The organism is Paracoccus acridae, from assembly GCF_014642735.1.
GTDB classification, from domain to species: domain Bacteria; phylum Pseudomonadota; class Alphaproteobacteria; order Rhodobacterales; family Rhodobacteraceae; genus Paracoccus; species Paracoccus acridae.
Genome location: NZ_BMIV01000009.1, coordinates 1 through 113,866, shown reverse-complemented (window position 1 = coordinate 113,866; position 113,866 = coordinate 1). Strand labels below are relative to the sequence as shown.

Annotated in this window: 102 protein-coding genes and 2 pseudogenes; 52 read left to right on the top strand and 52 right to left on the bottom strand. The window is 67.6% G+C overall.

Annotation, left to right across the window (positions count from 1 at the left end; all coding sequences use genetic code 11):
• Window positions 1-97: 97 nt before the first annotated feature.
• From acnA to IEX25_RS13780, 10 genes and pseudogenes are all read right to left on the bottom strand, one after another.
• Window positions 98-2,659, bottom strand: a complete 2,562-nt coding sequence (gene acnA, locus IEX25_RS13825; RefSeq protein WP_188715691.1) for an aconitate hydratase AcnA — start codon at window positions 2,657-2,659, stop codon at window positions 98-100.
• Between the two features lie 53 nt (window positions 2,660-2,712).
• Window positions 2,713-3,585 carry a GntR family transcriptional regulator gene (locus IEX25_RS13820; RefSeq protein WP_188715671.1) on the bottom strand — a complete coding sequence of 291 codons (873 nt, stop codon included), beginning with the start codon at window positions 3,583-3,585 and terminating at the stop codon, window positions 2,713-2,715.
• 57 nt (window positions 3,586-3,642) lie between these two features.
• A complete protein-coding gene (locus IEX25_RS13815; RefSeq protein WP_103174992.1) occupies window positions 3,643-5,142 on the bottom strand; it encodes a tripartite tricarboxylate transporter permease in 1,500 nt (499 codons plus the stop codon).
• 12 nt (window positions 5,143-5,154) lie between these two features.
• The gene (locus tag IEX25_RS13810) at window positions 5,155-5,625 is read right to left on the bottom strand and encodes a tripartite tricarboxylate transporter TctB family protein (protein WP_103174991.1); all 471 of its coding nucleotides are present in this window, start codon (window positions 5,623-5,625) and stop codon (window positions 5,155-5,157) included.
• 54 nt (window positions 5,626-5,679) lie between these two features.
• Entirely contained in the window at window positions 5,680-6,651 is a 972-nt protein-coding gene (locus IEX25_RS13805) for a Bug family tripartite tricarboxylate transporter substrate binding protein (protein WP_188715668.1), read from the bottom strand.
• 608 nt (window positions 6,652-7,259) lie between these two features.
• A pseudogene (locus tag IEX25_RS13800) lies at window positions 7,260-7,364 on the bottom strand (electron transfer flavoprotein subunit beta/FixA family protein); the annotation flags it as partial.
• 22 nt (window positions 7,365-7,386) lie between these two features.
• Window positions 7,387-8,589: a 3-oxoadipyl-CoA thiolase gene (gene pcaF / locus IEX25_RS13795; protein ID WP_188715666.1), complete on the bottom strand. Its 1,203-nt coding sequence runs from the start codon at window positions 8,587-8,589 to the stop codon at window positions 7,387-7,389.
• A 49-nt stretch (window positions 8,590-8,638) separates the two neighbouring features.
• Window positions 8,639-9,223, bottom strand: a pseudogene (locus tag IEX25_RS13790) (thiolase family protein); the annotation flags it as partial.
• A 1-nt stretch (window position 9,224) separates the two neighbouring features.
• Window positions 9,225-9,896, bottom strand: a complete 672-nt coding sequence (locus IEX25_RS13785; protein WP_188715664.1) for a 3-oxoacid CoA-transferase subunit B — start codon at window positions 9,894-9,896, stop codon at window positions 9,225-9,227.
• Complete coding sequence (locus tag IEX25_RS13780) at window positions 9,893-10,627, bottom strand: 3-oxoacid CoA-transferase subunit A (RefSeq protein ID WP_188715663.1); 735 nt, start codon at window positions 10,625-10,627, stop codon at window positions 9,893-9,895. The genes IEX25_RS13785 and IEX25_RS13780 overlap by 4 nt, the downstream gene beginning before the upstream one ends.
• Window positions 10,628-10,731: 104 nt before the next feature.
• On the opposite strand from IEX25_RS13780, the gene IEX25_RS13775 reads away from it, so the two are divergent.
• Entirely contained in the window at window positions 10,732-11,487 is a 756-nt protein-coding gene (locus tag IEX25_RS13775) for an IclR family transcriptional regulator domain-containing protein (protein ID WP_188715661.1), read from the top strand.
• Between the two features lie 132 nt (window positions 11,488-11,619).
• Window positions 11,620-12,645, top strand: coding sequence for a GlxA family transcriptional regulator (locus IEX25_RS13770; protein WP_188715659.1), 1,026 nt, complete (start codon window positions 11,620-11,622; stop codon window positions 12,643-12,645).
• Between the two features lie 74 nt (window positions 12,646-12,719).
• On the opposite strand, the gene IEX25_RS13765 is transcribed toward IEX25_RS13770, so the two are convergent.
• Window positions 12,720-13,718 (bottom strand): GlxA family transcriptional regulator, encoded by a 999-nt coding sequence (locus tag IEX25_RS13765; RefSeq protein ID WP_188715657.1) that lies wholly within the window; start codon window positions 13,716-13,718, stop codon window positions 12,720-12,722.
• Window positions 13,719-13,821: 103 nt separating this feature from the next.
• On the opposite strand from IEX25_RS13765, the gene IEX25_RS13760 reads away from it, so the two are divergent.
• From IEX25_RS13760 to IEX25_RS13745, 4 genes are read left to right on the top strand one after another with little or no spacing between them, the layout of a single operon-like run.
• The gene (locus IEX25_RS13760) at window positions 13,822-15,075 is read left to right on the top strand and encodes a sarcosine oxidase subunit beta family protein (RefSeq protein WP_188715655.1); all 1,254 of its coding nucleotides are present in this window, start codon (window positions 13,822-13,824) and stop codon (window positions 15,073-15,075) included.
• Between the two features lie 10 nt (window positions 15,076-15,085).
• A complete protein-coding gene (locus IEX25_RS13755; protein ID WP_188715653.1) occupies window positions 15,086-15,379 on the top strand; it encodes a sarcosine oxidase subunit delta in 294 nt (97 codons plus the stop codon).
• Window positions 15,376-18,357, top strand: a complete 2,982-nt coding sequence (locus tag IEX25_RS13750) for a sarcosine oxidase subunit alpha (protein WP_188715651.1) — start codon at window positions 15,376-15,378, stop codon at window positions 18,355-18,357. Before IEX25_RS13755 ends, IEX25_RS13750 begins: the two co-directional genes overlap by 4 nt.
• 11 nt (window positions 18,358-18,368) lie before the next feature.
• A complete protein-coding gene (locus tag IEX25_RS13745; RefSeq protein WP_188715649.1) occupies window positions 18,369-18,899 on the top strand; it encodes a sarcosine oxidase subunit gamma in 531 nt (176 codons plus the stop codon).
• A 7-nt stretch (window positions 18,900-18,906) separates the two neighbouring features.
• On the opposite strand, the gene IEX25_RS13740 is transcribed toward IEX25_RS13745, so the two are convergent.
• Complete coding sequence (locus tag IEX25_RS13740; protein WP_188715647.1) at window positions 18,907-19,410, bottom strand: lipocalin family protein; 504 nt, start codon at window positions 19,408-19,410, stop codon at window positions 18,907-18,909.
• Between the two features lie 133 nt (window positions 19,411-19,543).
• Here IEX25_RS13740 and IEX25_RS13735 point away from each other — a divergent pair, with 133 nt between their 5' ends.
• The 8 genes from IEX25_RS13735 to IEX25_RS13700 all read left to right on the top strand — a co-directional run bounded on the left by IEX25_RS13735 (window position 19,544) and on the right by IEX25_RS13700 (window position 29,425).
• Window positions 19,544-21,235 carry an alpha/beta hydrolase gene (locus tag IEX25_RS13735; protein ID WP_188715645.1) on the top strand — a complete coding sequence of 564 codons (1,692 nt, stop codon included), beginning with the start codon at window positions 19,544-19,546 and terminating at the stop codon, window positions 21,233-21,235.
• Window positions 21,236-21,347: 112 nt separating this feature from the next.
• Window positions 21,348-23,393, top strand: coding sequence for an HAD family hydrolase (locus IEX25_RS13730; protein WP_188715643.1), 2,046 nt, complete (start codon window positions 21,348-21,350; stop codon window positions 23,391-23,393).
• A gap of 103 nt (window positions 23,394-23,496) precedes the next feature.
• On the top strand, window positions 23,497-24,429 hold the full coding sequence (locus tag IEX25_RS13725) for a DMT family transporter (protein WP_188715641.1): 933 nt from the start codon (window positions 23,497-23,499) through the stop codon (window positions 24,427-24,429).
• A gap of 77 nt (window positions 24,430-24,506) precedes the next feature.
• Window positions 24,507-25,256 (top strand): peptidoglycan-binding domain-containing protein, encoded by a 750-nt coding sequence (locus IEX25_RS13720; RefSeq protein WP_188715639.1) that lies wholly within the window; start codon window positions 24,507-24,509, stop codon window positions 25,254-25,256.
• 210 nt (window positions 25,257-25,466) lie between these two features.
• Complete coding sequence (locus tag IEX25_RS13715) at window positions 25,467-26,993, top strand: UxaA family hydrolase (RefSeq protein WP_188715637.1); 1,527 nt, start codon at window positions 25,467-25,469, stop codon at window positions 26,991-26,993.
• Window positions 26,994-27,051: 58 nt separating this feature from the next.
• Window positions 27,052-28,128 (top strand): PLP-dependent cysteine synthase family protein, encoded by a 1,077-nt coding sequence (locus IEX25_RS13710; protein WP_188715635.1) that lies wholly within the window; start codon window positions 27,052-27,054, stop codon window positions 28,126-28,128.
• Between the two features lie 109 nt (window positions 28,129-28,237).
• A complete protein-coding gene (locus IEX25_RS13705) occupies window positions 28,238-28,411 on the top strand; it encodes a hypothetical protein (RefSeq protein ID WP_158247999.1) in 174 nt (57 codons plus the stop codon).
• A gap of 114 nt (window positions 28,412-28,525) precedes the next feature.
• Window positions 28,526-29,425 carry a DMT family transporter gene (locus IEX25_RS13700; RefSeq protein WP_229665216.1) on the top strand — a complete coding sequence of 300 codons (900 nt, stop codon included), beginning with the start codon at window positions 28,526-28,528 and terminating at the stop codon, window positions 29,423-29,425.
• Between the two features lie 21 nt (window positions 29,426-29,446).
• On the opposite strand, the gene IEX25_RS13695 is transcribed toward IEX25_RS13700, so the two are convergent.
• The 8 genes from IEX25_RS13695 to tpa form a co-directional block, all read right to left on the bottom strand.
• Entirely contained in the window at window positions 29,447-30,394 is a 948-nt protein-coding gene (locus IEX25_RS13695; RefSeq protein WP_188715633.1) for an ABC transporter substrate-binding protein, read from the bottom strand.
• 25 nt (window positions 30,395-30,419) lie between these two features.
• Complete coding sequence (locus IEX25_RS13690) at window positions 30,420-31,409, bottom strand: ABC transporter permease (RefSeq protein ID WP_188715630.1); 990 nt, start codon at window positions 31,407-31,409, stop codon at window positions 30,420-30,422.
• The gene (locus IEX25_RS13685; protein WP_188715629.1) at window positions 31,406-32,899 is read right to left on the bottom strand and encodes a sugar ABC transporter ATP-binding protein; all 1,494 of its coding nucleotides are present in this window, start codon (window positions 32,897-32,899) and stop codon (window positions 31,406-31,408) included. Before IEX25_RS13685 ends, IEX25_RS13690 begins: the two co-directional genes overlap by 4 nt.
• The gene (locus IEX25_RS13680; protein ID WP_229665214.1) at window positions 32,896-34,038 is read right to left on the bottom strand and encodes a Gfo/Idh/MocA family protein; all 1,143 of its coding nucleotides are present in this window, start codon (window positions 34,036-34,038) and stop codon (window positions 32,896-32,898) included. The genes IEX25_RS13685 and IEX25_RS13680 overlap by 4 nt, the downstream gene beginning before the upstream one ends.
• Window positions 34,035-35,093, bottom strand: a complete 1,059-nt coding sequence (locus IEX25_RS13675; RefSeq protein ID WP_188715627.1) for a sugar phosphate isomerase/epimerase family protein — start codon at window positions 35,091-35,093, stop codon at window positions 34,035-34,037. The genes IEX25_RS13680 and IEX25_RS13675 overlap by 4 nt, the downstream gene beginning before the upstream one ends.
• 12 nt (window positions 35,094-35,105) lie before the next feature.
• A complete protein-coding gene (xylA, locus tag IEX25_RS13670) occupies window positions 35,106-36,410 on the bottom strand; it encodes a xylose isomerase (protein ID WP_188715625.1) in 1,305 nt (434 codons plus the stop codon).
• Window positions 36,407-37,372 (bottom strand): LacI family DNA-binding transcriptional regulator, encoded by a 966-nt coding sequence (locus IEX25_RS13665; RefSeq protein WP_188715623.1) that lies wholly within the window; start codon window positions 37,370-37,372, stop codon window positions 36,407-36,409. The genes xylA and IEX25_RS13665 overlap by 4 nt, the downstream gene beginning before the upstream one ends.
• 89 nt (window positions 37,373-37,461) lie before the next feature.
• A complete protein-coding gene (gene tpa / locus IEX25_RS13660) occupies window positions 37,462-38,841 on the bottom strand; it encodes a hypotaurine--pyruvate aminotransferase Tpa (protein WP_188715621.1) in 1,380 nt (459 codons plus the stop codon).
• A gap of 158 nt (window positions 38,842-38,999) precedes the next feature.
• Between tpa and IEX25_RS13655 the strand changes: the two genes are divergently transcribed.
• The 3 genes from IEX25_RS13655 (at window position 39,000) to IEX25_RS13645 (ending at window position 40,445) form a co-directional block, all read left to right on the top strand.
• Window positions 39,000-39,572 carry a cupin domain-containing protein gene (locus tag IEX25_RS13655; RefSeq protein ID WP_229665212.1) on the top strand — a complete coding sequence of 191 codons (573 nt, stop codon included), beginning with the start codon at window positions 39,000-39,002 and terminating at the stop codon, window positions 39,570-39,572.
• Between the two features lie 61 nt (window positions 39,573-39,633).
• Window positions 39,634-40,074, top strand: coding sequence for a DUF1810 domain-containing protein (locus IEX25_RS13650; protein ID WP_188715619.1), 441 nt, complete (start codon window positions 39,634-39,636; stop codon window positions 40,072-40,074).
• Window positions 40,071-40,445, top strand: a complete 375-nt coding sequence (locus IEX25_RS13645) for a hypothetical protein (protein WP_188715617.1) — start codon at window positions 40,071-40,073, stop codon at window positions 40,443-40,445. The genes IEX25_RS13650 and IEX25_RS13645 overlap by 4 nt, the downstream gene beginning before the upstream one ends.
• Here the strand turns inward: IEX25_RS13645 and IEX25_RS13640 are convergent.
• Both IEX25_RS13640 and IEX25_RS13635 read right to left on the bottom strand, forming a co-directional pair.
• Window positions 40,399-41,796, bottom strand: coding sequence for a M20/M25/M40 family metallo-hydrolase (locus tag IEX25_RS13640; RefSeq protein ID WP_188715616.1), 1,398 nt, complete (start codon window positions 41,794-41,796; stop codon window positions 40,399-40,401). The two genes, IEX25_RS13645 and IEX25_RS13640, sit on opposite strands and share 47 nt — an antisense overlap.
• Window positions 41,797-41,885: 89 nt before the next feature.
• Window positions 41,886-42,077, bottom strand: coding sequence for a hypothetical protein (locus tag IEX25_RS13635; RefSeq protein ID WP_146038656.1), 192 nt, complete (start codon window positions 42,075-42,077; stop codon window positions 41,886-41,888).
• Between the two features lie 211 nt (window positions 42,078-42,288).
• Here IEX25_RS13635 and IEX25_RS13630 point away from each other — a divergent pair, with 211 nt between their 5' ends.
• Window positions 42,289-42,909 (top strand): restriction endonuclease, encoded by a 621-nt coding sequence (locus IEX25_RS13630; protein ID WP_188715614.1) that lies wholly within the window; start codon window positions 42,289-42,291, stop codon window positions 42,907-42,909.
• Between the two features lie 2 nt (window positions 42,910-42,911).
• Here the strand turns inward: IEX25_RS13630 and malQ are convergent, their stop codons facing one another.
• Window positions 42,912-44,711: a 4-alpha-glucanotransferase gene (gene malQ / locus IEX25_RS13625; protein ID WP_188715612.1), complete on the bottom strand. Its 1,800-nt coding sequence runs from the start codon at window positions 44,709-44,711 to the stop codon at window positions 42,912-42,914.
• A gap of 251 nt (window positions 44,712-44,962) precedes the next feature.
• Here malQ and IEX25_RS13620 point away from each other — a divergent pair, with 251 nt between their 5' ends.
• Window positions 44,963-45,823, top strand: coding sequence for a hypothetical protein (locus IEX25_RS13620; protein ID WP_188715610.1), 861 nt, complete (start codon window positions 44,963-44,965; stop codon window positions 45,821-45,823).
• Window positions 45,824-45,827: 4 nt separating this feature from the next.
• Here IEX25_RS13620 and IEX25_RS13615 read toward each other — a convergent pair whose 3' ends face one another.
• The 3 genes from IEX25_RS13615 to IEX25_RS13605 form a co-directional block, all read right to left on the bottom strand.
• Entirely contained in the window at window positions 45,828-47,105 is a 1,278-nt protein-coding gene (locus tag IEX25_RS13615) for a PQQ-dependent sugar dehydrogenase (protein ID WP_188715608.1), read from the bottom strand.
• Window positions 47,105-47,539 carry a DUF2231 domain-containing protein gene (locus IEX25_RS13610; protein ID WP_188715606.1) on the bottom strand — a complete coding sequence of 145 codons (435 nt, stop codon included), beginning with the start codon at window positions 47,537-47,539 and terminating at the stop codon, window positions 47,105-47,107. Before IEX25_RS13610 ends, IEX25_RS13615 begins: the two co-directional genes overlap by 1 nt.
• 65 nt (window positions 47,540-47,604) lie before the next feature.
• The gene (locus tag IEX25_RS13605) at window positions 47,605-48,792 is read right to left on the bottom strand and encodes a replication initiation protein (RefSeq protein WP_188715605.1); all 1,188 of its coding nucleotides are present in this window, start codon (window positions 48,790-48,792) and stop codon (window positions 47,605-47,607) included.
• A 519-nt stretch (window positions 48,793-49,311) separates the two neighbouring features.
• Between IEX25_RS13605 and IEX25_RS13600 the strand changes: the two genes are divergently transcribed.
• From IEX25_RS13600 to IEX25_RS13540, 13 genes are all read left to right on the top strand, one after another.
• Window positions 49,312-50,706, top strand: coding sequence for an AAA family ATPase (locus IEX25_RS13600; protein ID WP_188715602.1), 1,395 nt, complete (start codon window positions 49,312-49,314; stop codon window positions 50,704-50,706).
• Window positions 50,699-51,811, top strand: coding sequence for a ParB/RepB/Spo0J family partition protein (locus tag IEX25_RS13595; protein WP_188715600.1), 1,113 nt, complete (start codon window positions 50,699-50,701; stop codon window positions 51,809-51,811). The genes IEX25_RS13600 and IEX25_RS13595 overlap by 8 nt, the downstream gene beginning before the upstream one ends.
• A 180-nt stretch (window positions 51,812-51,991) precedes the next feature.
• Window positions 51,992-55,081, top strand: coding sequence for a hybrid sensor histidine kinase/response regulator (locus IEX25_RS13590; RefSeq protein ID WP_229665210.1), 3,090 nt, complete (start codon window positions 51,992-51,994; stop codon window positions 55,079-55,081).
• Window positions 55,078-55,938: a CheR family methyltransferase gene (locus IEX25_RS13585; protein ID WP_103173575.1), complete on the top strand. Its 861-nt coding sequence runs from the start codon at window positions 55,078-55,080 to the stop codon at window positions 55,936-55,938. Before IEX25_RS13590 ends, IEX25_RS13585 begins: the two co-directional genes overlap by 4 nt.
• Entirely contained in the window at window positions 55,931-57,754 is a 1,824-nt protein-coding gene (locus IEX25_RS13580; protein ID WP_188715599.1) for a response regulator, read from the top strand. The genes IEX25_RS13585 and IEX25_RS13580 overlap by 8 nt, the downstream gene beginning before the upstream one ends.
• Window positions 57,755-57,993: 239 nt before the next feature.
• Window positions 57,994-58,338: a DUF2946 family protein gene (locus IEX25_RS13575; protein ID WP_188715597.1), complete on the top strand. Its 345-nt coding sequence runs from the start codon at window positions 57,994-57,996 to the stop codon at window positions 58,336-58,338.
• Window positions 58,335-60,572 (top strand): NosR/NirI family protein, encoded by a 2,238-nt coding sequence (locus tag IEX25_RS13570; protein WP_188715594.1) that lies wholly within the window; start codon window positions 58,335-58,337, stop codon window positions 60,570-60,572. The genes IEX25_RS13575 and IEX25_RS13570 overlap by 4 nt, the downstream gene beginning before the upstream one ends.
• A gap of 17 nt (window positions 60,573-60,589) precedes the next feature.
• Entirely contained in the window at window positions 60,590-62,536 is a 1,947-nt protein-coding gene (nosZ, locus tag IEX25_RS13565; RefSeq protein WP_188715593.1) for a TAT-dependent nitrous-oxide reductase, read from the top strand.
• Between the two features lie 2 nt (window positions 62,537-62,538).
• Window positions 62,539-63,867: a nitrous oxide reductase family maturation protein NosD gene (locus tag IEX25_RS13560; RefSeq protein ID WP_188715591.1), complete on the top strand. Its 1,329-nt coding sequence runs from the start codon at window positions 62,539-62,541 to the stop codon at window positions 63,865-63,867.
• Complete coding sequence (locus IEX25_RS13555) at window positions 63,833-64,729, top strand: ABC transporter ATP-binding protein (protein WP_188715590.1); 897 nt, start codon at window positions 63,833-63,835, stop codon at window positions 64,727-64,729. The genes IEX25_RS13560 and IEX25_RS13555 overlap by 35 nt, the downstream gene beginning before the upstream one ends.
• Complete coding sequence (locus tag IEX25_RS13550) at window positions 64,726-65,547, top strand: ABC transporter permease (RefSeq protein WP_188715588.1); 822 nt, start codon at window positions 64,726-64,728, stop codon at window positions 65,545-65,547. Before IEX25_RS13555 ends, IEX25_RS13550 begins: the two co-directional genes overlap by 4 nt.
• Complete coding sequence (locus tag IEX25_RS13545; RefSeq protein WP_188715587.1) at window positions 65,544-66,116, top strand: nitrous oxide reductase accessory protein NosL; 573 nt, start codon at window positions 65,544-65,546, stop codon at window positions 66,114-66,116. The genes IEX25_RS13550 and IEX25_RS13545 overlap by 4 nt, the downstream gene beginning before the upstream one ends.
• A 4-nt stretch (window positions 66,117-66,120) precedes the next feature.
• Window positions 66,121-67,020, top strand: coding sequence for an FAD:protein FMN transferase (locus IEX25_RS13540; RefSeq protein WP_188715586.1), 900 nt, complete (start codon window positions 66,121-66,123; stop codon window positions 67,018-67,020).
• A 4-nt stretch (window positions 67,021-67,024) separates the two neighbouring features.
• Here IEX25_RS13540 and IEX25_RS13535 read toward each other — a convergent pair whose 3' ends face one another.
• The 6 genes from IEX25_RS13535 to IEX25_RS13510 form a co-directional block, all read right to left on the bottom strand.
• Window positions 67,025-68,065 (bottom strand): glycosyltransferase family 4 protein, encoded by a 1,041-nt coding sequence (locus tag IEX25_RS13535; RefSeq protein WP_229665208.1) that lies wholly within the window; start codon window positions 68,063-68,065, stop codon window positions 67,025-67,027.
• Complete coding sequence (locus tag IEX25_RS13530; protein WP_188715585.1) at window positions 68,062-69,594, bottom strand: ABC transporter permease; 1,533 nt, start codon at window positions 69,592-69,594, stop codon at window positions 68,062-68,064. The genes IEX25_RS13535 and IEX25_RS13530 overlap by 4 nt, the downstream gene beginning before the upstream one ends.
• The gene (locus IEX25_RS13525; protein ID WP_188715584.1) at window positions 69,591-70,376 is read right to left on the bottom strand and encodes an ABC transporter ATP-binding protein; all 786 of its coding nucleotides are present in this window, start codon (window positions 70,374-70,376) and stop codon (window positions 69,591-69,593) included. Before IEX25_RS13525 ends, IEX25_RS13530 begins: the two co-directional genes overlap by 4 nt.
• Entirely contained in the window at window positions 70,369-71,361 is a 993-nt protein-coding gene (locus tag IEX25_RS13520; RefSeq protein ID WP_188715583.1) for an ABC transporter substrate-binding protein, read from the bottom strand. Before IEX25_RS13520 ends, IEX25_RS13525 begins: the two co-directional genes overlap by 8 nt.
• 71 nt (window positions 71,362-71,432) lie before the next feature.
• Window positions 71,433-72,977, bottom strand: a complete 1,545-nt coding sequence (locus IEX25_RS13515; RefSeq protein ID WP_188715582.1) for a sulfatase-like hydrolase/transferase — start codon at window positions 72,975-72,977, stop codon at window positions 71,433-71,435.
• Window positions 72,974-73,708 (bottom strand): CDP-alcohol phosphatidyltransferase family protein, encoded by a 735-nt coding sequence (locus IEX25_RS13510; RefSeq protein WP_229665206.1) that lies wholly within the window; start codon window positions 73,706-73,708, stop codon window positions 72,974-72,976. The genes IEX25_RS13515 and IEX25_RS13510 overlap by 4 nt, the downstream gene beginning before the upstream one ends.
• A gap of 93 nt (window positions 73,709-73,801) precedes the next feature.
• Between IEX25_RS13510 and IEX25_RS13505 the strand changes: the two genes are divergently transcribed.
• Window positions 73,802-74,350 carry a cytochrome b gene (locus IEX25_RS13505; protein WP_188715581.1) on the top strand — a complete coding sequence of 183 codons (549 nt, stop codon included), beginning with the start codon at window positions 73,802-73,804 and terminating at the stop codon, window positions 74,348-74,350.
• A gap of 24 nt (window positions 74,351-74,374) precedes the next feature.
• Here the strand turns inward: IEX25_RS13505 and fahA are convergent, their stop codons facing one another.
• Both fahA and hmgA read right to left on the bottom strand, forming a co-directional pair.
• Window positions 74,375-75,580: a fumarylacetoacetase gene (gene fahA / locus IEX25_RS13500; protein ID WP_188715580.1), complete on the bottom strand. Its 1,206-nt coding sequence runs from the start codon at window positions 75,578-75,580 to the stop codon at window positions 74,375-74,377.
• Between the two features lie 73 nt (window positions 75,581-75,653).
• Window positions 75,654-77,015: a homogentisate 1,2-dioxygenase gene (gene hmgA / locus IEX25_RS13495; RefSeq protein WP_188715579.1), complete on the bottom strand. Its 1,362-nt coding sequence runs from the start codon at window positions 77,013-77,015 to the stop codon at window positions 75,654-75,656.
• A 118-nt stretch (window positions 77,016-77,133) separates the two neighbouring features.
• Here hmgA and IEX25_RS13490 point away from each other — a divergent pair, with 118 nt between their 5' ends.
• Window positions 77,134-77,559 carry a MarR family winged helix-turn-helix transcriptional regulator gene (locus tag IEX25_RS13490; RefSeq protein ID WP_188715577.1) on the top strand — a complete coding sequence of 142 codons (426 nt, stop codon included), beginning with the start codon at window positions 77,134-77,136 and terminating at the stop codon, window positions 77,557-77,559.
• Here the strand turns inward: IEX25_RS13490 and IEX25_RS13485 are convergent.
• From IEX25_RS13485 to IEX25_RS13475, 3 genes are read right to left on the bottom strand one after another with little or no spacing between them, the layout of a single operon-like run.
• Window positions 77,556-78,590: a tyrosine-type recombinase/integrase gene (locus tag IEX25_RS13485; protein ID WP_188715576.1), complete on the bottom strand. Its 1,035-nt coding sequence runs from the start codon at window positions 78,588-78,590 to the stop codon at window positions 77,556-77,558. The genes IEX25_RS13490 and IEX25_RS13485 overlap by 4 nt on opposite strands.
• A 38-nt stretch (window positions 78,591-78,628) precedes the next feature.
• Complete coding sequence (locus IEX25_RS13480; protein WP_188715575.1) at window positions 78,629-79,345, bottom strand: COG3904 family protein; 717 nt, start codon at window positions 79,343-79,345, stop codon at window positions 78,629-78,631.
• A gap of 2 nt (window positions 79,346-79,347) precedes the next feature.
• On the bottom strand, window positions 79,348-80,622 hold the full coding sequence (locus IEX25_RS13475; RefSeq protein WP_229665203.1) for a hypothetical protein: 1,275 nt from the start codon (window positions 80,620-80,622) through the stop codon (window positions 79,348-79,350).
• A 239-nt stretch (window positions 80,623-80,861) separates the two neighbouring features.
• On the opposite strand from IEX25_RS13475, the gene IEX25_RS13470 reads away from it, so the two are divergent.
• A complete protein-coding gene (locus tag IEX25_RS13470; RefSeq protein ID WP_188715574.1) occupies window positions 80,862-81,995 on the top strand; it encodes a BON domain-containing protein in 1,134 nt (377 codons plus the stop codon).
• Between the two features lie 87 nt (window positions 81,996-82,082).
• On the opposite strand, the gene IEX25_RS13465 is transcribed toward IEX25_RS13470, so the two are convergent.
• The 3 genes from IEX25_RS13465 to IEX25_RS13455 form a co-directional block, all read right to left on the bottom strand.
• On the bottom strand, window positions 82,083-82,649 hold the full coding sequence (locus tag IEX25_RS13465; protein WP_188715682.1) for a DNA-3-methyladenine glycosylase: 567 nt from the start codon (window positions 82,647-82,649) through the stop codon (window positions 82,083-82,085).
• A 171-nt stretch (window positions 82,650-82,820) separates the two neighbouring features.
• The gene (locus IEX25_RS13460) at window positions 82,821-83,492 is read right to left on the bottom strand and encodes an SDR family NAD(P)-dependent oxidoreductase (protein WP_188715680.1); all 672 of its coding nucleotides are present in this window, start codon (window positions 83,490-83,492) and stop codon (window positions 82,821-82,823) included.
• Window positions 83,493-83,525: 33 nt separating this feature from the next.
• Window positions 83,526-84,515 carry a quinone oxidoreductase family protein gene (locus IEX25_RS13455; RefSeq protein ID WP_188715573.1) on the bottom strand — a complete coding sequence of 330 codons (990 nt, stop codon included), beginning with the start codon at window positions 84,513-84,515 and terminating at the stop codon, window positions 83,526-83,528.
• Between the two features lie 155 nt (window positions 84,516-84,670).
• On the opposite strand from IEX25_RS13455, the gene IEX25_RS13450 reads away from it, so the two are divergent.
• Genes IEX25_RS13450 through ligD form a run of 7 tightly spaced genes read left to right on the top strand, consistent with a single transcriptional unit; the run spans window position 84,671 to window position 97,044 of the window.
• A complete protein-coding gene (locus tag IEX25_RS13450) occupies window positions 84,671-85,834 on the top strand; it encodes a glycosyltransferase (protein WP_229665200.1) in 1,164 nt (387 codons plus the stop codon).
• Entirely contained in the window at window positions 85,831-88,155 is a 2,325-nt protein-coding gene (gene glf, locus IEX25_RS13445) for a UDP-galactopyranose mutase (protein ID WP_229665198.1), read from the top strand. The genes IEX25_RS13450 and glf overlap by 4 nt, the downstream gene beginning before the upstream one ends.
• An 18-nt stretch (window positions 88,156-88,173) precedes the next feature.
• The gene (locus tag IEX25_RS20390; protein ID WP_308421442.1) at window positions 88,174-90,252 is read left to right on the top strand and encodes a glycosyltransferase; all 2,079 of its coding nucleotides are present in this window, start codon (window positions 88,174-88,176) and stop codon (window positions 90,250-90,252) included.
• On the top strand, window positions 90,242-91,342 hold the full coding sequence (locus IEX25_RS13435; protein ID WP_188715571.1) for a zinc-dependent alcohol dehydrogenase: 1,101 nt from the start codon (window positions 90,242-90,244) through the stop codon (window positions 91,340-91,342). Before IEX25_RS20390 ends, IEX25_RS13435 begins: the two co-directional genes overlap by 11 nt.
• Window positions 91,339-93,642: a glycosyltransferase family 4 protein gene (locus tag IEX25_RS13430; RefSeq protein WP_188715570.1), complete on the top strand. Its 2,304-nt coding sequence runs from the start codon at window positions 91,339-91,341 to the stop codon at window positions 93,640-93,642. The genes IEX25_RS13435 and IEX25_RS13430 overlap by 4 nt, the downstream gene beginning before the upstream one ends.
• Window positions 93,643-93,678: 36 nt before the next feature.
• The gene (gene ku, locus IEX25_RS13425) at window positions 93,679-94,539 is read left to right on the top strand and encodes a non-homologous end joining protein Ku (RefSeq protein ID WP_188715568.1); all 861 of its coding nucleotides are present in this window, start codon (window positions 93,679-93,681) and stop codon (window positions 94,537-94,539) included.
• A gap of 3 nt (window positions 94,540-94,542) precedes the next feature.
• Window positions 94,543-97,044, top strand: a complete 2,502-nt coding sequence (gene ligD, locus IEX25_RS13420) for a DNA ligase D (RefSeq protein WP_188715566.1) — start codon at window positions 94,543-94,545, stop codon at window positions 97,042-97,044.
• Here ligD and ku (IEX25_RS13415) read toward each other — a convergent pair whose 3' ends face one another.
• From ku (IEX25_RS13415) to IEX25_RS13405, 3 genes are all read right to left on the bottom strand, one after another.
• Window positions 97,045-97,848, bottom strand: coding sequence for a non-homologous end joining protein Ku (gene ku / locus IEX25_RS13415; RefSeq protein WP_188715564.1), 804 nt, complete (start codon window positions 97,846-97,848; stop codon window positions 97,045-97,047). It lies immediately after the preceding gene.
• Between the two features lie 78 nt (window positions 97,849-97,926).
• The gene (locus IEX25_RS13410) at window positions 97,927-98,853 is read right to left on the bottom strand and encodes an NAD(P)/FAD-dependent oxidoreductase (protein WP_188715562.1); all 927 of its coding nucleotides are present in this window, start codon (window positions 98,851-98,853) and stop codon (window positions 97,927-97,929) included.
• A 3-nt stretch (window positions 98,854-98,856) separates the two neighbouring features.
• Entirely contained in the window at window positions 98,857-99,366 is a 510-nt protein-coding gene (locus IEX25_RS13405) for a ferritin-like domain-containing protein (protein WP_103174395.1), read from the bottom strand.
• Window positions 99,367-99,539: 173 nt separating this feature from the next.
• Here IEX25_RS13405 and IEX25_RS13400 point away from each other — a divergent pair, with 173 nt between their 5' ends.
• Entirely contained in the window at window positions 99,540-99,713 is a 174-nt protein-coding gene (locus tag IEX25_RS13400; RefSeq protein WP_188715561.1) for a DUF3606 domain-containing protein, read from the top strand.
• Between the two features lie 27 nt (window positions 99,714-99,740).
• Here IEX25_RS13400 and IEX25_RS13395 read toward each other — a convergent pair whose 3' ends face one another.
• From IEX25_RS13395 to IEX25_RS13365, 7 genes are all read right to left on the bottom strand, one after another.
• Window positions 99,741-100,187: a DUF421 domain-containing protein gene (locus IEX25_RS13395; RefSeq protein WP_103174382.1), complete on the bottom strand. Its 447-nt coding sequence runs from the start codon at window positions 100,185-100,187 to the stop codon at window positions 99,741-99,743.
• Window positions 100,188-100,199: 12 nt separating this feature from the next.
• Complete coding sequence (locus IEX25_RS13390) at window positions 100,200-100,715, bottom strand: hypothetical protein (RefSeq protein ID WP_188715559.1); 516 nt, start codon at window positions 100,713-100,715, stop codon at window positions 100,200-100,202.
• A gap of 67 nt (window positions 100,716-100,782) precedes the next feature.
• Window positions 100,783-100,953, bottom strand: a complete 171-nt coding sequence (locus IEX25_RS13385; RefSeq protein WP_188715558.1) for a hypothetical protein — start codon at window positions 100,951-100,953, stop codon at window positions 100,783-100,785.
• Window positions 100,950-101,153, bottom strand: a complete 204-nt coding sequence (locus IEX25_RS13380; RefSeq protein ID WP_188715557.1) for a hypothetical protein — start codon at window positions 101,151-101,153, stop codon at window positions 100,950-100,952. The genes IEX25_RS13385 and IEX25_RS13380 overlap by 4 nt, the downstream gene beginning before the upstream one ends.
• Window positions 101,154-101,157: 4 nt before the next feature.
• Entirely contained in the window at window positions 101,158-102,345 is a 1,188-nt protein-coding gene (locus tag IEX25_RS13375; protein WP_188715556.1) for a zinc-dependent alcohol dehydrogenase, read from the bottom strand.
• On the bottom strand, window positions 102,345-102,962 hold the full coding sequence (locus IEX25_RS13370) for an SRPBCC family protein (RefSeq protein ID WP_188715555.1): 618 nt from the start codon (window positions 102,960-102,962) through the stop codon (window positions 102,345-102,347). Before IEX25_RS13370 ends, IEX25_RS13375 begins: the two co-directional genes overlap by 1 nt.
• Window positions 102,963-103,013: 51 nt before the next feature.
• Window positions 103,014-103,949, bottom strand: a complete 936-nt coding sequence (locus IEX25_RS13365; RefSeq protein ID WP_188715554.1) for a manganese catalase family protein — start codon at window positions 103,947-103,949, stop codon at window positions 103,014-103,016.
• A gap of 252 nt (window positions 103,950-104,201) precedes the next feature.
• Here IEX25_RS13365 and napE point away from each other — a divergent pair, with 252 nt between their 5' ends.
• From napE to IEX25_RS13335, 6 genes are read left to right on the top strand one after another with little or no spacing between them, the layout of a single operon-like run.
• Entirely contained in the window at window positions 104,202-104,387 is a 186-nt protein-coding gene (napE, locus tag IEX25_RS13360) for a periplasmic nitrate reductase, NapE protein (protein ID WP_103174394.1), read from the top strand.
• A 3-nt stretch (window positions 104,388-104,390) separates the two neighbouring features.
• The gene (locus IEX25_RS13355; RefSeq protein WP_188715553.1) at window positions 104,391-104,897 is read left to right on the top strand and encodes a ferredoxin-type protein NapF; all 507 of its coding nucleotides are present in this window, start codon (window positions 104,391-104,393) and stop codon (window positions 104,895-104,897) included.
• On the top strand, window positions 104,890-105,159 hold the full coding sequence (locus tag IEX25_RS13350; RefSeq protein ID WP_188715552.1) for a chaperone NapD: 270 nt from the start codon (window positions 104,890-104,892) through the stop codon (window positions 105,157-105,159). The genes IEX25_RS13355 and IEX25_RS13350 overlap by 8 nt, the downstream gene beginning before the upstream one ends.
• The gene (napA, locus tag IEX25_RS13345; protein ID WP_188715551.1) at window positions 105,144-107,651 is read left to right on the top strand and encodes a periplasmic nitrate reductase subunit alpha; all 2,508 of its coding nucleotides are present in this window, start codon (window positions 105,144-105,146) and stop codon (window positions 107,649-107,651) included. Before IEX25_RS13350 ends, napA begins: the two co-directional genes overlap by 16 nt.
• Window positions 107,651-108,109, top strand: coding sequence for a nitrate reductase cytochrome c-type subunit (locus IEX25_RS13340; RefSeq protein ID WP_229665197.1), 459 nt, complete (start codon window positions 107,651-107,653; stop codon window positions 108,107-108,109). The genes napA and IEX25_RS13340 overlap by 1 nt, the downstream gene beginning before the upstream one ends.
• Window position 108,110: 1 nt before the next feature.
• Window positions 108,111-108,794 carry a NapC/NirT family cytochrome c gene (locus tag IEX25_RS13335; RefSeq protein WP_188715548.1) on the top strand — a complete coding sequence of 228 codons (684 nt, stop codon included), beginning with the start codon at window positions 108,111-108,113 and terminating at the stop codon, window positions 108,792-108,794.
• Window positions 108,795-108,843: 49 nt separating this feature from the next.
• Here the strand turns inward: IEX25_RS13335 and IEX25_RS13330 are convergent, their stop codons facing one another.
• Together IEX25_RS13330 and IEX25_RS13325 are read right to left on the bottom strand one after the other, a co-directional pair.
• Entirely contained in the window at window positions 108,844-109,878 is a 1,035-nt protein-coding gene (locus IEX25_RS13330; protein WP_188715545.1) for an extracellular catalytic domain type 1 short-chain-length polyhydroxyalkanoate depolymerase, read from the bottom strand.
• Between the two features lie 20 nt (window positions 109,879-109,898).
• Complete coding sequence (locus IEX25_RS13325; protein WP_188715544.1) at window positions 109,899-110,315, bottom strand: ribbon-helix-helix domain-containing protein; 417 nt, start codon at window positions 110,313-110,315, stop codon at window positions 109,899-109,901.
• A gap of 386 nt (window positions 110,316-110,701) precedes the next feature.
• Here IEX25_RS13325 and IEX25_RS13320 point away from each other — a divergent pair, with 386 nt between their 5' ends.
• From IEX25_RS13320 to IEX25_RS13310, 3 genes are all read left to right on the top strand, one after another.
• On the top strand, window positions 110,702-112,087 hold the full coding sequence (locus IEX25_RS13320; protein WP_188715542.1) for an SLC13 family permease: 1,386 nt from the start codon (window positions 110,702-110,704) through the stop codon (window positions 112,085-112,087).
• A 144-nt stretch (window positions 112,088-112,231) separates the two neighbouring features.
• Entirely contained in the window at window positions 112,232-113,419 is a 1,188-nt protein-coding gene (locus IEX25_RS13315; RefSeq protein ID WP_188715541.1) for a pyridoxal-phosphate-dependent aminotransferase family protein, read from the top strand.
• Window positions 113,420-113,452: 33 nt separating this feature from the next.
• Window positions 113,453-113,866: pyridoxal-phosphate dependent enzyme (locus IEX25_RS13310; RefSeq protein ID WP_229665195.1), on the top strand; the 414-nt coding region annotated here is incomplete at its 3' end.

Here is a 113,866-nt window from a genome sequence, read left to right as displayed (position 1 = left end):
GCATCGCCGCAACCCCCGCCGACATCGACCTGGTGGAAATCCACGGATACGGCTTTCCACGATGGAAGGGCGGACCCATGTGGGCCGCGGGAAGGTCCTAGGCGCGGGCCTTCCCGCTCGTCACCCGGTCCAGGATCAGCGGCATCAGCCCGCCCCTTGCCAGCGTCTCGATCTCGAGGCTGGTTTCGATGGCGGCTGTCGCCTCAAGGGCCTCGACCGCGCGCCCTGGCCGGTGCACCAGCACGCGCACCGGCGCGCGCGGGGCAAGGCGGGCGGGATCCAGGTCGATCTCGATCCGGTCCTGGGCGGTCAAGGCCAGCGACCCTGGCGTGACGCCATCGGGCAGGCGCAGGGGCAGGATGCCCATGCCGATCAGGTTCGACCGATGGATGCGTTCGAAGCTGACCGCCAGCACCGCCCGCGTGCCCAGAAGCGCCGCCCCCTTGGCCGCCCAATCGCGCGACGATCCCATGCCATAGCGTTCGCCCGCAACGATCACGACGGGGGTGTTCATGTCCCGATACCGCCGGGCCGCCTGCCACAAGGGCAGGATCTCACCGTCGGGCAGAATCGTGCTGCCGGGTGGTATGCCGAGGGCCAGCAGGTTCGTGACCGCGCCGTTGGTGAACAGCCCGCGCAGCATGGCTTCCCAGTTCCCGCGCCGGGACGAGAAGACATTCAGGTCATGCGGGGCATCGCCCTTCCCGATCAGATAGCGGCCAGTTTCGCTGTCCTTCGGGATTGCCCCTGCGGGCGAGATATGGTCGGTGGTGATGTCGTCGCCCAGAACCAGGATCGGGGCCGCGCAAATATGGCTGTCGCGGGGCGCGGCGAAATCGGCGAAGGGCGGGCGGCGGATATAGGTCGATGCCTCGTTCCAGGGGAAAAGCGGCGTGGCGGGCGCGTCCAGGTCGCGCCAGCGTTCATCCGCCTCGGCCCCGTCATAGGCGGCGGCGTAATCGGCGCTGTCCTGGGCCAAGGCAAGGGCCGCGTCGATCTCGGCCCCCGTGGGCCACAGGTCGGACAGGCAAACGCCCGGCGCGATCTCATCGGCCAGGATGTCGCGTTCGACATCGCCGGCAAGCGCGAAGGCCACGACCAGGGGGGGCGAGGCCAGGAAGCCAGCTTCGAGTTGCGGATGCACGCGGCCCGGAAAGTTGCGGTTGCCCGACAGCACCGCGACTTGCAACCGGCCCTCGGCCTGGGCCTGGACGGCGGCGTCGGGCAAGGGGCCGGAATTGCCGATGCATGTGGTGCAGCCGTAACCGACGATGCCGAAACCCACGGTCTCCAGATCCTCCAGCAGACCGGCGCGGCGCAGGTATCGTTCCGCCGTCGGCGATCCCGGCGCCAGCGAGGTCTTGACATGCGGCGGCGGCGTCAGGCCCAGGGCGCGGGCCTTGCGCGCGACCAGACCGGCGGCCACCAGCAGGCGCGGATCGCTGGTGTTGGTGCAACTGGTGATCGCGGCGATGGCAACCGCGCCGTCAGGGGCATGGCCCGCAGGCGCGGGCTTTGGCGTGCCGCGCATCGCAGCCGTGGCCTGGGCGGTGGCCTGGGCCGGGATGCGGTCCTGGGGGCGGCGGGGACCGGCGACGCTGACCTGAACCCCCGACAGGTCCAGGTCCACGACATCGGTGAAGACCGGGACCTCCTGCGGGTCGAACCACAGACCCTGGCGGCGGCAGTACCCTTCGACCAGGGCGCAATGATCGGCGCTGCGCCCGGTCTGGCGCAGATAGGCCACGGTCGCCGCATCCACGGGGAAAAAGCCCGAATTGGCCCCGAATTCCGGCGTCATGTTGGCGATCACCGCCCGGTCGCCCGCCGACAGGCTGGATACCCCCGGCCCGAAGAATTCGACGAAGCGGTCGGCCAGATCGACGCGCCGCAGCCGTTCCGTCACGGTCAGCGCCAGGTCGGTGGCCATCACGCCGTCGCGCAACTGCCCGGAAAGCCGCACGCCGATCACGTCCGGGACGCGCAGCATCACCGGCATGCCGAAAAGGACGCTTTCGGCCTCGATCCCGCCGACGCCCCAGGCCAGAACGCCGATGCCGTTGATCATGGGCGTGTGGCTGTCGGTGCCGATCAGCGTGTCGGGCATCATCCAGCCGTCGCGGGTCGTGACCACGGTGGCCAGCCGTTCCAGGTTCAGCGTGTGCATGATGCCGGTGCCGGGCGGATGGACGCGGAAATTCGACAGCGTGTTCGTGGCCCATTTCATGAAGCGATAGCGTTCGGCGTTGCGGCGGTATTCGTTTTCGATGTTGCGCGCCATCGCGTCGGGGCGGGCATAGGCATCGACCGCCAGCGAATGATCGGTCGAGACATCGACGGGCAGAATGGGGTTCAGAAGCGTGGGGTCGAACCCCGCCTCGGCCAGGGCCGACCGCATCGCCGCGATATCGACAAGCGCGGGTCCGCATGTGGTGTCGTGCATCAGCACGCGGCCCGGCTGAAAGGCGATCTCGGCCGTGCTGCTGCCCGTCGCCAGCCAGTCCAGGATCGCGGCCCGCCCGGCCTGGGGGTCGTTACCCGCGCGCAGCACATTTTCCAGAAGCAGGCGGTGGATATGCGGCAGGCGGCGCAACGCATTCCCCGCCGCCCGGGGCAGGTCGATGATCGTCCGTCCGTCGAATGTTGCCGCAAACTGCATGACCATGCCCCTGGATCAGGAACATGATAGCATTACGTCGGTATTAAATGCAATCAGGTGAACAAGGCTGACTTGATGTTCCCGGCTTCCCGGATGTGGCGGTAAAGGAAGGTGGCGGCGGCCTGCATGTCGCGGTCCTCGATCAGGTCGAGGATTTGCAGATGCTCTTGGCATTGCTGCGGCATCCGGCTGCGGTCATGGGTGATGCTGTATTCCATCAGCCGCCGGACCCGGTTGATCCGCCGGACCGCATCCAGGAAGAAGTCGTTGTTGGCGCAGGTCATCAGCATTTCGTGGAATTCGATGTTGGTGCCGAAGACCTTTTCGCGCGATTCGCCGCCATAGCTTTCCAGAAGCTGCTGCTGATGGCGGCGGGCGGCGGCAAAGGCGGCAGGGTCGATGCGGAAGCTTGGCAGCAGCAGGGCCTGCATCTCGGTCGCGGCGCGGAACTGATAGGCGTCGGCATAGGCCTTGCGCGATGTCAGGATCTCGCGGAATTCCCAGCCGTTGCCGGGCAGCCGTTCGATCCAGCCTTCGTCGGCGATCTGGCGCAGAACCCGCAGCAGCCGGCCGCGCGTGACGCCGTAAAGGCGCATCAGTTCGTTCTCGCTCAGCCGTTCGGGCAGGCGGCCCCCCAGGGTGTCGGCGGCGATGCGGTCGTAAAGGACGTCATCGCCCGCCGCGTCGCAATCCAGGTCCGGGATCGTGTCGGCGTCGCAGGCCAGGAAATAGCCGCGATTGGGCGCGGCCTCGACGATGCCCATCTGTTGCAGCTTCTTCAGCGCGCTGACGATGGGCTGGCGCGACACCTTGAAGCTGTCGGCCAGGGCCTGCGCGGGCAGGTGCTGGCCCGCCTTCATGTCGGTCTGCCGCACATGTTCGACGATCCGGGCCATGATCTGAGGCGAAAGACTGGCGCGCGCCATGAAACCCTCCTTGAAACGGGCGGCGCGGTTCGGGACCGCGCCGCCCTTCTTGCGTGATCAGTCCTCGTCCTGGCGGAACCGGGCCAGGCCCTTGAAGACGAAGGGCGCCAGCAGGGCGAAGACGGCGATGCCGATCATCGTGGCCGATCCCGGATGCTGCAGCAGGACCATCGGGTCGCCCAGGCTCATCTGCAGGGACCGGCGCAGGGCGCTGTCGGCCATCGGACCCAGGATCAGCCCCACGACCACCGGCGCGATGGGATAGTCGTATCGCCGCATGATGAAGCCCAGGACGCCAAAGGCCACCAGCATCATCAGTTCCACCACCGAAGGATTGGCGGCGATCGTGCCCATGCAGGCAAAGACCAGGATGCCCGCGTAAAGCCAGGGCAGAGGGATCTTCAAAAGCCGCACCCACAGCCCCACCAATGGCAGGTTCAGCACCAGCAGCATGACGTTGGCGATAAACAGCGACGCGACCAGGCCCCAGACCAGATCGGGGTGCTGCACGAACAGCAGCGGGCCGGGTTGCAGGTTGTATTGCTGGAACCCCGCCAGCATCACCGCCGCCGTGGCCGAGGTGGGCAGCCCCAGCGTCAGCAGCGGAACCAGGGTGCCCGCGGCGGATGCGTTGTTCGCGGCCTCGGGGCCTGCCACGCCCTCGATGGCGCCCTGGCCGAATTCCTCGGGCTTTTCGGCCAGCTTGCGTTCGGTCGTGTAGGACAGGAAGGTCGGGATTTCGGCCCCGCCAGCAGGCAGCGCCCCGATCGGAAAGCCGATCGCCGTGCCGCGCAGCCAGGGCTTCCAGGACCGCCGCCAGTCCTGGCGCGACATCCAGATCGACCCTTTGATCGCGATGGGCTTTTCGTCGTTGAACAGGTGGCGGGACGCGACATGCAGCGCCTCGCCTATGGCGAACAGGCCGACGGCAAGGGTGGTGACCTCGACCCCGTCCAGCAGGTTCGGGACGCCAAAGGCCAGCCGCGCCTGCCCGGTCAACTGGTCGATGCCGATCAGGCCCAGCCACAGCCCGATGGCAAGGCTGGTCAGACCGCGCAGGGGCGAGGATCCAAAGGTCGCCGACACGGTGACAAAGGCGATCAGCATCAGCCCGAAGTAATCCCAAGGCCCGAACTGGATCGCGACCTTGACCAGCAGGGGCGCAAAGAAGGCAAGCCCCATCGTGGCGATCAGGGTGGCCACGAACGACCCGATGGCGGCGGTCGCAAGGGCCGGGCCGCCCCGTCCGCGCCGGGCCATCTGGTTGCCTTCAAGCGCGGTGACGACCGAGGCGCTTTCCCCCGGCGTGTTCAGCAGGATCGCGGTGGTCGATCCGCCATACATGCCGCCGTAATAGATGCCCGCGAACATGATCAGCGACCCGCCGGGGTCCAGCTTGAAGGTGATCGGCAGCAGCAGCGCCACGGTCAGCGCAGGCCCGATGCCGGGCAGCACGCCGACGGCCGTGCCCAGCAGCACGCCGATGGCCGCGAAGGCCAGGTTCATGGGATCAAGCGCGGTGCCGAAGCCCTGCATCAGGAAGGCCAGCGATTCCATGTTGCGACCTCCTCAGAACAGCCGCTCGACCGGTCCCATCGGCAGGGACAGGGTCAAGAGCTTGTTGAACAGCAGGAAAATCCCCGTCGCCAGGATCAGGCCCAGGGCCAGGTCGGCCAGCCAGGCCCGGCGGCCGAAGGCGCGGGCGGTGAAGACGAACAGCAGGGTGGACCCGATGATGAAGCCCGCCCCGAACCACAGCGCGGCGATCAGGCTGCCCAGGCCCAGGGCCACCCAGCCCACGGCCTTCCAGTCGGTGGGGCCGGGATCGTCCCCCCAGCGGAAGGCGGCAACCAGATGGCCCGCCCCCATCAGCGCCAGGAACAGCGCCACGAAATAGGACGCCGCATCCGCGCCCATGCCATAGGTGGCGCGGATCTGCATCGCGCTTGCATCGCGCCAGGTGATGAAGGCCAGGGCGAACAAGGCGACGGCGATGACAAGCGTGGGCCGGTGCAGGCCCCGTGCGGTCGGTGTGGTCACGGACGGTCCCCCAATGGGTCAAGCGAAAACGGGGGCGCCAGGCCCCCGCCGCGGTTATTCGGCCAGGCCGATCGAGGTCAGGATGGACGTCACGCGTTCGGATTCGGACGCGATGAAGGCCGTGAATTCATCCGACGGGGCATAGTAGTCGGACCAGCCGCGCGCCTTCAGCAGATCCTGCCATTCGGGGGATTCGACCGTCTTGGCGATGGCCTGTTCCAGGGTTGCCTTGTCCTCGTCGCTGATGCCGGGTCCGGCGAAGATGCCGCGCCAGTTCACCAGTTCGATGTCGATGCCCTGGGCCTTCAGCGGCTGGGCCTCGATCCCCTCGATGGCTTCGGGATAGGAAATCGCAAGCGCGCGCAAGTCGCCCGATTCGATCTGGCCCTGCCATTCGCCATAGCCGGAAATCCCCGCCGTCACCTGCCCGCCCAGCATCGCGGCCAGGGCCTCGCCCCCGCCGGAATAGGCGACATAGTTCACCTTGGCCGGATCCGCGCCCGCCGCCTGGGTGATCAGCGCCGACAGCATGTGGTCCGCACCGCCCGCCGATCCGCCGGCCCAGATGGTGCGTTCCACGTCGCCCTTGATGCCCTCCATCAGGTCGGACATCGTCTGATAGGGTGACGACGCGGGAACCACCACGACCAGCGGATCGCCCGTCAGCCGCGCAAGGGGGGTGACGGCGGTCAGGTCATAGGGCGCCTTGTTGGTGATGATCGCGCCGACCATGGTGATGCCGCCGACCAGAAGCTGGTTGGGGCTGCCCGCCGCGCCCTGCACGAACTGCGCCAGGCCGACCGTGCCGCCCGCGCCGGGGACGTTGACCACCTGCACGCTGCGGGCGTTGCCGGTGGACATCATCACCTCTTGCAGGGCACGGGCGGCGGAATCCCAGCCGCCGCCGGCGCCTGCAGGGGCCATGATGGTCAATTCCAGATCCTGCGCCATGGCGGCGGGGGCGAAGGATGCGGCGCCAGCCGCGATCAGCCAGGCTGCGGCCAGCCGGGAACGAAAGAATGTCATTGTATCCTCCCTGATGTCGCATGGATGCGATCGGATCAACAATGCATAAAAAATCAATAAAATGCAATTTATTTTTCGGGGGAAGGGAAGGGCCGCCGATTGTTCCGCGTCGTGCCCCGCTGACACCATACCAGCGACAACAGGGCTTTCCAGCATTTCCGCATGTTCCGCGCTTCCGGACCGGCAAGAAATAGGCGGAAAGCGGCCAAGACAGGCCTTTCCCCCGCCCCGATCTTGCGACCGGCGCCCGGATGCTGCAGGCCCGAGTTGACGCGGGCACCGTGCAGCCGACGACCTGACTGACAAACTGGGTCAAGGTGGCGGCGATCCATGCGGGGATCGTCAAGACCTGCCACTGCTCTGGGTCGGGCGAGATCCGGGGCATGGTGACCAAGGCGAACTTCGGGGCGAAACGCGCCGTCCGATGTCGCATACAAGCAGCCCCGGCGTGGCGGCCGCGCGGCATTGTTGGGTCGGGGTCTGGCCGTCAGGCCTGGGCTGGGAGGCCATGCACCCGGCAGACGTGCCGAAGATCATGTGCGCGGAAATCGAGACCCGGATCAAGGATCCCGCTGGTCACACTGGCCGGGCTGGAAACCCGCCCCGANCATCGACATCTTCACATTCGCCAGATCAACCCCAGACCCGTCCGCACGAACCCGGGCCTTCACGTTGTAGTCTATCACCCGCTTCACCGGGACCAGGATCTTCATGAGAATGGTTCCTTTCTTCCTGTCACACGCGTTCCAGCGCGACCGCGATGCCTTGGCCCACGCCGATGCACATGGTGGCGAGCGCGCGCCTGCCGCCGGTGCGGGCCAGTTCCAGCGCCGCCGTGCCGGTGATGCGGGCGCCCGACATGCCCAGCGGGTGGCCCAAGGCGATGGCCCCGCCGTTGGGGTTCACGCGCCCATCGTCATCGGCGATGCCCAGGTCGCGCAGGGTGGCAAGGCCCTGGCTGGCGAAAGCCTCGTTCAGCTCGATCACGTCGAAATCGGCGGGGGTCAGGCCCAGCCGCGCCATCAGCTTTTTCGAGGCGGGCGCCGGGCCAAAGCCCATGATGCGCGGGGCCACGCCCGCCACCGCCCCGCCCAGGATGCGGGCGATGGGGGTCAGGCCGTGTTTCTTCGCGGCGGCTTCGGATGCGACGATCAGCGCCGCCGCCCCGTCGTTCACCCCGGACGCATTGCCCGCCGTGACCGTTCCCCCCTTGCGGAAGGGCGCCTTCAGCCCCGCCAGGGCCTCCAGCGTGGTCTCGCGCGGATGTTCGTCGCGGTCCACCCGCTTGGGGTCGCCCTTGCGCTGCGCGATCTCGACGGGGGTGATTTCCTGCGCCAGACGCCCATTGGCCTGGGCCGCCGCGGCCTTCTGCTGCGAGCGCAGCGCAAAGGCGTCCTGGTCGGCGCGGCTGATGGAAAACTCTTCCGCCACGTTCTCGGCCGTCTCGGGCATGCTGTCCACGCCATATTGCGCCGCCATCAGCGGGTTGACGAAGCGCCAGCCGATGGTGGTGTCATGGATCTCGGCTTGGCGCGAAAAGGCGCTTTCGGCCTTGGGCATCACGAAGGGGGCGCGCGACATCGACTCGACGCCGCCTGCGATCATCAGCTCGGCCTCGCCGGCCTTGATGGCGCGGGCGGCGGCGATCACCGCGTCCATGCCCGAGCCGCAAAGCCGGTTGATGGTGGTGCCGCCCACCTCGACCGGCAGGCCCGCCAGCAGCGACGACATGCGCGCCACGTTGCGGTTGTCCTCGCCCGCCTGGTTGGCGCAGCCGAAGATCACGTCATCGACGGCCTGCCAGTCCACGCCCCCGTTGCGCGCCATCAGCGCCCGCAAGGGCACGGCGCCCAGATCGTCGGCGCGGACCGAGGACAGCGCGCCGCCAAAGCGGCCGATCGGCGTGCGGATGTAGTCGCAGAGATAGGCGTGGGTCATGCGGATCCTCCCCTTGAATGAAAACCGGCTGCGCCGGATCGGCCTTGAGTGCGNCCGCGGCCTTCTGCTGCGAGCGCAGCGCAAAGGCGTCCTGGTCGGCGCGGCTGATGGAAAACTCTTCCGCCACGTTCTCGGCCGTCTCGGGCATGCTGTCCACGCCGTATTGCGCCGCCATCAGCGGGTTGACGAAGCGCCAGCCGATGGTGGTGTCGTAAACGGCAGTGTTGCGCGAAAAGGCGCTCTCGGCCTTGGGCATCACGAAGGGCGCGCGCGACATCGACTCGACGCCGCCCGCGATCATCAGCTCGGCCTCGCCCGCCTTGATGGCGCGGGCGGCGGCGATCACCGCGTCCATGCCCGAGCCGCAAAGCCGGTTGATGGTGGTGCCGCCCACCTCGACCGGCAGGCCGGCCAGCAGCGACGACATGCGCGCCACGTTGCGGTTGTCCTCGCCCGCCTGGTTGGCGCAGCCGAAGATCACGTCATCGACCGCCCCCCAGTCCAAGCCCCCGTTGCGCGCCATCAGCGCCCGCAAGGGCACGGCGCCCAGGTCGTCGGCACGGACCATCGACAGCGCGCCGCCAAAGCGGCCGATCGGCGTGCGGATGTAGTCGCAGAGATAGGCGTGGGTCATCTCAAACCTCGGGGACGATCAACTCGGCCACGTCGCCATCCAGGTGAAGGGGCGCGCCGGTCAGGGATTGCAGGTCGTCGAAGGACAGCGCCGCCAGCTTTTCGCGCAGCACGAAATGCCCGCCCTTGATGTCCACGACGGCCAGCGAGGTATAGATGCGCGTGACGCAGGCCACCCCGGTCAGCGGCAAGGCGCAAGCCTCCACCAGCTTGGGCTTTCCGTCCTTGGTGACATGGTCGGTGATGACCGCCACGCGTTTCGCGCCATGGACCAGATCCATCGCGCCCCCTACGGCGGGCACGCCCTTCGGTCCCGTGGACCAGTTGGCCAGATCGCCGTTCTGGGCCACCTGATAGGCGCCCAGGATCGCCACGTCCAGGTGACCACCCCGCACCATGGCGAAGCTGTCGGCATGGTGGAAGAAGGCGGTGCCGGGCTTGATCGTCACGGCCTTCTTGCCCGCATTGATCAGATCCCAGTCCTCCGCGCCCGGCGCGGGGGCCTCTCCGAAGCCCAGGATGCCGTTTTCGGTGTGAAAGATCGCCTGGCGGCCGGGAGGCTGGAAGCGGGCGACCATTTCCGGGAAGCCGATCCCCAGGTTCACATAGGCGCCGTCCTGGATGTCCTGGGCGGCACGCCAGGCAATCTGGGCATTGGTCAGCTTGGCGGTCATGCCGTCACCTTTGGATGATGCGCATTGGCGCGGTTCAGGTCTTCTTCGTGCGCAGGGTCGGGAACGGTCACGATGGCGTCCACGAAGATGCCGGGGGTGACGACCGCTTCCGGGTCGATGCCGCCGGGTTCCACCGCGCGGCTGACCTGCACTACCGTGCGCGCCGCAGCCATCGCCATGAGGGGCGCGAAGTTCCGCGCGGCCATGCGATAGGTCAGGTTGCCCAAGCTGTCGCCGGTTTCCGCCTTGATCAGCGCGAAGTCGGCCTTGAGCCAGCGTTCCTGGACATAGCTGCGCCCGTCGAACTCCGCCACCGGCTTGCCCTTGGCCAGATCGGTGCCGAAGCCCGTGGGCGTATAGAAGGCTGGGATCCCCGCCCCGCCCGCGCGGATGCGTTCGGCCAGGGTGCCTTGGGGGACCAGTTCCAGCGCGATCTCTCCGGCCAGGTACTTGTCGGTGAAGACGCGGGGATCGGCGGATCGGGGGAAGGAACAGACCATCTTCGCGACCATGCCCTGTTCGATCATGGCCGCGATGCCGACATGGCCGTTGCCCGCGTTGTTGTTGATGATGGTCAGGTTCCGGGGGCTGCCGGTCGCCAAGTAACGGTCGATCAGGGCGTGGATCAGTTCGATCGGCGCACCCGATCCGCCGAAACCGCCGATCATGACCGATGCGCCGTCGGGAATGTCGGCCACGGCTTCGGCCAGGGTCGCAATGCGCTTGTCCATGGATCCTCCTGCGTTTCCTTCGCCCTTAGATCCGGCGCGCCATGCTGCACAGGCTTTTCGTGCGCATCTTGACTTTTGTTCGCAGCGCGCCTGAATCAGTGCGCATGGCGAACAAGGACACCATCGGATCCCTTGCCAAGGGCCTGCGCGTGATCGAGGCGTTTCGCGCCGAACACCCCCGCATGTCGATTTCCGATGTATCCGACGCCACCGGGCTTGATCGCGCCACGGCGCGGCGATGCCTGCTGACGCTGCATCAGCTGGGCTATGCCGATTACGACGGCAAGTTCTTCACGCTGACCGCCCGCGTGCTGCGGCTGGGCATGGGGGCCCTGGCCGCGATGCCCCTGGCGCAGATGGTGCAGCCCTGGCTGGACCAGTTGTCGGACCGGATCGGCCAGTCCACATCCGTGTCGATCCTGGACGGGACCGAGATCGTCTATCTGGCCCGGGCGGCCCAGCGGCGGGTCATGTCCATCGGGTTGATGCCCGGATCGCGCCTGCCCGCGCATTGCACGTCGATGGGCCGGGTGCTGCTGGCGGCCCTGCCCGCCCCCGAGGCCCGCGCCATCGTCGAGGCCTCCGACCTGACCCCGCGCACCCCCCACAGCCTGACCGACCCGGCCGAGATCATGGCCCGCGTCGATGCCGCCCGCCGCGACGGATACGCGGTCATCGACCAGGAGGTCGAACTGGGCCTGCGGTCGATCGCCGTGCCGCTTCTTTCCGTGCATGGCCGCGTCGTGGCGGCGCTGAATACCGGGGTCGCGGCCGTCCAGGCGGATGCGGCCGATCTGGCCCGGCTGTATCTGGAGGCGCTTCTGAAGGTGCAGGACGGGCTACGGCGCGTGCTGCGCTAGCTGCCCCAGGCCAAGGTCTTGGGGCCGTGCCGCAAGCCTCATATCATTTTGTCGCGAAGATCCATCCCGGCGGCGGCGCTCTCTGTCACGCTGCGTCACGAAACGTCCGCAGCGTCGCGCGATAGGTGATCCATGGCACAGTCTTCCACCCCCCGGCGCTTCACCTTCCTGCTTCTGAACCGCTTCACCATGCTGCCATTCGCTGCGGCACTGGATGCCCTGCGCCTGGCCAACAAGATGGCCGGCACCCAGCTTTACGACTGGCGCCTGATCGGGGCCGAGGGCGGATTCGCGACTTGTTCCAACGGATCGCAGATCCGGCTGGACGGCGGGTTCGACGATGATGTCACCCTGGGTCGCGACGATGTGGTGATCGTCTGCGGGGGCGACGCGATCACCGCGCAGGCGACGCGGCCGGTGCTGGCATGGCTGCGCAGGCAGGCCCGGGCGGGGGTGACGCTGGGCGCCGTCTGCACGGGCGCCCATGTGCTGGCCAAGGCGGGGCTGCTGGACGGGCGGCGCGCCACGATCCACTGGGAAAACCACGATTCCTTCACCGAAACCTTCCCCGAGGTCGATCTGCACCGGCAGGTCTTCGTGGATGACGGCGCGCGGCTGACGGCGGGGGGCGGCACATCCTCGATCGACATGATGCTGCATGTGATCGGCCAGGCGCAGGGGGCGGATCTGGCGTCCCAGATCGCCGACCAGATGCTGCATACCACGATCCGCACGGGGCGCGATCACCAGCGGCTGTCCATCGCCACCCGCATCGGCATCCGCCATCCCCGCCTGGCCGCCGTGGTGGCGCGGATCGAGGCGAACCTGGAAAACCCCGTCAGCCCCTCGCGGCTTGCGGCCGATGCGGGCATGTCCACCCGCCAGTTGGAACGGCTGTTCATGCGGTATCTGAACCGCAGCCCGAAACGCTATTACCTGGAAGCCCGCCTGACCCGCGCGCGGCAGTTGCTGCTGAACACCGACCTGCCATTGATCGAGATCGCCATCGCCTGCGGATTCTCCAGTTCCTCGCATTTCTCGAAATGCTATCGGGACCGCTATGGGACATCGCCATACCGCGAACGGGGGGTGCAGAAGGCCGGCACCGTGGTCGCGCTGCCTGGGTGTTCCGACACGGTCCTGGCCCTGGCAAGCTGAGGCATGGTGCGTGCAAGCACGCACCCTACATGGCGGTCAACCCTGGGGCCTGACATGTGGCGGCGGGGACAGGATCAGGCTTGGACCTGACCGGTCCTCCGCCATTGCTCGGGCGTCATCCCGACCGTGTCGCGGAACACGCGGATCAGGTGGGATGCGTCGCAAAACCCGGTTTCGGCGGCGACCTGGCTGATGGTGCGGTCGGGGCGTGACAGCAGCATCCGCACCTGGGACAGGCGGATGCGCATGAAGGCATCGGCCGGCGACATCGACAGGGAAGCGGCGAAATGGCGTTCCAGCTTGCGGCGGCTGACCTGAAGATGGGCGGCCACCTCGGCCACCGGGGGCGGCGAATCCATGTTCTGCTGCAGCATCAGCAGGGCGCGGCGGACCAGCGGGTCGTCGGACTTCAATTCCAGCGGCAAACCGGGCTGGGGATCGTCGGCGGCCATCGCCTCGTCGATGATCATGATGTGCAGGCTTTTCTGCGCCGCCGCCCGACCGATGTGCCGGTCGATCAGGAAGGCCGCCAGATGCGCGGAACTGGCGCCCCCCGAACAGGTCAGCCGGTCGCGGTCCACCACGAAGATGCGGTCGGACACGGGGCGCAGCCCGTCGAACTGTTCCAGGAAATCCTCGTGGTGGAACCAGCTGACGCAACAGCGGTATCCATTCATCAGCCCCGCCCGGTGCAGGATGAAGGCCCCCGTGCAGACGCCCACCAGCGGCACCCCCGCCTTGGCCGCGCGGTGCAGGAAGGCGGTGTATTCGGGTTCAAGCCGCTCGATCTCGTCGATCAGGCCGCCGACCACGACGATATAGTCGAAGCGCGACGGATCGCCCAGCTTCTCGCCCGGCGACACGGCGATGCCGCAGCTTGACTGCACCGGCTGGCCCGATGTCGCCAGCACCCGCCAGGAACAGCGGATCGGACGGGATCGGTCGCCCTCGTCCGCGGCCAGCCGCAGCACGTCCACGAAGTTGGCGAAGGCCGACAGGGTGAAGCGCCGGGCCAGCAGAAAGCCGACGCGCAGGCGAAGGGAATCGGGCTTGGGAAGAACGGTATCGCGCATGACGCAAATATAACATTTTCCTGGCGCAGCCATCCAGTCATGACCAGGCCCTTTCTGGCAGTTTCGAACCATACCGGATTCGCCCCTGCAAGGTTCGCCAGCCATGACCCATTTTTCCGCCTTTTCGCTGCTCAAACAGGCGCTCAACGGCCACAAGGGTTGGCGCGAACAATGGCCCGACAGCCAGCCCAAGGCCGAATATGACGTGGTGATCGTCGGCGCGGGCGGGCATGGCTTGGGCGCGGCCTATTACCTGGCCAAGGAACACGGCATCACCAATGTCGCGGTGATCGACAAGGGCTGGCTGGGCGGCGGCAACACGGGCCGCAACACCACGATCATCCGGTCGAACTACCTGTATGACGAAAGCGCCAAGCTGTATGACCATGCGCTGGATCTGTGGGACAACCTGTCCCAGGAGCTGAACTACAACGTCATGTATTCCAAGCGCGGCGTGCTGATGCTGGCGCATAACGTCCATGACGTGCAGTCCTTCCAGCGGCATGTGAACTCGAACCGGCTGAACGGCGTCGATAACCGCTGGCTGTCCAAGGAGGAATGCAAGGCCTTCTGCCCGCCGCTGAACATTTCGCCCGACGCGCGCTATCCGGTGATGGGCGGGGCCTTGCAGATGCGGGCGGGCACGGCGCGCCATGACGCGGTGGCCTGGGGCTATGCCCGCGCCGCCGCCGCGCGGGGGGTGGACATCATCCAGAACTGCGCGGTCAACGCGATTCGGCGCGGACCGGACGGCGCGGTGATCGGCGTCGATACCGCCAAGGGCTTCATCCGCGCCAAGAAGGTCGCTGTGTCGGCGGCGGGCAACACCAGCGTCGTGATGGACAGCGCCGGGCTGCGGATGCCGCTCGAAAGCTTCCCCCTCCAGGCGCTTGTCAGCGAGCCGGTGAAGCCGATCTTCCCCTGCGTGGTCATGTCGAACACCGTCCACGCCTATATCAGCCAGTCCGACAAGGGCGAACTGGTGATCGGGTCCGGCACCGACCAATACACCAGCTATTCGCAGCGCGGCGGCCTGCCGCTGATCGAACATACCGTGGCCGCCATCTGCGAGGTCTTCCCGATCTTCACGCGGATGCGGATGCTGCGCAAATGGGGCGGCATCGTCGATGTGACCCCCGACCGGTCCGCCATCCTGGGCAAGACACCCATCAAAGGCCTTTACGTCAACTGCGGCTGGGGCACGGGCGGCTTCAAGGCCACGCCGGGGGCGGCGCATCTGCTGGCATACACTGTGGCCAAGGACGAACCGCATCCGCTGAACGCGCCCTTCACGCTGGAACGCTTCACCACCGGACGGCTGATCGACGAAGCCGCCGCCGCTGCCGTCGCGCATTGAGGAACCTGCCATGCTGCTGATCCACTGTCCTTATTGCGAAGACACCCTGCCGGAACTGGAATTCACCTATGCGGGCGAGGCGCATATCGCGCGTCCCGCCGACCCGTCGGCCCTGTCGGACGAGGAATGGCGCGACTTCCTGTTCATCCGCACCAATGCGCGGGGGCCCCATTACGAACGCTGGCGCCACATCGGCTGCGGGCGCTTCTTCAACGCGCTGCGCGACACGGTCAGCGACCGATTCCTGATGACCTACAAGGCGGGCGAAGCCCGTCCCACCCTGACCAATGAGGCCGCCGAATGAGCCGCTTTCGCATTCCGGGCAAGGGCCGCGTCGATCATTCCGCGCCCGTTTCCTTCACCTTCGACGGCAAGACCTATCGCGGGCTTCGCGGCGATACGGTGGCCTCCGCCCTGCTGGCCAATGGCGTCCACCTGATGGGTCGGTCCTTCAAGTATCACCGCCCGCGCGGCCCCGTGACCGCCGGGTCCGAGGAACCGAACGCCCTGATCGGCACCAGCCGGGGCGCAGGCCGGTTCGAGCCGAACACGCGCGCTACCGTCCAGGAACTGCGGGCGGGCCTGGTCACGGAAAGCCAGAACAAGTGGCCGTCGCTGTCCTTTGACATCGGCGCGGTGAACGACCGGGCCTATATGCTGTTCTCGGCCGGGTTCTACTACAAGACCTTCATGTGGCCGAAATCCTTCTGGGACAAGGTCTATGAACCCGTGATCCGGGGCGCGGCGGGCCTGGGCAAGTCGCCCACGGAAGTCGATCCCGACCATTATGCCAGCCGCTATCTGCACACGGATGTGCTGATCGTCGGCGCCGGGCCTGCGGGGATCGCGGCGGCCCTGGCTGCGGCGCAGTCGGGCGCGGATGTGACGCTGGTGGACGAGAACGCGGAGATGGGCGGATCGCTTTTGTCCGACCCGGCCGTGCAGATCGACGGCAAGCCCGCCTGGGACTGGGTCGATGCGCAACTGGGCCGCCTGCGGGCCGCCGGGGTGCGGCTGATGACGCGGACCACGGCCATCGGCTATTACCACCAGAACATGGTGGGCCTTTGCCAGCGGCTGACGGATCACCTGGACAACCCGCCCAAGGGCGCGCCCCGCGAACGCATGTGGCGGGTGCGCGCGGGCCAGGTCGTGCTGGCGCAGGGCGCGCTGGAAAAGCCGCTGGTCTTCGACGGCAACGACCGTCCCGGCGTGATGCTGGCCGGCGCGGCCCAGACCTATCTGCACAGATATGGCGTCAAGGTGGGCGACAGTCCCGCCGTCCTGACCAGCCATGACAGCGCCTGGTACGCGGCCTTCGACCTGGCCGACAACGGCGCCCGCGTCGCGGCGATCATCGACACGCGCGACGTGGTCCGACCCGACCTGCTGGACGGCGCCCGCAAGCGCGGGATCGAGGTGCTGGCGGGCCATACCGTCACCACCACCAGAGGCCGGCTGCGGGTCAAATCCGTCCGCGCCGCCCCCGTGCGGGGCACCCATGTCGGCAGGGGCCGCGACATCCCCTGCGACTGCCTGCTGATGTCGGGCGGCTGGACGCCTTCGCTGCATCTCTTCTCGCACACCAAGGGGTCGCTGGCCTGGGACGCGGACGGCAACACCTTCCTGCCCGACCGCAAGACCGAGGAATGCGAGATCGCGGGCGCGGGCCGGGGCCTCTGGGGCTATCAGGCAGTGCTGGCGGATGGCGCGGCTGCGGGCCTGCGCGCGCTGCAAGGCCTGGGCCGCGCGGGCCACGAGGGACGCTTCACCGTGGCGAACGACCGGCCCGGCACCGGGGTCAGCCATACCGAACTGCCGACCGACGGCAATGCGGGCAAGGCGCGGGCCTTTATCGACTTCCAGAACGACGTGACCGCCAAGGACATCCGCCTGGCCGTGCGCGAAGGGATGCGGTCGATCGAACACGTCAAGCGCTATACCACCAACGGCATGGCGACCGACCAGGGCAAGATGTCGAACATCAACGGGTTGATGATCGCAGCCGACGCCTTGGGCAAGGCGCCGCCGCAGGTGGGGCTGACGACCTTCCGCCCACCCTATACGCCGACCAGCTTCGGGGCCTTCTGCGGATACCTGCGCGGCGAGACCTTCCAGCTGACCCGCAAGACGCCCATCGATTCCTGGGCCGAGGCGAATGGCGCCGTCTTCGAACCCGTCGCCCAATGGCGCCGCGCCTGGTATTTCCCCAAACCCGGGGAAGACATGCACGCCGCCGTCCTGCGCGAATGCAAGGCCACGCGGGCATCCCTGGGCATCTTCGACGCGTCCACCCTGGGCAAGATCGAGGTAGCGGGGCCGGATGCGGTCGAATTCATGAACCGCATGTACACCAACCCCTGGACCAAGCTGGCCCCCGGCCGCTGCCGCTATGGGCTGCTGCTGGGCGAGGATGGCTTCATCCGCGACGATGGGGTGATCGGGCGGCTGTCACCCGACCTGTTCCACGTCACCACCACCACCGGCGGCGCCGCGCGTGTGCTGACGATGATGGAGGATTACCTCCAGACCGAATGGCCGGATCTGGATGTCTGGCTGACCTCGACCACGGAACAATGGGCGACCGTCGCGCTGAACGGGCCGAACGCGCTGGCGATGCTGAAGCCGCTGGTCCAGGGCGTGGACTGGGACGACTTCCCGCACATGTCCTGCGCCGAATGCACGGTCGCGGGCCTGCCCGCACGCCTGTTCCGCCTGTCCTTCACCGGAGAGATCGGCTTCGAGGTGAACGTCCCCGCCCGCCACGGCCTGGCCCTGTGGACCGCGCTGATGGAGGCTGGCAAACCCTATGACATCTGCCCCTATGGCACGGAAACCATGCACGTTTTGCGTGCCGAGAAGGGCTATATCATCGTGGGCCAGGACACCGACGGTACGGTGACGCCAGCGGATGCGGGCCTGGACTGGGCGGTCGGCAAGGCCAAGAAGGACTTCGTGGGCAAGCGGTCCTTGTCGCGTCCCGACATCACGGCCAAGGGCCGCAAGCAGCTTGTGGGCCTGCTGACCGAGGACGGCAGCCCCCTGCAGGAGGGCGCGCAGATCGTGCTGGATCCGAACCAGCCCAAGCCCATGAAGATGGTGGGCCATGTCACCTCCTCCTATCAGTCCACCATGGGCCATCCCATCGCCATGGCGGTGATCGAGGGCGGGTTCGACAAGATGGGCGAGACGGTGTTCATCCCCATGCCGGACGGGGTGCGCAAGGCGCGCGTCACCTCGACCGTGTTCTATGACCCCGACAACACGCGGCTGAAGGCGTAAGGAGCCACGCGATGACCAACCAGAAGCATCAGTTCGACGCCTCGCCCGTGGTGGTCGAGGATCTGGCCCCGGCCCTGCGCCTGTCGCTGCGCGTCAAGCCCGCGCATCGCGCGACCCTGGGCCAGGCGCTTGGGCTGGACCTGCCCGCCCGCGTGGGTGCCTGCAAGGTGGCGGGGGGAACCGAGGCGCTGTGCCTTGGCCCCGACGAATGGCTGATCACCGCGCCCGAAGGAACGGATCTGGCAACCCCCGCCCGCGCCGTCTATGCCACCGCGCCGCACAGCCTGGTGGACATCAGCGACCGGGAAATCACGCTGCGTCTGTCCGGTCCCGCGGTGCTGGACCTGCTGGCGGCCTGCTGCCCGCGCAACGTCGCGGCGATGCCCGTGGGTTCGGCCGCGCGCACCGTCTTCGACAGCGCCACCGTGATCCTGTGGCGCGACGGCCCGACCGATTTCCGCATGGACATCTGGCGCAGCTTCGTCCCGCATGTCCGGTCGCTGCTGTCCCAGGTGCAGGGGGAAATCGCGGCGGGGCTCTAGGCCCCGATCAGGACGGCGGGATTTCCACCATCTTGCCGCTTTGCGCCGGGGTGATCAGCGCGGACAGGTCGAACCCTTCGGCCCGCGCGGTCGCCAGGTAATCGTCGCGCACGGCCTGCGGCAGATCGCGGCTGCGCGCCAGCAGCCACAGGTTCTTGCGATCGGGCGTGCCCACAAGCGACACGGAATAATCCTCGGCCAGGCGCAGGATCCAGTAATCGCCCTTGGTGAAGGGGATCCAGCGCAGGTATTCCGGCAGGAAGCTGACCGTCAGGCGCGCATTGCTGTCATCGACGGGCTTGGCCTGACCCAAGGCCTGCGTGGGCTTGCCGTCCTCGTCCAGGCAGCGGTTGTCCACGCGGATGGTGCCGTCGTCGTTCAGGCTGTAGGTCGCGGTGACATCCCGCGCGCCGTCCGGTTCCCATTTCAGCGGCAGGCGGCAAAGCTCGAACCAGGTGCCAAGATAGCGGTCCAGATCGACATGGGCGACGGTGTTGGGCGTTGCGGACATGGAAACCTCCTGTGCGTGTTGCAGGGTCAACCCCGACATCCCGGCAAGGTTTCGCAAGGCTCGTCCGGCGCGGGACTTGACGCCCCTGCCCCGATGGATGCTTTTTCGGGGGAAAGGCGGCAAGGGATGGCCCATGACCAGACAGCGACGGATCCTGCCCGGACGCATCCTTCACGGGATCGCGGGGAACGTCTCGGGCGTGGGGCTGGTCCTGGGCGCGCTGTTCATGGCGGCATCGCTGACGCCCAGCCTGATCCCGCGCGGGGAAGGGGTGCAGGGCGCGCTTGCCGGGGTCTGCTTCGCGGCGGGCTACGGCGTGGCGGTGCTGCTGCGGTGGATCTGGGTCACGCTGGATCTGCCGCTGATCGAGGGGCCGAGGGGCCGGTGGCTGCTGGGGGCATCGGCGGTAATCGCCGCCCTGATCGTGGGGTGGTTCCTGTGGCGGGCGGCCGACTGGCAGAACGGGATCCGCGCGGCCATGGGGATGGAGCTTGCGCCCCCCGGACTGCCGCTGATGATCGGCGCCATGGCCCTGGTGGTGGCTGCCGTGATCCTGGTGCTGGGCAAGCTGGCGGCCTTGTTCGTCCGCCGCCTGATCGCCCGCATCGCGCGGGTGGTGCCGCGCAGGGCGGCGCATCTTCTGGGCCTGATCCTTGGGGCCGTGCTGCTGTGGTCGCTGGCAAACGGCGTGCTGTTCAGCGGCTTCATCCGCACCGCCGACACATCCGCCCGCGCGCTTGACGCCGTGATCCCGCCCGACATCCAGCCACCCACGGATCCCTTGCGGACAGGCAGCCCCGCATCCCTTGTCGCTTGGGAGGATCTGGGCCGCGAAGGCCGCAACCACATCGCCACCACCCCCACGGCCGAGGCCATCGCCGCCGTCAGCGGCGGACCGGCGATGCAACCCCTGCGCGCCTATGTCGGCCTGAACGCCGCCGACACGGCCGAGGATCGCGCCGCCCTGGCCGTGGCCGAGCTTGACCGCATCGGCGGCTTCGGGCGTTCCATCCTGGTCGTGGCGATGCCCACCGGCACCGGCTGGCTGGATCCGGCGGCGATGACGACGTTGGAATACCTGCACCGGGGCGACGTGGCGACGGTGGCGATCCAGTATTCCTATCTGCAAAGCTGGATCTCGCTGCTGGTCGAGCCGGAATATTCGGCCGAGGCGGGACGCGCGCTGTTCAACGCCGTTTACCGCCACTGGCTGACCCTGCCCGAGGAGGAACGCCCGAGGCTGTATCTCTATGGCCTCAGCCTTGGGGCCTACAGTTCGCAGCAATCGCTGCGCCTGTCCGAGATGATCGACCAGCCTTTCGCCGGTGCCCTGTGGGTGGGGCCGCCCTTCGTCAGCCCCTTGTGGCAGACGCTGGTGCGCGAACGCGACCCCGCATCCCCCGAATGGCTGCCGCGCATGGACAGGGGCCAGACGGTGCGGTTCACGGATGGCCGCCGGGGCCTGTCCGCGCAGGATGCCTGGGGCGGGATCCGCATCGTCTATCTGCAATATGCCAGCGATCCCATCGTGTTCTTCGACACCGGATCGGTCTGGCGCCCCCCCGGATGGATGAGCGAACCGCGCGGACCCGACGTCTCTGCGGACCTGCAGTGGTATCCGATCGTCAGCTTCCTGCAACTGGCCTTCGACATGGCGGTGTCGCTGGACGTGCCGATGGGCCACGGCCATCTTTATGCCTATACCGACCATATCGAGCCCTGGCTGGCCGTCACGCAGCCGCCTGGCTGGGACGCGGCCGGGCTGGATCGCCTGCGCCGGCATTTCCAGGCGATCCAGGCCCAAGCCATCGTGGCGGCGGATTAACTTAGCGCAACTTCGCCGCATGGCAGGAACCCCGCCCCCTGCCTCACGTTACCCTGGCGCAAGGACGGATGCCGCAGGCCTTCGCCGCGCCAACCACGCGAACGAGGTTCCGATGTATGTGATGCACATCGCCCTTGGTGGCTGTATCAGGCAGCCACCGATCCGATACGGCCTGACCCAAGACACGGGGGGCCACATCGCCTATGTCCTGGGCGCCGCCACCGCGCAATCCACCCTGCCCGACGTGACGCGCGTCGATATCCTGACCCGGCTGTTCCATGACCGCACCCTTGGGCCGGACCATGCCATGCCGGTCCAGCAGATCGGACCCAAGCTGCGCATCCTGCGGCTGAAGGGCCCCTCGCCCGCCTATCTGACCAGACAGGCGTTGGAGGCCGAACTGCCCGCCCTGACCGACGCCTTCCTGGATCTGCTGTCGCACCTGCCCCGCAAGCCCGACATCCTGCATTGCCATTTCGCCGATGCCGCCGAACTGGGACTGGCGGCACGGGCGCGGTTCCGCATTCCGCTGATCTATACCCCCCATTCCCTGACCCTTGGCAAGCCGGGCATGACGGACCGGAACGGCACCGCCTGCCGCGACCGCCTGCGGCGCGAACATGCGGCGATCGCCGGGGCAGATGCGATCGTGGCGTCTTCCCGCGACGAGGCCGAAGGCCGGATCGCCGCCTATGACCTTGCCAGCACGGGCCGCGTCTGGCGGATCAATCCGGGCATCAGCCTGCCCGCGACGATGCGCGACAGCCAGGCCATCGGGCTGCTGCAAGACGGGCTGGATCGGCCGGACCTTCCCTTCCTGCTGGCGATCGCAAGGCCGGTGGACCAAAAGAACCTGGCCGGGCTGATGCAGGCCTATCTCGGATCGCCCGAGTTGCAGGCGGCGGCGAATCTGGTGATCCTGGCGGGCCAGGACGGGACCGACGCCGAACAGCAGGCCGTCCGGGCCGAACTGGCGTCGATGGCGCAGTCCTTGCCGGGCAAGGTGCTGCTGCCCGCGCGCCACGACGCGACGCTGGTGCCGCAGCTTTACCGCCGCGCCGCCGCGCAGGGCGGCGTCTTCGTCAATCCCGCGCTGCACGAATCCTTCGGCCTGACCCTGATCGAGGCCGCGCGCTTCGGCCTGCCGGTGGTGGCCACGCGGAACGGCGGGCCGGTCGAAATCCTGGGGGCCATCGGCCACGGGACGCTGGTGGACCCCCGTTCCCCCGACGGGATCGCCGATGCCTGCCTGCACCTGCTGCGCGACCCCGATGCCTGGCAGCGGATGTCAAGGAATGCCGCCGACCGCCACAGGCAGTTCGACTGGGCCGCCTGGGCCGAGCGGGTGTCGCTGATCGCGCGACGGCTGACGCGCAAGGCGGCACCGATGCGGCCGGCGGCGTTGCCGCAATCGCTGCTGGCCTTCGACATCGACGGCACGCTGACCGGATGCCCGCGATCCGCCCCGATGTTCGGTCGCTGGGCATCGGACGCCCTTGGGCGCCGCCAGCAGGTCATGATCGCCACCGGCCGTTCCCTGCCCGAGGCGCGGCGCATCCTGGCCGACTGGGGCTTGCCGGAACCGACGGTGATGATCACCTCGGTCGGGTCCGAGATCTGGCGCGCCGACCGGCGCGGCTCGCTGGCGCTTTGCGCCGACTATGCCGCTTGGATCGGCGATGACTGGCAGCCCGAGGCGATCCGCGAGGTCCTGGCCGCCATGCCCCTGACCTGGCAGCCAAGCCATGATCAGCGCCGCTGGAAGATCAGCCTTGCCGGCCCCGAGGAACAGGCCTGGGCCGTCCAGGACGCCCTGGCGGACGCGGGCCTACCTGCGCGCGTGATCCCTTCGCACGGGCGCTTCATCGACATCCTGCCGCAGCGCGCGGGCAAGGTCGGCGCCTTGTCCTTCGAGGCGCGGCGGCTGGGCCTGACGCTGGCCGATTGCGTGGCGGCCGGTGACAGCGGCAACGACGCCTGCATGCTGGGGGCTGCGGGCCGGGCCATCGTCGTGGGCAATGCCTGGGCTGAATTGCGGCTTGCCGACCGCCCCGGACTTTACCGCGCCAGCCGTGCCCATGCGGCGGGCGTGCTGGAGGGGCTGGCCCATTTCGGCCTGATCCAGCCGCAACCGGCGCAGATGATCCCGGCGGAATGACCCTGCGCGTTCCGCCCGCGCGATCTGCATGATCTGCAAACCGCCCCTTGCGACCGTTCGCGCCCGGGCCTAACCAGGGTCCATCCGACAAGCGGTGCGCACCATGCCCCATCAGAACCCGATGCAGGGGATCCTGCTGAAATGCGCCAGCGTGGCGGTGTTCACGGTCATGGCCGCGATGATCAAGTCCACGTCGGAAACCGCTGCGGTCCCGGCGGGCCAGCAGGTGTTCTTCAGGTCGCTGTTCGCCATCCCCGTGATCCTGATCTGGCTGGCGCTTCGGGGCGAACTGGGTGTCGGCCTGCGCACCGTGCGGCCCATGGGCCACGTCTATCGCGGCGTCGTGGGCACCGTCGCCATGGCGCTGAACTTCTGGGCCCTGGCGCTGCTGTCCTTCCCCGAGGTGACGGCCATCGGCTATGCCGCGCCGCTTCTGGTGGTGATCTTCGCGGCGATGTTTCTGGGCGAGGACGTGCGCCTGTTCCGCCTGTCGATGGTGGGGATCGGGCTGACCGGGGTCTTGATCGTCCTGTCCCCGCAACTGCGGCTGGAGTCCGATGCCGATCCCTATCGGATGCTGGGCGCGGTCGTCGCCATGGGCGGCGCAGCCGGATCGGCCCTGGCCCAGATCTTCGTGCGCAAGCTGGTGCAGGAGGAACGCACCTCGGCCATCGTGTTTTGGTTCTCCTTCACCTCGACGATCCTGGGCCTTGCCACGCTGCCCTTCGGCTGGGTCTGGCCCGACGCTACCACCGCGATGCTGCTGGTCGGCAGCGGCATCCTGGGCGGCATGGCGCAGATCCTGCTGACCTCGGCCTATCGCTTTGCCGATGCCTCGCTGGTGGCGCCCTTCGAATATGTGTCGATGCTGCTGGCGATCGCGATCGGCTGGTATGTCTTCGGCGAGGCGCCCGCCCGCGTGGTGCTGATCGGCGCGTCCCTGGTGATCCTGGCGGGCATCATGATCATCTGGCGCGAACGCCAGCTTGGGCTGGAACGCAGCAGGCAGCGCAAGGCCATGACGCTGCAAGGATAATCCGCCGGAACCCGGACTGCCCTGTCCGCGCTATATCCCCGGCGCCCCGCGAAAGGGGCAGACACAGGAGATTATCCATGGTCAGGACGATGCTTTCCGCGGCCTTTGTCGCCGCATCTTTGGCCGCACCGGCCGCAGCGCAGGATCTGGGCGATATCGTGGGCGGCGTCGCGCGCGAATACCTGTCCATCGAACAGGATCGCGCCGCCTTCGAACAGGCCCAAAGCCAGGGCACGCTGCGCAGCTATCAGACCTATCTTCAGCAGTTCCCCAGCGGGCGCTATTCCCAGCAGGCCCGCGACCAGATCGCTCGCCTGGGCGGGACGACGGCCACGCGCGACGACCCCTATCAGGGCGACACCAGCGGGCTGAGCCGGCAGCAGCGCGTCAGCATCCAGCAGCAACTCAACGCCCTGGGCTACAGCACCAATGGCGCGGACGGCAATTTCGGGCCGGGCACCCGTCGCGCCATTGCCCTGTGGCAGCGCGACCGGGGCTATTCGCAGACCGGATCGCTGACCACCGCGCAGGCGAACGAGATCCTGCGCGGCACGGGCGGCACCTCGGGCGGCACCCGCGTATCGGAAACCACGCCGGGCAGCGCGTCGGGCGTGGGCGCAGCAGGGGCCGAGGGCGACCTGGGGCTGAGCCGCTCGCAGCGTTCCGCCATTCAGGCCAGCCTGACGCGGCAGGGCTATGACACGCGCGGCATCGACGGCGTCTTCGGACGCGGCACCCGCGGCGCCATCGCCGCCTGGCAGCAGGCGAACGGGCTTCAGGCGACCGGCTATCTGACGGCATCGCAGGCCGACAGCCTGCTGCGCTAAGGCTTGTCCGACGCCTGGCCTCCTTAGGCCCCAATTGTGGTGCAGGACGCGTTTTGCCAGCCTTGCACCGCAACCGGATAGGCCTGTCCCGTTTGGCTCTGCCAATGCGGATCCGCCTCTCAGGACAGGTGGATATCGTCCTTCGTTTGCGCTAAACCTCCTCGGGTCGCACAGCCCCGGCCGGGTCGGGACACCAGAGGGATGCCAGCCATGACCAAGCCGCAGATCCTGCGCCTGAACGACGCCGACAACATTGTCGTGGCGATTGCGGATCTTCCGTCCGGCACGTCGGTCGAAGGGGCCGTCCGTACCCTTCGCCGGATCCCGCGCGGCCACAAGGTCGCCGCCTGCCCCATCGCGCAGGGCGCGCCCGTCCGCAAGTTCGGTCAGATCATTGGCTTTGCCAGCACCGACATCGCGCCGGGCGACTGGGTCCATGAACAGAACGTCACCATGGGCGGCGATTTCGAACGCGACTATGCCTTCGCCTCCGAGGCCCGCCCCCCCGAAGGCCTGCGCCAGGGCGAGGTTCCAGCGCATTTCCAGGGCTTCCGCCGGGGCGACGGGCGCGTGGGCACGCGCAACTATATCGGCATCCTGTCGTCGGTGAATTGTTCGGCGACCGTGGTGGACTACATCGCCGACCAGGCGGTGCGGTCGGGAATGCTGGACGATTACCCCGACATCGACGGCATCGTGGCCCTGCCTCATGGCCAGGGCTGCGGCATGGCCAGCAAGGGCGAAAGCTATGACCTGCTGGCGCGCACGCAATGGGGCTATGCCAGCCACCCGAACTTCGCCGCCGTCCTGCTGGTGGGACTGGGATGCGAGGTGTTCCAGATCGCCCGGCTGAAGGAAACCTATGGCATCGCCGAGGGCGATCATTTCCAGTCGCTGACCATCCAGGACACGGGCGGCACCCGCCGCACCATTGACGCGGGCGTGGAACGCCTGCGCGACATGCTGCCGGTGGCGGCGCGGGCGCGGCGCGAGGCGGTTCCGGCATCCGAACTGACGCTGGCGCTGCAATGTGGGGGATCGGACGGCTATTCCAGCCTGACGGCGAACCCCGCGCTTGGCGTCGCGGCCGACATGCTGGTGCGCCAGGGCGGCACCGCGATCCTGTCCGAAACGCCCGAGATCTTTGGCGCCGAACATCTGCTGACCCGCCGGGCAGAGACGCCCGAGATCGGCCAGAAGATCGTCGACCTGATCGACTGGTGGCAGGATTACACCACCCGCAACGGCGGCGAGATGAACAACAACCCCTCACCGGGCAACAAGGCGGGCGGGCTGACCACGATCCTGGAAAAGTCGCTGGGCGCGGTCGCCAAGGGCGGCACGTCCACCCTGCGCGGGGTCTATCGCTATGCCGAACGGATCGACCGCAAGGGCTTCGTCTATATGGACACGCCGGGATACGACCCGGTGGCCGCGACGGGCCAGGTCGCGGGGGGCGCGAATGTGCTGTGCTTCACCACCGGACGCGGTTCGGCCTATGGCTGCAAGCCGGTGCCGTCCATCAAGCTGGCGACGAACACGCCCCTGTTCCAGCGGATGCCGGACGACATGGACATCAACTGCGGCGACATCGTGGACGGCGTGCCGCTGGAGGAAAAGGGCGCCGAGATCTTCCAGACGATCCTGGACGTGGCCTCGGGGCGAAAGACGAAATCCGAAGACCTGGGCTATGGCCGCAACGAATTCGTGCCCTGGCAGATCGGCGCGGTGATGTAGCGGTCGCGCCGGGTTCGGTGCTATGCTGCCCGGCGATATGATTGCAAAGGGGGTTGGCATGTCAGGAACCATCAGGACGACCAAGGGGCGCGGCAGGCTTTACGACAGCATCCTGGACACCGTGGGCGACACGCCGGTGATCCGCATCAACAACCTCGCGCCCGAAGGGGTGACGATCTATGTCAAGGCCGAGTTCTTCAACCCCGCCGCATCGGTCAAGGACCGCTTGGCGCTCAACATCATCGAGGCTGCGGAACGGTCCGGCGCCCTGAAGCCCGGCCAGACCGTGGTCGAGGCGACCAGCGGCAATACCGGCATCGGCCTTGCCATGGTCTGCGCGCAGAAGGGCTATCCCCTGGTGGTGACCATGGCCGAAAGCTTCTCGGTCGAGCGGCGGCGGCTGATGCGGATGCTGGGCGCCAAGGTGGTGCTGACGCCCAAGGCGCAGAAGGGCACGGGCATGTACAACAAGGCGGTGGAGCTTGCGGAAAAGCACGGCTGGTTCCTGGCCCGCCAGTTCGAGACCGAGGCCAATGCCGACATCCACGAATCCACCACCGCGCAGGAAATCCTGGGCGATTTCGCGGGGCAGCGGCTGGATTACATCGTCACCGGATACGGCACCGGCGGCACCGTCAGCGGCCTGTCGCGCGTGTTGCGCCGCGAACGCCCCGAAGTGAAGATCATCCTGACCGAACCCGCCAATGCCGCCCTGGTCAGCAGCGGCACCCCGCAGGATCGCGGCCCCGACCACGCCCCCGCCGGCAGTCACCCCGCCTTCGAGCCGCATCCGATCCAGGGCTGGACCCCGGACTTCATCCCCTGGGTTCTGCAGGAAGCCCTGGACAAGAAGGGCTATGACGACCTGATCCCCATTCCGGGGGCGGAAGGGATGGACTGGGCGCGCAAGCTGGCCGCGCGCGAAGGCATCCTGACCGGCGTCTCGGGCGGGTCCACCTTCGCCGTAGCGATGCGGATCGCGGAAAAGGCCGAACCCGGCACCGTCATCCTGTCGATGATGCCCGACACCGGGGAACGCTATCTGTCCACGCCCTTGTTCGAACCCTTTGCCGAGGACATGGACGATGAGGAGCGCGCCCTGTCCGAATCCACCCCCGGATACCGGATGGGCTGACGATCCCTGCACCCGCTGCAAGGCGGGTGTGCGCAGATGCCGCATTGCGGCAAGGCGGGGGCGGGCCCATGTCTGTCCTGTCAACCAAGGACAGAAAGAGAGTTTGACCATGACCGCCCTCCGCACCGCCCTGAGCCGCATCCGCGCGTTCCTGGACGTGATGGATGCCGCGATTTCCGCCTCGGCCGCCGTGCGCCTGCATCATGCGCCCGCCGTGGCCGACCTGCGCCGCCTGGGGATCGAACCGACCCGTGCCGCCATGACCGCGATGTCGCGCGCCTGACCGCCGCGGAAATCCGACGATCCGGCCCGCCATTGGCGGGCCTTTTGTCTTTCCGGCCTTCAACCGGCCAAGGATCCGGCCTATGGTCCGGCGGTTTGAAATCCGGGGGACCGAATGACCAGCAGCACAACAACCCCAACCGTTCGGTCCGACTTTGCCCAGGGGCTGATCTGGATGGCCCTGTCCATGACCGCCTTCATCGGCATGTCTGTCGGATCGCGGGAAATGGCCGAAACCCTGTCGATCCGGCAGGTGCTGTTCTTCCGTGCGCTTGTGGGCCTGTTCGTGATCCTGGCCGTAGGCCGCGCCCTGTTCCCCGAGGTGCGCCGCGCGGCCAAGCTGCGCCTGCATCTGGCGCGCAACGTGATCCATTTCACCGCGCAGTATTTCTGGACCATCGGGGTCGTGCTGCTGCCGCTGGCCTCGGTCTTTGCGCTGGAATTCACCATGCCGATCTGGGTGACGCTGTTCGCCTGGCTGCTGCTGCGCGAAAGGCTGACCGGCCCGCGCCTGCTGGCGACGGTGGGCGGCTTCATCGGCGTCATGGTGATCGTGCGGCCCGGCATCGGCATGGTCGATCCGGCAGCGGTCCTGGTGCTGATCGCGGCGGCGGGTTACGGGCTGTCGCTGATCCTGGTGAAACGGCTGACGCAGCACTGTTCGCCCGGCGCCATCGTGGTGTGGATGATCCTGATCCAGTTGCCGCTGGGCCTGATCGCCGCGCTGACCGACTGGCGGCCCGTGGCGGTGACGGACGTGCCCTGGATGCTGGTCGCGGGCGTGGGCGCGCTTGCGGCGCATTATTGCCAGGCGCAGGCGCTCAAGCGGCTGGACGCGTCGATCCTGATCCCCATCGACTTCCTGCGCGTGCCCATGGCGGCGGTCGTGGGATATTACTTCTATGCGGAAGCCATCGACCTGTGGGTCTTCCTGGGCGGCGGCATCATCCTGTTGTCGAATTTCCAGGCGGTGATGGCCGAACGGCGCAAGTCCGCTGCGGTCGCGGCCCCCTGAGAGGGCCGCGCCCCTTTACGATCAGAACGGACTGTCGGGATAGTAATAGGTCTCGGCGTTTTCCGGCGTGACCAGCACCGATCCGATGATGAAATCGCCCGATACTGGCGCCTGGGACACCAGGCCCACGGCCGTGATCTCGATGGCGGTGGCGATCATCGACGGGGGATAGGTGACGTTGGCCGGGATCATCGCGTCGCCGTCCATGGTGCGCTTGATCATCTCCTTCATGCCGGCGCCGCCCAGGACGAACTTGATGTCGTCGCGACCTGCCGCCTCGATGGCGCCCAGGGCGCCCACGGCCATGTCGTCGTCCGAGGCCCAGACCGCGTCGATCTGCGGGTGCTTGGACAGGAAGTCCTGCATCACCGTGAAGGACTTGTCGCGGTTCCAGTCGCCATGCTCCATGCCCAGGACTTCGATGTTCTTGCCCTCAATGGCGGCCTGGAAGCCTTCGACCCGTTCGTTGTCGATGGTGGTCGGGATGCCGCGCAGCACCACGATCTTGCCGCCTTCGGGCAGGGCGCTTGCCATGAATTCGCCCGAGACACGCCCGAAGCCGGGGTTGTCGCCCGCGACATACAGATCCTCGATCCCTTCCTGCGACAGGCCCCGGTCCACGACCGTGATCCAGGCGCCGGATGCCTTGACGTTCTGGACCGGGCCGGTCAGCGGCTCGGATTCAAAGGGCAGCACGACAAGCGCGTCGATGTTGCGCGTGGCCACCATGTCCTCGATGTCGTTGACCTGCTTGGCAGGGTCGGATGCCGTCGCAAGGACGAAGTCAAGCTGGGGATAGGTTTCCTCCAGCCGGTCCACGGTGGCCTGCGCGAAATAGTTCATGCCCCCCGCCCAGCCATGGGTCGCCGCCGGGATCGACACGCCGATCACCTTGGTTTCCCCGTCCTGCGCCCATGCGGGCGCCGCCAGTGCGGCGGCAAGTGCCAGTCCCGATACGAAATGCTTCATGTTTTCCCTCCCATATTGGCCCGGCTCAGCGGGCCTTGCCTTCGCGCTGCAACACCACAGCGAGAACGATGATGGCCCCCTGAATGGCGCCGTTCAGATAGGGCGATACGAAATCCGTCAGGTTCAGCAGGTTGCCGATCAGCGTCAGGATCAGCACGCCGATCACCGTGCCCCAGACGCGCCCGAAACCGCCCTTCAGCACGGTCCCGCCGATGATGACGGCGGCAATCGCCTCAAGCTCCCACAGCATCCCCGTGGCGGAGGAGGCCGATCCGAGGCGCGGCACATACATGATGGTGGCGATGCCCACCAGCAGGCCAAGCGCGGCATAGGTCATCAGCCGCACCCGGTCCACGCGGACCGAGGAATACTTGGCGACCTGTTCGTTCGATCCGATGGCCGCGCAATAGCGGCCAAAGGCGGTGGAGCGCATCACCACCTCTCCGACCAGGACCACCAGGGCAAAGACGATGATCGGCCAGGTGATGCCGAAGATGCCGCCGTAATAGACCGGCTGGTAAAGGCTGCGCAGGTTGAAATCCAGGGACAGGGTGCCGCCGTCGGCCAGCCATGTGACGAGGCTGCGATAGATGCCCATGGACCCCAGCGTGACGATGAAGGCCTCGATCCCCAGGCGGGTGATCAGGATGCCGTTCAGCAGACCCGCCGCAAGCCCCGCCAGCAGGGCCACAGCCATGCCCACCAGGATCACCGGGACGCCCACGCCCATGCTGGGCACAAGGCTGTTCATCACCAGGATCATCAGCCCCGCGATGAAGGCCGCCATCGACCCGACCGACAGGTCCAGCCCGCCCGCCGTGATCACGAAGGTCATGCCCACGGCGATGATGCCGATGAAGGCGGACCGGGCCAGGACGTTCGTGACGTTGTCCCAGCCCAGAAAGTTCGGGTTCATCAGCGCGCCCGCCACGACCAGCAGGACCAAGGCCAGGATCGGGCCGATCACGGTCATGCGGATGCGGCGGGGGGCGGCGGGAACGGCGGCGTCGCTCATGCGGGTTCCTTCGAGGGGGTCGGGGCCACGCCCATGGCAAGGCGAACGATGGCGTCTTCTGTGGCATCCGCGCCCAGTTCGCCCGTGACGCGACCATGGCGCATGACCAGGATGCGGTCGGCAAGCCCGATCACCTCCTGCATTTCCGAGGAGATGACGACGATGGCGCGGCCCTGGGCGGCAAGGCGGCGGATCAGCACATACATCTGCTGCTTGGTGCCGATGTCGATGCCGCGCGTGGGTTCGTCGATGACGATGATCTGCGGATCGGCCAGCATGGTCTTGGCGAACAGCAGCTTCTGCTGGTTGCCGCCCGACAGGTTGCCGACCAGGGCGTCCCGGTGGCCGCGAATGTCGAAATCGGCGATGGCCTGGGTCAGCGCGCGATCCTCGGCCCCGGTATCCAGAAGGCCCCGGTCGAATTTCGACAGCGCCTGCAGCGTCAGGTTTTCCCGCAGCCCCTTGCCCAGCAGCAGGCCACGGGTCTTGCGATCCTCGGTCAGGTAGCACAGGCCAAGGTCCTGCGCTTGCCAAGGATGGTCGATGCGGACGGGCTGCCCGAAGACGCGCACCTCGCCCGTGGCGGGACGCAGGCCGCAGAGCCCCTCGAAGGTTTCGGTCCGGCCCGATCCGATCAGGCCCGCGACGCCCAGAACCTCGCCCCGGCGCAGGGTGAAGCCGACGTCATGGGAAAACCCCGGCACCGAGAGGTTTGCGACCTCAAGCGCCACCTCTCCGGGCGTGGAGACCTTGGCAGGGAACAGATCCGACATCTCGCGCCCGACCATGGCGTTCGCCATGGCGTGCTGGTCCATGGCCGCAGCCTCGCCGGTCCAGACCACGCGGCCGTCGCGCATGATGGTCAGGTCGTCGGCGATCTCCTCGACCTCGTCCAGCTTGTGCGAGGTGAACAGCACCGCCGTTCCCGCCTCGCGCAGCGCGCGGACCTGGCGCAGCAGGATCGCGGTTTCCGCCCGCGTCAGCACGGCGGTCGGTTCGTCCATCACCAGCACGCGGGTATCGCGCAGCAGGGCCTTGGCGATCTCCACCATCTGCTTGTCGCTGTTGGACAGCGTGGACACGACCCGGTCGGGCGAGACGCGGCATTCCAGCCGATCCAGCAATTCCCGCGTCCGCGCCCGCATCGCGGGCTTGTCGAGGAAAGGGCCGCGCTTCAACTCGCGGCCCAGGAAGATGTTCTGTTCCACCGTCAACTGTTCGGCCAGGTTGAATTCCTGGTGGATCATCGAGATCCCCTGGTCCTCGGCCGCGCCCATATTGGCGAAGCCGACCGGCCGCCCGTCCAGCAGCACCTGGCCCGAGGATGGCGGCTGATAGCCGGTCATGATCTTCATGGTCGTGGACTTGCCCGCGCCGTTTTCGCCGATCAGCGCATGGACCCGGCCGGGGCGCAGGGCGATATCGACGCCGTGCAGCACCTCGATCGGGCCGAAGCTGCGGGAAACATTGCGCAGGGCAAGCACGGTCACGGCGTCACCCAGGCCGCGTCGTCGCGGGCGGACCGGATGCAGGCGTCGATGAAGCGCATCCCGGCCAGTCCCTCCTCCAGTCCCGGCAGGATGTCCAGCACCGGGTCGCGTTGCCCGGCTTGCGCCGCCCGGATCGCCTGTGCGGCGCCGGTGTAGATATTGGCGAAGCCTTCAAGATAGCCCTCGGGATGGCCGCCCGGCGTGCGGCTGACGGCATTGGCCGCATCCGATGCTCCGGCACCGCGCCGGGTCAGCAGGCGCTTGGCCTCGCCAAAGGGCGTGAACCACAGATAGTTCGGATCCTCCTGCGCCCATTCCAGCCCGCCCTTTTCGCCATAGACGCGCAGGCGCAGGGCGTTTTCATTGCCCGGCGCGACCTGCGAACACCACAGCATCCCCCGCGCGCCGCCGCCGAAGCGCAGCATGACATGGGCGTTGTCGTCCAGCCTGCGGCCCGGCACGAAGCTTTGCAGGTCGGCCGACAGGCGTTCGACCGAAAGGCCGGTCACGAAGCAGGCAAGGTTGTAGGCGTGCGTGCCGATATCGCCGATGGCCCCGCCCCCGCCGCTGCGTTCGGGATCGGTGCGCCATTCCGCCTGCTTGTTGGTGCCGGTGGTTTCCGACGCCTCGGTCAGCCAGTCCTGCGCGTATTCGACCTGAACCACGCGGATCGCGCCCAGGTCGCCCGCCTCGATCATCGCGCGGGCCTGCCGGATCATCGGATAGCCGGTATAGTTGTGGGTCAGGATGAACAGTGCCTCTGATTGCCGGATCGCGGCTTCCAGTTCCTGTGCCTGCGCCATCGTGGCGGTCAGCGGCTTGTCGCAGATCACATGGATGCCGCGCCGCAGGAAGGCCGCGGCGGCAGGCCCATGGACATGGTTCGGGGTGACAATAGCCACGGCCTCGATTCCGCCCTCGCGGTTGGCCTCGGCCTCGGCCATCTCCTCGAAGCTGCCATAGCAGCGGTCGGGGTCCAGCCCCAAGGCCGCGCCGCTGTCGCGCGACTTTTCCGGCGTCGAGGACAGCGCCCCCGCCACAAGATCGAATTCCCCGTCGATGCGAGAGGCGATGCGGTGGACCGCGCCGATGAAGGCATCCTTGCCGCCGCCGACCATCCCAAGCCTGATGCGCGTCATTCCGAAATCCCCAGCATGCGGCGGTTCGCGGCATCGTCCGTGCCGCCATCCGCGAAATCGTCGAAGGCCTTTTCCGTCACGCGGATGATGTGGTGGCGGACGAACTCGGCCCCTTCCCGCGCCCCGTCCTCGGGGTGCTTGAGGCAGCATTCCCATTCCACCACGGCCCAGCCGTCGAAATCATTGGCCGTCATCTTGGAAAAGACCGCCCCGAAATCGACCTGCCCGTCGCCCAGGCTGCGGAATCGCCCGGCCCGGTTCACCCAGGGCTGGAAGCCGCCATAGACGCCCTTCCGCCCGGTCGGGTTGAACTCGGCATCCTTGACGTGGAACATGCGGATCCGGTCCTTGTAGATGTCGATATTGTCCAGGTAGTCCAGGCATTGCAGGACATAATGCGACGGATCGTACAGCATGTTGGCCCGGGCGTGGCCCCCCACGCGCTCCAGGAACATCTCGAAGCTGTCGCCGTCGTGCAGATCCTCGCCGGGATGGATCTCAAAGCAGATGTCCACGCCGCAATCCTCGGCATGATCCAGGATCGGGCGCCAGCGGCGTGCCAGTTCGTCGAAGGCCGCTTCCACCAAGCCCGCCGGGCGCTGCGGCCAGGGATAGACGAAGGGCCAGGCAAGCGCCCCGGAAAAGCTGGCCATCGCGGTCAGGCCCAGGTTGCGGCTGGCACTCAGCGCCATCCTGACCTGATCGACCGCCCATTCCTGCCGCGCCTTGGGGTTGCCGCGCATGGCGGGCACGGTGAAGCCGTCGAAGGCCTCGTCATAGGCGGGGTGGACGGCCACAAGCTGGCCCTGCAGATGGGTGGACAGTTCAGTGATCTGGACGCCGTTCTCGGCGGCAACGCCCGCGATCTCGTCGCAATAGTCGCGGCTTTCGGCAGCGCGGGCAAGATCGAACAGCCGCCCGTCCCAGCTTGGCACCTGCACGCCCACATAGCCGCAGTCGGCCGCCCATTTGGTGATGCCGTCCCAGGTATCGAAGGGCGCCTGATCGCCCGCGAATTGCGCCAGGAACAGCGCCGGACCCTTGATGGTCTTCATGGCCTTTCCCCTTCAGACATATCGGTTGACCAGATTTTCCAGGATCTCCTGCCGACCCGACACGGGCTGCGGATCAAGCCCCGCCGCCACCGCCCGGTCGGCGATGTCGTCCAGCGTCGCGCCGGGCGCGAGCATGGCCTGCGCTTCCTCGCGCTGCCATCCGGCGTAACGGTCGCGGCGCGCAGATTCCAGCCGGTCGTCCTCCAGCATCTTCGCCGCCGCTTTCAGCCCGCGCGCGCAGACATCCATGGCCCCCGCATGGGCCATCACCAAATCCCGCGGGTCCAGCGACTGGCGGCGGATCTTGGCGTCGAAATTCGTGCCGCCGGTGGTAAAGCCGCCGCCGCGCAGGATCTCGTAATAGGCCAGCGTCACCTCTGCGACGTTGTTCGGGAACTGGTCGGTGTCCCAGCCGGACTGCTGGTCGTTGCGGTTCATGTCGATCGACCCGAAGATGCCAAGCGCATTGGCAAGCGCGATCTCATGCTCGAAGCTGTGGCCCGCCAGGATCGCGTGGCCCTGTTCGATGTTGACCTTGACCTCGGTCTCCAGGCCATACCGCTTCAGGAAGCCATAGACTGTCGCCACGTCGAAGTCATACTGGTGCTTGGTGGGTTCCTGCGGCTTGGGTTCGATCAGGATGGTGCCCCCGAAGCCGATCTTGTGCTTGTAATCGACGACCATCGACAGGAAGCGGCCCATCTGGTCCAGTTCGCGGCCCAGGTCGGTGTTCAGCAGGGTCTCGTACCCCTCTCGCCCGCCCCACAGCACATAGTTCTCGCCACCAAGCCGGTGCGTCACGTCCATGCAGTCGCGCACGGTGGCCGCGGCATAGGCGAAGACGTCGGGGTCGGGGTTCGTGGCCGCCCCCGCCATGTAGCGGCGGTTGGAAAACAGGTTCGCGGTGCCCCACAGCAGGCGCGGGCCGCCCCCCTCCATCTTCGCGGCCATCAGGTCGGCGATGCGGTTCAGCCGGTCGCGGCTTTCGGACAGGCTTGCGCCTTCGGGTCGAACGTCGTGGTCGTGGAAGCAGAAGAAGGGCGCACCCAGGATGCGGAAGAAGTCGAAGGCCGCGTCCACGCGGGCCTCGGCCTGTTCCATCGTGTCGGCAGGAAACCAGGGCCGGTCGAAGGTGCGCCCGCCGAAGGGATCGCCGCCCTCCCAGCCGAAGCTGTGCCAATAGGCCACGGCAAAGCGCAGCTGATCCTCGGCCCGCTTGCCCATGATCGTCTCATTGGGGTCGTAATGGCGGAAGGCCGGGCCATCCGTATCGGGATCAAGCGTCAAGGGCGAAATGGCGTCGAAATAGCCGGTCATGCGGAAACTCCGGGAAGGTTTTCTTTGAAGAAGATGGCGGGGGTGATGGTGACCGATCCGGGCGTCTCGCCATCGGCGATGGCCTTCATCACCTCAAGCGCACAGGCGACTTCCTCGGCGGGTTTCTGGTCGATCACCACGTCGATCAGGTCGTCCAGCAATCCCGCGCGGGAATGGGGGGTCAGTTCATGCAGCACGACGAAGGGGCGGTTTTCGCCCATGTCGCGCATCAGGGGGATCAGCCCGCGATTGCCCGCGCCGATCGAATAGATGCCGGTGATGCCGGGATCGGCGCGCAGCGCATGGCCCAGCAGGTCGCGCATCCGGTCGGGATTGTCCTGGACCTCGATCGGGGGCAGCAGGCTCTCCGCGCCCAGGATCTCGGCCATGCCGGCCAGGCGGTCGCGGTGATCGCGCAGGCCGGCCGAGCCCATCACCGGCAGGACGCGCGCCTGCCTGCCGCGATGCGCGATCCGGTGCAGCCGCCCCGCCGTACGCCCGGCCGCCAGGTTGTCGATGCCGATATAGGCGCGAAGGCCGGGCATGTCGGTGACAAGCGCGACCACCGGCACATCGCCCGCGATCAGCGCGTCGATCCGGTCCTGCCCCGCCCCCGCCAGCACCGCGCAATCGCAATCGGCCGGGGGACCGTCCAGGCCGTCGCGCAGATCGACGCTGATCCGCTGGCCGGCCCTGGCTTCGGCCTGATCCTGGAAGGCGCGGCGGATGGCGGAAAAGAACCCGTGATCGCCGGGCGGGACATAGGCCGCAAAGCGATAGCTGCGCCGACGCGACAGGTTGGCCGCCGTGATGTCGCGGCGATAGCCCAGATCATCGATGGCCTGGCGGACCCGCTGGATCGACTTCATCGCGACCCCGCCGCGCCCGTTCAAGACGCGGTCGGCAGTCGAATAGCTGACCCCAGCAGCCCGCGCCACATCGTGCAGCGTCGGATTGCGCATTGTCCGATTGTCCTCCCGGAACCAGCATCGGACGGCAAATGAAAGACGTCAATCATTTTCTTCGGCCTGCCGCGCGGCAGACCGTCCGGTCAGGCCATCACCCGTGTCAGCGCGGCGTCGATGGCGTCCGTGATGCGGTCGATGTCGTCGGGCGTGGCGATCAGCGCGGGCGACAGGCACAGGGTGTTGTTCAGCCCCGGAAGGCTGCGGTTGGTGGCGCCGATGATCACGCCCTGGGCCAGGCATTCGGCCACCACGGCCTGCACGCGCTTTTCGTCCAGCGGCTCGCGGCTGTTGCGGTCGGCCACCAGTTCCGCCCCGCAGAACAGCCCCTTGCCGCGCACCTGGCCGATCACCGGATGCCTGTCCTGCAAGGCATGAAGGTTCGCCATCACCCGCTGGCCCATGGCGACGGTGTTGTCCAGCAGGCCCTCGTCCTCGATGATGCGCATGTTCTCCAGCGCCGCCACCGGCCCCGCCGTGCAGCCGCCGAAGGTCGAGATGTCGCGGAAATAGCCCATCGGGTCGCTGGCGTCGTCCTTGAACATCTCGAAGACGGCCTCGGTCGTCACGGTGCAGGAAATCGCCGCATAGCCCGAGGCCACGCCCTTCGCCATGGTCACGATGTCGGGCTGGATGCCGTAATGCTGGTATCCGAACCAGGTGCCGGTGCGACCAAGCCCGCAGACCACCTCGTCGATATGCAGCAACACACCGTACTTGCGGCAGATCTCCTGGACGCGAGGCCAGTATCCCTCGGGGGGCGTGATGACACCGCCGCCCGCCGTGATCGGTTCCAGAACGATCGCGCCCACCGTGTCGGGACCTTCGCGCAGGATCACCTCCTCGATGGCATCAGCCGCGCGTTCGCCATAGTTTTCCACGTCCCACTGGGCCCGGTATTCCAGGCAATGGGGCACGCGGACGAAGCCGTCGGGATAGGGTCCGTATTGCGCCGCCCGCTGGTCCTGGCCCGAGGTCGCCAGCGTGCCGATGGTGGTGCCGTGATAATCGCGGTCGCGATACAGGATCTTCCACTTCTTGCCGCCAAGCTGGCGTGCGGCGATCTGGCGGACCATCTTGTAGGCCTTCTCGTTGGCCTCGGATCCCGAATTCGAATAATAGACCCGGCTCATGCCCGGCATCTTGGCGATCAGGCGTTCGGCGAACAGCGCCGCCGGCACGGTCCCCGCCGCCCCCGCATAATAGTTCAGCTTGATCAACTGGTCGCGCACGGCATTGGCGATGCTTTCCCGGCCGTAACCCACGTTGACCGTCCAGACCCCGCCCGAAAGCCCGTCCAGGTATTCGCGCCCGTTGGTGTCCCACAGGCGCATCCCCTTGCCCTCGACGAAGACGCGGGGGTCGGCGGTTTCATATTGCTTGTGCTGCGACAGGTGGTGCCAGACATGCGCCTTGTCAGCGGCGACGACATGGGACAGGTCGTTGACGGGATGATCGAGGGACATGGCAGACTCCGGTCTAAAGGGTCGCGCGCGGCGACTGTGGATCATCCGACTGTCGCGGGATAACGGCATTTGGGCAACGGCGATTTTTCGGAACAGGCCAGCTTGTTGATTTTGCGAAGCTCTGTCACGATCCGCTTCGAATCCGAAGCACGAAAGCAATGGCCAGAAGCTGCGACGACAAGGAAGACCGGCTGGTCGCGATGCGGCTGCGCATCGTGCGGCGGTCCAAGGGGCTTTCCCAACGCGAACTGGCGCGGCGCGCGGGCGTGGGCAGCGGCACCATATCGCAGATCGAATCCATGGCGCTGAAACCCTCGGTCTCGGTCCTCAAGCGGATCCTGGACGGCGTGCCCATGGATCTGGCGACCTTCTTCAGCTTCGAGCTGTCGCAGGACCAGGCCCGCGTGTTCCGGCGGGGCGAGCATGTGGACATCGGCGCGCCCGGCATCAAGTACCTGCTGCTGGGGGCGCAGCGGTCGGGGCGCAACATCCAGATGCTGCACGAATATTACGAACCCGGCGCCAGTTCCGGGCGCCACGCCCTGTCCCATGCCGGCGAGGAATGCGGCCTGGTCATCAGCGGCACCCTGGAGGTGACCATCGGCGACGAGGTGCATGTCCTGAATGCCGGGGACGGCTATTACTTCAGCAGCGCCCTGCCCCACCGGTTCCGCAACATCGGAACATCCGTCTGCGAGGTCGTCAGCGCCTGCACGCCCCCCAGCTTCTAGCGCGGGCTTCCCGAACCCGATTCCGCCGAGGGCGTTGTTCCCGACAACACCGGAGACCGCCATGCCCCGCCCCACGCCGCAAGACGACGCCGATACGCTGGAACGCTTTGTCGATGCGCAGCACGGCGTCCACGATGTCGCGCTGTCCGAACTGAAACGCGGGCGCAAGGAAAGCCACTGGATGTGGTTCATCTTTCCCCAGTTGCGCGGGCTTGGACATTCGCCCATGTCGCACCATTACGGCATCGCCGACCTGGACGAGGCGCGCCGATACCTGGCCCATCCCGTGCTTGGCCCAAGGCTGATGGAATCGGCCAGGGCGGTCCTTGCGCATGACGCCCTTTCGGCCGAGGCGATCTTCGGGTCGGTCGATGCCACCAAGCTGCGGTCCTCGGCCACGCTGTTCGCGGCGGTGCCGGATGCGCCCGATGTCTTCGACCGGATCCTGCGGACCTTCTTCGACGGGCAGCCCTGCCGCCGGACCCTGGACCGCATCGGATGACCCTTCGCACCCCTGACGGCCGCTATATCGTCGTGCGGGGCAGGCTGTGGCGCGCGGCCAATCCCCATCTGGACGATGCAGACCGCGCGCGGCTGGTCCGGCAGTTGATGGCGGCCCGCCGCGCGGTCGGGGCCGCCCTGGCGTCAGGCGATGCCGGGGCCGAAAGGGGGGCCCGCGATCAGGTCAACCAGGCCAAGATCGGCTTGGGCGAACGCGGTCTGGTCTGGTGGGACGATGGCGCGCCGGATCTGAACCGCAGGATGGCGAAGAACACCGTTTATGCGGAATGGTTCGAGGGGCTGACACAGCCGGACCCCGATTCCGTCAGGCGGGCGGCCGATGCCCCAGATCCCAGAAGATGCCCGCCATGATCGCCAGTCCCTCGCGCGCGATGCCGATGGGCAGGTGCTCGTCGGCGCCATGCTGGCCGCAACCGGGATAGGAATGGGGCACCCAGATCGTCGGCAGGCCCAGCGTGTCGGCGAAGATCGCGTTGGGCAGCGATCCGCCCAGGTTCGGCAGGATCACCGGAGCCTTGCCCAGCGTGCGCTGCATCGACGCCGCCACGAAGCGGACCCATTCGTTGTCCAGATCCGACCGGCTGGCGGGAAAGGCGGCACCATCGGGCAGGATCCCGACCCGATGCAGGCCCGCATCGTCCAGCCTGCGCCGGATGGCGGGCAGCACCGCATCGGTATCGACCCCGACCGGATGGCGCAGTTGCAGCCGCGCCCGCGCCCGGGGCGGAATGGCATTCAGGGGCTCGGCGATGCTGCCCCCCTCGATCTCCAGCACCTCCAGCGTGGACCAGCCATAGACGCGCTCGGCCTGGCTCAGGCCGGGGGCGCCCCACCAGGGGTCAAGGTCGGGGTCGCCCGGCGCGGTCTGGATGGTGCAGCGTGACAGCGCCTGGCGCACGTCGTCGGGGATGGTGCCGGGGGTCAGTTCCGGGACCAGGCATTCGCCGGTGGGGCCGATCAAAGCGGCGACGGCATGGGCCAGTTCCACGGCCGGATTGGCCAGCAAGCCGCCCCAGTTCCCCGAATGGTGAAAGCCCTCGCGGGCCGCCACCTCCAGGTGGATGTCCATGCAGCCGCGCGCGCCCAGGAAGATCGTCGGCCGGTCCAGCCCGATGCGCGGGCCGTCGGACGCGATCAGCATGTCGGCCGCGAAGGCTTCGGCGTCACCGGCGACCAGGGCGGCAAGGCCGGGCGATCCGCATTCCTCGCCCATCTCGATCAGCACCTTCAGGTTGAAGCCAAGCGCGCCGCTGACGGCCAGGACCGCCTCGATCGCGGCCAGGTTCACCGAATGCTGGCCCTTGTTGTCGGCTGTGCCACGGCCATACCAGCAGCCGTCGCGTTCCGTCATCTCGAAGGGGGACAGGCCGGGCGACCACGCCTCGGCCAGGCCCGTCACCACGTCGCCATGGCCGTACATCAGGACGGTGGACAGGGCCGGATCCTCGATCCGGCTGGCCAGCAGGAAGGCGCCGGCGGCATCGTCATGGCGAAACACCCGGACCGCGAAGCCCAGGCGGTCGAAGACCGGAACCAGTTCCCGGTCAAGATAGGCTTGCAGGTCGGCCCCATGCGCCCCCTCGCGCGAGACGGTGGGCATTGCCACGCGGCGCGCCAGATCGGCCTTGAAGCGGCCCGAATCCAGAACCTCAAGCGCGGCGGCGATGGCGCCCTCTCGGGTCGGGGCGGGATCAAGGCTCATGCGGCACCTTCAGACGGTTCTGGACGAATGGCGGCAGCGCCCGATCATAGCCACCCCGGCGGCAGGGCGGAAAGGGGCGGCGCTGCGGATCAGGCCTCGGCCTTGACGATTTCCAGCGACAGCCCTTCCAGCGGCGGATTGGTGTTTTCCCGCGTCATGTAGTCGAAGGCCTCGTCATGGCTGGCAAAGACCATCGGCGCGACGCTGGTGGAAAAATCGCGACCGTCTTCGGTCAGGCGGAAATGCGGATTGTCGCGGCGGCAGATCCAGTATTCGTCCATGGCAAGGCTTTCTGGCGGCTTCTTCAGCCACCCTACCCGCCTGACCCGCCGATGGTTCCCTTCACTCTGCCCCAGCACTGTGGCTTGCCACAAGAAGTTGCGGTTGTTCACATTCATACCGCAACCCGTGATTGCCCATGTCCTGCTTTTGTTCTAGGCTGCGTGGTCCGGGCGGCATGCAGGCCCGTCCCGTCCCTTTCCCCGAACGACCATGCGCCGGCTGATCTCGACCGCCTTCTATCTGTTCCGCTACGGCATCCTGTCGGCCACGCTGATCGTGATCGGCGGCTTCCTGATGGCGACCTTCGCGGCGGGTGGAGGGGCTGGAGAACCGATCCGGCAACCGATGGCGGCGGGGGTGGTTCTGGCGGCGCTGCTGCTGCCGGCGCTGCTGATGCCCCGGACGGCCAAGGCCCGGCGGCGGACCGCCAGCCGCAAGCGCAAGAAGCCCGCACCCCGGCCCCGCCCGCGGTCCAAGCCAAGCCCCGTCTCGTGTCCCCGCGACGGCCATGCCTTTGAACAATGGGTCGCCGACAAGATGGAAACGCATGGCTGGCGGGTCGATGTGACCGCCGGATCGGGCGACCAGGGGCTGGACATCATCGCCCGGCGCGACGGCCGCAAGATCGGCGTCCAGTGCAAGCGCTACGACGGCGCGGTCGGCAACAAGGCGGTGCAGGAAGCCTTTTCGGGCCGCGCCTTTCACCGTGTGGATGCGGCCGTGGTGATCACCACCGGCCATTACACGCCAAGCGCCAAGGCCCTGTCGCGCAAGACCGGGGTGCATCTGCTGCATGTCAAGGACATCCCCCGGATGCGCAGGCTGGTCTGACCTTACCGCGCGCTGCCGGACCGGGGCCGTTCGGCCGCGATCCCCGACACGATCGCGTCGAAGGCGCGACTGGCCGCGATCTCGTCGATGGTGGCCGCCAGCCGGGGCCGCCAGTTGGGATATTCCCCGGCGGTGCTGGGCAGGTTCACGGGCCGGATGTCCTGGGCCAGATCCTCCAGCCGGGCGGCCATCAGGCGCGAAGGCGTGCGCGCGACATAGCGGTGGACCGCCACCATCAGATCCAGCGGCACGGCGTCGTTCTCCGCCATGTCCCCGGTTTGGTCAAGCAGCCCCGCATCGCACAGCGCGCGGACCAGATCCCGCCGTTCGGCCGGGCGGGCGTCCGCCTGTTCGCGGCCGGTTTCGGCGCCGATCAGGTCGAATTCCACGCGCAGGGCGATGTCCTTCCCGGTCCACCATCCCTTGAAGGTGGGCAGGTCATGGGTGGACAGGCAGGCCAGGGCGCCTTCGGGATAATCCTCGGGCGCGACAAAGGCCGTGCCCTCCCGTTCGAAGAACAGGATGCGGTATGACAGGATGCCCGCCTGCTCCATCATCTCGCGAAAACCGGGTGGGACGTTGCCCAGATCCTCGCCGATGACGATGGTCCCGCTGTCGTTCGAGGCCTTCGCAAGCGCCCGCAGCATGTCGTCCAGCGGATAGCGGGCATAGGCGCCCGCATCCGCCCCCGCGCCCTCGGGGATCAGGAAAAGCTGCCACAGTCCCAGGGCGTGGTCGATCCTGACCGCCCCCGCCCGGCGCATCACGCGGCCCATCAGCGTGCCCAGGGGCGCGGCGCGGCTGGCGGCCATGGCGGCGGGCGACAAGGGCGCCAGGCCCCAGTCCTGGCCCTGTTCGTTGAAGTAATCGGGCGGCGCGCCGATGCGCACGCTGGACAGCACGTCGGGATGGCCCCAGCTTCCCGACCCGTCCCCGGCCTCGCCCACGGCGACGTCGAGGTAAAGCCCGATCGCCATGCCCGCCGTCTTGCAGGCCTCCTGGGCGCGGGCAAGCTGGCCGTCGGCCTGTTCCTGAAGCCAGCGATAGAAGGCGATGTCGCCCGCATGGGCCGCCGCGAAATCCGCGACCGCCCGCCCCTCGGGATCGTGCCAGTCGTCGGGCCAGGCCCTCCATCCCGCGCCCTGCCCCTTCGCGGCCATATCGGCCGAGATCGCGTCGAACAGCGCGTGCCGGTCCAGGTCGGCCCCGCCCTTGCGGCGGAATTCATCGGTCGCGTCCGGCATGTCCAGGGCCCGCCAGACCGCCCGCAACGCCGCCATCTTGGCGCGGGCGACGCCGGGATAATCGACCAGTTCGGTCGCCCGCAGCCGGTCGAGGTCCGGGGCCTCGACCATGCCGGGATCAAAGCCGGGGATCCGGTCCACGGCCAGGTAAAGCGGATTGAGAAACCGCCGGTTCGACGGCGAAAACGGGCTGCATCGTTCGGGATCGGCCAGAAACAGCGCGTGCAAGGGGTTGAGGCCGATGAAATCCGCGCCCCGTTCCGCCAGAACGGGGATCAGGTCCTGAAGATCGGCGAAATCGCCGATGCCCCAGTTGCGCGCGGATCGCAGTTGGTAAAGCTGCACGGCCACGCCCCAGAATCGTCCGCCGTCGGGCAGATAACAGCGCAGGCCCGCCGGGGCCTGCAGCGCCTGGGGGCGCATCGCCGCCGCATCCCGCCCGAAGGCCTCGACCAGGCTTTCCAGGGTGCTGTCGGGAACCTGGTGGCGGGTGCCGTCCATCCCGTCATATTCGGGCTGGATGCCCAGTTCGCGCGCGCGCGCCGCGATATCAGCCATGCCGTTTTCCCCTGCCCCGTCATTGCGGAAAAACGGGGCCGAGGGGGTGATTGTTCCGCAGGAAACGCAACCCCCTTGACCGAAAGGACAGCTTCCCTACGACGAAAGAACCAGACATATACGCCTTATCAGCCTGGCGGCGCCTGTTGTTCCGTTCCCGTTTTTCCGGTATCGCCGCCTGGCTGACATTTCCCCCATTCCATCCTGCCGGCCGGGCCTTCGCCTGGGGCCGGTGCCGTTCGGACCCCGCCATGAACATCCCCCTGATCCATGCCCCGGCCCTGCCCTGGGCGGCCGAGACCACGCCGATCCTTGCGGGCTTCGAATGCGGCAGGCTGCACTGGAACGGGCACGACCTGCTGCATTCGACAGGCCACCTGCCCGACGCGGCCATGGCCCATCACTATGCGGTGGCCCGCGAGCAGGGGGTGGCGGGGGCGCGGGACGGGTTGTCCTGGCGCCACGACATCGCGGCGCGGGTGGGTGCCGCGCCGCCCGGCTTTCCGGTGATCTGGGATTTCGTCCATTTCGACGCCCCGCCCCGGCCCGTGCAGCACGCCGTGGCCTGCTGCGATGCGCTGCCGCCCGGATCCTGGGCGATCGCGGTCAACGAACCCTCGGTCGGGCGGCGGGTGTCGGGCATGACGCCCGGCCGGGCCACCGACATGGCGCTGCGGATCATGGCGGCGGCGGCCTGCCTTCCCGACCCGCCGTGCTTCGCGACCTGCGATCCCTTCCATCACCTGCATCCGAAGGTCTTCCGGGCCACCGACCGGCTGGTCGCCAGCGGCCATGTGCGGATGGTCGGCGTGAACTATTACCCCCACCACGCGGTCGAGCCGCTGCACCGGGTGCTGCGCGCGGTCGCGGACCGATACCGCCTGCCGGTGATGATCACCGAGACCGGCTGGCACCAGGGGCTGCGCGCGGCGCACCGCCGCTTTCCCCATGTCCGCGACCGCTGGGACTGGCTGGCCCATGTCCGGGCGGAGATCGCGCTGTCGGGCGTGCCCGTCGCGGGGCTGTGCTGGTATCCCTGGCTGGACATGCCCGCCTGGGACGACCCCGCCCATGGCCGCTGGCCCTGCGGCTGGCCGGGGCGCCAGGCCTGACGCGTCAACGGGCGGGCGCGACCCGCCAGATGGTGTTCGACAGGTCGTCCGCCACGATCAGCGCCCCGCGTGGATCCAGCGTGACGCCCACCGGACGGCCGCGGGTGTTGTCCTCGTCCACCAGGAAGCCGGTCATGAAATCCACCGCCTCGCCCGCCGGGCGGCCGTCGCGGAACGGCACGAACACCACCTTGTAGCCGACCGGCGGATTGCGGTTCCAGCTTCCGTGCATCCCCACGAAGACCCCTTCCGCGAAATCCTCGCCCATCACCGGGTCCGAGAACGCCACCCCAAGCGCCGCCACATGCGCCCCCAGGGCATAGTCCGGCACGATGGCGGCCGCGACCTTGTCCGGGTCCTGGGGCTGCGCGCGCGGATCGACCGTCTGCCCCCAATAGCTGTAAGGCCAGCCGTAAAAGCCCCCCTCCTGCACGGCGGCCAGGTAATCGGGCACCAGATCCGGCCCGATCTCGTCGCGTTCGTTGACCACGGCCCAGAGTTGCCCGGTGTCGGGCTGGATGGTCAGCGCGGTCGGATTGCGCAGACCTGTGGCATAGGGGCGGTGCATTCCGGTCCGGGCGTCGATCTGCCAGACCATCGCGCGGTCCTCCTCGGCCTCCATGCCGCGTTCGGTGATGTTGCTGTTCGACCCGATCCCCACATACAGGAACCGCCCGTCCGCGCTTGCGGTCATGGCCTTGGTCCAGTGGTGGTTGATGGCCTTGGGCAGGTCGGTCAGCGTGACGGGCGGGCCGCTGGCCTGGGTCTGCCCGTCGGTGTAATCGAAGCGGACCACGGCATCCTGGTTGGCCACGAACAGCCCCCCGTCGATCAGCGCCAGGCCATAGGGCGAATTCAGTCCCTCGGCGAAGACGCCCTGCATCTCATAGGTGCCGTCGCCATCGGCGTCGCGCAGAAGGGTCAGCCGGTTGCCGCCGGGCTCGGGGCTTTTGCCCAGGGCCTTGATGAAGCCCGCGATCACGTCCTTGGGCCGCAGGGCCGGGGCGCCCTGCCCCTTACCCTCGGCCACCAGGATGTCGCCATTGGGCAGCACCAGCGTCTGGCGCGGGATCTTCAGCCCGGTCGCGATGGCGGTGACGGTGAAGCCTTCTGGGACCGTCGGAAGGGCGTCGCCCCATTCGGCCGGGCGGGGAATGACCATCTGGGGCAGAAGCGCGCGTTGCGGGTCGGGCAGTTCCGGGGTGGCCCCGGTCGCCGGGGTCTGGGCGGCAACGCCAAGCGGCAGGACCGCAAGGGCCGTCATCATCAGCAATCCGCGCATCACGCCCACTCCCGAAATCCAAGATAGCCGGTCCAGGACGCCAGCAGCGCCAGGACCGCAGCGATCGCCGACAGCCACAAGCCTTCGGGCATCATGGCCCAGGCGTCCTTGGCGTGGACCAAGGCATTGACCAGCCCCAGCACCCAAGCTGCCAGCAGAAGCAGGGCATGGACCAGCCGCCGCCGGTCGCCGCCCCGGTGGCGGATCAGCCCCACCAGCGACCACAACAGCGCAAAGCCCCCCAGCAGCAGCCCGCCGGCATTCAGCCATTGCGCGAAATTCGCCCACTGGATCTGGAAGGTCCGGGCATAGGCCAGGTCGCTGGCCAGCGTGCCCAGGAACAGCGGGAACAGGAAGGCCAGAAGAATGGCATGAAGCGGATGCAGCGGCCGGGCCGGCGCAAGGCTTGATCGGGGGGATGAGAGACTGGCCACGGGGTTTTCCTTCCTGTCGGCGTCAGGGACTCAACGCCCCCGGGCGACGATGGTTTCCCCCTGCCCTATTCCCCGTCGGTCTCGGCCATCAGTTCGGGCGACATGTCCTGCCAGAAACCCGCGATGCGCGCGGCGTTCAGGGGCGACATCCAGCCATGGCGCTCGAAATCCTCGCGCAGGCGGGCATCGGCAAGCTGGCTCATGAACAGGCGCCTGTCGGCGTCGCGCTGCGTGGGGGTGCGCGCCTTCACCGCCGCCAGGATCCGGCGCAGCCGTTCCGCGCGGGGCGAGGTGGGCGCGGGCGGCGCGCCCGTGTCAGTTTCGCCCGCGGCCTTGCCGTCAAGCGCCGCCGTCAGATAGCCGATCTTGCTGCGCACGCCCTCCTTGCCCTCGACATAGGCAAGCTTCGCCATCACCTGGGCCTCGCCATGCAGGCTCAGCCATTGGCGGGCCAGCCGGTCGCTGACGCCCAGGGCGCGCAGCCGGGCATAGACCGGGCCGTGCCGCGCCCCTTCCCCGTCATCCATGTCCAGGATCGCAAGCTGCGGGTTTTCCCGGATCAGGAAACGAATATCGGTGACCGCGCGCCCGGTCTTCCTGGTTTCGGGCGTCAGGATGATGTTGCTGGTGCGGCTGACCTCGGCCACGGCGGGCTTGATGATCTTGGCGTTCAGGTGCTTGAACGTCTCGTAATAGGCGGATCCGTCCACCCCCATCAGGCGGCGGAACAGCTCGATCGGCCACCAGCCGGTCGATCCGGTCCTGACGAAGCGATAGCAGTTTTCATACAGCGCAAGCGCATGGCCGCTGGTGAAGCGCCGCTGGATATTCAGGTTGATCAGCGCGAAGACCTTGGGATCGTGCAGCTTCTCGGCCAATGCCGGGGAATAGGCGTATTCGCAGACGCCCCCCTTCAGCCGCGCGAAGGACAAAAGGCTGCTGACCCCCCATTCCTGCTGGCCCTTCTCGTCCAGCATGTCCCATTCCGCGACCGTCTCGGCCAGGCCCCGCAGCGACTGCTTCAGCGTGTCGAGGTCGTTGGAATTGTAGCCGATCATCAGGCACAGGGTGCGTGCGTCGATCTGGTGGCGCGGGCTGCTGATCAGCGTGTCATAGGCATTGAGCAGCAGGACATTGGACAGCTTGCGCTGCAACAGCGTCAGCTTGCCCGACACATGGATCGCCGCCACATGCTTCTTGACCGCGCCCCGGCGCAAGGCGCCCGTCAACTGATCGCGGGGAATGTCCTGCATGGGCCTGTCCGGTTGAGGGTCTCCCTTGCCATTATGCCCGCAAGGGTGCCCGCCTGCAATGCCGTGACGGGCACCTTGGATGCCGTTCGGTGCCGTTATGGGCCGTCCTGTAAACGGGTTCCTTTGCAACCCGGTCAGCCTGAAGGGAACCCGTTTACAGGATAGATAGCCGCTGCCTTGCGCTGTCGGACGCCTGTTTGGCGGGGTTTGCTGGCGGAAATCCCTTGTTCCTGCGAATCGGTTCCCCTTATCCCGGAATCGGGTACCCTCCGTCCCGGAATCGGGTGCCTCTCATCCCGAAGACGGGTGCCTGATGTCCGTCAAGCCATTGTATTCGATCAATAAAGACGACGCGAAAGATCTTAAAGAGGATTCATATTCCTCTAAACCGCAGGACGATTTTCTTGAATTAAGAGGGGTTTCGCCGCGAAACGTGGGACGCTGCACGAACTTTTCCCCTTCCATGTCACGAACTTTCCAGGAATACCTTCAACTACAGCACATCGTGGGAAACGTGACATGTCATCTGGCAAAGATCCCTTGCCCCCTTATTTCAACATAGACCCGGCCAAGGCGGCACGGCGCCTGTCCGATCCCATCGACACCGCCCGATTCGCCAAGGCCGCCGCCTTCGCGACCCGTGGCCGCCAGGACCTGGCCGAACGCGGCTATGCCCCGGATGGGCAAAAACGCCTTCGCCGCTTTTCGACATGGGAGGTCTGCCGCTACCTGATCCCGGTGGCCCCGGCCCATTTCCGCCGCGTGCTGCGCAAGTTCCCCGACCTGCCCCAGGGCACCGGCGAAGGCAATTCGAAATGGTTCAGCCTGGAGGATGTGCTGCGCCTGCGCGATCACTTCGCCGCCGAGGGCGCGGCGGGCCGCGAATACCGTCCCTGGCGCCCCGAAGGGCTGCCCGCAAAGACGATCGCTGTCGCCAATTTCAAGGGCGGGGTCGGCAAGACCTCAACCGCCGCCCATCTGGCCATGTCGGCGGCGCTCGACGGCTACAAGGTGCTGGTGATCGACCTCGACAGCCAGGGCAGCATGACCTCGATCATGGGGGGCAAGGTGGCCGACGAATGGTCCACGGCTTTTCCGCTGCTTGCCCGTGACTATGCCCTCGCCCTGCAGGATGAGAACCGCGTCCGCGAGGCCGCAGGCCAGCCCCCCCTGCCCTTCGACGAGACCCTGACCGAGGCGCTGACGATCACAGCGCGCGACCTGATCCAGCCGACCCATTGGCCCAACATCGACCTGGTCGGGGCGCAGTTGAACCTCTATTGGGCGGAATTCCAGGTGCCGGTCTGGCGCATGGGCCTGCGCGGCTGGCCCTTGTGGGACGCGCTTGGCAATGCGCTGACCAAGGACCGGATTGTCGATGACTATGACATCATCATCCTGGATACGCCCCCTGCCCTGGGCTATCTGACCATCAATGCCCTGGCCGCCGCCGATATCCTTCTGGTGCCGCTGGGCGCGTCCTTCCTGGAATTCGACTCGACCGGCCGCTTCTTCGACATGCTCTATTCCACCTTCGCCAGCGTGGAGGACGGAGAGAATGCCGCCCGCCGCCGCGAAGGCCTGCCGGAAATCCGCTTTGAATGGGACGCCGTCCGCGCCATCATCACCCGCTTCGACGCGGCGCAGCAGACCGACCTAGCGAATGTGATCCAGGCCTATTTCGGCGATTTCATGACCACCTTCCGCCAGGAGGTCACCGCCATGATCGGCCAGGCGGGCGAGCAGGTGAACGGCATCTACGAGGCCGACTATCGCGAATTCAACCGCGACACTTACGTCAGGGGTCGGGAAACCTTCGACCGCACCTGGGCCGAGGTCAAGGAACTGATCCTGGGGGCCTGGTGGCGCGATCTTCAGATGGAACAGGCCGAACAGGAGAAGGCGGATGGTTAAGCGCAGGCGTCTGGAAACCCCCAGCAGCGACGATCTGACCCGGATCGAAGAGGAGTTTCGCCGCGAAACCCATGGCCGCCCGTCGATCGGGCCGGGCATTGCGCCGATCGCCCAGGTGGCCGCCGACAGCGCCGCCGTGGCGCCTGCCGAAGGGGCCGATGCGCGGGCCGCGCGGGCGCGGGACCAGGCCGATGCCCAACGGCTGCGGCAAGCCGAAGGACAGGGGCTGCTGATCACCGAGATCCCGCTGGACCAGATCGACGAAGGCGCGATGATCCGCGACCGCATGGTCATGGGCGAGGACGAGATGACGGAATTGCGCCTGTCCATCGCCGCCAACGGGCTGCGGCTGCCGATCGAGGTGTTCCGCCTTGACGACCAGGAAGGGCAGGGCGCGCGCTTTGGTCTTCTTTCGGGCTATCGCCGCCTGCAGGCCTTCCGCGCCCTGCGCGATCTTGCCGGCCCCGAGAAATACGCCTGCATCCGCGCCCTGATCCGCCCCCGGGCCGAGGCCGACGCCGCTTTCGTCGCCATGGTCGAGGAAAACGAGGTTCGCGAGGAGCTGAGCCATTTCGAACGCGGCCGCATCGCCGTGATCGCCGCCAACCAGGGCGCCTTCGCCAATGTCGAGGACGCGGTGAACCGTCTTTACGCAACCGGGTCCAAGGCCAAGCGGTCGAAGGTCCGGTCATTCGCGCTGATCTTCGAGGAACTGGGCGACATGCTGCGCTTCCCGGAAGCGCTGACCGAAAAACGCGGCTTGCGATTGTCGGCGGCCCTGCGCAACGGGTCCGAAGGCAAGCTGCGCCAAGCCCTGTCATCCGGCGCGGCCGAGGATGCCGAGGGAGAATGGCAGTTGCTGGAACCCGTCATCGTCCAGGCGGAAATGGCCCCGCGCAGCCCGTCGCGGGGCGGACGCCCGCGCGCGCGCCAGCCCGCGCAATACGGTTGGATCGACGACCAGACCATCCGCACCAGCAGCGGCGTCACCATCAGGCATGCCCGCGACGGCAAGGCCCATGTCCTGCGCATCGAAGGAAGCATGATCGACAACGACCTGATGGAAAGCCTGATGTTGGAGATCCGGGCCCTTCTCGAGCGATAGGTTTCGCGGCGAAACCCTCATGTTGACGTAAGGTCAATCTTTACCGGCGGGCAGCCAGTGTCCATGTTGCCTGCCGAACAGAATCTGGAGCCGCCCGGCCGTCCTGGAACAGGAACCCGGGGGCGTGTTTGGCGTTCCGGCTGGTCATTCGGACCAGGCGAGTCGGGTCGGGGAGAGAACGTGGCGAAGACGAGAGACCTGGCGATCCTGTCCCTGATCGTCGTTTTGATATGTGCGGTGTTCATCTTTGATCTCTATGTCCGCCTGGGGACCGCGGTCTGGCTGATCTATATCATCCCGCTGGCGCTCAGCTTCTCGACCACCTTGCCCTGGGCGCCGGTTGCCGTCGCGGTCATGTCCTGCGTGGCGATGGCGGCGGGGTTCTTCCTGGACGGGCAGGCCGGGATCGACCCGCGCATCGCCGCGGTCAACCGCACCATGGCCGGGATCGTCTATCTGATCCTGGGCAACATGGGCCGGATGCTGATCGGAAGCCGCGAAGCCATGCACCGCGAGGCCTGGATCCGCGAAGGCGAGGGCGAGGTCTCGCAGGCCGTGCAGGGCGATCCGTCGGCCAGGCAACTGGGCCAGGATGTGCTGCGGGTCCTGGCGGACCGGCTGGGCGCCCGCGCCGCCGTCGCCTATGCCGTGGACGGGCAGGGGGTGGAACGGCTGGCGGCCTGGGGCGTGGATGAGGGCGACCCGGCGGGAAAGGTCCGGGGCACGCCCGGCCATCTGGCCCGCGCGATCGCCGAAGGCCGGCCGGTCCATCTGACGCTGGACCCCGATCAGGCCCTGGGCTGGGGGTCGGGCCTGGCGCGGGGGCGGGCGGCCCATGCGCTGATCGTGCCCACCCGCGAAGGACGGCAAACCGACGGCGTCCTGGAATTCGGCTTCGACGCGCCGCCGCCGGGCAGGGCGATGGATCTTCTGGACCGGGTCGGCGAACGGGTGGCCCTGGCGCTGCGGTCGGTGGCCTATCGGCAGCGGCTGCAGGATCTGCTGGAGGAAACCCGCCACCAGGCCGAGGAACTGCGCAGCCATGCCGAGGAACTGGCCGCCACCAACGAGGAACTGGAGGAGCAGAGCCGCGCCCTGCAGGACAGCCAACGGCGGCTTGAGGAACAGCAGGCCGAACTGGAACAGCAGAACAGCCAGCTTGAAATCCAGACCCAGGAGCTTGAGGATCAGCGCGACGCCCTGGCCCGATCGCGCCGCAGCCTGGAAGCCAAGACCATCGAACTGGCGCGCGAAAGCCGCTACAAGTCGGAATTCGTGGCGAACATGTCCCACGAATTGCGCACGCCGCTGAACGCGCTTTTGATCATGTCGCGGCTTCTGGCCGAGAACCGGTCGCGCACCCTGACCGAGGAACAGGTCCGCTGGGCCGAAACCATCGAAAGCTCGGGCAAGGATCTTCTGGTCCTGATCAACGACATCCTGGATCTGTCCAAGATCGAGGCCGGCAAGATGGAGGTCGCGCGCGAAAGCGTCGATCCGGGGCAGGTCGCCAGGAAGCTGGTCCGCGCCTTCGAGGAACAGGCCCGCACCAAGGGGCTGGAACTGGGCTTCGAACTGGCGCCGGGGCTGCGCACGATCCAGACCGATCCCGCGCGGCTGGAACAGGTGCTGCGCAACTTCCTGTCGAACGCGCTGAAATTCACCGAACGCGGCCGGGTGACGCTGCGCATCGCGCCCGCGCCCGACGGCATCGCCTTTGCGGTCGCCGATACCGGCATCGGCATCGACCCCGACCAGCAGGACGCGGTCTTCGAGGCCTTCCGCCAGGCCGACGGCACGATTTCCCGCCGCTTCGGGGGCACCGGCCTGGGGCTGTCGATCTCGCGCGAACTGGCCGACCTGCTGGGCGGGCGGATCGTCCTGGAAAGCCGGAAGGGGCAGGGCAGCACCTTCACCCTGGTCCTGCCCGACATGGCCGACAAGGCCGCACCGGCGCCCGCGCCCGTCGCCGCATCCGGCCCCGCGCCGGACGTTGCCGGGGCAGGGGAGGGGGAGGAAGACAACACCCCCCTGGCCGCCCTGCCGGGCCTGACGGACGACCGCGACCGGATCGAGCCGGGCGACCGGGTCATGCTGGTGGTCGAGGACGACGCGGCCTTCGCGGGATTGCTGTGCGACCTGGCGCGCGAACTGGGCTTCCGCTGCGTCTGCGTGGACCGGGCCGACGACGCGGTGCGCGCGGCCAGGCGGTTCCTGCCCCATGCGATCGTGCTGGACATCCGCCTGCCCGATCATTCCGGCCTGTCGGCGCTTGACCGGCTGAAGCGCGACACGGCGACGCGCCATATCCCCGTGCATGTGATCTCGGCCGAGGATTACACCCGCGAGGCCATGGCCCAGGGGGCGATCAGCTATATGCTGAAGCCGGTGGCGCGGGAACAGCTGGAAACCGCCATCCGCAACCTGGAACAGCGCCTGAAGGGCCGGTTGCGCCGCGTGCTGATCGTCGAGGACGACCCCGCCCAGATGGAAGGGCTGCGCGCCCTTCTGGCCAGCGACGAGGTCGAGACCGTGGGCGCGGGCACCGCGGCGCAAGCCTTCGAGATCTGCCGCAGCCAGACCGTCGATTGCATCGTGCTGGACATGACGCTGCCCGACGCGTCGGGCTTCGATCTGCTGGAACGGCTGGACGGCGACGGCACCGCATCCTTCCCGCCGGTGATCGTCTATACCGCCCGCGCGCTCGACGAGGCCGAGGAACAGCGGCTGCGGCGCTATTCCAAGTCGATCATCATCAAGGGCGCGAAATCGCCCGAACGGCTGGTGAACGAGGTGACGCTGTTCCTGCACCAGGTGGTGTCGGAACTGCCCGAACGCCAGCGGAAGATGCTGGCGGCGTCCCTGAACCGCGACGCGCAGCTTGACGGGCGGCGCATCCTGGTGGTGGAAGACGACATCCGCAACATCTATGCCCTGACCGGCGTCTTCGAGCCCCATGGCGCGACCGTCCAGATCGCGCGGAACGGGCGCGAGGCGCTTGAGGCCCTGGGTCGGATCAACGACGGGGCCGCGCCCAAGGTCGATCTGGTCCTGATGGACGTGATGATGCCGGAAATGGACGGGCTGACCGCCACGCGAGAGATCCGCAAGATCGACCGCTGGAAGACGCTGCCCATCATCATGCTGACCGCCAAGGCCATGGCCGAGGACCAGAACCGCTGCATCGAGGCGGGCGCGAACGATTACCTGTCCAAGCCCCTGGACGTGGACAAGCTGTTGTCGCTGACCCGGGTCTGGATGCCGCGATGACGCTTGCCCCCGTCGCCGCCGATCCTGCGGATGTGGTGGAACTGGACCTGTTTCTGGAAGCGCTGCACCGCCGGTGGCATTACGATTTCCGGTCCTATTCCCGCGCCTCGCTGGTCCGGCGGGCCGATCTGGCCCGCCAGCGGCTGGGCTGCGCCAGCCTGTCGGAACTGCAGGGCCGGATCCTGCGCGACGAATCCGTGCTGCCCGACGTGATCGACGCGATGACCGTGCAGGTCAGCGAACTGTTCCGCGACCCCACCTATTACCTGGCGCTGCGCCGCGAGGTGATCCCGCATCTGCGGACCTTTCCGTCGCTCAAGGTCTGGGTGGCGGGCTGCGCGGACGGAGAGGAGCTGTATTCCCTGGCCATCCTGTTCCGAGAAGAGGGATTGCTGGACCGCACGCTGTTCTATGCGACCGACCTGAACCGCCGCGCCCTGGCCCGCGCCGAGGCGGGCGTCTATCCGATTGACCGGCTGCCGGTTTTTTCGCAGAATTATCAGCGCGCAGGCGGGGCGGGGACACTGGCGGACCATTACACGGCGGCTTATGGTCGGGTGGCCTTCGACCGTCGCCTGCGCGAAAGGACGGTCTTTACCGAACACAACCTGGCCGCCGACCAGGTCTTCTCCGAGGTGCATCTGGTGTCCTGCCGCAACGTGCTGATCTATTTCGACGCCTCGCTTCAGGACCGCGCCCTGGGCCTGTTCGCCGAGGGTCTGGCGCGGGGCGGCTTCCTGGGCCTTGGCTCGCACGAGACGCTGCGCTTCTCGACCCATGCGCGGCATTTCGCGGCCTTCGACGAACCCGGCCGCATCTGGCGGCGCACCGCCAGCCCGGAAGACGCCCATGCCTGACAGACCCATCCGGTTCCTGATCGTCGATGACATCCCCGAGAACATCCTGGCGCTTGATGCGCTGCTGCGCCGCGACGGGCTGGTGATCGACCACGCCCAGACCGCCGCCGAGGCCTTGGAACTGATGCTGGTCCACGATTACGCCCTGGCGCTTCTGGACGTGCATCTGCCGGGGACCGACGGTTATGAACTGGCCGAACTGATGCGGTCCACCGAACGGACGCGCAGTGTGCCGATCATCTTCGTGACCGCCGCCGAGCGCGACGAGACCCGCCGTTTCCGCGGATACGAGGCGGGGGCGGTGGATTACATCTTCAAGCCCATCGACCCCCTGGTGATGAAATCTAAGGCCGAGGTGTTCTTCCGCATCGGCCGCCAGGCCCGTGACCTGCAACGCCAGCACGACGAGATGCAGCGCATCGCCCATGACCGCGACCGCGCGGCCAGCCTGTTGCGCGCCCATACCGACAATTCGCCCCTGGCCTTCGTCACGCTGGACCAGGATCTGGTGATCCGCGCCTGGTCCAAGGGCGCCGAACGGATGTTCAGCCGCGAGGCCGCCGACCTGCTGGGCCAGCCCGCGACCGAGACCGGCTGGATGGACGAGGCGGGCGCGGCGGTGCTGGCGGGCTGGCTGTCGCCCGGCGACCTGGCACCGCGCCATTCGGCGGAACTTCCCCTGGGCCATGCCGAGCGCGGCCCGATCCCCTGCGAGATCTATGGCTCGATCCTGACGGGGGGCAACCGGCGCACCCTGTCGCTGCAGATCCTGGACATCACCGAACGCAAGCGCGCCGAGGAGGTGCGGTCCCTGCTGGTGGGCGAGTTGAACCACCGGATCAAGAACACGCTGGCCAATGTCCAGGCGATCGCGCGGCAGGGCCTGCGCCGGTCGGGCGATCTGGCCGAGTTCGAGCAGGGCTTCGTCGGCCGCCTGCAGGCCTTGTCGCGCGCCCATTCGATCCTGTCGGATTCGACCTGGTCCAGTGCGCCGCTGGACCAGTTGATCGACGACCTGATCCGGGTGGGCACGCTGGATGCCGACCGGCTGCGCCGCAGCGGGCCTGCGGTGGAGTTGACCCCCGACACCATGCTGCGCATGGCGCTGACCCTGCACGAACTGGCCACGAACGCCGCCAAGTATGGTGCCCTGTCGGTGTCGCAGGGGATGGTGCATCTGGATTGGGCGATGCGGAACGGCGGCCTTGTGCTGTCCTGGCGGGAAACCGGCGGGCCTGCCGTTACCGCCCCTGACCGCACGGGGTTCGGATCGGACCTGATCGCCGCCGTGGCCGGGGGCGACGACGATTCAGTCCATGCCGACTGGCGGCCCGAAGGCGTCGTCTGGACCATCCGCCTGTCCGAAGGCGTCAGCCCGCTGGAAAGCGAACCCGTTCCCGTCGAGGCGCAGGCCTGCGCGATGACGGGACCGGCGACGATCCTGCGCGGCTGCAACATCCTTGTGGTCGAGGACGAGCCGCTGGTGGCGATGGACATCCAGGCCGAACTGGAACATGCCGGCGCGGGCCAGGTCCATGTCGCCCGCACCGTGGAAATGGCCCTGTCGGCCCTGGCGGCGGGGCGGTTCGACCTGGCGCTGCTGGACGGGAACCTGAAGGGGCAGCCCGTCGATCAGGTGGCCGAACGGTTGCGCCGGGCGGCGGTGCCGTTCTGCTTCGTGTCGGGCTATGGCCGCGAACACCTGCCGCCCGGCTTTGACGAGGCGCCGCTGATCCAGAAGCCCTTTCCCCCCGCATCGCTGCACCAGACCCTGAGCGAGCTTCTTTACGCCCGCACCGCCCGCGCCGCCGAGTGATCTTCGATGGCGCGCGCCCGGCCCGCCGGTCAGGACGGTGCGGGCCGTTCCGCGATCTGACCTGCGCATCTTCGCCATGCCGTCGGGCCGGAGAAGAATTTTCTTGAATTGAGGCAGGGGGTGCAATTCAATCAACCGCATAGCGGGTGTGCTGTTTGATCCAACTCAAAGACGTGGTCCCGGCCACGACCTATTGAGGGCCCATGGAACGCGCCACATATCCATATCGTTTGCGGCTTTTGCTGGCGATTCTGCCGGTGTTTCTGCTGTTGGCGGGGACATGGGGGCAGGGCTTCGCCTCGGCGGCCGAGGCGATGACGGTGGTCCTGTGCAGCGACGGCGTGATGAAGACCGTCACGCTTGATCCAGACGACACCGGCCGTGGCCCGAAGGACTGCCGCGACTGCCCGGCCTGCGCGCCGCCGCTTCCCGCCGTTCTTTCCCCCGCCGTTCTTTCCCCGCGCCCTGCGGACCGGGAAGCCGCGATCCATCCGCGCCGGACCGATGCCGCCGTCCTTGTCCACAGGGTCGGCGGTTCCCTGTCGCGCGGTCCCCCACGTCAATTCCCCTGGTTCCGCGCATGATCTTCGTCCGCCTGTCCCCGCATCGCCTGCTTCTGTCGGCCATCCTGGCCCTGACCTGGCTTCTGCTGTCGGTCCCGCTGCCTGCCGCCGCCCAGACGGTGCTGGCCCAGCTTCTTCCCGATCAGATCGCATCCGACCTGGTGCCCGGCGCCGAGGGCTTTGGCCCGCTGCGCGAGGATCTGGCCGTGGCGCCGGTGCTGAAGGGTGGCGAGACGGTGGCCTGGGCCTTCGTCACCTCGGATTTCGTGGGAACGACCGGCTATTCCGGCAAGCCCATCCATACATTGGTGGCCGTGGATCCCGACGGCAGGGTTGCGGGCGTCCGGCTGGTCAAGCATTCCGAACCCATCGTCCTGATCGGCATCCCCGAGGCCAAGGTCCGCACCCTGGTCGAGGGTTACCAGGGTCTGGATCTGGTGGCCGAGGCGCAGTCGGGCGGCACCACGCACGAGGTGGACATCATCTCCGGCGCCACGGTCACGGTGATGGTGATCGACGATTCCATCGTCCGGTCGGGCCTGAAGGTGGCGCGCGCCCTGGGCCTTGGCGGTCTGGCCCCCGAGGCCGCGGCGACCGGCCCGCGATACGAGATCGACACGACCGCCCAGGCCCCCGCCGACTGGGCCACGATGGAAGGCGACGGCACCCTGCGCCGCCTGTCGCTGGACGTGGGCCAGGTGAACGAGGCCTTTGCCGCCAATCCCGACCCCCGCGCGGCCCAGCGTGCCCTGACCGAGCCGCCCGAGACGACCTTCATCGACATGCAGGTGGCGCTTGTATCGGTCCCCGCCATCGGCCGCGCGATCCTGGGCGAGGCTGCGGACCAGAACCTGCGCGGCTGGCTGGCCGAGGGCGACCAGGCCATCGCGGTCTTTGGCGACGGGCTCTACAGCTTCAAGGGGTCGGGCTATGTGCGCGGCGGCATCTTCGACCGGATCGTGCTGATCCAGGACGACGTGTCCGTGCGCTTCCGCGACCGCGATCACCGCCGCATCAACAGCGTCGCCGCCGAAGGCGCGCCCGATTTCGCGGAAATGGACCTGTTCCGCATCCCGGCGGGCACCGGCTTCGACCCGACCAAGCCCTTCCGCATCCAGTTGCTTGTGCAGCGAGAGGTCGGGCCGATCGACAAGGTCTTCCAGACCTTCGACCTGGGCTATGACCTGCCGCCGCAATACCTGCGCCAGGTCGCGGCCCCGGCCCCTGCGCCCGTGCCCGAGGCGGTCCCTGCCGCCGCCGCGCCCGCGGCCGAGGAAAGCCAGGCCCAGGCCGAGTTGTGGAAACGCATCTGGCTGGATTCGCAGGTCAAGATCGCCGTGCTGGGGATCATGCTGCTGGTGCTGACCGGGGTGTTCTTCTTCCAGCATTACGCGGTCAGGAACGAACGGCGCTTTTATGCCTTCCGCATGATCTATCTGGCGGTCACGCTGATCGTGCTGGGATGGATGTTCAACGCCCAACTGTCGGTGGTCAACATCATGGCCCTGACCGGGTCGGTGGTGACGGGCTTCAGCTGGCAGGCCTTCCTGCTTGATCCGCTGACCTTCATCCTGTGGTTCGCGGTCGCGGCCGCGCTGCTGTTCTGGGGACGCGGCGCCTATTGCGGCTGGCTGTGCCCGTTCGGCGCGCTGCAGGAACTGACCAACCAGGTCGCGCGCAAGCTGCGCATCCCGCAATGGACCCTGCCCTGGGGCCTGCACGAACGGCTGTGGCCGATCAAGTACATGATCTTCCTGGGCCTGTTCGGCGTGTCCCTGGCCAGCGTCGAGCAGGCCGAACGCCTGGCCGAGGTCGAGCCCTTCAAGACCGCGATCATCCTGAACTTCGTGCGCGCCTGGCCCTTCGTCGCCTATGCGGTGGCGCTGCTGGTGGCGGGGCTGTTCGTCGAACGTTTCTATTGCCGCTATCTGTGCCCGCTGGGCGCGGCCCTGGCGATCCCGGCGCGGATCCGCATGTTCGACTGGCTGAAACGCTATCACGAATGCGGCAATCCCTGCCAGATCTGCGCCCATGAATGCCCCGTGCAGGCGATCCATCCGACCGGGGAAATCAACCCCAACGAATGCGTCAACTGCCTGCATTGCCAGGTGCTCTATCACTCGCCCAAGGTTTGTCCCGTCGTCATCAAGAAGATGAAGCGGCGCGACAAGCTGGCGGCAAGCGCGGTCCCCGACCTGGGCCGGCCCCCCGCGGGCCATCCCAACGCGGCCCGCATCACGGAACCCTCCACTTGATGAAACAGGAGACGACAATGGACACAGTCGAGAGAAGAGGTCTCAGCCGCAGGATGCTGCTGGGCGCGACCGCAGGGGGCGCGGCGGCCGCCACCGCCTTCGGCGGGCGTCTGGCGCTTGGCCTGGGCGGCGCGGCGGGCGTCACCGCCGCCACGACGGGCGCCGCGGTGGCGGCGACCGGCGCGGACGGCAGCGTGGCGCCGGGTCAGCTGGACACCTATTACGGCTTCTGGTCGTCGGGCCAGACAGGCGAAATGCGCATCCTGGGCGTGCCCTCCATGCGCGAGTTGATGCGCGTGCCGGTCTTCAACCGCTGCTCGGCCACCGGTTGGGGGCAGACCAACGAATCCATCCGCATCCTGGAAGGCGGGATGACGGAAAAGACCAAGAAGATCCTGGCCGCCAACGGCAAGCGGATCCACGACAACGGCGACCTGCACCACGTCCACATGTCCTTCACCGAGGGCAAGTATGACGGCCGCTATCTGTACATGCAGGACAAGGCCAACAGCCGCGTGGCCCGCGTGCGCTGCGACGTGATGAAGACCGACGCGGTCCTGGAAATCCCCAACGCCAAGGCCATGCACGGCTTCCGCCCGCAGAAGTTCCCGCGCACCAACTATCTGTTCGCCAATGGCGAGGACGAGGCGCCGCTGGTCAACGACGGCACCACGATGGACGATCCGTCCACCTATGTGAACGTCTTCACGGCGGTCAACGCGGACGAGATGAAGGTGGCCTGGCAGGTGCTGGTATCGGGCAACCTGGACAACGTGGACGCCGACTATGAAGGCAAATGGGCCTTCTCGACCTCCTACAACTCGGAAATGGGGATGACCCTGGCCGAGATGACCGAGGCCGAGATGGACCATGTCGTGGTCTTCAACCTGGCCGAGATCGAACGCGCGATCGCGGCTGGCGAATACCAGGAACTGAACGGCTGCAAGATCGTCGATGGCCGGAAAGAGGCCAACAGCAACTTCACCCGCTATATCCCCATCGCCAACAACCCGCATGGCTGCAACATGGCGCCCGACCGCAAGCACCTGTGCGTGGCGGGCAAGCTGTCGCCCACGGTGACCGTCCTGGACGTGACCCGGTTCGACGCGCTGTTCACGGAAAACGCCGATCCGCGCAGCGCCGTCGTGGCCGAACCGGAACTGGGGCTTGGGCCCCTTCACACCGCCTTTGACGGGCGCGGCTTTGCTTATACCTCGCTGTTCCTGGACAGCCAGGTCGTCAAGTGGAGCATCGAGGACGCCATCCGCGCCTATGCCGGCGAGGACGTCGATCCGATCAAGGACAAGATCGACGTGCATTACCAGCCCGGCCACCTCAAGACGGTGATGGGCGAAACGCTGGACGCGCAGAACGACTGGCTGGTCTGCCTGTGCAAGTTCTCGAAGGACCGCTTCCTGAACGTGGGACCGCTGAAGCCGGAAAACGACCAGCTGATCGACATCTCGGGCGACAAGATGGTTCTGGTCCATGACGGCCCAACATTCGCCGAGCCCCATGACGCCATTGCCGTGGATCCGGCGATCCTGTCGGGGATCAAGTCGGTCTGGGACCGCCAGGACCCGATGTGGGCCGAAACCCGTCGCCAGGCCGAGGCGGATGGCGTCAACATCGACGACTGGGCCGACACGGTGATCCGCGACGGCAACAAGGTCCGCGTCTATATGACCAGCGTGGCGCCGAACTTCAGCCTGGAAAGCTTCACGGTGACCGAGGGCGACGAGGTGACGGTCATCATCACCAACATGGACGAGATCGACGACCTGACCCACGGCTTCACCCTGGGCAACCACGGCGTCGCGATGGAGATTGGGCCCCAGCAGACCAGTTCCGTGACCTTCGTGGCGGGCGCCCCCGGCGTCTATTGGTATTATTGCCAATGGTTCTGCCACGCCCTGCACATGGAGATGCGCGGCCGGATGTTCGTCGAACCGAAGGCCGCCTGACCATGCGCCTGCTTGCCCTGATCCTTGGCCTGCTGATTGCCCTGCCCGCCCTTGGGGCAGAGCATCGGGTTCAGCCCGGACCGGGCAGGCTGGCCGAAGCCATCGCCGGGGCCGCCCCCGGCGATGTGCTGGTGCTGACAGACGGGGCCTATCCGGGCCCCGTCACCATCGACCGCCCCCTGACGATCACCGGCCCGGAAGGGGCCGTCGTGGACGGGCAGGGGCAGGGGACGGTCATCACCGTTGATGCCCCCGATGTGGTGCTGACGGGCTTCACCGTCACCGGATCGGGCTGGCAGAACAAGGATCTGGACGCGGGCGTGAAGATCCTGAAGGGCGCGGACCGCGCGCGGATCGACCGGCTGGTCCTGACCGACAACATGCACGGCATCGACGTGCATGGCGGGCGCGACGCGCAGGTCACGGCCAACCGCATCACCGGGCGCCAGAATCGGCAGATGAACGAACGCGGCAACGGCATCTATGTCTGGAACAGCCCCGGCACGCTGCTGGATGGCAACGTGATCCGATACGGCCGCGACGGCATCTTTTCCAACGCAAGCGCCGACAGCATCTATCGCAACAACATCCTGCGCGACCTGCGGTTCGCGGTGCATTTCATGTACACCCGCAACACCGAGGTGTCGGGCAACACCAGCATCGGCAACCACCTGGGCTTCGCGATCATGTTTTCGGATCGGGCCAAGATCCTGAACAACCTCAGCCTGGGGGACCGGGAACACGGGCTGATGCTGAACTATGCCAATAATGCCGACGTGACCGGAAACCTGATCCGGGGCGGGGCCAAGAAATGCCTGTTCATCTACAACGCTCACAAGAACCTGATCTGGGACAACCGCTTCGAAGGGTGCGGCATCGGCATCCACTTCACCGCCGGATCCGAAAGGAACGTGCTGACCGGCAACGCCTTCATCGGCAATCGGGAACAGGTGAAATACGTGGGCACCCGCTTCATGGAATGGAGCCACGAGGGCCGCGGCAACTTCTGGTCCGACCACCCCGCCTATGACCTGAACGGCGACGGGGTGGCCGACGGCACCTATCGCCCCAACGACCTGATCGACCATATCCTGTGGTCGCAGCCCGCCGCCGCCCTGCTGACCGGATCCCCCGCCGTGCAGCTTGTCCGCTGGAGCCAGTCCAGCTTTCCCGCCACCCTTCCCGGCGGCGTCACCGACAGCCATCCGCTGATGCGCCCCCTGACCATCCCCGTCCCGCCCCGGATCGAGGCCTTCGAGGCCGAGGTGGCGGGACGCTGGGCCAAAGGAACCTATGATGACATCGACCCTGACGATATCGCATCTCACTAAGCGCTTTGCCGGGGTCGAGGCGCTGCGCGACGTGTCCCTGACGGTGGAACCCGGCCAGCGGGTGGCCCTGCTGGGCCATAACGGCGCGGGCAAGTCCACGATGATGAAGATCATCCTGGGCCTCATCCCCTTCGACAGCGGCGCGGTCACCGTCTGCGGCGCGGCGCCCGGATCGGCCGCGGCCCGCGCGCAGGTGGCCTATCTGCCGGAAAACGCGGCCTTCCACCCGGCCCTGACGGGCGAGGAACAGATCCGCCATTACCTGTCCCTGCGCGGCGAACGCCCGGTGCAGGCCCTGGAGCTGCTGGCCCGCGTGGGCCTGGCGGATGCCGCGAAGCGCCGCATCGGCACCTATTCCAAGGGGATGCGGCAGCGCGTGGGCCTGGCGCAGGCGCTGATCGGCAAGCCGCGCCTGCTGGTCCTGGACGAGCCGACCTCGGGTCTGGACCCGGTGTCGCGACGCGATTTCTATGCGCTGCTGGACGATCTGGCGGCGGGCGGCACGGCGATCCTGCTGTCGTCCCACGCCCTGACCGAGGTCGAGGCCCGCACCGACCGCATCCTGATCCTGTCGGGCGGGCGGCTGATGGCCGAGGGATCGCTGGCCGACCTGCGCCGCAAGGCCGCCCTGCCGGTGGCGATCAGCGTGGCCCCCGCCGCCGGGCAAAAGGCCGCCCTGGTCGCAGCCCTGCCCATGGCGCGGGCCAATGGCGACGGGCGGCTGCACCTGGATATCGCGCAGGACGACAAGCTGGCGGTGCTGTCGCGCATCACCGGCCTTCCGCAGGTCGCGGATCTCGAGGTGATCCCGCCCAGCCTGGAAGACATCTATTCCCATTTCAGCAGAAGGGACGGGCAATGAACCGCATCCTGTCCACCGCCACTGTCGAGTTCCGCATCGCCGGGCGCAACCGCTGGGTCGCCATCGCCGTGGCGCTGATGGTGGTCTTTGCGCTTGTGCTTGCGGCCGCAGGGGCCGCGCCCACGGGCGATATCGGCGCCGACCGCCTGTCGGTGATCGTGGCCTCGCTCACGTCGCTGGCGGTCTATCTGGTCCCGCTGATCGCCCTGCTGATTAGCTTCGATGCCATCGCGGGCGAAGTCGAGCGCGGCACCCTGCCGCTGCTGCTGACCTATCCGGTCTCGCGCGCGCAGGTTCTGGCGGGCAAGCTGGTCGCGCATCTGGCGATCCTGACGCTGGCGGTTTGTGCCGGTTATGGCGCGGCGGCAGGGGCGGCGTTCTGGATGGACCCGGCATCGGTCGCCGGGCTGCCCGCGCTGCTGCGGCTGGTCGCCAGTTCCGTCCTGCTGGGGGCGACCTTCCTGGGCGCGGGCTATGCGCTGTCGGCGCTTGCGCGCAGGCCGTCGGGCGCGGCGGGCCTTGCGGTGGGGCTGTGGCTGGGGGCGGTGGTGCTTTACGATCTGGTGCTGCTGGCGCTGATCGTGTCGGACGGGGGCGGCGCGCTGACGACGCAGGCGCTGCCCGTCGCGCTGCTGGCCAATCCCGCCGATGCCTTCCGCCTGTTCAACCTTGCCGCAGCCGAAGCCAGTGCGGCCGCTGGCGGCATGGGCGGCGCGGCGGCGGCCATTCCCCTGTGGCAATCGGCCCTGTCCATCGCCCTTTGGCCGCTGCTGGCCCTGGTCCTGGCCATCGCCGCCTTCCGAAAGGTCACGCCATGAGACCCGCCCTGATCCTGGCCCTGTGCCTGTCCCTTGCCGCCTGCAAGCAGGAGGTCGCGCAGGACACCACCCCTGTCGAACTGAATGCCGAGACGCTGGGCCATTTCTGCCAGATGAACCTGCTGGAACATCCCGGTCCCAAGGCGCAGGTCCATCTGGAAGGAATGCCCGGCACGCCGCTGTTCTTCAGCCAGGTCCGCGACGCGATTGCCTATGGGCGCCTGCCCGAACAAAGCCATCCGATCTTGGCGATGCAGGTCAACGACATGGGCGCCGCCGGCGCCACCTGGGACGATCCGGGCCAAGGCAACTGGATCGACGCGGATGATGCCTTCTATGTCCTGGGTTCCGCCCGCGAAGGCGGCATGGGCGCGCCCGAGGCGGTGCCCTTTGGCACGCGGGATGCGGCGGAGGCCTTTGCCGCGCGGGAAGGCGGCACCGTGATGCGCCTGGGGGATATCCCCGACGATCTGGTCCTGACGCCCGAGGAAACGAGACCGGCGGATACCGCCGACGACGCCGATTTCGAAGACCGCCTGCGCGCCCTGTCGCGCCCGGCCGAGGGATAGAACCATGACCCTGACCCGCCGCCGCTTCCTGACGATCACCGCCGTCGCGGCTTGCCTGCCCGGCGCGCTTGCCGCCGCGCCCGCCCGCCACTGGACGGGCCAGGCGCTTGGGGCCCGCGCCTCGATCCGGCTGGATCATCCCGACGCCCCGGCGATCACCGCCCGCTGCCTGGCCGAGATCGACCGGCTGGAAAACATCCTGTCGCTGTATCGCGCCGACAGCGCCCTGTCGCGGCTGAACCGGACGGGGCGGCTGGACAATCCGCCCTTCGAACTGCTGGACTGCCTGTCCCAGGCGGGCGCGGTGCATCGCGCCAGCGGCGGCGCCTTCGACGTGACGCTGCAACCGCTGTGGGCCCTGTGGGCCGAGGCTGCCGTGCAGGGCCGCCGCCCCACGTCCGCTGAACGCGAGGCGGCCTTGGCCTTTGGCGGCTGGGACGGGGTGCGGATGTCGCCCCAGGCGATCACCCTGCGTCCCGGCATGGCGCTGACCCTGAACGGCATCGGCCAAGGCTATGTCGCCGACCGCGTGGCGGCGCTGCTGGAATCGCAGGGGCTGACCAATATCCTGATCGACACCGGCGAGATGCGCGCCCTGGGCCAGCGATCCTGGCCGGTGCGCACCGCCAAAGGCGGCAGCGTGCCGCTGTCGGCGCGGGCGCTTGCGACCTCGGCCCCGCTAGGCACCTGCTTCGACGCCGGCGGGCGGGACGGGCACATCCTGGATCCGCGCACGGGCGGTCCGGTGGCCTCTCCCTGGGGGGCCATCACGATTTCCGCGCCAAGCGCCGCGCTTGCCGATGCGCTGTCCACCGCCGCCTGCCTGACGCAGGACCGGGACGCGTTGGACGGGCTGATGGCCGCATTCCCCGCCGCCCGGCTGGAGGAGGCGCGCCCCGCCTGACCGCTCACAGGCCCGACAGCATCCTGCTTGCCCGGTCGGCCATCTGTTGCCATCCCGGCAGTGCCGCGCCTGCGGCCATGGCGGCATCGGCCATCGCCTGCCGCTTGCCCGCGTCCTGCAGCAGGCCACGCAGGGCCCCGGCGAAGGCCCGTGCATCCCCCGGCGGGACCAGCAGGCCCGCCGCCGGCGGAACGGTGTCCGGGACCGCGCCCCCGCGGCAACTGACGATGGGCAACCCGCGGACCAGGGCCTCGTCGAAGACGATGCCGTGGCCTTCATACCAGGTCGCCAGGGCAAAGACCGAGGCGCGGGAATAAAGCGCCTCAAGCTCCTCGGCCGTGACGCGGCCCGCAAGGCGAATCCGGGGGGCGACGGGACTTGCCGCCCGCCGGCGCTCCAGGGCCGCGGCATGGTCGCGGTCCCAGGGGTTGCCCACGATCACCGCCTGCCAGTCCAGATCCCCCAGGCTGGACAGCGCCTCGATCAGCACGTCATGGCCCTTGCGCGGGTGCAGGATCCCGACCGACAGGATCAGCGGCGGGGTGGAGGGGGCGGGCGGCAGGCTGGGCCGGTCCACGCCGGGGCGCAGCACGGTGATGGCATGGCGCGGCACGTCATAGCGGTCGATCAGGATGCGGCGGGTATGCGGGCTGGGAACCAGCACATGCCGGACCAGCCGCAGGTTGTCACGCTCGGTGCGGAACAGGTGGTCGCGCCGGTCCGGGGCCAGGCCGGTTTCCAGGGCCAGCGGATGATGGATCATCGCCACCAGCGGGGCACGGACCCGAGCCAGCCCGCCCGTGTCGATCGCGCCGAAGACCAGACCGTCCAGGATCAGCGGCCGGTCGGGGGCCACATCCGCCAGGGCCGCGACCGCCGCCGCCATGTCGGCATCCGAAGGGTCGGGAAAGCTGGCGGGCAGCACCAGGTGCCGGACGTCATGGCCCGCCTGCCGCAGCCCCATCAGCAGACGGCGTTCATAGATGAACCCGCCCGTCAGGGTGGCGATGTCGCCCGGAATGGCAAAGGCCAGGGGGCGCGTCACGGGCGCACCTGTTCGGGGGCCATGACCAACAGCACCCGCCGTTCCGCCCAGGCGATGCCCCCATAGATCATCGCCGAGATCAGGGTCACCGCCACCATCGCCAGCCACAGCATGGTGTAATCCGACACCGAGGCCGACAGGGCCATCAGGTTGCCCAGGCCCCGCCCGGTCGCCAGCCATTCCGCCACGGTCGCGGCCAGGATGGCGGCAGGCACGCTCATCCGGGCGGATGCGAACAGGGCGGGCAGCATGGCGGGGATGCGGACATGCAGCATCTGGCGCCCCGGCCCGCTTGCATGGCTGCGGAACAGATCCAGGATCGGGCCGGGTGCCTGGCGCAAGCCCTGCTGGCAGGCGACGAAGGTGGGAAAGAACACCATCAGCGCGACCAGCGTCACGGTTCCCGCCGCGCCGCGTCCCAGCAGCATCACGACCAAGGGCGCGGTCGTCACGATGGGAATGGACCGCAGCGCCACGGCCAGGGGCACCATCAGCCCGGCAAGGCCAGGGCGCAGCGACAAAAGCACCGCAAGCCCGGCCCCCAGGGCCAGCCCGGCCAGGTATCCGGGAACCGCCAGGGCCAGGGTCTTCGCCGCGGCATCCAGAAGGGCGGCCCGCGTGTCGGGTGATCCGAAAAAGGCCGCCGCGACATCGGGCGGGCGCTTGACGAAGAAGGGGTTTAGGCCCAGAAGCTCGATCCCCGCCCACCACAGGGTCAGGGCGGCGGCGGCCAGCAGAGCGGTGTCGGCCAGCCTGCGGGCGGGCGATCCGCGGATCAGGCGCGGGGGTGCCAGGATCACCGGCGGCGTTCCGGGCAAGACCCTGCGCCCCGCCCAGCCGATCGCGGCATAGACGGCGATGGACAGCCCCGCCGCGACGACGCCCATCGACCACAGCGCGGGAATGTCCAGGTCGCGGGTGAAGCGGATCGTGAGCACGCCAAGCCCCCGCTCGGCGCCCGTGAATTCGCCCACCATGGCGCCCAGGATGGCGGCGGGGGCCGAGATTTGCAGCCCCGCCAGCAGATAGGGCAAGGATGCGCGGGCGCGCACATGGACCAGTTCGGCCCAGCGGCCCCGGCCATAGCTTTGCACCAGATCCAGCCAGGCAGACGGAATCGCCCGCAGCCCCGCCAGCATCGGGATCAGCGTGGTATAGTAAACCGCAAGCGCCGCCAGCACGATCTGCGGCCCCTCGCCCGGTCCCATCAGCACGCGCAGGATCGGCCCGGTGGCGATCAGGGGCAGGCAGAAGACCACAAGCGCCAGCCCCGCCACCAGGTTCTGCGCGCGCGGCCACAGCGCGGCGATCACGGCAAGGCCGATGGCGGCCCCGTTGCCCAGCACGAAGCCGCAGGTGGCATTCGCCAGCGTGACCGCCACGGCGCGGGTCGTCAGGCCGGGGTTCGACCACAGCCAGCCCGCCACCTCGGACGGTCCGGCCAGAAGCCAGCCGCCCCCCGCAAGCGCCAGCCCCTGCCACAGCACCAGAAGCGCAGCCGGTCCCGTCCAGCGGGCCGCGGGCGTCATTGCGCCGCCAGCGACTGCGCCATCTCGCCGCCGCGCGCCAATTGGGCCAGGATCTCGCCCACGATCCGCCGGAAGGCCGGCGATTCAGGGTTGCGCGGCTGCGGCAGGGGCACGGCGATGTCGGCCACCACCCGTGCCGGGCGCGGGGACAGGATGACGATGCGATGGGCCAGCATCACCGCCTCGTCCACCGAATGCGTGACCAGAAGGGTGGTCGCGGCCTGGTCCTGCCACAGGGGCGGCAGATCCTGGGCCAGTTGCCGCCGCGTCAGGGCGTCAAGCGCGCCGAAGGGTTCGTCCAGCAACAGGACGCGCGGCCGGGTGATCAGGGCGCGGGCGATGGCCGCCCGTTGCCGCATCCCGCCCGACAGCGATGCGGGCCGGGCGTTCTGGAAGCCGCCAAGGCCCACCAGATTGATGATCTGGTCCACCCCCTGCGGATCGGGGGCCTGTCGCGCCAGCTTGCGCCCAAGGGCCACGTTCTTCGCCACCGTCAGCCAAGGCAGCAGGCAGGGATCCTGGAACGCGATGGACAGCCCGCCCTGGCGGCACAGCGCGGCGGGAGGCTCGCCCGCGATGCGGACCTGACCGGCGGTCGGTTCCTCAAGCCCCGCGATCAGGCGCAGCAGGGTGGACTTGCCGCAGCCCGACGGCCCCAGCAGCGCCGTGGTGCGGCCCGCGGCGAAGGTGATGTCGATGCCGTCCACGGCCAGGATGCTGCCGTCGAACAGGCGCGACAGGCCGGTGCACTCGATGGGGGCGGGCGGCCCCGGCCTATCCATGGATGGCTTCAAGGATCGACCGGTCCCACAGGTCGGGCGTCACCGTCCGGCCCATCAGGGACAGGGTGCGGATCGTCGCCTCGACCGACTCCTCGCTCCACCAGCCGAAGCCCTGGGCGTCGGTCAGGTCGGAAAACATCAGCGGCACCTGGCGGCGGGCCTGCAGCCTTTGGGTTTCCGGGTCCAGCCCGGCATCGGGGAACATCCTGACCGTCAGCTCCGCCGCCGCGTCGGTGTCGGCGCGATAGGCGTCCCAGCCCCGAACCTCTCCGCCCAGAAGGGCCACCAGTTCGGCGCGTCGATTGGCAAGGCTGTCATTGGTGGCGATATAGGTCTGGGAATGCAGGACATAGCCGTGATCGGCCAGCAGCATGGTCCGTGCCTGGACGCCCTCGGTCTCCATCGCGACGGGCAGGTCGGTTTCCCAGCACAGAAGGCAATCGACCTCGCCTGCCAGCAGGGGTTGGGCGGAATACTGGGTGGGCACGATCTGGATATCGGCGATGTCGATGTCGTTCAGGGTGCAGAGCGCCTGCAGGACGGGGGTGTTGGCCACCGCCATGCCGATGCGCTTGCCGGGCAGGTCGGCGGGCGTGCGGACCGGATTGTCGGGCAGCGAGGCGATGGCGAAGGGGTTCTTCTGCATCGCCACGCCGATGATCCTGAAGGGCGCGCCCTGCGCCACCGCCGCCGCCGCATAGTCGGCGGCCGAGATGCCGATCAGCGCCGTTCCCGCCACCACCGGCGGTTCCACCGGCGCGTTCGGCCCCCCTTGCAGCAGCGTGACATCCAGGCCCGCCTCGCGCCACCATCCCCTGTCCTGGGCGATATAGCTGCCCGCGAACTGGACCGAATGCAGCCAGGACAGTTGCAGCGCGACCGGCACCTGCGCGGCTGCGGGCCGCGTCAGGCCCATTCCCCCCAGGGCCAGTCCCGCCGCCCCGGCCCGGATCATGGCGCGTCGTGTCAGGGGGATGGGGGGCATCGGCGAACTCCGTTCACGGGACAGGCGTCACCTTGCATCATGTGACGGGCGCAGGGCATCAGGCAAGCCCGTCATGATTGCGGCATCCTGCCGCCGAAGCCGCGCAGGATCAGGTCGCGCATCCGGTCCAGGGGCAGGGCCTGCTGTTCCGGTGGCGGGATCAGGCCGGGCGCAAAGCCCCAGTCCGCCGCGCGGTCCACCAGATGGGCGGGGCCGATCAGGTGGATCGCCGTATCGGGCCCGTCGTCCTGCGCGACCCAGGGCACGGGCTGGTGATCGCCCAGGACGATCAGCAGCGGCGGGTCGTCCGCGTGCCGCAGGGCATAGTCCATGACCGTGGCCAGGCTGTAATCCACCGCATCGCGATAGGCCGCGCGCACCCGGTCGCGGTCGCGCCAGACCACCTCGGGCGGGTCGCCCGACGGGGCAATGGCGTCGAAGACGGTCCCGTCGCCGATCCGGTCCCAGTCCAGAAGGCGCGGCACCGGCACCCATGGCGCGTGCGAGGAAATCAGCGCCACCTGCGCGAACAGATGCGGCCCGTCCGCGCCGCGCAGCAGCCGGTCGGTGGCCGCCAGGGTGAACTGGTCGGGCATCGTCACCCAGTTGAAGGGCTGCCCGCGATAGCCCAGGTCGCCCGCCGCAAGGATGCGGTCGAAGCCCATGGTCTCGCCCTCGGGCCAGGGCCGGGTGATGGCGGGCATCACCGCCGCCGTGCGAAACCCGGCGCGCCGCGCATGGTGGAACAACCCCTGCCGCCCGCTGGCCAGAACCGCGCCATAGCGCGTCTGGTCCGCAATCCACAGCCCGTTGGCGAAGGTCGCGTGCGACAGCCAGCTTTGCCCGCCCTGGGTCGGCGCGGTCAGGAACCCCGATCGCATCGCCAGCCCCGCATCGGCCAGTTGCCCTTGCGCCCGGCGCAGCGTCCCAAGATGTCTTTCGGCGTGATAGGGCGCATCGAAGCTGGCGCGGCCATAGCTTTCGACAAAGATCACCAGCACGTCGCGGTCGATCTCTGCCAGCAGGCCGGTCGCCCCGGCCAGATCGTCCCGGGCGGCAAGCGTCCTCATCTGGCGCAGATCCTGCGCGGTCTGGCGCAAAAGCTCGACCCGGGCCAGGGCATAGGGGGTGTTGCCGGTCCACCCCCCGCCCATCCATGCCAGGACCAGCAGGGGCGCCACGGACAGCAGGACCAGCCGCCAGGCGGGCCGCCATGCCAGGCGCGACCAGGTGCCCGTGGCCCACCACAGCGCCGCCCCGGCGGCAAGGACTGCCACCGCCAGGGCCGCCGATCCCGCCAGAAGCCGGGCCGTGCCAAGCGACTGGGCCAAAAGGTCCGCCCCCGCGCCGATCAGCGCCATGTCGGCCAGGATGTTGAAGGGCCGCCCAAGGGCCGCGATCATCGCAAGATCGGCGATCTTCTGCACCGCCAGCACCGACAGGGCCAGAAAGACCGCCACCCGCCCCACCCTGCCCAGCAGGGGCAGCCCCAGAAGGATCAGCGGCAGTTCCGGCGCGATCCGCAGCAGCGCCTGACCCGCGGGCATGGGCGCGGCGGGCAGGATCAGCACCAGATGCATGACAAAGGCCGCCGCCAGCAGCCGCAGGCCCGTCATGGCCGCCGCATCCACAGCCAGCGGATGTCGGTCGCGAAGGACGCGATGACCAGCAGGGCGGCGATCCGGGCCAGCCAGATCGCCTGGTCGGGCGTCAGGACCGGCAGTTGCAACAGGATCAGCGCGGCGATCTGGATCACGCAGATCACCTTGCGCCAGCGGCGATCGGGCAGATCCGCCCGCATCCAGGGCAGGACCGTCCCCGCCAGCACGAAGCCATAGCGGGCAAGGCCCAGCACCAGAATCTCGGGGCCGACGACGGTTCCGGCGATGACGTGCAGGGACAGGACCAGGGCCAGGGCCGCGTCCACCTCCATGTCGAAGCGGGCGCCGAAGCGGGACACGAGGCCGCTTTTCCGGGCCAGGTGACCGTCCACCCCGTCAAGGACCAGGGCCGTGCCCGCCACCCCTGCGACGGCCCAGCCTGCCGCCTGTCCCGCCACCAGCGGCCCTAGCAGCGCGCAGGTCAGCGCCGCCCGCAGCAGCGTCACCGCATTGCAGCCGCCGATCCGGTGGTGGGGATAGCTGCGCCCCATCAGCGCCGCCACGGCCCCGCAGACCAGAAGATAGGCCGCAATCCCCGCCATCACTCCGGCTTGGTTCCCCGCCAGCATGACCCCCGATGCCGCGATCAGCAGGGCGCCCCCGGCGGCGGTCAGGGCGATCTGCGCCGGAATGGCGCCACCAGGGCGGGACGGTCGGATCGGCCGGATCTGGGGGGCGTCGCGCATGTCGAAAGCCTATGCGAAGCCCGGATTGCGTCAAGCACATCGGCTGTGCGAAATCCGCATTTTCTGCTAGGCTGCCCCGCGAGAGGAGCCGCCATGGCCGACCGCCTGCCCAGGTATCGCCCGCCCGCCCGATGGTTTCACTGGACCGTCGCCGTGGTCGTGCTGCTGATGATCCCCGCGGGCCTGATCATGACGCGCGAGGGTCTGGCCCGGCCCGTGCAGGACGCGCTGTATCTGTTTCACAAGAACATGGGCGTCCTGCTGGTCCCGGTGATCCTGGCCCGCATCGCCTATCGCCTGACCCACAAGCCGCCGCCGCTGCCCGCCTCGATCCCAGGCTGGCAGCGCGGCGCGGCGCGCCTGTCCCACGCGCTGCTTTATATCCTGCTGGTCGTGATGCCGATCAGCGGCTTCATCCGCGTCCGGGCAGGGGGGTTCCCGATCGAACTTCTGGACCGCCTGGGGGTGGGGCCGTGGCTGGCGAAATCCGAGCGGGTCGCGGACATCGCCCAAGGGATCCATGCCGTCGGCGCCGTCACCCTGATCGCGGTTCTGGCGATCCATGTGGCGGCGGCGGCGCAGCACGCCCTGATCCGCCGCGACGGTGTCTGGGGGCGCATGTGGCCTGTTCGGGGCGGCTGAGGACCGCCCGTCATCGCCGCCCGGTCAGGGCAGCGCGGGCAGGATGCGTCCCGTGCAGGGGCCGAAGCCGATCCTGTATCCGTCGCCCTGCGCTTGGGCGAACAGCATCACCTCGTCTCCGTCGCACAGGAAGGTGCGGGCCTCGCCGTTCACCGTCACCGGCGTCTTGCCGCCTTCGGTCATCTCCAGCAGGGCGCCGGTCTGGTCGGGGGCGGGGCCGCTGATCGTGCCCGATCCCAGCAGGTCGCCCACCCGCATCGGGCAGCCCGAACTGCTGTGATGCGCCAGTTGCTGGGCCGAGGAATAATACATCACGTTGTAATTCGTGCGCGCCATGACCTGCCCGTTCAGGGACCAGCCGACGGCCAGGTCGTAAAGGCCGGGGCGGCTTTCCTGCAGATAGGGCAGAAGCGGGTTCACCCGTTCGGCGCCGGGACTGCGGAACGGCTCAAGCGCGGCCTGGGTGACGATCCAGGGGCTGATGGTGGTGCCAAGCGCCTTGGACTGGAACGGACCCAGCGGCTGGTATTCCCAAGCCTGCACATCACGCGCCGACCAGTCGTTCAGCAGCACATAGCCGAAGATCATGTCCTCGGCCTCCTCCACGCTGACGCGGTCGCCCATGGTGCTGTCCGCCCCCACGATGGCGCCCAGTTCCAGTTCCAGATCCAGCCGCTTGCAGGGCGACCATTCGGGACCGTCCTTCCCCTTCAGCTGTCCCATGGGCCGCCGGATTGGCGTGCCCGAGACCACGACCGAGGATGCCCGGCCGTTGTATCCGATGGGCATATGCGTCCATTGCGGCGGCAGGGCGTTCTCGGGTCCCCGGAACAGCAGGCCCACGTTGAAAGCGTGGTTCCGGGACGCATAGAAGTCGGTATATTCCGCCACCCGGATCGGCAGGTGCAGCCTGGCATCCGCCATCGCCACCAGCGGCAGGTCGCGGTCCCCATCTTCGGCCAGCAGCGCCGTCAGCCGCGCCCGGATCTCGGCCCATTTCGCCCGGCCAAGCGCCATGAAGCCATTGAGTTGCGGTTGCGCGAAGGTGCCGCCCGCATCCAGCAGTCCCCGCGCCTCGCAGGCCGCCAGATCGACGATCCTGTCGCCGATGGCGGCCCCGCAGCGCGGCGCATCGCCCGCAACCGAAAAGACGCCAAAAGGAAGGTTGTTCAGCGGAAAGGGGCAGTCCGCCCGATTGGCGCTGTCCAGCCAGGATCGGATCAATGGCATAGTGCCTCTTATCTTCTGTGCCAAAATATCCCACGGGGGGCCGGGGGGTGTGAAACCCCCCGCCTTGGGTGCATCACTTCACGCCAGGCGTGCCGTCGAACTTCTTTTCCAGGCGCTGCCAGACTTCCATGTATTCGGGCTGCATCGGCGCCTCGCGGGCGGCGAATTCGGTCAGGTGCTGGGGAAAGCGCGTCTCGAACATGAAGGACATGGTGTTGTCCAGCTTCTCGGGGCGCAGTTCGGCGTTCGACGCCCCCTCGAAGGCGTCGCGGTCTGGGCCGTGGGGCAGCATGCAGTTGTGCAGGCTGATGCCGCCGGGCACGAAGCCCTGGGGCTTGGCGTCATAGATGCCATAGATGTTGCCCATCAGTTCGGACATGATGTTCTTGTGATACCAGGGCGGGCGAAAGGAATGCTCGGCCACCATCCAGCGTTCGCGGAACAGCACGAAGTCGATATTGGCGGTGCCTTCCTGCCCCGAGGGCGCGGTCAGCACCGTGAAGATCGAGGGATCGGGATGGTCGAACAGGATCGCGCCCACCGGCGAATAGGTCCGCAGGTCGTATTTGTAAGGGCAGTAATTGCCGTGCCAGGCCACCACGTCCAGCGGGCTGTGGCCGATAAAGGTCTCGTGGAACTGGCCGCACCACTTGATGACCACGCGCGACCGGGTTTCGCGATCCTCGAAGGCCGCGACCGGGCACTTGAAGTCGCGGGGATTGGCCAGGCAGTTGGCGCCGATGGGCCCGCGATGGGGCAGGTCGAACTTCTGGCCGTAATTCTCGCAGACAAAGCCGCGCGCGGGGCCTTCCAGAACCTCGACGCGATACACCAGGCCGCGGGGCAGGATGGCGATCTCCCTGGGCTCCAGGTCGATGATGCCCAGCTCGGTGCAGAACCGCAGCCGGCCTTCCTGAGGCACCACCAGAAGCTCGCTGTCGGCCGAGAAGAAGTATTCGTCCTGCATGGACTGCGTGACCAGATAGACATGCGACGCCATGCCGACCTGGATGTTGACATCGCCCGCCGTGGTGATGGTGCGCATCCCCGTGATCCAGGTCAGGTCTTGGTCCGGCACCGGGATCGGATCCCAGCGGTACTGGCCCAGGCTGACGATGCCGTCGTTGATGTGCGGCGCGGTCTTCCAATAGGGGATCTCGATGGGCGCGAAGCGGCCGGTGTGATGGACAGAAGGACGGATGCGATAGCACCAGGTCCGTTCGTTCTGCCCGCGCGGCGCCGTGAAGGCCGTGCCCGACAACTGTTCGGCATAAAGGCCGTAATTGCATTTCTGCGGGCTGTTCTGGCCTTGGGGCAGGGCGCCGGGCAGGGCCTCGCTCTCGAAGTCGTTGCCGAAGCCGGGCATGTAGCCTTCATGCGTGCCGGTCGTGGCGGCGGCGCGGACCATGCCGTCGGGCATTGCATATCGCGTCATGTCTTTCCCCCCGGAAGATCATTGCCGATGCGGCGAAAATATCGTTGCAAATGCAACGATGTCAAGTTTTTCGGGAAGACTGTTGCGGCAGCAACGGATTTCTGCTGATTTCACCCGCATGAGCTTCGATCTGGACGCCTTTCTGCCTTACCGCCTGTCGGTCGCGGCCACCCAGGTCAGCCGCCGCTTCGCCGCGCGATACGCAGCCGAGGCGGGCCTCAGCATTCCCGAATGGCGGGTGCTGGCGCATCTGTCGCGTTCGGGCGCGGTCAGCGTGCGCGACATTACCGCCCGCGTGAACCTCGACAAGTCCATCGTCAGCCGCGCCTCGGCCCGGCTGGAAGGGGCGGGTTACCTGCGCAAGTCGGGCCATGCGGGGGATCAAAGGCTTGTGGTGCTGGACCTGACCGACAGCGGCCGGGCCCTGATGGAGCGGCTGGGCCGCATCGCGGACGAGTTTCAGGCCGAACTGCTGACCGAACTGGGCGACGACGCCCCCGCCTTCCGGCGCGCCTTGCTGCACCTGGCCGGGCCGACCGACTAGCCCAGCAGGTCGGTCGCGGGATTGTCGGCAATCTCCACATCGGCATAGTAGCGCTGCGCCTGCGCCGGGCTGCGATGCAGCGACAGCGCCATCGCTGCGGGCAGCGGCGCGCCGTCCAGGGCGGCCTGGGTCAGGAAACCCGACCGCAGGCCGTGGGCACTGGCGAAGTCGGGCGGATAGCCCGCCAGTTCCAGCCGGTGCCGGATCACGGCCCGGATCCCCTCGGGTCCAAGGCGGCGGTTCAACACGCGGTCCGACAGGCTGACGGGGCGGAACAGCGGGCCGTCCTCGATCCGGGCGGCGATGATCCAGGCCATGACGGCCCGCGCCGGGCGACCCTTCAACGGCAGGCGCGGGGCCAGGTCGGGGCCGGTGGTCTTGGTGGCCAGCAGCCGGATCCGCAACAGGCCGGATGCGTCGAAGTCGCGGGTGTCGATGTCGTCGCGGTTCAGGCCCGCGATTTCCGACCTGCGCCGCCCGCCGGATGCCCAGCCCAGCATCAGCACCGCGCGGTCGCGCAAGCCCCGGTGGCTGCGGTCGCAGGTGGCCAGCATCGCCTCCAGCACGGGGCGGGTGATCGGGTTTTCGGACTTGCGCGCCCGCGGCCGCGCCGCCGCCCGACGCGCCCGGGCGCGGGTCTGCGATACCAGGGGCGCGTCGAAGGGCGAGGGCAGGTTCTTCATCCGGTGAAAGGCCCGCCAGCTTGCGATGCGCCGATCCAGCGTCGCCGGGGCGGGACAGGCCAGGCTGCGCCGCAGCCCCGCCGCGATCAGCGCCAGGGCCGCGTCCTGCGCGGGACCGGGCGCATCGGTCAGATCCTGGGCGTGATCCAGCAGGAACCGCAGGGCCACGGATTCGCTTTCCGGCCAGTCGAGGCCCGCCCCGAAGACCGCCTTTTTCCAGGCCGCGATATAGGCCAGGTCGCGTTCCCAGGCCCGCAGGGTGTTGGCGGGCGTGCCGCGCCGGTAAAGGGCGGTCAGGGCCTCGGCTTCGTCGGGCGTCAGGGTCAGGGGGGCAATCGGCAGATCCATCGGGTGAATGTGTGCCACCCGGCGCGGATCCGCAATCCTCAGTCGGTCACCAGCCGCAGCTCGGCCAGAACCTCGGAGGTCAGGATGTTGATGTCTTCGGGCGGCGTGCGCAGGGCGTATGACATCAGCCGCAGATCGACCCCCATGTCGGTCAGGAAATCCAGCACGCCCGCCTGGCCGCGTTGCAGGTCGCGGATCGCCATGAAGGCGGGCAGGATGGTGTTCTCGCCGAAATCGTGCTGATGGACCCCCACGACGCCGCCCTCCGTCACCCGGCGTTCGGTTCCCCCTGCCAGCATGTAGGGGCAGGCCGACAGGCAGACCGCGCCATCGGCCACCTGGGTCCGGTATCCCGCCGACCGGATGGTGCGGCCCATGGCCACCGCATCCGCGACCGAACCGCCGGAACTGTCTAGGCTGACCAGGGTCTCGGCCGGGCGGGTCTGGTCCAGCCATTTGACGAAGCGGTCGGCATCGCCCGGCGCGATCTGGCCCACGATGCCGATGGCGCCGTCGGCCGCCGTGAATTCCAGCTGTTCGGGCATCGCGCGCATGGCGGGGGCGCCGGGTCCGGCGGGGCGCAGGTCGGGGCGATGGGGGCGCACCGCCGGTCCCTGCGCGGGCGGCGCGAACAGCCCCGGCGCGGCGGGGCCGGGGGTGCCGCGCAGATCCAGCGCCACGATGGCCCCCGCCATCACCACCTGGGACAGCAGCACCACCCGGATCGCCCCTTGCGGGGTCGAGAACAGCCCCACCGCTATTCCCCCGGCCGGATCAGCGCGCGGGGCGGATCGGCAGGGCCGGGGTCCGGGTCGGATGCGGGCTGCCGCAGCAGGTCCGCCGCCGCCAGGGCCGCCCGCAATTCGCCCACGGTCATGCGGTCGTCGGTCAGCGTCTCGCCCCGGCCGCTGCGGATCGCCGATTGCACGACCATGACGATGAAGACCAGCACCGCGGGCAGAAGGTCGATGGCGATCGCGCCGGCCCAGGCCGGGACGAAATTGCCGGCATAGGCGATCACCGCATCGGCGGCCGACATCGGGGCATAGATCGCCTCGGACGGCTGAGGCAGGGCCAGGACCTCGTTCGCCGCCGCCGTCAGGGTCGCGGCGCGCTGTTCCACAAGCGACAGGACCGAGGCGATGGTGCTGTTCTGTCCCGCCCGCACATCCGCCGTCCCGCCGTCCAGTTCCGGCAGGACCACGGCATCGGCCAGATCCTGCGCGGCGCGCGCGACCAGCGGCGCGGGGTTCAACTGGCGCATCCGGGTGATCAGGCCCGACAGTTGCACGGCGTCTTCGGAAAAGCGCACGGTGCGATCCTCGATCCCGCCGGGTTCGACGGACAGGCTGCGCATCCGGGCCAGGATGGTGTTGCCTTCGGCGAAGGCGTCCTCGATCGGCTGGGCCACGGCGGTCATCTGGTCTTCCAGGGCCTGCAGTTCCGACCCCTTCTGGGTCAGCACCCGGAACACCGCCCCGCGCCCGGAAAAGCCCGACAGGGTGCCGCCCGCCTCTTGTTCGGACAGGTCGGCGAAGCTTTGGCGCACGCGGGCCACGTCGCGCGACAGGGATTGGCCCGCCACCGCATTGGCATGGGCGCGTTCCAGCGCGGCTTGGTAATCCTGCACCGTGGCCGCCATGTGCGTTTCGACCGCGGCGCCCCCGGCCAGGGCGGCGGCGTTCAGCCAGGACGACATGGCGATGATCGCCACGCAGCCAAGCGCCATGGTCAGCATCAGGCCGACACGGGACGCGGCGGTGCGGACGGCGGGCAGGAGCCGCAGCATATAGGACCAGAAGACGAAGATCCCCACCGACACGGCGATGGAATAGGACAGCGCCGCGAAGGTCGTCCAGATGCCCGGATCGTCCAGAAGCGTGCGCACGCCCAGATAGGTATAGATGCCCGAGGCCGCCGCCAGCACGCCAAGCGCGGTCGAGGTGAAGGTGTCCAGCCAGTCGAGGTGGCGTTCCAGTTCGCGCGCGTAACGGTCGCCGGAACGGTCTGCCGTCGGAAGGGGATCGGCCATTGGCTCTCCGCAAGGGATGGGTGACAATTCGGAATAAAGGCGCGGGGGGTTCAAGTCACCACCCGGCTGGTCACGCTTTGGCGAGACGGCGCCGCATTCCCAGGCAGGGACCGGGGGCGCAAACCGGGCGCGGCGGGGCGCCCGCGCGGGGATCCAGAGGGGGAACGCAAGGCAAGCCGCGAGGGTTGGTGGGGAATGCGGATGCCCTGTCCGCATTCACTGCTGAAGGAGGAAAGCAGATGACACGTGATTGGGAAGATCGCTATCGTTCGGGCGGGGGCTATGGCCGCCGCGACGATTACGGGCGCCGCGACAGATCGCGCGACTGGTCCGACAGGGCCGGGGACGAGGTGCGGTCGTGGTTCGGCGACGACGATGCCGACCGTCGCCGCCGCATGGAAGACGACCGCGACTATGGCGGTTATGGCGGGGGATATGGCGGCCGGTCCGGTCGCGGCGGCTATGGCGACGATCATGGCCGGTCCGGCGATTACGGATCCCGCTTTGGTGATTACGGCAGCCGTTCGGGCGGTGGCTATGGCAACGACTATGGCCGTTCGGGTGATTATGGCGGCCGTTCCGGCGGCGGCTATGGTGGCCGTGCGGGCGGCTATGGCAGGTCGGGCGGGGGCTACGATCCCTATGACCAGGATCGCGGTTATGGCGGGGGACGCGACAGCGGCTATGGCCGGGGCGATTTCTCGGAAGCAATCCGGTCGGGAATGGCGGGCCGCGGCATGGGCACGTTCGGCGCCTATGGCGCGCGGGATTTCGGCGACCGCGATTACGGGGACCGCGACTATGGCCGGCGCGGCTATGACCACGGCAACTACCGCGGATCCGACGACCGTGGCTTCTTCGAACGCGCGGGCGACGAGGTGGCGTCCTGGTTCGGCGACGAGGATGCGCAACGCCGTCGCGAGAGGGATGCGGGCCACAGCGGCCGGGGTCCCCGGAACTACAGCCGTTCGGACGACCGCATCCGCGAGGATGTCAGCGACCGTTTGTCGGACGACCGCCATATCGACGCATCCGACATCGAGGTTTCGGTCAGCGGGGGCGAGGTGACGCTGGACGGCACGGTGGACAGCCGTTCGGCCAAGCGCCATGCCGAGGATCTGGCCGAAAGCTGTTCGGGCGTGAAGCATGTCCAGAACAACCTGCGCGTCAGGGATCGGCAGATGTCGGGCGGCTATTCCGGCGCGATGTCCGGCAGCGGTTCGACCGGCATGAGTGGCAGTTCCGGCAGCGGCATGGGCAGCACCGGCGGCAGCACCGGCCTGGGCGGCAGCGCCAGCAGCGGGATGGGCAGCACCGGCACCAGCGGCACCACCGGAACGACCGGCGGCGGCACCGACACGTCCCGGTCCTGACCGACAGGCCGCCGCCCCCGATGAAGGGGCGGCGGTCGCTTCATGTCATGGAAGGCAGGATTTCGGTCCGGGCAAATGGGACCGGGGTCATTCGTGCAACGAGTTTTCCGACCCTGGAAACGGGCGGCTGAGGCCACGCGCGCCCGCAAGGCCGAAGCGCCAGGGCAAGTCCTGGGCCTTGCTGATGCCGATGCGCGTCCCCACCAGCAGATCGGGCGGCGAAGACGCAAGCGTGATCGTCAGGTCAGGCCCGTCCAGGGGCGCGCCGTCATCCTCGGGGCGGATGCCAAGCGCCTGGGTCAGGCGGCCTGGGCCGTTGCAAAGCTGGTCGCTGCCGCGCCGGGTCCGCATGATCTCGAGCCCCTGGTCGGGCGCGATCGCACGGATCAGCGCGGCCTCGCCCGGTCGCCCCACGACATTCAGGCACAGGTGAATGCCATAGCTGCGATAGACATAGGCGTGCCCCGCAGGCCCGAACATCGCGGCGTTCCGGGGGGTCGGTCCGCGAAAGCTGTGGGATGCCGGGTCGTCCTGGGCGTAAGCCTCGGTCTCGATGACGATGCCGCCCACGCCGCGCACCAGAAGACGCGCCCCGATCAGGCGGCGCGCCAGCCCGGGCGCATCGAGGCCCGCGATCTGCCGGGAAAACGGCACCGGAGTCACGCGGGCACCGGCCTGCCGGGCAGCGCCCGGCGATCTGCGGAGGTCACTTTGTCAAAGGACACGAAGCCGCCCCTGGCTGTCTTGGATTTCGCCGTCGTCCATACCCGGGCCCCGTGTCGCCGTCCATCCCGGCCTTCTCCAGGCGTCCAGGGCTGCGCCCCGTCACCACGGGATCGGGCTGCCGAAACGGTCCAGGAAGGCCCCGCTTTGCGCCGGGTCCAGCCGGTCGATCGTCGCCAGCAGGGCCGAGGCCGCCTCCTGCGGTTGCTGCACCTGCAGGCCGGTCTTTGCGAAACCGTCCGACAGGGGCGTGGCCACCGTGCCGGGATGGAAGGCCACGCAGATGGCCTTGGGATGCGTGCGCCGCAGTTCCACCGCCGCCGTGCGCGCGATCTGGTTCAGCGCCGCCTTGGACGCGCGATAGGAATACCAGCCTCCCAGCCGGTTGTCGGCGATGCTGCCCACCTTGGCCGACAGGACGGCAAGGACCGCCCGCCGGTCGCGCGGCAGCAAGGGCAGGAAATGCTTCAGGATCAGCGCCGGGCCGATGGCGTTGACGGCAAAGGCCCGCGCCATCGCGTCGGCGTCCAGGGCGCGGATGGTCTTTTCCGGCTGCATCCCCGGTCCGTGCAGCACCCCGGTCGCCACCAGGATCAGCCCCGGCGGGCCAAGCCGGTCCACGCGCCCTGCGGCCCGCGCGATGCTGTCTTCGTCCGTCAGGTCCATGTCCCGGCGCGACAGACCAACCACCGTCCGGCCCGCCGCCTGCAACCGATCCATCAGCGCCCCACCGATGCCCCCCGATGCGCCGATCACCACCGCCAGGTTGTCCATCGTATCCTCCACCTGTGGTTCCCCTGCCTTTGCTCAGGGCAGCAGCACGACCGAGCCTTGCGTGCGGCGGTTTTCCATGTCGTCCTGCGCCTGCGCGGCCTGGTCTAGCGGATAGGTCGTGACCTGCGGGGGGGCCAGGGTGCCGTCGGCCATGGCCGCGAACAGCCGCCGGGCCGCCGCCCGGTATTCATCCGGGTCCGCCGTGTAATGCGCGATCGACGGGCGCGTCAGGAACAGCGACCCCTTGGCCCCCAGCAACGACACCGCCAGCGGCGGCACGGGACCTGAACTTTCGCCGAAGCTGACAAGCGTGCCGCGCGGGGCAAGGCTGTCCAGCGACGCCGCAAAGGTGTCCGCCCCCACGGAATCATAGGCGACCCGCACCCCGCCGCCCCCGGTGATCTGCCGCACGCGGGCGGCGATATCCTCGGCGCCCGACACGATCACATGGGCGCAGCCGTTGCGGCGGGCGGCGTCCGCCTTGGCTTCGGATCCGACGGTGCCGATCACCTCGGCGCCGATGGATGCCAGCCACCGGCAGGCGATGGAGCCGACGCCCCCCGCTGCCGCGTGGAACAGCACCCGGTCGCCCGGCGCGACCGCCACGCAGCGGTGGATCAGGTATTCGGCGGTCAGCCCCTTGAAGATCATCGCCGCCACCGTGGTGTCGTCGATTTCGTCCGGCACGCCCAAGGCGCGTGCGGCAGGCAGGTTGCGCGCGAGGGCATAGGCGCCCGGTGGCCCGCCGACATAGGCAATCCGGTCGCCGGGCGCGAAGCCGGTGACGCCCTCGCCCAGGGCGGTCACATGGCCCACCCCCTCGACCCCCAGCCCACTGGGCAGCGACAAGGGTGCGCCATAGATGCCCTTGCGGTGATAGATGTCGATGAAGTTCAGCCCGATGGCCAGATGTCGGACCTGAATCTCGCCCGGTCCCGGCGAAGGCAGTTCGACATCCTGCAGCGACAGGACATCCGGTCCCCCGAAGCGGGACAGGCGAATGGCGCGGGTTTGTGTCGTCATGATATCCCCTCTTGTCCGGTGCGACTGTGGCGCGAAACGACGGGTCCGTCGATGCCCGTCTTGTGGATGGTCGGCGGACCGGCGGCATTGACAAAGATCAATGCAACCATCCCCCGACCTGACCGTTAAGCCACGTTATCTGGTGGGGGGATCATATGCCCGGATGGATCGTTGCGATCTCCGATTACTGTTCGCAGGTTCCGCCCAGCATCCCCGCCCCCTCCGACCCCGGTTTCTGGACATCGGCCATGCCTCCGTCGCGGCGCCCCCGCCCGGCCGCCGTGAAGGTGACCGGCGGCTATCTGGAACGCCTGCCCCTTGCCGCGGTGGCCAGCGGCGCCGTGGATCACGCGGAAATCTGGACCTTTGCGGGACGCGACGGCGAATCCGACCGCGACCGCGGCTTGCCCGACGGCACGCCCGATCCCGGCAATGGGGCGCTGACACGCCGCGTCTTCCGCGCCGACGGACCCGCCCCCCATGGATCGGCCGAGGCGGTCGATTTCATCCGCACCGTCGGCGCGCCCGACATCCTGTGCGTCTGGGGATTGGGCGTCGATGCGGCGCTGCTGGATGCCTGTGCGGATTCGCTGAAGATCTACAATTCGATCGACGCCCCCGCCTTGCGGATCCCCGATGATCTGGCGTCGCGGTTCGACCTGTTCCTGACCGGGGCCGAATGGCAGTCGCGCGAGATCGAGGCCCGCGTGCCCGGCGCCCGCACGCTGGTGCTGCCCATCGGTCCCGCCTTCGCGTCCGGCCAGACGTTCTTTCCGACCGGCGCGGACAAGGACCGCGACGTCGTCTATGTGGCCTGCGCGCAGCCCTACAAGCGCCACGACATCCTGTTCGACGCCATGGTGCGGCGCCCCGGCACGCGGGGTCTGTTGGTCGTGGGCTATGGCCATCAGGCCGACGAGTTCCGCGACCGTGCCGCGCGCGAGGGGCTGGATCTGGAAATCGTCGGTCCCCCCGGCATTTCCCATGACGAGGTCAACCACCAGATCAACCGCGCGCGCGTCGGCGTGGTCTGCGGCGTGGACGATGGCGCGCCGGCGATCCTGACCGAATACCAGCTTGCGGGCCTGCCAGTCCTGGCCAATGCCCGGCTGACCTGCGGCCTGCAGTTCGTCACGCCGGAAACCGGCCTGGCCGCCCATGAAGGCGCCGACTTCGCCGAGGCGCTCGATGCGCTGCTGCGCAACCACGACCGATACGACCCGCGCCCGGTGGCACTGTCCCGCTGGGGGTGGCAGCCGTCCATGGCGGTCCTGACCGAGAAGCTGACCGAAATCCGCAACGCAAGGATGGTGCGATGAACAATGCCAACCCCCTGTCACCCTTTGCGCTTGCGGTCCGGCCCGCGCTGATCTGCTTTTCCCATCTTCGCTGGGATTTCGTGCTGCAACGGCCGCAGCACCTGATGTCGCGCTTTGCCGGCGAATACCGCCTGTTCTTCTGGGAGGAGGCGATCCCCACCGACCACCACCTGCCCTATCTGGAATTCCACGCCTTCGAGGGCACGACGGTCCAGTCGATCCGCCCCCGCGTCCCCGCCCGCTGGTCCCCCGAGGATCAGGCTCGCGCGCTGTCGGACCTGCTGGACCAGATGATGGGCCTGGCGGGCATCCATCGCCCGGTCCTGTGGTTCTATACGCCGATGATGTGGCCCATCGCCGCCCATGTCGATGCGGCGGCGGTCGTCTATGACTGCATGGACGAACTGTCGGCCTTCCGCTTCGCCCCGCCGGAACTGGCCGCCAACGAAGCCGCGCTGATGAAGGCCGCCGACCTGGTCTTTACCGGCGGCCATTCGATCTTCGAGGCAAAGGCCGACCGGCACGGCGACATCCATCCCTTTCCGTCATCCGTCGATACCGCCCATTTCGCCCGCGCGCGGACGGGGCTGGCGGAACCGGAGGACCAGGCCCCGTTGCCCGGTCCCCGGCTGGGCTATTACGGCGTCATCGACGAACGGCTGGACCTGGGCCTGATCGCCGCACTTGCGGGTGCCCATCCCGACTGGTCGATCGTGATGATCGGCCCCCTGGCCAAGATCGGACCCGAGGATCTGCCCCGCGCCCCCAACATCCACTGGCTGGGGCAGCGCGGCTATGACCAGTTGCCGGCATATCTGTCGGGTTGGGACGTGGCCCTGATGCCCTTCGCCATGAACGAGGCCACGCGCTTCATATCGCCCACCAAGACCCCGGAATACCTGGCCGGTGGCGTGCAGGTGGTGTCCACCCCCGTGCGCGACGTGGTGCGCCATTACGGCGAACTGGCGGCGGTGCGGATCGCGGCGGATGCGGCGGCCTTCGTGCGCGCCTGCGAGGACGCGGTCGCCTGCAAGGATGCCCCTGCGGAATGGCGGGACGCGGCGGACAGGATGCTGGCGGATCTGAGCTGGGACAACACTTTCCGGCAGATGCGCGGACATCTGGACCGTGCGCTTGGCAAGCCGGCTCCGGCGCCTGTCGTGAAGTTGCCCAGGCCCGCCATCCTGCGCGGCGCGAAAAAGCACGACGTGACGATCTGCGGCGCGGGCTTTGCCGGGTCCGTCCTGGCGCGCCAGTTCGCCGAGGTGTCGGGCAAGCGCGTGCTGCTGGTGGACAAGCGCGACCATGTCGCGGGCAATGCCTATGACTGCCTGGACGATGCGGGGATCCTGATCCACCGCTATGGGCCGCATATCTTCCACACCAACAGCGACGACGTGTTCAACTGGCTGGGCCGGTTCACCGAATGGCGTCCCTATGAACACCGGGTGCTGGCACAGGTGGGCGACAGGTCGGTGCCGATGCCCATCAACCGCACCACCCTGAACGCGCTTTACGGCCTGAACCTGCGTTCCGATGCCGAGGCCGAGACCTTCCTGGCCAGCCAGGCCGAACCCGTCCGCGACATCCGCACGTCGCGCGACGTGGTGGTGAACGCCATCGGGACCGAGCTTTATGAGACGTTCTTCCAGGGCTATACCCGCAAGCAATGGGGGCTGGATCCGTCGCAACTGGACAAGTCGGTGACGGCGCGGGTGCCGACGCGGACGAATACCGACGACCGTTACTTCACCGACAAGCACCAGGCCATGCCGCGCGAGGGATACACGCGGATGTTCGAACGGATGCTGGACCATCCGGGGATCGAACGGGCGCTTGGCACCGATTTCCACGACCTCGAACCCGCCGACAAGGGCGGGCTGGTGGTCTATACCGGCCCCATCGACGCCTATTTCGGGCATCGCTTCGGCACGCTTCCCTATCGCAGCCTGCGCTTCCGGCACGAGACGCTGGACCAGCCGCAGTTCCAGCCGGTCGGGGTGGTGAATTTCCCCGCCGAGGATGTGCCCCATACCCGCATCACCGAATACAAGCACCTGACCGGGCAAAGCCACGCCAGGACCTCGATCAGCTATGAATATCCCTCGGCCGAGGGCGATCCCTATTACCCGATCCCCAGGCCGGAAAACCAGGAACTGTTCCGCCGCTATGACGCCTTGGCCGCCGCCGAACCCGGCGTGATCTTTGCGGGACGGCTGGGCAGCTATCGCTATTACAACATGGACCAGGTGGTGGGGCAGGCGCTTGCCATCCATCGCCGCCTGGGCGCACGGCAGGCGGTCCCGGACGTGATGGCCTGACACCGGATGCGATGTTTGATGCTGACCGACAGCCCCGATCCGTCGGGCGTGGGCGAACACATGCTGACCCTGGCGGCCAGCCTGCCGCCCGGCATGGCGAGGCTGGCCTTTCCCGACCATGCGGCGGGCCGTGGCCTTGCGGACCGCGCAGGGGCCATGGGCCTGCCCGCCACGGTCTTTGACCTGGACGATCCCACCCCGGCCATCGCTGCGTCCCCTGCGGAAATCGTGCATGTCCACGCGGGCATCGGGTGGGAAGGCCACGGCCTTGTCGCGGCTGCGGCAGGGGCGGGCAGGGCGGTGATCCGCACCGAACACCTGCCCTGGCTGCTGACCGATGCCGGCCAGATCGCCCATTACGCCAAGGCCAGCCGGGACGTGGACGGGGTCATCGCCGTATCAAGGGCGGCGGCGACGGGCTGGCGCGCGGCGCTTGCGGGCATGGCGCCCGACCTGCCCGTGCACGCGGTCCCGAACGGCACCCAGGCGCCCCCCCTGCGCCACAAGGGCGGCGACGGGCTGGACCTGCTCTGCGTTGGTCGCTTCACCGCGCAAAAGCGGCACCGCACGCTTCTGGTGGCGCTTGCGCGCCTGCACCGGCGGGGCATTCCTGCGCGGCTTGCCCTGGCGGGCGATGGTCCGGGGGCGGCGCGTCTGGCCCACTGGGCCGCGCGGCTGGGCCTTGCGGATGCCGTCCGCTTCCTGGGCCGCAGCGACGACGTGCCCGCGCTGATGGCCGCATCCGACCTGCTTGTGCTGCCGTCAAGCTTCGAGGGCCTGCCCCTGGTCCTGCTGGAAGCAATGTCCATAGGCCTGCCCGCCGTCGCCACCGACGTCACCGGCTCGGCCGAGGCGCTTGGCCCCGATCACCCCTGGCTGGTCCCGCCCCGACGGTCGCGGCCTTTGGCCGATGCGATGGCGCGGGCGTTGACCGACCCCGCCCGCCGCGCCATCGTGGCCCGCGACGGACGGGCCCGCTGGTCGAAATGCTTCACCGCCGCCCGCATGGCGGCGGATACCGTGCAGATTTACCGACATGTATTGCGCCAAAGGAACGAGGACGGAATGAACAAGACACGGCTTGGCTTTATCGGCGCGGGCGGCATCGCGCATCGCCATTTCGGCGTGCTGCGGACCATGGAGGATGTCCATATCGCCGCCGTCTGCGACCCTGACCAGGACCGCGCGGCCCAGGCGGCCCGGGACACGGGCGCCGTCGCCTATGCTGACCACGAGGCCATGCTGGCGGCCGAGGATCTGGACGCGGTCTTCATCTGCGTGCCGCCCTTTGCCCATGGCGCGCCGGAACGCGCCTGCATCGCCAAGGGCCTGCCGTTCTTCGTCGAAAAGCCCATCTCGCTGGACATCGACCTGGCCCGGCAGATCGCGGCCGAGGTCGAGAAGGCGGGCCTGATCACCGCCGTCGGATACCACTGGCGCTATCTGGACACGATGGACGAGGCCCGCGGCCACCTGGCCCGGAACCCCGCGCATCTGATCCAGGGCTTCTGGCTGGACCAGACGCCGCCTCCGCAATGGTGGTGGGACCAGGACCGCTGCGGCGGCCAGGTCGTGGAACAGGCGACCCACGTGATCGACGCCGCCCGTTTCCTGGCCGGCGACGTGACCGAGGTCTTCGGCATGGCCGCGCGCCGCGACCGCGACGACTTCCAGGGTCTGACCGTGCCCACCGCGACGGCCGCCACGCTGCGCTTTGCCAGCGGCGCCATCGCCAACCTGTCGGCCACCTGCCTTTTGCGGTGGAACCACCGGGTCGGGCTGCACGTCTTTGCCGATGGCATGGCACTGGAGATCAGCGATCACGACATCATGGTGGACGTGGGCCGGGGCCGTCCCGTGCGCCATGCCCAGGGCGATCCCGTCTGGCGCGAGGACCGCGACTTCGTCGAGGCGGTGCAGGGCCGTGAAAACCGTATCCGCTGCCCTTATGGCGAGGCGCTGATGACCCATCGCGTCGCCCTGGCGATCGCCGAATCCGCCCGCGACGGCGCCCTCGTGAAGATGGAGGGGCTGCGGGCTGACCCGCAGCCCATCTTTCGTCAAACCCCTGCGCAGGGTGCCGTCGATGCCGCATGAGCATCGCCATATCCGGTCCCTGGGGATCGAGCATCCGCATGAACCCTATTTCTTCGGCTATGACGAAGGTCCGGCGGGTGACGGGCAGGTGCGGCTGGACCTGATGTACACGGGCCTTTCGGCGGGGACCGAACTGACCTTCCTGAAGGGCTCGAACCCCTATCTGCACAGCCGCTGGGACGACTGGCAGGGCCTGTTCATTCCGGGCGAGCCGTCCGCGCATTTCCCGGTGAACTTCCTGGGCTACATGGAGGTGGCGAAGGTCATCGACGCGCGTGCGCCGGGCTTTGCCAATGGCGACGTGCTGGCCACCACCTTCGGCCACAAGACCGGCCACACCGCGAACCCCGCCCATGACCTGCTGCTGAAGATGCCCGACGGGATGGACCCGATCCTGGGCATCTTCGTGGCGCAGATGGGGCCCATCGCCGCCAACGGCATCCTGCACGCCGATGCCGACCAGTTCGGCGCGAATGTCCCGAACCTGGGCGCGGGGGTCGAAGGCCGCCCGGTCCTGGTCTGGGGCGGCGGCACGGTGGGCCTGTTCTGCGCGCTGTTCGCCCGCCAGGGCGGGGCGTCGGAAATCGTCGTGGTGGACCCCTCGCCATTCCGCCAGGACATCGCGCGGAAGATGGGTTTCATCGCCATGGGCGAGGACGAGGCGGTGCGTTACGCCAAGACCGCCTGGCACCACAAGACCGGCGGGCGGGGTGCGGAATATGTCTTCCAGACCCGCGCCCGGTCCGACAGCCTTCACCGCTGCCTTCAGGCCCTGCGTCCGCAGGGGACGGTGATCGACCTCGCCTTCTATCAGGGGGGCATGGACGGCGCCCGGCTGGGAGAGGAGTTCCATCACAACGGCCTGGCGATCCGCTGCGCGCAGATCAACCGGATGCCGCGCCCGGTGGCCCATGCCTGGGACCAGCGGCGGCTGGCGCAGGAAACGCTGCGGCTGCTGGCGACCGAAGGCGACCTGATCCGGCGGCACATGATCACCCATGTGGTGCCTTACGATGACGCACCGGATTTCCTGCGCCGCCTTGTGGCGGAGCGCCCGGACTTCCTCCAGATCGTGTTCGAGGCAGCATGAACGCGGATGACACCCTTGCCTGGGGCACCATCCCCCCCGAGGTCTTTCCCCAGCCCCATGACGGCCACCGCCTGATCCGCATCACCTTTGTCATGGCCTGGCTGGTCGTGGGCGGCGAGGAAACGGAAATCCGCCTGCTGGCCCGCAACCTGCCGCGCGACCGTTATCGTATCACCGTCATCCCCTGCTTCCGCAAGGAGGGGATGCCCGACCAGACCCATGGACAACTGGCGGATCTGGGCGTGCATGTCGATACCACGCCCTATGGGCTGGGGTTCGACGACACCATCGACTATCTGCGCCGCAAGCTGGCGGGGGCCGATGTGGTCGTGTCCTGCCAGAACGTCGCCGACATCTATCCCGCGCTGGAACGCATGGCGCTGCGCCCGCCGCTGATCGAACATGGGGGTCTGGTGTCCGAGGCCCTGGCGGGGCCCAAGCATTTCACCGCGCGCTATGTCGGGGTCTGCGACAGCATCCGCGCCGCTGCGGCGGGAAGGATGCCCGACCGGCCGGGGGATGCGCTTGAAATCCCGTCCATGGTCGATCTGGGCGAATTCGATCCCGCTGCGCGCGGTCCCATGCGCGCGGTCCTGGGGATCGGGGCCGATCAGGTGCTGATCGGCTGGGTCGGCCGCCTGGACCGCAAGAAGCGGGTCGAGGATTTCATCGCGGCCGCCCTGCATGTCGCCGACATGGACCCCCGCGCCCGCTTCGTGATCGTCGGCGGTCCCGACGCCTTCATGCCGGAATACGAGGGGGAACTGCGCCGCATGGCCGAACCTCTGGGCGGGCGGATGATCTTTACCGGCGACCGCAAGGACGTGCCGGACCTGATGTCGGCCATGGACGTCTTCTGCTGGCTGTCGCGCGGCGAAGGGATGCCCCATGTCATCGCCGAGGCGGGCGCGGCGGGCCTGCCGGTCATCGCCACGCCCGACAACGGCGCCCTGGAACAGATCGCCGACGGCGTCAGCGGCATCTTCGTGCCCCACGAAGACCCGCAGGCGGTGGCGCGGGCCATGCTGCGCCTGCTGGCCGATGCCCCGCTGCGGCGGCGGATCGGGGCCGCGCTGCAAGCCCATGTCCACGCCACCTATTCCGCGCAGGTGGTCGTGCCGCAATGGCGGGCGCTGATCGACAGGGTTCTGGCCGAACGCCGGCCCGCGCCCCCGCCCGCAACCTTCGCCAGCTTCACCCTGGGCGGGTGGGAGGCATCGACCCACCGGTTGCGCAACGGTCGCCGGCTGGATCTGATCGGGGCCATCGGCCACGACAGCCATGCCGCGCAGGATTACCGGCAACTGGCGGATCTGGGCATCAGGGCCTGCCGCGACGGTGTCCGCTGGCACTTGGTCGAGACCGCGCCGGGCCGTTACGATTTCTCCTCCCTGACGCCGATGATGAGGGCCGCGCGCGACACCGGGACGCAGGTCGTCTGGGATCTGCTGCACTATGGCTGGCCCGATGACCTGGACATCTGGGGCGCGGCTTTCGTGGACCGTTTCGCCCGCTTTGCCCGCGCCGTGGCGCTTCATCACCGCGACCTGACGGACGCCGTGCCCTTCTGGTGCCCGGTGAACGAGATCAGCTTCTTCGCCTGGGCGGGGGGCGACGCCCAATACCTCAACCCCTTTGCCGCGCATCGGGGATATGAACTGAAATGCCAGCTTGCCCGCGCATCCATCGCCGCGATGCACGAACTGCGCGCCGTCGATCCCCGCGCGCGCTTCGTCCATGCCGAACCCCTGCTGGCGATCCACCACGACCCGCAGAACGGCCGCCCGCTGTGGGAAGCGCATGGCTATCACGACGCGCAGTTCCAGGCGTTCGAGCTGATCTCGGGCCGGATGTGGCCGCAGCTTGGCGGCGATCCGTCCTTCCTGGATATCGTGGGCGTCAACTACTATTGGAACAACCAGTGGATCCACGGCGGCCCGCCCATCGACATGGACCACCCGTGGTATCGCCCCCTGTCCGACCTGCTGGTCGAAGTCGCCGCGCGGTACGACCGCCCCCTGATGATCGCCGAAACCGGGACCGAGGGCGCACGCCGCGCGTCATGGTTCGCCTATGTTCGCGACCAGGTGGCGCGGGCGCGCGGGCGCGGCGTGCAGGTCGAGGGGATCTGCCTGTATCCGGTGGCCAACCATCCCGGCTGGGACGACGACCGGCTGTGCCCCAACGGTCTTCTGGGCCACGACCCGTCGGGCGGATCGCGATCCGTCGAATGGTCGCTGGCGCAGCGGGTCATGCAGACCGGTCATCACCCCGCGCACATGGAACCGGCACCCGCCTAGGCCGTTCCAGATCCGACGCAGGACGGAGGCGGGACAATGGCGCCAAGGGCGAACTGGAAGGGCTTTCTGAAGGTCGGAGAGGTCAGTTGCCCGGTGGCGCTTTACACCGCCGCCTCGACATCGGACCGGATCGCGTTCCACACCCTGAACCGCAAGACCGGAAACCGGGTCCGCCGCGTCTTCGTGGACGAGGATACCGGCAAGACCGTGGACCGCGACGATCAGGTCAAGGGATACGAGGTCGCATCGGGCGAATACGTGGTCCTGTCCTCGGACGAGATCGCGGCGGCGGTCCCCGAAAGCGACAAGACCCTGTCCATCACGGCCTTCATCGGCTGCGACGACATCGACGACCTGTATTTCGACAAGCCCTATTACCTGGCTCCGACCGATGCCGAGGCCGCCGAGGCCTTTGCCCTGATCCGCGAGGGGATGCGCAAGAAGAAGGTCGCGGCCCTGGCCCAGACCGTCCTGTTCCGCCGGGTGCGCACGGTGCTGATCCGCGCCCATGACGACGGGCTGATCGCCACCACGCTGAACTTCGACTATGAGGTGCGCGACGCCGAGGATGTCTTTGCCGACGTGCCCGAGATCGAGATCGCGGACGAGATGCTGGATCTGGCCCAGCACATCATCAAGACCAAGCGCGGCACGTTCGATCCCAAGGATTTCGACGATCGATACGAATCCGCCCTGGCCGAACTGGTCCGCGCCAAGATCGAGGGCCGCAAGATCCAGCCCCGGAAAGAGGCAAGGCCCGAACCCGTGGTCGATCTGATGGAGGCCCTGCGCGAAAGCGCGGCCATGGCCAAGCCCCGCCGCCGGCCAAGCGCCAAGCCCCGCAGCGGGGGCGCCAGGCCCAAGGCGCCGTCCCGCAGCCGCAAGAAGGCCGGCTAGGCCATGGCGGGGACATCCGGGGCGGGGCTGGACACCTATAACGAAAAGCGCGACTTCACCCAGACCAAGGAACCGCGCGGGCGCAAGGCGCGCAAGGCCGGCAAGTCCTTCGTGATCCAGAAGCACGCGGCGACGCGGCTGCATTACGACCTGCGGCTGGAAATGGACGGCGTGCTGAAAAGCTGGGCCGTCACCAAGGGTCCAAGCCTGGTCGCGGGCGAAAAGCGCCTGGCCGTCCATGTCGAGGATCACCCGCTGGATTACGGCAGCTTCGAAGGCACCATTCCCAAGGGCAACTATGGCGCGGGCGCGGTCATCGTCTGGGACCGGGGCACATGGGTGCCCGTGGACGGCGACTATGCCAAGGGCAAGCTGGAGTTCGAGCTGAAGGGCGACAAGCTGTCGGGCCGCTGGCATCTGGTCAGGATGCGCGGCAAGCGCGGCGAGACGCGCGAGAACTGGCTGCTGATCAAGTCCGACGACAAGGCCGCACGCCCGCCCGACGCGCCCGACATCCTGACCGAACGGCCGGAATCGCTGAAGACCGGCCGCACGGTCGAGGAGGTGGCCGAAGGCGCCGAGGAGAAGCCGAAACCGCCCAAGAAGGCCCGCCGGTCGCGCCCCAAGGACGAGGGTGCCCCCGCCGCCCGCGCCAGAAAGGCGGCGATGCCCGATTTCATCGAGCCCGCGCTTGCCACCCTGCGGCCCGCGCCCCCGACCGGCGCGAAATGGCTGCACGAGGTGAAGTTCGACGGCTATCGCCTCCAAGCCCGGCTGGAGGGACAGGAGGTTCGCCTGCTGACCCGCAGCGGCCTTGACTGGACCGACCGCTTCGGGGCCGAGGTGACGGACGCCCTGCGCGCCTTGCCCGCCGAAAGCGCCATCATCGACGGCGAACTGGTGGTGGAATCCGGGGCGGGGGCGTCCGATTTCCCGGCCCTCCAGGCGGATCTGTCCGAGGGGCGCAACGACCGCTTCGTGTTCTATGTCTTCGACCTGATGTATCTGGACGGCCATGACCTGCGCGACGTGCCGCTGATCGAACGCAAGGGGATGCTGGAGGGCCTGGTGGGCACCGATCCCGGCCGGGTGCGATACAGCAGCCATTTCGGCGAAACCGGCGCGATGGTGCTGCGCCACGCCTGCCGGCTCAGCCTGGAAGGGATCATCTCCAAGGAAGCCGACGCGCCCTATCGGTCGGGTCGCGGCAAGACCTGGATCAAGTCCAAATGCTCGGCCCGGCAGGAATTCGTGGTGGCGGGCTATGTGCCATCGACGACCTCGGACAAGCTGGTGGGGTCGCTGGCCCTGGGGGTCTTCGATGACGGCAAGCTGGATTATGTGGGCCGCGTCGGCACCGGCTTTTCCGCCGCCCTGGCCGCCGACCTGCGCACCCGGCTGGAGGAGATGCGCATCGACCGCAGCCCCTTTGCCGGGAAGCTGACGGCGGAAGAGGCGCGGGGCCTGCGCTTCGTGCGCTCCGAACTGGTGGCCGAGGTGGAGTTTCGCGCCTGGACCGCCGACGGGCTGCTGCGCCACGCGTCTTTCCGGGGCCTGCGCGAGGACAAGCCCGCCTGGGATGTGGTGCGCGAAGGCGGCCCGCAGGCCGATCCGCCCAAGGAGCCGCGCCGCCGCGTCGCGCTGACCCATCCCGACCGCATCTATTGGCCGGGCGAAGGCATCACCAAGGAGGGGCTGGCGGATTACTATGCCCAGGTCTGGCCCCGGATCGCGCCCTTCGTCACCGGCCGGCCGCTGGCCCTGCTGCGCTGCCCGGGCGGCATCAAGGGGCAGCGGTTCTTCCAGAAGCACGCCTGGAAGGGGATCAGCAAGCACATCGCCCTGGTCAAGGATCCCAAGGCCAAGGCCGAGGAGGCGATGATCGCCATCAACGACCTGGACGGGCTGATGGCCCTGGTGCAGTCGGCCGCGCTGGAAATCCACCCCTGGGGGTCCACGGTCGCGGACTGGGACCATCCCGACACCATCACTATGGACCTGGATCCCGGCGAAGGCGTGGCGTGGGAGGCCGTGATCGCCGGCGCGCAAGAGGTCCGGCAGCGCCTGTCCGATGCCGGGCTGGAGGGCTTCGTGAAGACATCGGGGGGCAAGGGGCTGCATGTGGTGGCGCCCCTGACGCCCAAGGCGGACTGGCCCGCCGTCAAGGCCTTCACCAAGGCACTGGCCGAGGCCATGGCGGCGGATTCGCCCGACGCCTATGTCTCGACCATCACCAAGTCGAAGCGCAAGGGCCGGATCCTCATCGACTATCTGCGCAATCAGCGCGGCATGACGGCGGTGGCCGCCTATTCGACGCGCGCCCGCCCGGGCGCGGCCGTGTCGATGCCCGTCGGCTGGGACGAGCTGGACCAGATCGGCCCGGATTACTTCACCCTGACGAACACCCCCGCGCGCCTGGATGCCCTGACCCGCGATCCGTGGGAGGATTTCCGCCCCGCCGCCCGTCCGCTGGATTTCAAGCCGCCGCGCGCCCGCAAGCGGTGATCAGCGGCTGCTGCGGCGTCCCTCGGCCTGGATGCTTTTCTTCAGGGCGGTCATGATGTCGATGACATTGCCGTCCTGCGGGGCTTGGGGCTTGGGCCGGGCCGGGCGCTTCTTGCCCTTCTTCTTGGCGGCGATGATGTCCAGCAACCGGTCCTGAACCGGATCGCTCACCATCTCGGTTTCCCAGGCCGTCGTGCGTTCGTCGATCAGCTTGCGCACCAGGGTCATCAGCTTGGCCTCGGGCTTGTCGTCGGCGACCTTGCCGAAATAGTCGGCCTCGTCGCGCACCTCGTCCCCGTATCGCAGGGTCCACAGCACGATCCCCTTGCCGCGCGGCTTCAGCATCACCGCCCGTTCGCGCCGATACATCACCACGCGGGATATGCCCACGGTCCCGGTCGCCGCCATGGCGTCGCGGATCACGGCGAATGCCTCCTGTCCCACCTCGTCCCCCGGCAACAGGAAGTGCGGGCGGTCGTACCAGACCCAGCCGATCGAGTGATCGGGCACGAACATGTCGATGTCGATGGTGCGGGTGCTTTCCAGTCCGACGGCCTCGATCTCCTCGTCTTCGAGGAAGACGTAATCGTCCTCGCCGCGCTCGTATCCCTTGACCTCGTCTTCCTCGCGGACCGGCTTTTCGGTGACGGCATCGACATACTGGCTGGTGACGCGGTTGCCGGTCCTGGCGTTGAGCGTGTGGAAGCGGACCTTTTCGCCCTCGGTCGTGGCAGGCATCATCGTCACCGGGCAGGTGACCAGCGACAGCTTCATGTAGCCTTTCCAGAACGTGCGCGGCGCCATGGCGGAATTCCTTGAAGGGATGTGGTCAAACGGATGCAGGCCGCGTTTGTTCCTTGCAGCGCCGCGGGGCGGCGGTGGTCACAGGCTGTCGGGGACGCAGCGGTCTTCCCGAAGCCGCAGCAGGTTGTGAACATGGGTTGCCGCGATCTCGCCCTGCGACATGGCGACGGCGATCTGGTTCAGGCCGGTCACCACATCGCCCGCCGCGAAAACCCCCGGCATCGAGGTCTGCTGATGCGCGTCGGTCTGGATGCGGCCATCATCGGCCAGGTCCAGCCCCAATCCGGCGGCCAGGGCGTTCTGCGGATCGTTGCTGAGCCCGGAATAGACTGCGGCGAAGCGCAGGTCCTGCCCGGTCGAAAGGCCGACCCGGACTTCCTCATGCCGGAAATCCCAAGATGCGACAGGCTCCTGAAGAATTCGGACCTCGGCCTTGGCCAGCTTGTCCATCACCCTGTCGGACAGGTCCAGGTCATCCCCCAGGGTCAGCATCGTCACATGGGGCGTATAGTGGCGCAGGAACAGCGCCTCGCCCGCCGCGCAGGCTGCCGTCCCGATCACCGCGACCGGCTTGTCGGTCAGCTCATAGGCGTCGCAGACCGGACATTGCCGGATCAGCCCCTCGCGGACGTGATCAAGCGCGCCCTCGATGGGTGGCAGGCGGTCGCGGATGCCGGTGGCCAGGATCACATGCGATGCGGTGACGTCGCGCCCCGCCGCGATGCGGAACCGTTCGTCCGGCATCGGCACGATCCCGGTCGCCTTTTCCGCGATCGTGACGGCGCCGAAGTTCTGCAACTGGTCGCGCATCCGCGCCAGCAGGTCGTTGCCCCGGATCCCGTCGGGATAGCCGGGGTGGTTGTGGGACCGCGGGATCAGGGAGGCACGGCTTTGGCCCGCGTCGATCAGGACGGTCCTGCGGCGGAAACGGGCCAGATAGATCGCGGCGGTCAGCCCCGCAGGGCCGCCGCCGATGATGGCGCAGTCGAAATCCTCCGCCGCCATGGTTCAGATATCGGCCCGCTGGTCGCTTGCCGAAAGGGCGATGTACTGGCGCACCACGTCGGGCAATCCATCGTGGATGTCCGAAGCCATCGCCAGTTCCTCGTCCAGGTTCTGCTTCAGAAGGGGCAGGGCCTGGGTCATGTTGGCCTGTTCTGCGGCGGTCATCAGCGCGGTATAGGCCGCGATCTCGAAATGCTCGAAGGCGAAGTTCGCCAGCGAGTTCTTCAGGATCTCGTCGGTGGTCATGCTGTGGGTGACGGCCGCCATCGACCCGCTGAGCGACAGCATCGTGTCCTTCAGCCCCGAGGCGGATTCATTCACGCTTTCCAGGATCTGGTCCAGGCGCTGGATCTGGACCTCGGTCTCGCGGATATGGCGGTCCAGCAGGGCGGACACCTGCGGATAATGTTCCAGCCGGTTCAGTTGCGGCTGCATGATCGAAAGCGCCTGGTTTTCCATGGCGTGCGCATTGCGCAGACCGTCGATGAACACGTCATAGGCAGCGTCTGTCATGGTCTTGACCTCTTTGGTAAAGGTTGCCGGCGCGCCGGCCTGAGCCAGAAGAACCATTCCCGCCTGCATCTGTTCCGATTTGACAGGCGAATAAAGGTTAATCGGTTCCTGCCGGGGAAACGGGATGGATCCCGCCCGCGTTGATGTGCCGCACAGTCGGGAAAGGAAAAGCCATGGCAAACCAAGGCAGGGGCCGCGCCCAGGACCGCCGCAAGGTGGCGGGCGGACAGGACCACGAGGTCCGATACGAGGCCGAGAAGATGGACGTGTCCAGGGACGAGGTGCGCAAGGCCGTCAAGTCCGAGGGCAACAGCCGTAAGAAGGTCGAGGAGAAGCTGAAGAAATAGGCCGCCAAGAGGCCGCCTCCAGGCGGTCTATCTTTGCTTGGGGATGATGCTGATGCCGCCGCTGACCTCCAGCACGGCGGCGTCGATGTCGTCCAGTGTCTTAAGCCCCTGCTGTTCGCGCGCGGATTCCAGCACATCGCCGACGCTGACCCGGGCGCGCCGCATCGCCTCGGGGTCGATCTTTCCGTCGCTGATCAGCACCGTGGGATTGCCGTCCAGAAGCGAGCCCAGGCGCGGCGACCAGCCTTTCAGCCAGGCCAGCAGCACGTCGGTCGCAAACAGCGTCAGGATCAGCACGACCGCGTTGCTGATGGAAAAATCGTCGCCCAGCAGGGCCTGTTGCGTCGTCTCGGCGATGATCAGCAACAGCACGAAATCGAAGGGCGTCATCTGCGCCATGGTGCGGCGTCCCGACAGGCGGGTGGCGACCAGCAGGACAAGATAGATGGAGATGCCGCGAATGACCGAATCCATGGTTTCCTCCTGTCAGGGCAGCACGACGAGGTTGATCCGGCGCGTTTCGCCGGCGATGGTCATGTCGAAGCCGGTCCAGCCGAAGTGCATGGCGCGGATGTCGAACTTGACCTCGTGGGGCGGCGCATCGGCGGCCGGAAAGGTCATCGCCTGGGCGGCCGGGCGCAGGACGGTCTGGTCGGGTTCGGGCTGGATGCGTTCGATCATGAAGCGGTCGAAGAAGGGCTGCGACATGGTAATCTCATGGCTGTCGCCCGGTTCCCGGAAGGTGATGGACAAGTCGTCCGATCCTTCCCAGCGGGTGACGCGCGGGATTTCGACGCTGGCTGCCGCGAAATCGACGGTCTGCTTGTGAAACATCCCGCCGCTGCCGGTCAGCCCCAGGATCGCCAGCAGCATGACACCGCCGAACGCCCACCAGGCGATCCGCTGCACCCGCCAATAACGGCGCTGCCTTTCGCGGGGTTCGTCAAGCTGCAATCCGTCCGGCCTGATCGGCGGTATGTCCAAACGCGATCCCTGGGCCATGGCCCGTCCCCCAACCGGTTGCTTCTTCAAAGAAAAGCCGCTGGACAGGTTCCGGTTCCGTCCACCTTCAGGGGCGGGCGCCCGCGTCGATGGCGGGGGGATCCTCGGTCACCTCGGATGCGTGCCACAGGTTGCGGCCCAGGAAGATCACCACCACAAGGGCCGCGAGGATCGCCACCACCAGGATCCCGGCCCGGCCCAACCGCCGGGGTCCGGGCTTGGGTTCATGGCCCGTCATGACAGCGCCCAGATCGCGCCCAGGACGATCAGCAGGATCATCGCGACGGGCCAGATCAGGACCTGCCAGGCCAGCCTGTTGCGCACGGGCGCGGTGGCGCGGACGTAATCGGTGTCCGAGGGCTCGCCCGCCGTGCCGGCGGAACGGTCGATCGGGCCGGGCTCGGTCGTCTTGTCGCCGTCTTCGGTGGTGCTTGGCATGATCCTAGGTCCCCCTTGCCGCGCCGGGCGTCAGGACGACCTTGGTCCATTCGTCCTGATTGCCGTGAAAGTTCCTGTATCCGGTCGGCGCATCTTCCAGCGACAGGCGGTGAGAGATCAGGAAGGTCGTGTCGATCTCTCCCTCCAGAATGCGGTGCAGAAGCTGGCGGGTGTATTTCTGCACATGCGTCTGGCCGGTGCGGATCTGCAGTCCCTTCTCCATCAGCGCGCCGATGGGAAACTTGTCGGCCAGGCCGCCATAAACGCCGGGGATCGACACGCGCCCGCCCTTTCGGACCGCCATCAGCGCCATGCGCAGCGCATGGACGTTGTCGGCGCCGATGCCGACCTTCTGTTTCAGGGCGTCCATGATCCGGTCGGGGGCGAAGCCGTGGCTTTCCATGCCCACCGCGTCGATCACCGCGTCGGGACCGATGCCGCCGGTCATCTCCATCAAGGCCTCCAGCACATGGGTCTGGGTATAGTCGATGACCTTGGCGCCCAGCTTGCGCGCCAGATCCAGGCGGCCGGGGTAATGGTCGATGGCGATCACCTGATGGGCCCCCATCAGCAGCGCCGACTGGATCGCGAACAGCCCGACCGGCCCGCAGCCCCAGACGGCCACGGTGTCGCCGTCCTGGATGTCGGCGTTCTCGGCGGCCATCCAGCCGGTGGGCAGGATGTCGGACAGAAACAGCACCTGTTCGTCCGACACGCCGTCGGGCACAACGATCGGACCCACATCGGAAAACGGCACGCGCACATATTCCGCCTGCCCGCCCGGATAGCCGCCGGTCATGTGCGAATATCCGAAAAGCCCGCTCATCGGGTGGCCATACAGCAGTTCGGACGCTTCCTGCTTTTCCACCGGGTTGGAATTGTCGCAGGCCGAGAACTGCTGCTGCTGGCAGAAGAAGCAGGCGCCGCAGGAAATGGTGAAGGGCACCACCACCCGGTCGCCCTTCTTCAGGGTCGATTTCGGACCCGTTTCGACCACCCGGCCCATGAATTCGTGGCCCAGGATGTCGCCGGGGACCAGTCCGGGGATCACGCCGTCGTAAAGATGCAGGTCCGATCCGCAGATCGCGGTGGCCGTCACCTCGATGATGGCGTCGCGGGGGTTGACGATTTCCGGGTCGGGAACGGTATCGACGCGAACGTCATGCTTGCCATGCCAGGTCAATGCGCGCATCAGTCTGCCTTTCTGTTGGCCGAAGTGGCGATCTCGCCGGTTTCCAGAAGCATCTTCAGCCGCTTCAGATCCTGCTTGCCCCGGATCTTGGGGTCGGTGCCGCGCAGCCGGGCCGCCCATTGGCCGACGATGCCCGCCCGGGGGCGCCAGGCGATATGGGCCTCGACCTCGGTTCCGCGCCCGGCGGGGGCGTCGCGCAACTGGACCTTTGCCTCGATCTCGACCTCGGCGCCCTCCACGGACCGCCAGGCAAGCGCCTCGTCGCGGCGATCCTCGACCAAGCGGGTCTCGATGGACAGGTGGCCGTCGGGGGTGTCGATGACCCAGGTCACGTCATTGCCGTTGACCTGGACGGCGGCCAGGCCTTCCATGAAATCGGTCAGGTGGTCGGGGTTGCGCCACATCTCGTAGATGCGGCTGCGCGGCGCCTTGATGGTCACGGTGCGGCCCACGACCTGATAGCCGCCAAAGCTGGACCGTCTGGCGGTCCGGCCTGGCGCGCTGTCGTGCGGGCGCTTGGGATTGGATTGCATGGCCTTCCCGACGGCCAGGCCCGCGCCGATGGACAGGGCAAGAACGGTGGCCGCAAGGGGCAGGTCGGGGGAACGTCGGGTCATCCGGGCCTCCATGGAAAATGCGGCCGCCTTGCCCGGCGGCCGCAATCGGTCTCAGCGCGACTTCTGGTAAAGCTTGGCCGCGATCTCGAACATCTCCTCGGGGGCGTAATCGGGGGTAAAGGCCGAGGGCACGCCCGTCAGGTCATGGATCTTGCCGCCGTCGGGCAGGCCGTCCACCACTTCCAGTTCGCCGGGCGGATCGTCGGGCAGGGCGGTCTCGCCGCCGCCGCCCCAGATGCCGCGCATTTCCTGATAATCGCTGGGGCTGAAGGTATAAAGGCGGCGGTGCGACCCTTCGGCCAGGTATTTCTGGCATTCCGGGATGTTGCCCAGCGGGATGTTCGGCGTGGGCAGGAACTTGTCCAGATCGACGCCGGTGATCTTCTTCAGCGCCAGGGCATAGGCATGGGCATGGACCGATCCGCGCACCAGCAGGTATCCGCAAACCTCGCGCCCGGTGATGTTGGCATCGGTCAGCGATTCATAGACCCGCAACTTGTGCAGCCGCGCGCCGCATTCCAGGTGGAAGTTGTGCAGAAGGTCCATGATGACGTTGCCGGTCGTGGTCACCATGTCCGCGTTCCAGGACATCGAGTTCGAGTTGACCGGGATCGCCCCGCCCGCATGGCTGTAGAACGAGGCCGCCGACCGGATGTCCTTCATCTCCTCGAAGGGCGCGTTCGAGATGTCGCCGCCGAATTTCTCGTCCCTTCCGGGCTCGTCGGGGCCGTTGTTCAGCATGGCCACGCCGTTGCTGACCAGTTCGACATGGCCCAGTTCCTCGGCCGTGATCGACGCGACCAGGCTGTAGAAGGGGCGCAGCTTCGACTTGCTGCGGAAATTGAAGCTTTGGAACATATAGTTCCCCAGCGTAGACATTTCGCCATACTTGCCGCCAAGCAGTTCCTGAAGGGCGGCGCCAGCATTGGGATCCTGGCGCTTGGGGGCGGGCAGTTCGACTTGCAGCTTATCGACTCGCAGGAACATGGACGTTCTCCGGGGATGAGGAATGCGGGGGGGAAACAACCCTCCACCCGGATCCGTTCCCCCGGCGCGGCCAACAAAGGTTAACGACTTGGCTGCGCCGTCGCCGGCCATGTGACCTGGCGGGCCCTTATTTTCCTGCGGAGAAATTTTTTCCCCAAAAATCCCGTGAGAGTTGAATTTCAATAAAGACCTTTGCTAGCCTTTCAAGACAGACAGCAGAACGCCATCAGAACTGCAACCGAGGAGGTAGCAATGTCGGACAGACATGCCACCGCACCCGAGAAGCAAGAACCAACGCGCCGCGGAGAGATGGCGCAGTTCCTGCTTCTGGCTTTTGGTATCTGGCCAATCGTTGCCGTAGCTTTCGTGGGGGGCTACGGCTTTCTTGTCTGGATATACCAGATGATCGCCGGACCCCCTGGCCCGTCGGGGCATTAGGACATGGACGCCCGTCCCGGCATATCGAGACGGAACCTCTTGCGCGGCATGGCCCGCCCTGCGCCATTCATGCCGCGCCCGCCGGGGGTCTCGATCACGTCGCTAGGCGCGTGCACGGCCTGCGGGGCCTGCGTGGAAGCCTGTCCTCAGGCGATCCTGGCTCTGGCGCCGGACGGGGTGGCGATAAGGCCTGAGGCAGGCGAATGCCTCTTTTGCGGCGATTGCGCCGCGTCCTGTCCCGAACCGGTCTTCCTGCCCGACCGGCGCATGGGCCATGTGATGCAAATCTCGGCTGGATGCCTGGTCCATGCGGGCATCGCCTGCATGAGCTGCCGGGATGCCTGTCCCGAACAGGCGATCACGATGCAGCCACGGATCGGCGCACCGTTCCTGCCGCGGATCGACACGGCCGCCTGCACCGGCTGCGGGGCCTGTTCGGCAACCTGCCCGGCGGGGGCCATCCCCGCCATGAAACGGGAAACCGAGGAAAGAGAGGTCGAGGATGCCTGAGCCACGCTGGCATGTGTCATCCGCCGTCGTGACGGTCGCCCCGGAAGCGATGGCAGAGGTTCGCGACCTGGTCGGGCGGCTGGAAGGCGTCGAAATCCACGGAGGCGACGCCACCCGCCTGATCGTCACCATCGAAGGGAATAGCACCGGGACGCTGGGGGACCGGCTGACCGAAATCAACCTGATGAAGGGCGTTCTCGCGGCCAGCATGGTCTTCGAACACGCCGAGGAAACGGAGGAACTACCATGCCCCTTGACCTGACCCGGCGCCAGCTTCTCAAGGCGCATGCCGCAGCGCTTGCCGCGTCCGCCGCGGGCCTGCCGCAGCAGGCGCTGTCCCAGCCCGTTCCGGGCGGGGTCGAGGCGCTGAAGATCCAGTGGTCCAAGGCGCCCTGCCGGTTCTGCGGCACCGGCTGCGGCGTGATGGTCGGGGTCAAGGAAGGCAAGGTCGTCGCAACCCATGGCGACATGCAGCACGAGGTCAATCGCGGGCTGAACTGCGTCAAGGGCTATTTCCTGTCCAAGATCATGTACGGCGCCGACCGCCTGACCACGCCGCTGATGCGCAAGACGAACGGCCAGTTCGACAAGAACGGCGAATTCGAGCCGGTCAGCTGGGACGAGGCCTTCGACGTCATGGCCGAAAGGGTCAAGAAGGTCCTGGCCGAAAAGGGTCCCGAGGGGATCGGCATGTTCGGGTCGGGCCAGTGGACCGTGCTGGAGGGATATGCGGCGACCAAGCTGATGCGGGCGGGGTTCCGGTCGAACAACCTCGATCCCAATGCGCGCCACTGCATGGCCTCGGCCGCCGTGGCCTTTATGCGCACCTTCGGCATCGACGAGCCGATGGGCTGCTATGACGATTTCGAACATGCCGATGCCTTCGTGTTGTGGGGATCGAACATGGCCGAGATGCATCCGATCCTGTGGACCCGGCTGGCCGACCGCCGCCTGGGAACGCCGCATGTGAAATGCGCGGTCCTGTCCACCTTCACCCACCGGTCGATGGATCTGGCCGACATCCCGATCGTGTTCAAGCCGGGCACCGACCTGGCGATCCTGAACTATATCGCCAACCACATCATCCAGACCGGGCGCGTGAACCAGGACTTCGTGGACCGGCATACGGTCTTCAAGAAAGGCGCCACCAATATCGGCTATGGCCTGCGGCCCGAACACGAACTGGAACTGGCCGCCACCGGCGCCGGCAATCCCGGCCTGATGGAGGACAGCGACTTCGAGGCCTTCAAGGAGCATGTCTCGACCTATACGCTGGACTACGTCAGCGAGCTTTCCGGGGTCGAGCCGGGCTTCCTGGAGGATCTGGCCGAGATTTACGCAGATCCCGAACGGAAGGTCATGTCGCTGTGGACGATGGGGTTCAACCAGCATGTCCGGGGCGTCTGGGCCAACCAGATGCTCTATAACATCCATCTGCTGACCGGAAAGATCTCGGAACCGGGCAATTCGCCCTTCTCGCTGACGGGCCAACCCTCGGCCTGCGGCACGGCGCGCGAGGTGGGGACCTTTGCCCACCGCCTGCCCGCCGACATGGTGGTCACGAACCCCGAACATGTCGCCCATACCGAGGAATTGTGGAAGCTGCCGCACGGGCTTCTGAACACGAAGCCCGGCTTTCACGCCGTGCTGCAGGACCGGATGCTGAAGGACGGGGTGCTGAACTTCTATTGGATCCAGGTGAACAACAACCTTCAGGCCGCGCCCAATTCCCAGAACGAGACATACCAAGGCTATCGCAACCCCGACAACCTGATCGTGGTGTCGGACGCCTATCCGACGGTGACGGCGATGGCCGCCGACATCATCCTTCCGGCCGCCATGTGGGTCGAGAAGGAAGGCGTCTATGGCAATGCCGAACGGCGCACCCATGCCTGGCACCAGCTTGTCGACGCGCCGGGCGAGGCACGGTCGGATCTGTGGCAGCTTGTCGAATTCTCGAAACGCTTCACCACCGACGAAACCTGGCCCGCCGAGATCCTCGACGCCCACCCCGAGTTTCGCGGCAAGACCCTGTTCGACGTCTGCTTCGCCAACGGCCAGGTGGACCAATTCCCGCTGGCAGACCTGCGCGAGGATTACGCGAACCAGGAGGCCAGGGATTTCGGCTTCTACATCCAGAAGGGCCTGTTCGAGGAATATGCCGCATTCGGTCGCGGGCACGGCCACGACCTTGCCCCCTATGACGTCTATCAAAGCGACGATGTGCGCGGTCTGCGATGGCCGGTCGTGGACGGCCAGGAAACCCTGTGGCGCTTCCGCGAGGGTTACGATCCTTACGTCAAGCCGGGCAAGGGGGTCGAATTCTATGGCAACCCCGATGGCCGGGCGGTCATCATCGCCGTTCCCTATGAACCGCCCGCCGAAAGCCCCGACGACGAATTCGACATGTGGCTAGTGACGGGCCGGGTTCTGGAACACTGGCATTCCGGGTCGATGACGATGCGCGTGCCCGAGCTTTACAAGGCCTTTCCGGGCGCCAAGGTCTTCATGAACGCCATCGACGCCCGCGAGCGCGGCCTGAACCAGGGGATGGAGGTGCGCATCGTCTCTCGCCGGGGCGAGATCCGCAGCCGCGTGGAAACCCGCGGCCGCAACCGGATGCCGCCCGGCGTGATCTTCGTGCCCTGGTTTGACGCCAGCCAACTGATCAACAAGGTGACGCTGGACGCGACGGACCCGATCTCGAAGCAGACCGATTTCAAGAAATGCGCGGTCCGGGTGGAGCGCGTGTGATGGGACAGATCCGCCTTTCGCTTGTCCTTGCCGCCTGCTTTGCCGCCAGCTTCGTCATGGCGCAGAACGTGTCCGAACTGTCCGGGCCCCAGCCCGATCCGATGCAGTCGGGTCCGGCCGCGCCGATCCCCCGCTTCGTCACCGACGACGTGCGGCAGATGCGCGCCTATCCCGAACAGCCGCCGATCATTCCCCATTCGATCGAGGGATATCAGCTTTCGGTCAACACCAACCGCTGCATGTCCTGCCACACGCGCGAGATGACGCAAGGGTCCGGCGCGCCGATGATCTCGATCACCCATTACATGACGCGCGAGGGGCAGATGCTGGCCGACGTGTCGCCCAGGCGCTATTTCTGCACCCAGTGCCATGTGCCCCAGGCGGATGCGGCCGCCCTGATCGAGAACACCTTCACCGACATGTCCGAGATGGGCGCGACCGGCGCGGGGAGGGAATGACATGCGCCGGATCCTGCAACCTTTCCGCTGGTTCTGGCGTGTCCTGTGGACCCCGGCGGGCACCCTGGGTTTGGGTTTCCTGACGCTTGGCGGCTTTGTCGGCGGCGTCGTGTTCTGGGGGGCGTTCAACACGGCCCTGGAATTCACCAATACCGAGGGCTTCTGCATTTCCTGCCACGAGATGCGCGACAACGTGTACGAGGAAATGTCCCACACGGTCCATTACTCGAACCGGTCCGGGGTGCGGGCGGGTTGCCCTGCATGTCACGTTCCGCATGACTGGACCGACAAGATCGCCCGCAAGATGCAGGCCTCGAAAGAGGTCTGGGGTTCGATCTTCGGCACCATCGACACAAGGCAGGAGTTTCTGGAACATCGCCTGGTGATGGCCAAGCGCGAATGGGCGCGGCTCAAGGCGAATGACAGCCTGGAATGCCGCAACTGCCATTCGGCCATCGCGATGGACCTGGGACGACAAGCCCCCCGCGCGGCCGAAATCCACACCAGGTATCTTCTGTCCGGCGAACGCACCTGCATCGAATGCCACCAGGGCATCGCCCACGAACTGCCGGACATGACGGGCGTGGATCCCGGCTGGACCGTGCCACCCGAGCTTCAGGGAGAGATCCTGCCGGGGATGACGCAAGCAGAGGAGGTCCGAAGCTATCTGGGCCAGTTGCCCTGAGCATCGGGCGTTGGGCCGGCCGAAGCGTGGGCGGCACGGTGCAAGGATGTCAGCGCGCCGGCCGGTCCAGGAAGAAGCGCACCATCTCGGCACTGGCATCGGGGCCTTGGGGGTCGGTATAGGATCCGCCGGGCTTGCCGCCCGACCAGGCATGTCCCAAACCGTTGACGATCCAGTGTTCCAGAAGGATGCGGCCGTCCACAAGCGCGGTGATCTCGCGGCTGTAACCGCGAGAGCCGATCCTGCCGGTCTTGCGTTCCAGAACGGTCTGGTCGGGTCCTGCGGCCAGGGTGGCTGCGGCGATCCGCTCTCCGTTCAGGGGATGGACGGTCCGGTCGGCGCTGCCGTGAAAGACGATGGTCGGAGTCGGTCTTGCGTCCCGGCGCGGCGCGGTCTGGCCGGGGTCGTTGCCGTTCATGGCGGCGAAGGCGGAAGGGACATCCCTGGCAGCGCCGAAGGGCAGGCCGGAATGGGCGCCGACCGCGGCAAAGACATCGGGATGCGTCTGGCCCAGGATGACGGCCATGGCCGCACCGGCGGAAAGACCCGCCACGAAGATCCGGTCCCGGGGCACCTTGTGGCGGCCTGCCAGGTCAAGCGTCATCTGCGCCAGGATCTCGGGCTCGCCCCGGCCCCGGCGCTGATCGCCGATGCTGAACCAGTTCCAGCAGGACTGGGCGTTCTCGCCGCGCGACTGATGGGGATAAAGGATCAGCAGCCGGTGTTCTTCGGCCAAGGCGTTCATGCCCGTCCCGCGCGCGAAATCGGCCGGGGTCTGCGTGCAGCCGTGCAGCATGACGATCATGCCCCGGATGCCCTTGCCGGCCGAGGCGGGCAGATAGGCCAGATACTCGCGGCTGCCTGCCTTGCAGGAGAAGCGGTCGGTCGTGATGCTGGCGCCCGGCGGAACCGGATCCGCGGCGGATTGCGCGCCCGACGGTCCAAAGGGCGGTTGAAAGCCCGTCCCCTCGCCCGGAACGCTCAGCCCATGCTGGGCCAGGGTGCGTTGCACAAGATCGTTCGGCCCGTCAAGCCGAAGCTTGGCCATCGCCTGGCGCAAGGCGCCGACGTCAAAGGTCTTCATCCGTTTGTCCTTTGCAGGGGCTAGAGAATTCGGTCCGCCAGGGCCTTCCTGACGTCGGGGCTGGCCTGCAACGCCCCCAAGACCGAGATCGAACCGATCGTGGCCCTTGCCAGTTCCGGCGTGATGTCCGGGTCGAAGCGTGCCAGGCCGACCACCTTCACATGCAGGACCTCACCGGCCTTTTGGGCGGCCTCAAGCTCGGCCCGGCTGAAATCCCTCAGGCCCATGTCCATCATGTGCCGTTCGACGGACCGGGCGACGATGTCGCGGTGGCTGTCCAGCTGGTTGCGGATCGCCGTCCTGATGAAGTCGCTGCGGTTCGAATAGAATCCTTCCTGGACCAGAAGATCGATGCGGCCAAGATCGACATAGCCGAGGTTGATCGTGATCTTTTCGGTTTCGGGTGTCTTGTCCCGCAGGCTACGTATCTCTGCCATCATTTTCATTCCATCCACATGGATGGTATATGGATGATATGAAATCAGGATCAAGGGTGGATCTTGGCCGTGACGCGAAAAACTGGAGGAAGCAGAGCGCCTTCTGTCCCAGGACGGTTCTTCGGGCGCCGTTCCAGACGGTGCGCATCTTCGCTTCAAGCCGGTTCTGCTGCGACAGGCATGGCCCAACCGAGTGATATGCCAAGAACCGGATGGTGGCTTGGTCGGGCAGTTCGATCAGCATAACTGGCTGAATAGCATCACTGATCCAACGGGCATGTCGCAGCGATAACCATTGGTCGGATGCCGAATAATTTATTCTTTATTATGAATTCGAATCTGAGTAGCCTTCCCGGATCATCACATGTCCAGGAGGGGAGGCCTGCATGACTGATCACCTGATCGCCATCCTATTGCTTTGTGCGATGTTCGTTATCGCCACATTATTGCCCATCAACATCGGTGTTCTTGCCTTCGTCGGCGCATTCCTGGTGGGAACACTGGTTGCCGGGGTAACCACCCGCGACATCATCGCCGACTTTCCCAGCGGGTTGTTCCTGACGCTGGCGGGCATCACCTGGCTGTTCGCACTGGCCCAGAACAACGGCACGATCGACTGGATCGTCCGTGCCGCCGTCCGGGCGGTCAAGGGCCGGGTCGGGCTTATTCCCTGGATCATGTTCGCGATCGCAGCGGTGCTGACCTCGATCGGCGCCGTGACGCCCGGGGCCGTGGCGATCGTCGCCCCCATCGCCCTCAGCTTTGCCTTCCGGTATCAGATTTCTCCTCTCCTGATGGGGATGATGGTGGCCATGGGCGCCTCTGCCGGGGCCTTCTCGCCCTTGGGGATATTCGGCGGCATCACGAATGGCGTCGTCGAACGCGCGGGCCTGCCGCTGAGCCCGCTGACCACCGCTGCCGCCAGCTTCCTGTGCAACGGCATCGTCGTCCTGATCCTGTTCATGATGCTGGGCGGACGTGAGCTGATGCGCGCCCGTGCCGACCTGGGCGAAGCCTATCCCGTCCCCCATGTCGAGATCGCCCGGTCGGCCAGCGGCCCGCAAATCTTCGGTGACAGCGAGGCCGAGGCCCTGTCGAAGCGCGTAGCGAAGGAAGGCGGAGGCGGCGACACCAACAAGCTGGTCGATGACGTGTCCTATGCCAACATGAAGGATGGCAGCCCGGTCCAGATCCTGACCCTGGTCGGCCTGGCGGCCGTTGCCCTCATGGTTCTGGCCTTCAAGATGGACATCGGCTTTGTCTCGCTCACGGTCGGCCTGCTGATCGCGCTTTGCCAGCCGACCCATCAGAAGCGTTCCGTCGGGCAGATCGCCTGGCCGGAAATCATGCTGATCACCGGCGTCGGAACCTATATCGCCGTGCTCGAGAACATGGGAACCATCGACTTCGTGGGCAACAGCGTGGCCTCGATGGCGTCGCCGATGCTGGCGGCGCTGCTGCTGTTCTATATCGGCGGCATCGTGTCGGCCTTTGCCTCCTCGACGGCCTTGCTGGGGGCGCTGATCCCGCTTGCCGTTCCGTTCCTGCAAGGGGACGGCGGCATCGGCGCGATCAGCTTCATTGCCGGCATGGCCGTGGCATCGACGATTGTGGATGTCAGCCCCTTCTCGACCAGCGGGGCCCTGGTTCTGGCCAACGCACAAGGAATCGACAGGCAGATCTTCTTCAAGCAGCTGATGAAGTTCGGCACGCTCGTCACCCTGGTCTCGCCGCTGGTCCTGTGGCTGATCTTCGTCGTCATCCCCAACTGAGAGCAACTGCGGCCGGGGGTACTGCCCCCGGCCGGATCGGAGGAAGTCGGGGCGGAAAGCCACAGGCCCATTGACACGTCATTCGTAATAATGAATACATTATGCAAATAGGCAGCGCCTGGCGCTTTGAGTGAGGGAACCCAGATGACCCATGTTTCCGGACGGCACTTTCTGCAGATACCCGGCCCAAGCCCGGTGCCCGACCGTGTCCTGCGCGCGATGTCCGCACAGGTGATCGACCACCGCAGCCCCGAGTTCGGCGAACTGGGACTTGAGGCGCTTGCCGCGATCAAGACCATCTTCAAGACCACGCAGGACGTGATCATCTATCCGTCCTCGGGCACCGGGGCATGGGAAGCGGCGCTTGCCAATGTCCTTCGGGAAGGCGACAGCGTCCTGATGTATGAAACCGGCCATTTTGCCACGCTGTGGAAGAAGATGGCCGAGAAGCTTGGCATCGAGGCCGAGTTCATCGGCGGGGACTGGCGTTCCGGGGCCGATCCCGACCAGATCGAACAGCGCCTTCGCGCCGACAGCGGCCACAAGATAAAGGCTGTCTGCGTCGTCCACAACGAAACCTCGACCGGCTCGGTCTCGCCGATCGCCGATGTGCGGCGCGCCCTTGATGCGGCCGGACACCCGGCGCTGCTGATGGTGGATACGATTTCCGGGCTGGGGTCGATCGATTTCCGGTTCGACGAATGGGGCGTCGATGTGGCGGTCTCGGGGTCGCAGAAGGGCCTGATGCTGCCGCCGGGGATCAGCTTCAACGCGGTCAGCGCCAAGGCGGTGGAGGTGTCGAAGGCGGGGGGCACACGCCGGTCCTATTGGGATTGGCACGACATGATCGCCATCAATGCCAAGGGCTATTTCCCTTACACCCCGGCGACCAACATGCTCTATGGCCTGGTCGAGGCCATCAAGATGATGCACGAGGAAGGGCTGGACACGATCTTCGCCCGGCACCAGCGTCACGGCGCGGCCACGCGTGCCGCCGTGCGTGCCTGGGGGCTGGATGTGCTGTGCAACCGCCAGGGACACGAAAGCGGCGTCCTGACGGCCGTCGTCATGCCCGAAGGGCACAGCGCCGACCATTTCCGGTCCGAGGCCCTGCGTCACTACAACATCTCTCTGGGAAGCGGGCTGTCGAAGGTGGCGGACAAGATTTTCCGCATCGGCCATCTGGGCGACATCAACGACCTGACCCTGATCGGGGCGCTGAGCGGCGTCGAGATGGGATTGGCCAAGGCCAAGGTTCCGCATGAAAAGGGCGGCGTCGGCGTTGCCATGCAATACCTGCAGGAAACGCCCGCACCCGGGATCGATGCCTGACAAGGCCGATGGCGCGCCCGCCAAGGGCGCCCCATGATCGCAGACAAGAGGCCACGCGCGCTGATGACGTCCCCCCTGCACATCCCCACTTACGCGGACATGCTGTCTGCGCATGAGCGCATCCAGCCTCATATCCGCCGCACGCCGGTGCGGACCTCGGATTATCTCGACGAGTTGACGGGGGCGCGGTTGTTCTTCAAGTGCGAGAACTTCCAGGAGCCCGGCGCCTTCAAGGTGCGCGGCGCCGCCAATGCGGTCTTTGGCCTGGACGAGGCGCAGGCGGCGCGGGGGGTTGCCACGCATTCCTCGGGCAACCACGCCTCCTGCCTCAGCTATGCGGCGATGCGGCGGGGCATTCCCTGCAACGTGGTGATGCCGCGCACCGCGCCGCAGGCCAAGAAGGACACGGTGCGCCGCTATGGGGGCGTGATCACGGAATGCGAGCCC

Excerpts from the sequence above, each read along its gene's own strand:
- acnA (WP_188715691.1), bottom strand. The coding sequence starts at position 2,659 with ATGCAGTTTGCGGCAACATTCGACGGACGGACGATCATCGACCTGCCC.
- IEX25_RS13820 (WP_188715671.1), bottom strand. The coding sequence starts at position 3,585 with ATGGCGCGCGCCAGTCTTTCGCCTCAGATCATGGCCCGGATCGTCGAA.
- IEX25_RS13815 (WP_103174992.1), bottom strand. The coding sequence starts at position 5,142 with ATGGAATCGCTGGCCTTCCTGATGCAGGGCTTCGGCACCGCGCTTGAT.
- IEX25_RS13805 (WP_188715668.1), bottom strand. The coding sequence starts at position 6,651 with ATGACATTCTTTCGTTCCCGGCTGGCCGCAGCCTGGCTGATCGCGGCT.
- pcaF (WP_188715666.1), bottom strand. The coding sequence starts at position 8,589 with ATGACCCACGCCTATCTCTGCGACTACATCCGCACGCCGATCGGCCGC.
- IEX25_RS13785 (WP_188715664.1), bottom strand. The coding sequence starts at position 9,896 with ATGACCGCCAAGCTGACCAATGCCCAGATTGCCTGGCGTGCCGCCCAG.
- IEX25_RS13780 (WP_188715663.1), bottom strand. The coding sequence starts at position 10,627 with ATGGACAAGCGCATTGCGACCCTGGCCGAAGCCGTGGCCGACATTCCC.
- IEX25_RS13775 (WP_188715661.1), top strand. The coding sequence starts at position 10,732 with ATGGCGAACAAGGACACCATCGGATCCCTTGCCAAGGGCCTGCGCGTG.
- IEX25_RS13770 (WP_188715659.1), top strand. The coding sequence starts at position 11,620 with ATGGCACAGTCTTCCACCCCCCGGCGCTTCACCTTCCTGCTTCTGAAC.
- IEX25_RS13765 (WP_188715657.1), bottom strand. The coding sequence starts at position 13,718 with ATGCGCGATACCGTTCTTCCCAAGCCCGATTCCCTTCGCCTGCGCGTC.
- IEX25_RS13760 (WP_188715655.1), top strand. The coding sequence starts at position 13,822 with ATGACCCATTTTTCCGCCTTTTCGCTGCTCAAACAGGCGCTCAACGGC.
- IEX25_RS13755 (WP_188715653.1), top strand. The coding sequence starts at position 15,086 with ATGCTGCTGATCCACTGTCCTTATTGCGAAGACACCCTGCCGGAACTG.
- IEX25_RS13750 (WP_188715651.1), top strand. The coding sequence starts at position 15,376 with ATGAGCCGCTTTCGCATTCCGGGCAAGGGCCGCGTCGATCATTCCGCG.
- IEX25_RS13745 (WP_188715649.1), top strand. The coding sequence starts at position 18,369 with ATGACCAACCAGAAGCATCAGTTCGACGCCTCGCCCGTGGTGGTCGAG.
- IEX25_RS13740 (WP_188715647.1), bottom strand. The coding sequence starts at position 19,410 with ATGTCCGCAACGCCCAACACCGTCGCCCATGTCGATCTGGACCGCTAT.
- IEX25_RS13735 (WP_188715645.1), top strand. The coding sequence starts at position 19,544 with ATGACCAGACAGCGACGGATCCTGCCCGGACGCATCCTTCACGGGATC.
- IEX25_RS13730 (WP_188715643.1), top strand. The coding sequence starts at position 21,348 with ATGTATGTGATGCACATCGCCCTTGGTGGCTGTATCAGGCAGCCACCG.
- IEX25_RS13725 (WP_188715641.1), top strand. The coding sequence starts at position 23,497 with ATGCCCCATCAGAACCCGATGCAGGGGATCCTGCTGAAATGCGCCAGC.
- IEX25_RS13720 (WP_188715639.1), top strand. The coding sequence starts at position 24,507 with ATGGTCAGGACGATGCTTTCCGCGGCCTTTGTCGCCGCATCTTTGGCC.
- IEX25_RS13715 (WP_188715637.1), top strand. The coding sequence starts at position 25,467 with ATGACCAAGCCGCAGATCCTGCGCCTGAACGACGCCGACAACATTGTC.
- IEX25_RS13710 (WP_188715635.1), top strand. The coding sequence starts at position 27,052 with ATGTCAGGAACCATCAGGACGACCAAGGGGCGCGGCAGGCTTTACGAC.
- IEX25_RS13705 (WP_158247999.1), top strand. The coding sequence starts at position 28,238 with ATGACCGCCCTCCGCACCGCCCTGAGCCGCATCCGCGCGTTCCTGGAC.
- IEX25_RS13700 (WP_229665216.1), top strand. The coding sequence starts at position 28,526 with ATGACCAGCAGCACAACAACCCCAACCGTTCGGTCCGACTTTGCCCAG.
- IEX25_RS13695 (WP_188715633.1), bottom strand. The coding sequence starts at position 30,394 with ATGAAGCATTTCGTATCGGGACTGGCACTTGCCGCCGCACTGGCGGCG.
- IEX25_RS13690 (WP_188715630.1), bottom strand. The coding sequence starts at position 31,409 with ATGAGCGACGCCGCCGTTCCCGCCGCCCCCCGCCGCATCCGCATGACC.
- IEX25_RS13680 (WP_229665214.1), bottom strand. The coding sequence starts at position 34,038 with ATGACGCGCATCAGGCTTGGGATGGTCGGCGGCGGCAAGGATGCCTTC.
- IEX25_RS13675 (WP_188715627.1), bottom strand. The coding sequence starts at position 35,093 with ATGAAGACCATCAAGGGTCCGGCGCTGTTCCTGGCGCAATTCGCGGGC.
- xylA (WP_188715625.1), bottom strand. The coding sequence starts at position 36,410 with ATGACCGGCTATTTCGACGCCATTTCGCCCTTGACGCTTGATCCCGAT.
- IEX25_RS13665 (WP_188715623.1), bottom strand. The coding sequence starts at position 37,372 with ATGCGCAATCCGACGCTGCACGATGTGGCGCGGGCTGCTGGGGTCAGC.
- tpa (WP_188715621.1), bottom strand. The coding sequence starts at position 38,841 with ATGTCCCTCGATCATCCCGTCAACGACCTGTCCCATGTCGTCGCCGCT.
- IEX25_RS13655 (WP_229665212.1), top strand. The coding sequence starts at position 39,000 with ATGGCCAGAAGCTGCGACGACAAGGAAGACCGGCTGGTCGCGATGCGG.
- IEX25_RS13650 (WP_188715619.1), top strand. The coding sequence starts at position 39,634 with ATGCCCCGCCCCACGCCGCAAGACGACGCCGATACGCTGGAACGCTTT.
- IEX25_RS13645 (WP_188715617.1), top strand. The coding sequence starts at position 40,071 with ATGACCCTTCGCACCCCTGACGGCCGCTATATCGTCGTGCGGGGCAGG.
- IEX25_RS13640 (WP_188715616.1), bottom strand. The coding sequence starts at position 41,796 with ATGAGCCTTGATCCCGCCCCGACCCGAGAGGGCGCCATCGCCGCCGCG.
- IEX25_RS13635 (WP_146038656.1), bottom strand. The coding sequence starts at position 42,077 with ATGGACGAATACTGGATCTGCCGCCGCGACAATCCGCATTTCCGCCTG.
- IEX25_RS13630 (WP_188715614.1), top strand. The coding sequence starts at position 42,289 with ATGCGCCGGCTGATCTCGACCGCCTTCTATCTGTTCCGCTACGGCATC.
- malQ (WP_188715612.1), bottom strand. The coding sequence starts at position 44,711 with ATGGCTGATATCGCGGCGCGCGCGCGCGAACTGGGCATCCAGCCCGAA.
- IEX25_RS13620 (WP_188715610.1), top strand. The coding sequence starts at position 44,963 with ATGAACATCCCCCTGATCCATGCCCCGGCCCTGCCCTGGGCGGCCGAG.
- IEX25_RS13615 (WP_188715608.1), bottom strand. The coding sequence starts at position 47,105 with ATGCGCGGATTGCTGATGATGACGGCCCTTGCGGTCCTGCCGCTTGGC.
- IEX25_RS13605 (WP_188715605.1), bottom strand. The coding sequence starts at position 48,792 with ATGCAGGACATTCCCCGCGATCAGTTGACGGGCGCCTTGCGCCGGGGC.
- IEX25_RS13600 (WP_188715602.1), top strand. The coding sequence starts at position 49,312 with ATGTCATCTGGCAAAGATCCCTTGCCCCCTTATTTCAACATAGACCCG.
- IEX25_RS13595 (WP_188715600.1), top strand. The coding sequence starts at position 50,699 with ATGGTTAAGCGCAGGCGTCTGGAAACCCCCAGCAGCGACGATCTGACC.
- IEX25_RS13585 (WP_103173575.1), top strand. The coding sequence starts at position 55,078 with ATGACGCTTGCCCCCGTCGCCGCCGATCCTGCGGATGTGGTGGAACTG.
- IEX25_RS13580 (WP_188715599.1), top strand. The coding sequence starts at position 55,931 with ATGCCTGACAGACCCATCCGGTTCCTGATCGTCGATGACATCCCCGAG.
- IEX25_RS13570 (WP_188715594.1), top strand. The coding sequence starts at position 58,335 with ATGATCTTCGTCCGCCTGTCCCCGCATCGCCTGCTTCTGTCGGCCATC.
- nosZ (WP_188715593.1), top strand. The coding sequence starts at position 60,590 with ATGGACACAGTCGAGAGAAGAGGTCTCAGCCGCAGGATGCTGCTGGGC.
- IEX25_RS13560 (WP_188715591.1), top strand. The coding sequence starts at position 62,539 with ATGCGCCTGCTTGCCCTGATCCTTGGCCTGCTGATTGCCCTGCCCGCC.
- IEX25_RS13555 (WP_188715590.1), top strand. The coding sequence starts at position 63,833 with ATGACATCGACCCTGACGATATCGCATCTCACTAAGCGCTTTGCCGGG.
- IEX25_RS13550 (WP_188715588.1), top strand. The coding sequence starts at position 64,726 with ATGAACCGCATCCTGTCCACCGCCACTGTCGAGTTCCGCATCGCCGGG.
- IEX25_RS13545 (WP_188715587.1), top strand. The coding sequence starts at position 65,544 with ATGAGACCCGCCCTGATCCTGGCCCTGTGCCTGTCCCTTGCCGCCTGC.
- IEX25_RS13540 (WP_188715586.1), top strand. The coding sequence starts at position 66,121 with ATGACCCTGACCCGCCGCCGCTTCCTGACGATCACCGCCGTCGCGGCT.
- IEX25_RS13530 (WP_188715585.1), bottom strand. The coding sequence starts at position 69,594 with ATGACGCCCGCGGCCCGCTGGACGGGACCGGCTGCGCTTCTGGTGCTG.
- IEX25_RS13525 (WP_188715584.1), bottom strand. The coding sequence starts at position 70,376 with ATGGATAGGCCGGGGCCGCCCGCCCCCATCGAGTGCACCGGCCTGTCG.
- IEX25_RS13520 (WP_188715583.1), bottom strand. The coding sequence starts at position 71,361 with ATGCCCCCCATCCCCCTGACACGACGCGCCATGATCCGGGCCGGGGCG.
- IEX25_RS13515 (WP_188715582.1), bottom strand. The coding sequence starts at position 72,977 with ATGACGGGCCTGCGGCTGCTGGCGGCGGCCTTTGTCATGCATCTGGTG.
- IEX25_RS13510 (WP_229665206.1), bottom strand. The coding sequence starts at position 73,708 with ATGCGCGACGCCCCCCAGATCCGGCCGATCCGACCGTCCCGCCCTGGT.
- IEX25_RS13505 (WP_188715581.1), top strand. The coding sequence starts at position 73,802 with ATGGCCGACCGCCTGCCCAGGTATCGCCCGCCCGCCCGATGGTTTCAC.
- fahA (WP_188715580.1), bottom strand. The coding sequence starts at position 75,580 with ATGCCATTGATCCGATCCTGGCTGGACAGCGCCAATCGGGCGGACTGC.
- hmgA (WP_188715579.1), bottom strand. The coding sequence starts at position 77,015 with ATGACGCGATATGCAATGCCCGACGGCATGGTCCGCGCCGCCGCCACG.
- IEX25_RS13490 (WP_188715577.1), top strand. The coding sequence starts at position 77,134 with ATGAGCTTCGATCTGGACGCCTTTCTGCCTTACCGCCTGTCGGTCGCG.
- IEX25_RS13485 (WP_188715576.1), bottom strand. The coding sequence starts at position 78,590 with ATGGATCTGCCGATTGCCCCCCTGACCCTGACGCCCGACGAAGCCGAG.
- IEX25_RS13475 (WP_229665203.1), bottom strand. The coding sequence starts at position 80,622 with ATGGCCGATCCCCTTCCGACGGCAGACCGTTCCGGCGACCGTTACGCG.
- IEX25_RS13470 (WP_188715574.1), top strand. The coding sequence starts at position 80,862 with ATGACACGTGATTGGGAAGATCGCTATCGTTCGGGCGGGGGCTATGGC.
- IEX25_RS13460 (WP_188715680.1), bottom strand. The coding sequence starts at position 83,492 with ATGGACAACCTGGCGGTGGTGATCGGCGCATCGGGGGGCATCGGTGGG.
- IEX25_RS13455 (WP_188715573.1), bottom strand. The coding sequence starts at position 84,515 with ATGACGACACAAACCCGCGCCATTCGCCTGTCCCGCTTCGGGGGACCG.
- IEX25_RS13450 (WP_229665200.1), top strand. The coding sequence starts at position 84,671 with ATGCCCGGATGGATCGTTGCGATCTCCGATTACTGTTCGCAGGTTCCG.
- glf (WP_229665198.1), top strand. The coding sequence starts at position 85,831 with ATGAACAATGCCAACCCCCTGTCACCCTTTGCGCTTGCGGTCCGGCCC.
- IEX25_RS20390 (WP_308421442.1), top strand. The coding sequence starts at position 88,174 with ATGCTGACCGACAGCCCCGATCCGTCGGGCGTGGGCGAACACATGCTG.
- IEX25_RS13435 (WP_188715571.1), top strand. The coding sequence starts at position 90,242 with ATGCCGCATGAGCATCGCCATATCCGGTCCCTGGGGATCGAGCATCCG.
- IEX25_RS13430 (WP_188715570.1), top strand. The coding sequence starts at position 91,339 with ATGAACGCGGATGACACCCTTGCCTGGGGCACCATCCCCCCCGAGGTC.
- ku (WP_188715568.1), top strand. The coding sequence starts at position 93,679 with ATGGCGCCAAGGGCGAACTGGAAGGGCTTTCTGAAGGTCGGAGAGGTC.
- ligD (WP_188715566.1), top strand. The coding sequence starts at position 94,543 with ATGGCGGGGACATCCGGGGCGGGGCTGGACACCTATAACGAAAAGCGC.
- ku (WP_188715564.1), bottom strand. The coding sequence starts at position 97,848 with ATGGCGCCGCGCACGTTCTGGAAAGGCTACATGAAGCTGTCGCTGGTC.
- IEX25_RS13410 (WP_188715562.1), bottom strand. The coding sequence starts at position 98,853 with ATGGCGGCGGAGGATTTCGACTGCGCCATCATCGGCGGCGGCCCTGCG.
- IEX25_RS13405 (WP_103174395.1), bottom strand. The coding sequence starts at position 99,366 with ATGACAGACGCTGCCTATGACGTGTTCATCGACGGTCTGCGCAATGCG.
- IEX25_RS13400 (WP_188715561.1), top strand. The coding sequence starts at position 99,540 with ATGGCAAACCAAGGCAGGGGCCGCGCCCAGGACCGCCGCAAGGTGGCG.
- IEX25_RS13395 (WP_103174382.1), bottom strand. The coding sequence starts at position 100,187 with ATGGATTCGGTCATTCGCGGCATCTCCATCTATCTTGTCCTGCTGGTC.
- IEX25_RS13390 (WP_188715559.1), bottom strand. The coding sequence starts at position 100,715 with ATGGCCCAGGGATCGCGTTTGGACATACCGCCGATCAGGCCGGACGGA.
- IEX25_RS13385 (WP_188715558.1), bottom strand. The coding sequence starts at position 100,953 with ATGACGGGCCATGAACCCAAGCCCGGACCCCGGCGGTTGGGCCGGGCC.
- IEX25_RS13380 (WP_188715557.1), bottom strand. The coding sequence starts at position 101,153 with ATGCCAAGCACCACCGAAGACGGCGACAAGACGACCGAGCCCGGCCCG.
- IEX25_RS13375 (WP_188715556.1), bottom strand. The coding sequence starts at position 102,345 with ATGCGCGCATTGACCTGGCATGGCAAGCATGACGTTCGCGTCGATACC.
- IEX25_RS13370 (WP_188715555.1), bottom strand. The coding sequence starts at position 102,962 with ATGACCCGACGTTCCCCCGACCTGCCCCTTGCGGCCACCGTTCTTGCC.
- IEX25_RS13365 (WP_188715554.1), bottom strand. The coding sequence starts at position 103,949 with ATGTTCCTGCGAGTCGATAAGCTGCAAGTCGAACTGCCCGCCCCCAAG.
- napE (WP_103174394.1), top strand. The coding sequence starts at position 104,202 with ATGTCGGACAGACATGCCACCGCACCCGAGAAGCAAGAACCAACGCGC.
- IEX25_RS13355 (WP_188715553.1), top strand. The coding sequence starts at position 104,391 with ATGGACGCCCGTCCCGGCATATCGAGACGGAACCTCTTGCGCGGCATG.
- IEX25_RS13350 (WP_188715552.1), top strand. The coding sequence starts at position 104,890 with ATGCCTGAGCCACGCTGGCATGTGTCATCCGCCGTCGTGACGGTCGCC.
- napA (WP_188715551.1), top strand. The coding sequence starts at position 105,144 with ATGCCCCTTGACCTGACCCGGCGCCAGCTTCTCAAGGCGCATGCCGCA.
- IEX25_RS13340 (WP_229665197.1), top strand. The coding sequence starts at position 107,651 with ATGGGACAGATCCGCCTTTCGCTTGTCCTTGCCGCCTGCTTTGCCGCC.
- IEX25_RS13335 (WP_188715548.1), top strand. The coding sequence starts at position 108,111 with ATGCGCCGGATCCTGCAACCTTTCCGCTGGTTCTGGCGTGTCCTGTGG.
- IEX25_RS13330 (WP_188715545.1), bottom strand. The coding sequence starts at position 109,878 with ATGAAGACCTTTGACGTCGGCGCCTTGCGCCAGGCGATGGCCAAGCTT.
- IEX25_RS13325 (WP_188715544.1), bottom strand. The coding sequence starts at position 110,315 with ATGGCAGAGATACGTAGCCTGCGGGACAAGACACCCGAAACCGAAAAG.
- IEX25_RS13320 (WP_188715542.1), top strand. The coding sequence starts at position 110,702 with ATGACTGATCACCTGATCGCCATCCTATTGCTTTGTGCGATGTTCGTT.
- IEX25_RS13315 (WP_188715541.1), top strand. The coding sequence starts at position 112,232 with ATGACCCATGTTTCCGGACGGCACTTTCTGCAGATACCCGGCCCAAGC.